Here is a 109,570-nt window from a genome sequence, read left to right on the forward strand (position 1 = left end):
GAACTACCGTCCGCAGTTCTACTTCCGTACCACTGACGTCACCGGTACCTGCATCCTGCCCGAGGGCACCGAGATGGTTATGCCCGGCGACAACCTGAAGCTGTCGGCAGAACTGATCGCGCCGATCGCAATGGAAGAAGGGCTCCGCTTCGCGATCCGCGAAGGCGGCCGCACCGTTGGTTCGGGCGTTGTCTCGAAAATCATCGAGTAAGCAGAAAATTCGACTTGTCAAACGGCGGCGCACCCCCTAAAGGGTGCGCCTCTGTATAGTCACTAGACCCAGACTATCGGGTTCGAAGAGGGCCGGCGGAATGAGCCTCCGAGTCCTCCTATCAACTCCAACGCCGCGAAAGGCTTCTACCTATGCAAGGCCAAAACATTCGCATTCGGCTCAAGGCGTTTGACTACCGCGTGCTGGACGCCAGCACTCAGGAAATCGTCAACACCGCGAAACGTACCGGCGCCCAAGTGCGTGGTCCGATTCCGCTGCCGAACAAGATCGAAAAATTCACCGTTCTGCGTGGCCCCCACGTGAACAAAAAATCCCGTGACCAGTTCGAGATCCGCACCCACAAGCGCATGCTCGACATCGTCGATCCGACTCCTCAGACCGTGGACGCGCTGATGAAGCTCGACCTGGCGGCGGGTGTTGACGTCGAGATCAAGGTATAAGGGGGCGATTATGCGTTCTGGTATCATCGCTAAAAAGGTCGGCATGACCCGTCTCTTCATGGAAGACGGCAAGCAGATCCCCGTAACCGTTCTGCAGCTGGAAAGCCTGCAGGTTGTCGCTCAGCGTACTAGCGAGCGTGACGGTTACACCGCAGTTCAGCTTGGTGCTGGCGCCGCGAAAGCAAAGCGCACCAGCCAAGCAATGCGTGGCCACTTCGCGGCTGCCAACGTTGCGCCCAAGCGCAAGGTTTGCGAATTCCGCGTGTCTGCGGAGAACCTGATCGAAGTCGGCGCCGAAATCTCGGCAGAGCACTTCCTCGAAGGCCAGAAGGTCGACGTATCGGGCACCTCGATCGGTAAAGGCTTCGCCGGTGCTATGAAGCGTCACAACTTCGGCGGTCTGCGTGCGTCGCACGGTGTCTCGATCAGCCACCGTTCGCATGGTTCGACCGGTCAGTGTCAGGGCCCGGGCAAGGTTTTCAAGGGTAAGAAGATGGCAGGGCACATGGGCGCCGTCCGCGTTACCACTCAGAACCTGGAAGTTGTCCGCACCGATGCAGACCGTGGTCTGATCATGGTGAAGGGCGCTGTTCCCGGCTCCAAAGGTGGCTGGGTCACCGTGAAAGATGCCGTGAAAAAGAAACTGCCCGAAGGCGTTCCTTTCCCGGCAGCTCTGAAATCCGCCGCAGCCGAAGCAGCTCCTGCTGTTGAAGCTTCGGAAGGGGGTGAAGCATGAAAATTGATGTGATCAACCTCGACGCCGGTGCAGCGGGCACTCTGGATCTGGACGAAGCAATCTTCGGCCTGGAGCCCCGCGCGGACATCCTGCACCGTGTGGTGCGTTGGCAGCGCAACAACGCGCAGGCCGGCACCCACAAGGTGAAGACCCGCACCGAAGTGTCGTACTCGACCAAGAAGATCTACCGTCAGAAGGGTACCGGTGGTGCTCGTCACGGTTCGCGCAAGGCGCCTATCTTCCGCAAGGGTGGCATCTACAAGGGTCCGACCCCGCGTAGCCACGGCCACGACCTGCCCAAGAAGGTCCGTAAGCTGGGTCTGATGCACGCGCTGAGCGCGAAAGCAAAAGCCGGTGAGCTGGTCATCATCGAGAACGCCGAAACCGAAGGTAAGACCGCAGCACTAGCCAAGCAGGTAAAGAACCTGGGCTGGAAGCGCGCTCTGATCATCGATGGCGCATCGGTGAACGAGGGCTTCAAGAAGGCAGCAGCAAACATCGAAGGTCTGGACATCCTGCCGTCGATGGGCGCGAACGTTTATGACATCCTGAAGCGTGACACTCTGGTTCTTACCAAAGCAGGTGTCGAAGCACTGGAGGCTCGCCTGAAATGAACGCGAAACCCGAATACTACGACGTGATCCGCAAGCCGGTTATCACCGAGAAAACCACCATGGCGTCGGAAAACAACGCTGTCGTTTTCGAAGTGGCAATCGACTCGAACAAGCCCCAGATCAAAGAAGCTGTTGAAGCTCTCTTTGGTGTGAAGGTCAAAGCGGTCAACACGACCATTGCGAAGGGTAAAACCAAGCGTTTCCGCGGTATCGCGGGCCGTCGCAAGGACGTGAAAAAGGCGTATGTCACTCTCGAAGAGGGCAACACCATCGACGTCTCGACCGGTCTCTAATCGGTTGAATTAGTTCACAGAAAGGCCTCCGCATTTGCGGGGGCCTTTTTGTATGGGGCTAGGGTAGGGCGCGCCAATCGGCCAAAGGGCATAAAACCCACGGCAGTCTATGGACGCCCCCAGTTTTATCTGGTACCTCGCTGCAATCTCACGGCCCCAGATTCGTTCTGGGGCCTGTGATTTATGTGAAAGGGTCCTCATGGTGAGGGCCACAAAGCAAACGGAAGACAGTAACCATGGCACTCAAGTCGTACAAACCGACAACGCCTGGCCAGCGCGGGCTGGTTCTGATCGACCGTTCGGAGCTTTGGAAAGGTCGCCCGGTTAAGGCTCTCACTGAGGGTCTGACCAAGAAAGGCGGCCGGAACAACACCGGACGGATCACCATGCGCCGCAAAGGCGGCGGGGCAAAGCGTCTCTACCGTATCGTGGACTTCAAGCGTCGCAAGTTCGACGTTGCCGCGACTGTAGAGCGTATCGAATACGACCCTAACCGCACCGCATTCATCGCGCTGATCCGCTATGAAGATGGCGAACAGGCATACATCCTGGCACCCCAGCGTCTGAGCGTTGGCGATACCGTGATTTCGTCCGCGAAAGCAGACATCAAGCCCGGTAACGCAATGCCCTTCTCGGGTCTGCCCATCGGTACCATCGTTCACAACATCGAACTTAAGCCCGGCAAAGGCGGTCAGATTGCCCGCGCTGCAGGTGCTTATGCACAGTTCGTTGGTCGTGACGGCGGCTACGCACAGATCCGCCTGTCGTCGGGCGAACTGCGTATGGTCCGTCAGGAATGCCTGGCAACCGTTGGCGCCGTGTCGAACCCCGACAACAGCAACCAGAACATCGGTAAAGCAGGTCGTAACCGCCACAAGGGCATCCGTCCTTCGGTTCGTGGTGTCGTTATGAACCCGATCGACCACCCTCACGGTGGTGGTGAAGGCCGTACCTCTGGTGGCCGTCACCCCGTTACTCCTTGGGGTAAGCCGACCAAAGGTGCGCGTACCCGCAACACCAATAAGGCATCGCAGAAGCTCATCCTGCGCTCGCGTCACGCCAAGAAGAAGGGTCGCTAATCGATGACACGCTCTGTATGGAAAGGGCCTTTTGTCGACGCTTACGTCCTCAAGAAGGCCGCGGCAGCTCGCGATTCGGGCCGCCTCAACGATGTTATCAAGATCTGGTCGCGTCGCTCGACGATTCTGCCCCAGTTCGTGGGTCTGACTTTCGGCGTTTACAACGGCCAGAAGCACATCCCAGTGATGATCACTGAAGACATGATCGGCCAGAAGTTCGGTGAATACTCGCCGACCCGTACCTACTACGGTCACGCGGCTGACAAAAAAGCGAAGCGGAAATAAGCCATGGGTAAGGAAAAGAATCCCCGTCGCGTGGCGGACAACGAAGCAATGGCAAAACTGCGCATGCTTCGCACCAGCCCGCAGAAGCTCAACCTTGTTGCTCAGCTGATCCGCGGCAAGAAGGTGGAAAAGGCTCTGACAGACCTGACCTTCTCGAACAAGCGTGTTGCGATCGACGTGAAGAAATGCCTTCAGTCGGCCATCGCAAACGCCGAGAACAACCACGGTCTGGACGTTGACGAGCTGATCGTTGCAGAAGCTTACGTTGGTAAGAACCTGGTCATGAAGCGCGGTCGTCCCCGTGCCCGTGGTCGCTTCGGCAAGATCATGAAGCCGTTCTCGGAAATCACCATCAAGGTCCGCCAGGTCGAGGAGCAAGCCTAATGGGTAACAAAACAAACCCCATCGGTATGCGCGTTCAGGTGAACCGCACTTGGGATAGCCGTTGGTTCGCAGAGTCCAAGGACTACGGTGATCTCCTGCTGGAAGACATCCGCATCCGCGAATTCATCAAAAAAGAGTGCAAGCAGGCGGGCATCGCTCGCGTGATCATCGAACGTCCGCACAAGAAGTGCCGTGTGACCATTCACACTGCACGCCCCGGTGTTATCATCGGTAAGAAAGGTGCTGACATCGAGGTTCTGCGCAAGAAACTGGCGGCTATGACCGACAGCGAACTGCACTTGAACATCGTCGAAGTTCGCAAGCCCGAGCTGGACGCCATGCTGGTTGCCGAGTCGATCGCTCAACAGCTGGAACGTCGTGTTTCGTTCCGTCGTGCGCTGAAGCGTGCGGTTCAGAACGCAATGCGTATGGGCGCCGGTGGTATCCGCGTGAACATCGCAGGTCGTCTGGGTGGCGCAGAAATCGCACGTACCGAATGGTACCGCGAAGGCCGCGTGCCCCTGCACACTCTGCGCGCTGACATCGATTATGCACACGCCGAAGCGTCGACACCCTACGGTATCATCGGCATCAAGGTGTTCATCTACAAAGGTGACATCATGGAGCACGATCCGTCGGCACGCGACCGTAAGGCCCAGGAACTCCAGGATGGCCCTGCACCTCGCGGTGCTGGCGGTCGTCGCTAAGGAGGGATGAGAAATGCTTCAACCAAAGCGTACTAAATTCCGCAAAATGCACAAAGGCCGTATTCACGGCCAAGCAAAAGGCGGTTCTGACCTGAACTTCGGCACCTATGGCCTGAAAGCCATCGAACCCGAGCGTATCACTGCGCGTCAGATCGAAGCTGCACGTCGTGCGATGACCCGTCACATGAAGCGCCAGGGTCGCGTCTGGATCCGTATCTTCCCGGATATGCCCGTCACCGCAAAGCCCATCGAAGTTCGTATGGGTAAAGGTAAGGGTTCGGTCGACCGTTGGGTCGCCAAGGTCAAGCCTGGCCGTATCATGTTCGAGATCGACGGTGTGGACGAAGAGATCGCACAAGAGGCACTGCGCCTCGCTGCGATGAAGCTGCCGATCAAGACCCGCGTTGTGGTCCGAGAGGACTGGTAATCGGGTCGCAGTTACCGCTGCGTTCCAAGAATTGAGAAGCCCCCGCCGTCGGCGGGGGTTTTTCTTTGGCCCCGTCCCCCGTGGACGGGGAACTGTTCAAAGAAAAGGCCAATGCGCGTGCATCGGCCTTTGGCTCTTAGTGGGGAAGGGCGGGGCTTATTCCCACTTGTAGTTGAAGCTCACTGAAATGCGGTCATCCTCTGCCATGTTCATGGGCACCTCATGCCGAAGCCAGCTTTCCCAGAGCAGCACGTCGCCCACTTCGGGCGCGCGGTAGACAAAGGTCTTCAGCTCGTCACGGCAGTCTTTCTTGCGGATCGGAGAGGCCATCATCATGATGTGGCGGGGGTCTTCGTACTTAATCGCTTTGGACCCTTCGGGCATGTAGACGTACGTCGTGCCAGAGATTACCGAGTGCGGGTGGATGTGCGAGGTATGGATGCCACCTTCAGGAAGGATGTTGATCCAGATATCTTCCAGAACCAGCTTCTTGTCGCCAAGGTCGAATTCCAGGTCCTGAGCAAACGCCGCGACGTGGGCGTCCAGTGCTTTCACAAGATCAGCAAAGATAGGGGACCGCCACGGCAGGTCGGTCAGGGAGGCGTAGCTGGTGTAACCGGGATAGCCATTCTGCTCGCACCACTCGAGGCCAGCATCGTCGTCTTCGGCGATCGCGACACAGGAATCCTCGAGCTCTTGAGGATCAATCACGGGCTCATGCTCGGACAATTTGGCGTGGTACAGGCGGGTGACGAAGAGCGAAGAGATCTCTGCCATGGTGTCCTCTTTGGGCTGGTGGGCGCCTTTTATCAGTGCAGGCGCCGTGGACGTGCGCGTTGCCCCACACTTCTGCTTTCTCGCCCTATTGCGCAAGAGGGAGCAGTATGCTTTCATCGACGCATCGCAACGATTGCCCGCCAGTCGCGGCAGTTCTTCGGAAACCCCAAGTTTTTCGAAGGAATCGGTTGCCTTTCACCTGAATGACATGTAGTGGAACCCATCTCTGCGCTTCGGCGTAGGATTTGTGTTCCCTAAACGAACCTCCACCGGATCACGGGTTACCCCCAAAGGGCCCGCCGGTGATGTTGAAAGGATAAGGCGAATGAACGCCCAAGATCTGCGTGGCAAGACGCCCGATCAGCTCCGCGAGGACCTGACGGCTCTTAAGAAAGAAGCCTTCAACCTGCGTTTCCAGCAGGCCACTGGCCAAATCGAAAACACCGCACGTATGCGTCAGGTAAAGCGCGACACCGCTCGTGTCCTGACCATCCTCAACGAAAAGGCCGCGCAAGCGGCTGCTGAATAAGCGGAGCTCTGAAGAATGCCCAAACGTATCCTGCAAGGCACCGTGACCAGCGACGCGAACGAGCAAACCATCACCGTTCGCGTAGAGCGTCGTTTTAAGCACCCCGTGCTTAAGAAGACCATCAAGAAGTCGAAGAAGTACCGCGCACACGACGCAGAGAATGCCTACAAAGTTGGTGATCTCGTCCGCATCATCGAATGCGCGCCTTACTCGAAAACCAAGCGTTGGGAAGTTCTGGCGAAAGCTTGAGCTCTCAGCTGAGAGAAACCCTGGGGGTTCAGGCCCCTAAGCCTCCCCAAAGGTCCGGAGAAACCAAATGATCCAGATGCAGACCAATCTGGATGTCGCTGATAACTCGGGCGCACGCCGAGTTCAGTGCATCAAGGTCCTCGGTGGTTCCAAGCGCAAATACGCTTCGGTCGGCGACATCATCGTCGTATCCGTTAAAGAAGCTATTCCGCGCGGCCGTGTTAAGAAAGGCGACGTCCGCAAGGCCGTAGTCGTTCGTACCGCCAAGGAAGTACGTCGCGAAGATGGCACCGCCATCCGCTTTGACCGCAATGCCGCGGTGATCCTCAACAACAACGGCGAGCCTGTTGGCACCCGTATTTTTGGCCCGGTCGTTCGCGAACTGCGCGCCAAAAACTTCATGAAGATCATCTCGCTCGCCCCGGAGGTGCTGTAATGGCTGCGAAACTCCGTAAAGGTGACAAGGTCATCGTTCTTGCCGGTAAGGACAAGGGCAAAGAAGGCACCATCACTTCGGTAGACCCCAAGTCGGGCAAAGCCGTTGTCGAAGGCGTTAACATGGCCATCCGTCACACTCGTCAGACCCAGAACGCTCAGGGTGGCCGTCTGCCCAAAGCGCTTCCGATCCAGCTGTCGAACCTCGCGCTCGTCGACCCCAAAGAGGGCGGTGCGACCCGCGTTGGCTTCCGCATGGAAGGTGACAAGAAGGTCCGTTTTGCCAAGAAATCGGGGGAAGTGATCGATGCTTGATACCGCAAACTACACCCCGCGTCTGAAGGCTCAGTACCGCGAAACCATCAAAGCCGCTCTCATGGAAGAGTTTGGCTACAAGAATGAGATGATGCTCCCTAAGCTGGACAAAATCGTTCTGAACATTGGTGCCGGTGCTGAATCGGTTCGCGACTCCAAGAAAGCGAAATCGGCTCAGGAAGACCTGTCCGCAATCGCTGGTCAGCAGGCCGTCATCACCAAAGCAAAGAAGTCGATCGCTGGCTTCCGCGTACGTGAAGGCATGCCTCTTGGCGCAAAAGTCACCCTGCGTGGCGACCGGATGTATGAATTCCTTGATCGTCTGATCACCATCGCGATGCCCCGCATCCGCGACTTCCGTGGTGTGAAGCCGTCGTTTGATGGTCGTGGCAACTTCGCCATGGGCCTGAAGGAACACATCGTCTTCCCCGAAATCAACTTCGACAAAGTAGACGAAGTTTGGGGTATGGACATCATCATCTGCACCACTGCGAAAACTGACGGTGAAGCGAAGGCGCTGCTCAAGCACTTCAACATGCCGTTCAACGCGTAATCGCGAAAGGGTAAGACATGGCTAAGAAAGCAATGATCGAACGCGAGAAGAAGCGTGAACGCCTGGTCGCGAAATACGCAGCCAAGCGCGCCGCTCTGAAAGAGATCGCGAATGACGAAAGCAAGTCGATGGAAGAGCGTTTCAAAGCGCGCCTCCAGCTTGCGAAACTGCCGCGCAATAGCTCGGCGACCCGCCTGCACAACCGCTGCCAGCTGACCGGCCGTCCCCACGCTTACTACCGTAAGCTGAAGGTAAGCCGTATCGCGCTGCGCGAACTGGGCTCCAACGGTCAGGCCCCCGGCCTGGTGAAATCGAGCTGGTAAGAGGAGATATAGAATGAACGATCCTCTCGGCGATATGCTCACCCGTATCCGTAACGCTCAGATGCGCGGCAAGTCCACTGTGACCACCCCCGCTTCGAAGCTCCGCGGCTGGGTTCTGGATGTGCTCCTCGATGAGGGCTACATCCGTGGCTACGAGAAAACCACTGACGAGAGCGGCCACCCGGCCATCGAAATCTCTCTGAAGTACTACGAAGGCGCTCCCGTGATCCGTGAGATCAAGCGTGTGTCGAAGCCCGGTCGTCGCGTCTACATGGGCGCGAAAGAAATCCCCGAAGTCCGTCAGGGCCTGGGTGTTTCGATCGTTTCGACTCCGAAGGGTGTAATGTCGGATGCAGCAGCACGTCACGCCAATGTTGGCGGCGAAGTGCTCTGCACCGTATTCTAAGGAGGTCTCGTAATGTCTCGTATTGGTAAGAAACCGGTCGAGCTGCCCTCCGGCGTTTCGGCGTCGCTTTCGGGCCAGACCATTGAAGTAAAGGGCCCCAAGGGTACCCTGACCTTCACTGCTACCGATGATGTCACCATCACCATCGACGGCAACACTGTCTCTGTTGATCCTCGCGGTTCGTCGAAGCGCGCGCGTCAGCAGTGGGGCATGAGCCGCACCATGATCGCGAACCTCGTCAACGGCGTTACTGAAGGCTTCAAAAAAGAGCTGGAAATCGTCGGTGTTGGTTACCGTGCTCAGGTGCAGGGCAACTCGATCCGTCTTAACCTCGGCTACTCGCACGATGTTGACTTCGCGATCCCTGCTGGTGTGACCGCAACCACGCCCAAGCCCACCGAGATCGTCCTGGAAGGGATCGATGCTCAATTGGTAGGTGAAACCGCTGCGAAGATTCGCGAATGGCGCCGCCCCGAGCCTTACAAAGGCAAGGGTATCCGGTACCGTGGCGAGTACATCTTCCAGAAGGAAGGCAAGAAGAAGTAAGGACGCGAAAGATGGCAAACAGCAAACGTACCCTGTTTCTGAAGCGTCGCCAGCGCGTTCGGAACAAACTGCGGAAAATGGCCGATGGTCGTGCCCGCCTCTCGGTGTATCGCTCGAACAAGAACATCAGCGTTCAGCTGATCGACGACCTTCAGGGACGCACCCTCGCCGCCGCTTCGAGCCAGGAAAAAGACCTGGGTCTCGCAGGCAAGAACAACCAGGAAGCCGCCGCCAAGGTTGGTGCCCTCATCGCCGAGCGTGCCAAGGCCGCTGGCGTGGAAGTATGCTACTTCGATCGTGGTGGCTATCTCTTCCATGGCACCATCAAGGCGCTGGCCGATGCCGCCCGTGAGGGCGGACTGAAGTTCTAAGGAGAAGACGATATGGCAGAACGTGAAAACCGCCGGGATCGCCGCAACGAGCGCGAAGAAACCCCGGAATTCGCCGATCGTCTGGTGGCGATCAACCGTGTGTCGAAAACCGTTAAGGGTGGTAAGCGCTTTGGCTTCGCTGCTCTGGTGGTTGTCGGCGACCAGAAAGGCCGCGTAGGCTTCGGCAAGGGTAAAGCGAAAGAAGTACCCGAGGCGATCCGCAAGGCCACTGAGCAAGCAAAGCGCAAGATGATCCGCGTGCCGCTGCGTGAAGGGCGTACCCTTCACCACGACATCGAAGGTCGTCACGGTGCAGGCCGCGTAGTGATGCGTACCGCCCCTCAGGGTACCGGTATCATCGCAGGTGGTCCGATGCGCGCTGTGTTCGAGATGCTGGGTGTTCAGGACGTTGTTGCGAAGTCGATCGGCTCGCAGAACCCCTACAACATGATCCGTGCAACTCTCGACGCTCTGAGCCTCGAAGCTTCGCCCCGTCAGGTGGCACAGCGCCGTGGCAAGAAGGTTGCAGACATCCTGCACAAGTATGACGAAGCTCCTGCGGAAGCAGAAGCATCGGCAGAAGCGTAAGGAGACGGACACATGGCAAAGACCATCGTTGTTAAGCAGATCGGCAGCCCGATCCGCCGCCCTGCAGTTCAGCGCCAGATCCTCATCGGTCTGGGCCTGAACAAGATGCACAAGACCCGTGAGCTCGAGGACACCCCCTCGATCCGCGGCATGGTTCGGAAAATCCCGCACCTGGTCGAGATCATCGAAGAGCGCGACTAATCGCAGTCTTCAAATGACAGCAAACGCCCCGCAGGAAACTGTGGGGCGTTTTGCGTTTCGCAGGTGCAGAATAGATTCGCGGAATCAGCCGCTCCCGGCTGACTTACATGTAAGAATGATTCGTATCGTATCGGACCGGCCCTGTGCCATCTGCATACCATCGCATCCCAAAACCCCATAAAACGCTGGTTTTGCGCAGGAATTGCATGGCCGCTTTGATCCATGTGCATCAGACTCAGCTTTCAAGACGCCAGTCATGCTGCAACTGCATAACGGGCAGACCAAACCGGAAATTGTTAGCGCCATCACGGTATCGTATCTATTGGATGTCCAAAGACGAAAGACACAACACAGACCTCCGGGGAATACGCCCCGCTCCGATACGAAGGAACATCGAACATGGCATTTGTACACGCACCCTCCCGCACCGGCTTCCACGTCGCTGAGCGTTTCAATGTCGCCCTCGAAGCGATCAAATCGTTCCGCGCTCGCCGCGCAGCATTCAACCGCTGCTTCAACGAACTGGCCCTGCTGTCGGATCGTGAACTGAGCGACATCGGCATCAGCCGCATGGACATCCCCACCATCGCTGCTCAGGAAGCTGCGAAGGTATAAAGAATTACCGGTTAGGCCCCGCGCAACTCCTCCTCCCTTCGTTACGCTTCTCCTCCTCCCTGAGCGTGACGGGCGTAGGGCCGAACATTTCCCTAGTGCTCGTGACTTGTTTAATGAGTGCAAAACCAAAAGCCTCCTGGATCCGCTCCAGGGGGCGTTTCTACGTCACGGCTTCGTGATTGGTCGCACGGTTCCCCGACCATACTTTCGGAGGGAACAGGAGGACTGTATTATGACCATCTCACGTCGCGCCTTTATGGCGACCACTGCAGCTGCAGGAATGATTGCCGTTATGCCCTTTACCGCCCACGCTGCCGCTCATGGCATGAACACCTTCGAGACAGGGCAGGGGCCCCTGACCATCCACCCGATCGAGCACGCGTCGATCGTGATGGAGACGCCGATGGGCGTGATCTACGTTGATCCGGTCGGCGATGCGGCGCTCTATGCTGATTTCCTCGAGCCCGATCTGATTCTGATCACCCACGAGCATGGTGACCACTACAACGCGGACACACTGGCCGCGCTGGCGGTTGAGAAGACCACCTTCATCACCAACCCCAACGTCTATGACATGCTGGACGCCGCCATGCAGGGCAAAGCAACTTCGCTGGCGAACGGCGATACGGCGGATTTCAATGGCATCGGCATCCAAGCGATTCCCGCCTACAACACCACTGCAGAGCGCGCGAACTTCCACCCCGAGGGGCGCGACAACGGCTATGTGCTGACCATGGGTGATTTCAAAACCTACATCTCGGGCGACACCGAAGTGACCCCCGCGATGGAAGCGCTCACCGACATCGATTTGGCTTTCGTCTGCATGAACCTGCCCTTTACCATGGGTGTCGAAGCCGCAGCTAAGGGCGTCGCGGCCTTCAAACCCGCCGTCGTTTACCCCTACCACTTCCGCAACAAGGACAAGACCTACTCGGATCTTGAAACCTTTGCGTCGCTCGTTGGGGGCAACGCCGAAGTCCGGATGGGTGACTGGTATGGCGGGGCAGATCACGCCTAAGCAGGCGCACTTGCCAAAACACAATGAGGCGTGTAAACGCCGCGGGTGGCTCTGATTCAGGGCCACCTTTATTTTTATCTACGCCGCGTTTGTCCCATCCGTCGCTGGGGGGCACATCCGGCAAAGGAGAAGCGACATGAAACTGCACGAACTTCGTGACAATCCGGGCGCAGCGCCCAAGAAAAAACGCGTAGCCCGTGGCCCCGGTTCGGGCAAAGGCAAGATGGCTGGCCGTGGTATCAAAGGTCAGAAATCGCGTTCGGGTGTGGCCATCAACGGCTACGAAGGCGGCCAGATGCCCCTGTACCAGCGCCTGCCCAAGCGTGGCTTCAACAAGCCCAACCGCAAGGCATTCGCTGTTGTAAACCTGGGCCTGATCCAGAAATTCGTCGAAGCCGGCAAGATCGACGCAGCTCAGCCCGTCACCGAAGACGCTCTGGTTGCTTCGGGTCTGGTACGCCGCAAGCTGGACGGCATCCGTGTTCTGGCGAAAGGTGAAGTCACCACCGCCCTGAACATCGAAGTCACCGGTGCTTCGAAGTCGGCTGTCGAAGCTGTCGAAAAAGCAGGCGGCTCGCTGAAGGTCGCTGCTGCGGCGGCTGAATAAGGTGTTGTGAGCGGCTCCCCAGCCGCTTACATCGTACCTAGTTTTCCAAAGCGCCGCCAAGCAGGGGAACTGCTTTGGCGGCGCTGTCATGAAAGAGACCGCAAATGGCATCTGCAGCAGAGCAAATGGCGGCGAACACCAGTTGGGCCGCATTGGGCAAGGCCGCTGATCTTCGTAGCCGCATCTTTTTTACTCTCGGGCTTCTGATCGTCTACCGCCTTGGCACCTATATTCCGGTGCCCGGTATCGACGGCAACGCACTGCGTAACTTCATGGACGGCGCGGCTGCCGGTCTCGGCGGCATCCTGAACATGTTTACGGGTGGCGCGATCAGCCGCATGGGTATCTTTGCCCTCGGCATTATGCCCTATATCTCGGCCTCGATTATCGTTCAGCTTCTGACCTCGCTGGTTCCCTCGATGGAGCAGCTGAAGAAAGAAGGCGAACAGGGTCGCAAGAAAATCAACCAGTACACCCGCTACGCCACCGTGCTTATCGGCACGTTCCAGGCCTTTGGTCTGGCCAAAAGCCTCGAGGCTGGCGATCTGGTGCACACCCCCGGCATGTTCTTTGTCGCGTCCTGCGTGATCACGCTGGTCGGCGGCACCATGTTCCTGATGTGGCTGGGTGAACAGATCACCGCACGCGGCATCGGCAACGGCATCTCGCTGATCATCTTTGTTGGTATCATCGCGGAAATCCCCGCAGCACTGGCCCAGTTCCTGAGCCAAGGCCGTTCGGGCGCGATCAGCCCCGCTGTGATCATCGGTGTGATCGTCATGATGATCGCCCTGATCGCCTTTGTGGTGTTCCTCGAGCGCAGCCTGCGCAAGATCCACATCCAGTATCCCCGCCGTCAGGTGGGCATGAAGGTGTACGACGGTGGTACCTCTCACCTGCCGATCAAGGTCAACCCCGCTGGCGTGATCCCCGCGATCTTTGCGTCGTCGCTGCTGCTGCTGCCGACCACCATCGCGACCTTCTCGGGCAACTCGACTGGTCCGGTTCTCTCGACCATTCTGGCGTACTTTGGCCCCGGCCAACCGCTGTATCTGCTGTTCTTTGCCGGCATGATCGTATTCTTCGCGTACTTCTACACCCACAACGTGGCGTTCAAGACCGATGACGTGGCCGACAACCTGAAGAACCAGAACGGCTTTGTGCCCGGCATTCGCCCCGGCGAAAAGACCGCGCAGTACTTCGAATACGTCGTGAACCGCGTGCTGGTTCTGGGCTCGGCTTATCTGGCGTTCGTCTGTCTGCTGCCCGAAATCATCCGCAGCCAGCTTGCCATTCCGTTCTACTTCGGTGGTACCTCGGTTCTGATCGTTGTGTCGGTGACCATGGACACCATCCAGCAAGTGCAGTCGCACCTTCTGGCCCACCAGTATGAAGGCTTGATCGAGAAGTCGCAGCTTCGCGGCCGCGGCTCCAAGCGCGCAAAACGCAAAGGACCCGCACGTCGATGACTACGAACATTATCCTTCTCGGGCCTCCGGGCGCTGGCAAAGGCACTCAGGCACGTAAACTGGTCGAAGAGCGCGGCATGGTCCAACTCTCCACCGGCGACATGCTGCGCGAAGCTCAGGCGTCGGGCAGCGAGATGGGCAAGAAGGTTGCTGCTGTCATGGCAGCGGGCCAGCTCGTCACCGACGAGATCGTCATCGGCCTGATCCGCGAAAAGCTGGAGCAGGGCAGCGAAGGTGGTTTCATCTTTGACGGCTTCCCCCGCACGCTGGCGCAAGCCGACGCTCTGGGTGATCTGCTGACCGCCATGGGCGCCAAGCTGGATGCTGTCATTGAAATGCGTGTGGACGACGAAGCACTGGTGCAGCGCATCACCGCCCGCTCGACCTGTGGCGATTGTGGCGAGGTCTACAACGACATCACCAAGCCGATCCCTGCTGACGGCAAGTGTTCCAACTGTGGCGGCACCGAGTTCAAGCGCCGCGCCGACGACAACGAGGACAGCCTCCGCCAGCGTCTGATGGAGTACTACAAAAAGACCTCGCCGCTGATCGGGTACTACTACGCCAAGGGCGACCTGAGCAGCGTCAACGGTCTAGGCGAGATCGACGCCGTGCAGGCAGAGATCGCCAAAATCCTAGGCTAATTCCAGCCAGACAAACTGATTGACGCGACCTCCGATGCTGCAAATGCTCGGAGGTCGCATTGCATTTGGGGGCAGGGCAGGGTATGGTCTTCCTCAATAGGCCCAACCTGTTTGATCATTTACTCCGTGTGCATGGCTGTTCACCAAAAACAGAGAAAATGCATGCCGGTAGTAGAATGGTCTGTGGCGCTATTGACCTTTCCTCAAAACTTTCCTACCTACGCGCACTCTATGGGGAATCGCGCCTTTTGGTTGATTCCCTCCCGCACATCGAATTCAGCGTGCGCCCGGCGGCATGTATGCCTCGGGCTTCCGTTGTGAAAAAAGGTTCTGGTGCTACGGAACCGCAACGAAAAGGAAGATTAACGTGGCTCGTATTGCCGGCGTAAACATCCCGACCAACAAGCGAGTGCCGATCGCACTCACCTACATCACTGGCATCGGTTCGACTTCGGCCGAAGCTATCTGTGAAGCTGTGAACATCGAACGTTCGCGCCGCGTCAATGAACTTTCGGATGCCGAAGTTCTGGCGATCCGCGAGCACATCGACGCAAACTACACCGTTGAAGGTGACCTGCGCCGTGAAGTTCAGATGAACATCAAGCGCCTGATGGACCTCGGCTGCTACCGTGGCCTCCGTCACCGCCGTAACCTGCCCGTTCGCGGTCAGCGTACCCACACCAACGCTCGCACCCGCAAAGGCCCCGCAAAGGCCATCGCTGGTAAGAAGAAGTAAGGGGAGCACTGACCAATGGCACGTGATAAGCGTCAAACTAAGCGCAAGGTTTCCAAGAACATCGCCACCGGCGTTGCGCATGTGAACAGCTCGTTCAACAACACCAAGATCCTGATCTCGGACGTCCAAGGCAATGCAATTGCATGGTCGTCGGCAGGCACCATGGGCTTCAAGGGTTCGCGTAAGTCGACTCCCTATGCTGCTCAGATGGCTGCTGAAGATGCAGGCCGCAAGGCTCAGGACCACGGCATGAAATCGCTCGAAGTTGAAGTTCAGGGCCCCGGCTCTGGTCGTGAAAGCGCACTGCGCGCTCTGGCGGCTATCGGCTTCAACATCACCTCGATCCGTGACGTGACCCCGATCGCCCACAACGGCTGCCGCCCGCCCAAGCGTCGTCGCGTCTGATCTATATTACTATTTCGAGGGCCGCGCAGACTGTGCGGCCTTCGTTTCGCCATCTGAAACCTCGGGAGTCTGGTCCTTTGGACATGGGGACTAGGCAAGAATGGAGGGCCGCATGATCCATAAGAATTGGGCCGAGCTGATCAAGCCGACACAGCTAGAGGTAAAGCCGGGCAACGATCCCGCGCGCAAGGCGACCGTGGTTGCCGAACCTCTGGAGCGTGGCTTTGGTCTGACGCTCGGTAACGCGCTGCGCCGCGTTCTGCTGTCGTCGCTGCAAGGCGCAGCGATCACCAGCGTTCAGATTGACAACGTTCTGCACGAGTTCTCGAGCGTCACCGGTGTACGCGAAGACGTCACCGACATCGTTCTGAACCTCAAGGGCGTGTCTCTGAAAATGGAAGTCGAAGGGCCCAAGCGCCTGTCGATCAATGCCAAAGGCCCGGGCGTCGTCACCGCAGGTGACATCGCAGAGACTGCAGGTATCGAAGTTCTGAACCGTGATCACGTGATCTGCCACCTCGACGATGGTGCCGATCTGTTCATGGAACTGACCGTCAACACCGGCAAAGGCTACGTTGCAGCAGACAAGAACCGTCCCGAAGATGCGCCCATCGGTCTGATCCCGATCGACGCGATCTACTCGCCGGTTAAGCGCGTCAGCTACGATGTTCAGCCCACTCGTGAAGGCCAGGTTCTGGACTACGACAAGCTGACCATGAAGATCGAAACCGATGGTTCGATCACGCCCGAAGATGCTGTTGCTTACGCAGCGCGCATCGTTCAGGACCAGCTGTCGATCTTCGTCAACTTCGACGAGCCCGAGTCGGCAAACCGTCAGGACGAGGACGAAGGTCTCGAGTTCAACCCGCTTCTTCTCAAGAAAGTGGACGAGCTGGAACTGTCGGTCCGTTCGGCAAACTGCCTCAAGAACGACAACATCGTTTACATCGGCGATCTCATCCAGAAGACCGAAGCAGAAATGCTGCGCACGCCGAACTTCGGCCGCAAGTCGCTGAACGAGATCAAAGAAGTGCTGTCGGGCATGGGGCTGCACCTTGGCATGGACGTCGAGGACTGGCCGCCGGACAACATCGAAGAACTGGCCAAGAAGTTCGAAGACCAGTTCTAATCAGTTTTATGGCGGGCGCTACGTATGTACGCCCGCCATACGCTTGCCATACGGGAAACATACCTGTAATTGGCGGCACACTCGGGCAGAATCGCCCCAAGGAGCGCGGTTGACACGCATCAATCGCCAGACAAAGCAAAACCAGATCTTAGGAGACTTCAAATGCGTCACGCACGTGGTTACCGCCGCCTGAACCGTACTCACGAACACCGTAAAGCGCTGTTCGCAAACATGGCCGGCTCGCTCATCGAGCACGAGCAGATCAAGACCACTCTGCCCAAAGCAAAAGAACTGCGCCCCATCATCGAAAAGATGATCACCCTTGCAAAGCGCGGTGACCTGCACGCACGCCGTCAGGCAGCTTCGCGCCTGAAGCAGGACATGCACGTCGAGAAACTGTTCGCAGTTCTGGGCCCCCGCTATGCAGAGCGTCAGGGTGGCTACGTTCGCATCCTGAAAGCCGGCTTCCGCTATGGTGACATGGCGCCCATGGCGATCATCGAATTCGTAGACCGTGACGTCGCAGCCAAAGGCGCTGCTGACAAAGCACGCATCGAAGAAGTTGCTTTAGAAGACTAAGTCTTCCGGCGCTTCGCCAAGAATTGCAGGACCCTCGCCATCGGCGGGGGTCTTTGCTTTTGCGGGCATGGGTTGCGCAATCGGGCGTGGCTACGCATATCAGGGGCCAGACAAGCTTAAGAGGTGCCCAAGTGCGCAAGACCCTTCTCGCCACTCTCGTTCTCGCTCTTCCGATGACCCAGCCCGCGCTGGCCCAGATGCAGGTGCCCGCGTCGCAAGCCGAGATTTCCATGGGCTTTACGCCTGTGGTCGAGCAATCCGCGCCTGCTGTCGTGAACATCTATGCGAAGCGGATTGTGTCGGAGCGCGTCAGCCCCTTCATGAACGACCCCTTCTTTGGCTCGATCTTTCGCGGTCAGGGGCAGGTGCGGCAGCGGGTTTCCAATAGCTTGGGGTCGGGAGTGATCCTGTCCGAGGATGGCATCGTGGTGTCGAATTACCACGTGGTCGGCGACGCGACCGAGATCCGCGTTGTTCTGCGCGACCGCCGGGAATTCAACGCTCAAGTGCTGCTGGCAGACGAAGAGTCCGACCTCGCGATCCTGCAACTCGATGACGCTGAGGGCCTGCCTCATCTGGACTTGCGCGACAGCGATGATGTTGCCGTGGGTGAGCTGGTGCTGGCCATCGGCAACCCCTTTGGCGTCGGGCAAACTGTGAGCAGCGGGATCGTCTCTGGCCTTGCGCGGTCAGGCGTCGGCGGCGAAGGGGGGCGGGGTTATTTCCTGCAAACCGACGCGCCCATCAACCCAGGTAACTCGGGCGGCGCGCTGGTGGATATCAATGGGCACTTGATCGGGGTGAACACATCAATCCTGACGCGTTCTGGCGGTTCCAATGGTATTGGCTTCGCGATCCCTGCGAACCTTGTCGCGCGGTTTGTCGAACAGGCACGGGCAGGGGAGACGTCGTTTCAACGCCCTTGGGCTGGCGTCACGGGCCAAGCTGTCGACTTCGACATGGCGGGCGGTCTTGGCCTGTCCATCCCCGAAGGCGTGATCCTGTCCTCGATCCACAGCGAAAGTCCCTTTGCCGCCGTCGGTTTTGAGCCTGGTGACATCGTGGTCGCCGTCGATGAGCAGCCCGTGAATACGCCTCAAGAGATGATTTTCCGCATGTCGGTCGCAGGCATTGGCCAAGAGGCCGCTGTCACCCGTTTGCGCGATGGCACGCGCGAAACGTTCGAGGTCGCCATGATCACTCCGCCCGACCGCCCTGCACGGGACGAGGCGACCCTATCGCGGCGCGTGGTGTTGGCGGGCATGACGGTCGCCAACGTCAACCCTGCGGTGATCTCTGAAATGGGTCTGCCGCTGGATGCCACGGGTGTGGTGATCATGGATGCAGGCCCGATTGCGCCGCGCCTTGGCTTGCAGACTGCGGATATTTTGCTGGGGATCAACGGCACCCAGATCACCCAGTCCACAGAGGTCGAAGAGGCATTGCGGGACGCTGGCCGTTCTGGGGTGATCGAGGTGCTCCGTGCTGGACGCCGTATGGCCTTCCGGTTCAGGGTCTGACCTATGGATTTATTCGACTCGTCTCCACTGGCCGAAGAAAAGGCCCACCGCCCGCTGGCCGACCGCCTGCGCCCTCAGAAACTGTCCGAGGTGATCGGGCAGGACCATTTGCTGGGGCCGGATGGGCCTTTGGGCGCGATGCTGGCGGCGGGGTCTTTGGGCTCGCTTATCCTGTGGGGGCCGCCGGGTGTTGGTAAGACCACGATCGCGCGACTTCTGGCGGATGAAACCGATCTGGAGTTCGTGCAGATCAGTGCGATTTTCAGCGGCGTGGCCGATCTGAAAAAGGTGTTCGAGGCCGCGAAAATGCGCCGCCGTGCAGGGCAGGGGACCTTGCTTTTCGTGGACGAAATCCACCGCTTTAACAAAGCGCAGCAGGACAGCTTTTTGCCGCATATGGAGGATGGGACGATCTTGCTGGTCGGCGCGACCACCGAAAACCCCAGCTTTGCGCTGAACGCCGCTGTGCTGAGCAGAGCACAGGTATTGGTGCTGGAGCGGCTGGAGGTCGACAGTATGAAGCTGCTCTCCACCCGCGCCGAAGAGGAAATGGGGCGGGACCTGCCGCTTGATCCCGATGCCCGCCAACAGTTGATGGACATGGCTGACGGGGACGGACGCGCCATGCTGAACCTGATCGAACAGGTCGCTGCGTGGAAGGTCGACACCCCCCTAACCGCCGAGCAGATGGGCAAGCGTCTGATGCGGCGGGCGACCCAATACGACAAGTCCGGCGACCAGCATTACAACCTGATTTCAGCGCTGCACAAATCGATCCGTGGCAGCGATCCAGATGCGGCAATGTACTGGTTTGCGCGGATGCTAGAGGGGGGCGAAGACCCCCGTTATCTGGCGCGTCGCCTGACCCGCATGGCGGTCGAGGATATTGCCTTGGCCGACCCTCAGGCCATGACCATCTGCCTTCATGCATGGGAAGCCTACGAGCGTCTTGGCAGCCCCGAGGGCGAGCTCGCCTTGGCCGAGGCGGTCGCGTATCTGGCGCTGGCCCCGAAATCGAACGCCAGCTACGTGGCCTACAAAGCCGCGCGTGCATTGGCCAAGGCGACAGGCAGTGCGCCGCCCCCCAAACACATCCTGAACGCGCCCACATCGCTGATGGAGGACATCGGATATGGGGCCGGCTACCAGTATGACCACGATGCCGAAGACGGGTTTTCAGGGCAAAATTACTTCCCTGACGGGGTCGAACGCCCCGATTTCTACCAGCCTGTCGAACGCGGCTTTGAGCGCGACCTGAAAAAGCGTAAAGATTACTTCGCAAAACTCAGAGCGAAACGTCAGGGCGGTTGACTCCGGCGGGGCAAAGCGAAAGACAGCGCCCATGATCCTAACTGTACTTCAAGTCGCCCTTGGTGGCGCGATCGGGGCGTCGCTCCGGTATTTGACGAATGTGGGCGTGATGCGTCTGGTGGGGCCTGGTTTCCCATGGGGCACGGTGGTGGCCAACGTGGTCGGTAGTTTTGCCATGGGCGTGCTTGTCGTGCTGCTGGCAAACACCGGCTACAACAAGTTTGCGCCGGTGTTGATGACCGGCTTGCTTGGCGGTTTTACCACCTTCTCGGCCTTTTCGCTGGATGCGGTGACGTTGTTTGAACGCGGCGCAATCTTGCCTGCGGCGTCCTATATCTTGGTGACAGTTGTGGTGTCGATCATTGCCCTGACGATGGGGCTGCTATTTGCACGGGGAATGGTGTCATGAGCGGTGTACAAACAGTTCAGGTCGAAAAGGGCGAGGGCGATCAGCGGCTGGACCGTTGGTTCAAGCGTCGGTTCCCCCATATTGCGCAGGGCCGCATCGAAAAGATGTGCCGCAAGGGAGAGATCCGCGTCGATGGTGGCCGCGTCAAGCCTGCGACCCGTCTGGAAGAGGGGCAACAAGTGCGTGTGCCGCCTCTGCCCAAACCGGGCGAAGTGAGCAGCGCGCCCAAGCCCAAGGTCTCGGACAAGGACACGGACCTGATCCAGTCCTGCGTGATCTACCGCGACGACCACATCATTGCCCTGAACAAGCCCGCCGGTCTGCCCGTCCAAGGCGGCAGCAAGCAAACCCGCCACGTGGATGGATTGGCCGAGGCGCTGAAGTTCGGATACGAGGAAAAGCCTCGTCTGGTGCACCGTCTGGACAAGGATACCTCGGGTGTTCTGATCATGGCGCGCACGCGTCAGATCGCAGCGGGCCTGACCAGTGCGTTCCGCGCACGTGAAACCCGCAAGATTTACTGGGCCATTGTCGCGGGCGTGCCGCACCCGCGGATGGGCTCGGTCCGCTATGGTCTGGTCAAAGCCCCCGGCCACGGCAAGGACGGTGAGGGTGAAAAAATGCTCTGCGTCCACCCCAAAGAGATCGATAACGTCGAAGGCGCTAAGCGCGCTCTGACCGACTACGCTGTGATGACCACGCTGGGTCAACGGGCGTCGTGGGTGGCTCTGGTGCCAGTGACGGGCCGAACCCACCAGTTGCGCGCGCACATGGCCGAAATGGGCCATCCGATCATCGGCGACGGCAAGTACGGCGGCTCGGGGCAAGAGAACCTTGGTGATGGCTGGGGGGCGCAGTTGGGCGGCGAGATCAGCCGCAAATTGCACCTGCATGCGCGGTCTTTGACCCTGACGCACCCTGCCACTGGCAAGCGACTGAGCCTGATGGCCGAACTGCCCGACCACATGTCTCGCACGTGGGATTACGTCGGTTGGGATATCCGCGATGTGCCTGAGGACCCGTTCGAGGATCTGGAATGACCCTTGGCCCCCTGCGTCTGATTATCTTTGACGTGGACGGCACGCTGGTCGACAGTCAGGCCGATATTCTGGCGTCGATGGCGGCTGGCTTTGCCGCAGGCGATGTGCCCGTTCCAGAGCGCGCTGCGATCCTGTCGATCGTGGGCATGTCGCTGGAAAAAGCGATCCCCGTGCTGGCCCCCGATGCCTCTGCGGCGACCCACGCGGTCATCGTGGACGGTTACAAGAGCGCCTATCAACGCCTGCGTGCTGAAAAGGGCGCGGCGTCCAGCCCCTTTTATCCCGGCGTGCGCGACACGTTGGAGCATCTGTTCAATGTCCCTGAATATCTGGTGGGTGTCGCCACGGGCAAATCGCGCCGCGGCCTGACGGCTTTGCTGGACAGCCACGGACTGACCGGACGCTTTGTGACCGAACAGGTCGCGGACTTTCACCCCTCCAAACCCCATCCGGCGATGATCCACGCGGCTCTGTCCGAAACAGGCGTTGAGCCCGAGAATGCGGTGATGGTGGGGGACACGACCTTTGACATGGATATGGCGCGGGCCGCAGGCATCGGGACAATCGGAGTCAGTTGGGGCTATCACAGCCCAGACAAGCTGAACGCCGATGTGACCCTGACGCAAATGACCGATTTGCCTGCCGCGCTGAAAACGATCTGGAGAGACTGATGAGCGAGTGGAAAGCCAAACGCTTCTGGAAAGAAACCACCCACGAGGCCACCGAAGGCGGCTGGACGATCCGCTTGGATGGTCGGCCGGTCAAGACGCCTGCCAAGATCGCTCTGGTCGTGCCGACCGAAGAACTGGCGCGCGAAATCGCCGCAGAATGGAATGCTCAGGAAGAGGTTATCCAGCCTTTGACCATGCCATTTACCCGCTGTGCGAACGCTGCGATTGATCGCGTGGGAACCCAGCGCGATGCCGTGGTCGAGATCATTGCGGCCTATGGTGAAACCGATCTGCTATGTTATCGGGCAGAACAACCTTACGAATTGATTGAGCGCCAAGCCGCGTCGTGGGATCCGCTGCTCGCATGGTCAAAAGACGAGCTTGCCGCAGAGCTGACCGTGCATTCGGGTGTGATGTTTGGCAGCCAGCCCGAGGCAGCGCTTAAGACGCTTTTCGCACATGTAGACGAAATGAGCCCATTCCAGCTGTCTGCGCTACATGATCTGGTGGCGATGTCTGGATCTTTGGTTCTGGGCTTGGCAGTGGCCAAGGGCCGGATTGATTCTGAAACGGCATGGGATGTGTCGCGCATAGACGAAGAATGGCAGATTCAGCAGTGGGGCCGCGACGAAGAAGCAGATGCCCTTGCGGCACAGAAGCGCGAAGAGTTCCTACGCGCTGAAAAACTATTTCGTATGGTGTAAGACAGACGAAATAAAAGTGCCCCTGTTGGGCAAATGATCAACGAATGTGCGAAAGCCCATGGGATTTCGTGATTGCGCCCTTGACGATTCCTGATGATCTCGGCCACTCTTTGTTCATCGGGTCAAAAATGGCCCGGTACTTACCGACGGGCTGGGATGGCCCACTAGAACCGCTGATCAACAGCGGGAAATCAGGAAGAGGTAAAAATGAAAAAATCCGTGTTTCTGGGTGCTCTGACCGTCGCTGGTCTGACCGCAGGCGCAGCAGCCGCAGCTACCCTTGATGATGTCAAGGCGCGTGGCACGCTGAACTGTGGCGTGACCACCGGTCTCGTAGGCTTTGCAGCACCCGATGCGAACGGCGAATGGCAGGGCTTTGACGTCTCTGTTTGCCGCGCAGTTGCAGCTGCAGTGCTGGGTGACCCCACCGCTGTTGAATTCGTACCCACCACAGGTAAGACCCGTTTCACCGCGCTTGCGTCGGGCGAAATCGACCTGCTGGCACGCAACACCACTTGGACCTTCTCGCGCGACACCGACCTGAAGTTCGATTTCGTCGGCGTGAACTACTACGACGGTCAGGGCTTCATGGTTCCCAAGGCGCTGGGTGTCACCTCGGCCAAGGAACTGGACGGCGCGACTGTCTGCATTCAGACTGGTACCACCACCGAGCTGAACCTGGCGGACTTCTTCCGCACCAACAACATCGAATACACCCCCGTTCCGATCGAGACCAACGCAGAAGCACAGCCTCTGTACCTCGAAGGCGCGTGTGACGTGTACACCACCGACGCTTCGGGCCTGGCCGCAACCCGCGCCGCGTTCGAAAACCCCGGTGAGCACGTGATCCTGCCCGAGATCATCTCCAAAGAGCCTCTGGGCCCGCTTGTCCGCCACGGCGACAACGACTGGGGTGATATCGCAAGCTGGACCCTGATGGCGCTGATCGCAGCCGAAGAGTACGGCATCACCTCGGCAAACATCGAAGAGATGTCGGCTGGCACCAACAACCCCGAAATCAACCGTATCCTGGGCACCGAAGGTGAACTGGGTGCGATGATCGGTCTGGACGCCGAGTGGGCCAAGCGCGCAATCGCAGCTGGCGGCAACTACGGTGAAATCTTTGCCAAGAACATCGGCGAAGAGACCCCCGTTGGCCTGGCACGTGGCCTGAACGCTCAGTGGACTGATGGCGGCCTGCTCTACGCACCGCCCTTCCGCTAATACCGACTAGACGGTTATGGGGCGCGGTTGATCCGCGCCCCTTCTTCTATACCCCCATAACGATAATCAAAACACGACAGGACATGTGAAGGCTACAGCCCTCGCATCCACCTTCTGTTACCTTCCGGGAAGCAAATATGACGGCATATACCGACCCTCCGAAAGAGTCGTTCCAGCTGTCCCAGCTGATCCATGATACGCGTTACCGGTCGTACACCTTTCAGTTCATAGCGCTTGTGCTGCTGCTGTTCGGTCTCGGCTATTTGACGATGAACCTGATCACCAACCTGCGTGTGGCTGGTCTGAGTATCTCTTACGGGTTTCTGGGTCAGCCTGCTGGATACGATATCAACCAGTCTCTGATCGAATATAATAACCAAGACTCGCATTTGCGGGCCTCGATCGTTGGTGTTCTGAACACCCTGCTCGTGGCTTTCTTGGGCTGTATTACAGCGACCATTCTCGGCGTATTCGCTGGCGTGGGCCGACTGTCCAAAAACTGGCTCGTTGCAAAACTGATGTCGGTTTACGTCGAAGCCTTCCGGAACGTCCCCGTTCTGATTTGGATTCTGATCATCTCGACCATCGTGACAGTGATGCCTGCGCCCCGCGCCTATCGCGGAGAGACGCCGGATGCCGAGATGTTCCTCGGGATCATCGCCTTTACCAACCGTGGCATTTACGTTCCCAAGCCGCTTTGGCTCGAAGGGTCGTGGGTTGTAGTGACAGTCTTTGTGCTGTCAGTCATCGGTGCCTTTGCCTACCGCGCCTACGCCAAAAAGCTGCTGTTCTCGACGGGTAAGCTGCTGCCCATGGGCTGGCCGACGCTGGCCATCCTGTTTGTTCCCGCGATCCTTGTGTATTTCATCATGGGCCGTCCCATTGGTGTCGAAATACCTGAGTTGGGTGGCTTCAACTTCTCTGGCGGTATTGCGATGCAGCGCCCGCTGATTGCGCTCTGGCTGGCTTTGTCGGTGTATACCGGCGCCTTTATCGCAGAGAACGTCCGCGCGGGCATTCAGGCGATCAACCGCGGCCAGACCGAGGCTGCTGCGTCGCTGGGTCTGCGCCCGGGCCGCATCATGAGCCTGGTTGTCCTGCCCCAAGCTCTGCGCGTTATCATCCCGCCGGTGATCTCGCAGTTCCTGAACCTGACCAAGAACAGCTCGCTCGCGATTGCTGTGGGCTACATGGATCTGACCGGTACTCTGGGGGGGATCACCCTGAACCAGACGGGTCGCGCGATCGAATGTGTTCTACTGCTGATGCTGTTCTACCTGATCATCAGTCTCGGGATTTCGGCCGTGATGAACACCTACAACAACCGCGTTAAGCTGAAGGAGCGTTGAGATGAGCGATATGCATTCCCACCTCGCCTTCGTGCGCACTGAGATGCTTGCGCAACAAGAACCGCCCATCAAAGAGAAGGGCATCGTTAAATGGGCACGCTCGAACCTGTTTTCAAACTGGGTGAACAGCGTGCTGACCATCGTGGCGCTCTACGTCATTGTGCGTCTGATTTTCTCGGCGGGTCCGTGGTTCCTAAACGGGATCTGGGACACCAGCTCGCTGGCGCAATGCCGTGAAATTCTGGACGGCGCACGCGGGGCCTGTTTCTCGGTCTTGACCGAGCGCTGGCAGCAGCTCTTGTTCGGCATTGCCTATCCGTCCGACCAATACTGGCGCCCGACCTTGGCGTTTGTGCTGATGCTGGTCGCCGCAGCACCAGTGCTGTTCGTGGCACTGCCGCGTGCGATGCTGATCATCACCGGTCTCTTCCCCTTTGTCGCCTACTGGCTGCTGTGGGGTGGGACCATCATGACCTCGGTCTTTGTGTTGATCGGTGTGGTTGTCGGCTACCTCGTCTTCACCAAGGCAGAGCGTTTCGGCTTCGTCCTTGGTCTGGCTGCGGGTCTGATCGCTGCGGTCGTGGTCTGGAAAATCGGTGGCGTGGTCAAGCCGTCTGTTGATGGCATCATGGTGCTCGAGCCTGTCGCCAGCCGCGACATGGGTGGCTTTATGCTGAACATGATGCTGGGTGTCGTCTGTATCTCGTTGTCGCTGCCCATCGGCATCATGCTGGCGCTGGGGCGTCAGTCGCACATGCCGATCATCAAGGGCATAAGCGTGGTCTTCATCGAGTTCATTCGCGGTGTGCCTCTGATTACCCTGCTGTTCGTGGCGAGTGTGGTTCTGGCCTACTTCTTCCCGCCGGAAACCAACATGGACCTGATCCTGCGTGTGATCATCATGATCACCATGTTCTCGTCGGCCTATATCGCCGAGGTGATCCGTGGTGGTCTGGCTGCGCTGCCCAAGGGCCAGTACGAAGCCGCAGACAGCCTTGGTCTGGACTACGCGCAGGCCATGCGCCTGATCATCCTGCCCCAAGCGCTGAAGATTTCGATCCCGGGTATCGTGAACGTCGCCGTTGGCCTGTTCAAGGACACCACGCTGGTGTCGGTGATCTCGATGTTCGATCTGGTAGGTATGATCCGTGGCCCGATCTTGGCCTCGACCGAATGGAACGGCGTGTATTGGGAGCTGTATGGCTTCGCCGCGCTTCTGTTCTTTGTCACCTGCTACAGCATTTCCCAATATTCCCAGTGGCTGGAGCGTCAGCTCCGCACGGATCATCGTTAAGAAAGGTGCCCTACTATGGTTGACACCACACAAATGAAAGTCTCCGACGAGATCGCGATCTCGATCGAGAAGATGAACAAATGGTACGGTCAGTTCCACGTTCTGCGGGACATTGATCTGAGCGTCTACCGCGGTGAGCGTATCGTTATCGCGGGCCCGTCGGGCTCTGGTAAATCGACGCTGATCCGCTGCATCAACGCTCTGGAAGAGCATCAGGCTGGCAAAATCGTGGTGGACGGCGTCCACCTGACCTCTGACCTGAAGAATATTGATGCGATCCGGTCCGAGGTTGGCATGTGCTTCCAGCATTTCAATCTCTTCCCGCACCTGACCATTTTGGAAAACTGCACGCTGGCGCCGATCTGGGTTCGCAAGATCCCAAAGAAGCAGGCCGAAGAAACCGCGATGCACTTCCTTGAGAAGGTGAAGATCCCCGATCAGGCCAATAAGTACCCCGGTCAGCTGTCGGGCGGCCAGCAGCAGCGTGTGGCGATTGCCCGTTCGCTCTGCATGAAGCCGCGCATCATGCTGTTCGACGAACCAACCTCCGCACTCGACCCCGAGATGATCAAAGAGGTTCTGGATACCATGGTCGAACTCGCGGAAGAGGGCATGACCATGCTCTGTGTGACCCACGAGATGGGCTTCGCCCGTCAGGTGGCGAACCGCGTGATCTTTATGGACCAAGGTCAGATCGTCGAACAGAATGAGCCTGAAGAGTTCTTCAACAACCCCAAGAGCGAGCGGACCAAGCTGTTCCTCAGCCAGATCTTGGGGCACTGATCGCTCAGTCGGTCAAGTCTCTTGGCACAATGAAATCTATGGCGCGGGCGGTGTGGAAACGCACCGCCCGCCATTCTTTTTCGGGGAATTCGGCGACAAGTGTGGCGCAAGTCGGATAGCGGGTGAACTGAGGGTGCGCAGGCGTGTTGGCCAGCAAGCGGGTTGCGAAATCCGCGATACCGGGATTGTGGCCAATCATCATCACAGTTCGACCGGTCGCGCGTTTCAGCACATCCATCATCGTGTCGCTGGACGCATGATAGAGACGCTGGACATACTCGGTCTCCGCCTGCGGCAGTCCCAAACGATCCAGAGTTTCGCGGGTCCGTGCCGCTGTCGAACACAGTACCTCGTCCGGCAAATAGCCCTGCTTCTGCAGCCATGCGCCAATTGCAGGCGCTGCGGTGCGGCCACGCTCGTTCAGAACTCGGTCGTGATCCTCTTGCAGAGGATCATCCCAACTGGATTTGGCATGCCGAGTCAAAATCAGGCGCAGGGTCATTTGTGAAAACTCTTCATATGAAAGGCGGATTGCTCGGGCAGCCTGCCATAGGCCGCGCCCACTGGACAAGCGCGGCGCACAGCACAGCCTTGGCTCATGCAGTCTGCCTCGGGCCGTTCCAGCCAGCTGTGGCAGGCAGCAGTGTCGTACCCGTCACTCAGCGCGCCCACAGGGCAGGCAGAGAGGCAGGGGCGCGGGACACAAGTCTCGCATGGGTTCTGTAGTGGGACAGGCAACGCCACAGAGTAGGGCAAGGCAATCGCGCCGCGGTAACTGATCCAGAGGCCCGCGTCATTATGCACGAGCATGCCAACAGCAGAGCTGTGAGCGCGGCCTGTCCGTATGGCCCACTGCAAAAACGGACGATACGGCGGTCCACCAAACGGGAAAAGCGCCTTGCCTCCGAGACGCTGTGCAAGGTCTGTTAGGAGCCGTTGCGACCAGCGGTCGATCGGATCGGGGGCACCATCGTTGTACTCGGGGCTGCGCGTGAACAGGGGCCAGAAATCAGCGCCATTGGGGCTGATCATCAAGAGGCTCTTCATCTGGGGTAAATCGTCGCCCGCTTCCGGAACCAGCCCACCGGAAACACAAAGGCCCTGCTGATCCAGCAGGGCCTCGATATCGTTCAAACGAGCGGTCAATTCAGCTGCCCTTAGGCTGCATACGAATCAAAGATCCAGCACCGTGATCTGTGAAGAGCTCTAGCAAACAGGCGTTCGGCAGGCGGCCATCCAGAATAACGACTGCCCGAACACCGGCCTCGACAGCCTCAAGCGCGGTTTGGGTTTTGGGGATCATGCCGCCCGCGATCACACCTGACTCGGTCATTTCGCGGACCTGAGCAGCCATCAGTTCGGTGACAACCTCGCCATCTGCATTCTTCACGCCCGAAACGTCGGTCAGCAGCAGCAGGCGATCGGCCTTGAGCGCAGCGGCGATGGCCCCAGCGGCAGTGTCGCCGTTGATGTTGAATGTCTCACCATTCTCTCCGGCACCCAAAGGCGCGATAACGGGTATGGTGTCGTCTTCAAATAGCGCGTTAAGAACATTCGGGTCCACTTTGGATGGTGTGCCCACCAAACCCAGTGCGGGGTCGGTCTGTTCGCAAATCATCAGGTTGGCGTCTTTGCCCGACAACCCAACAGCGCGGCCACCCTGACGGTTGATCGCCTGCACAATGCGCTTGTTCACCTGACCCGACAGCACCATTTCGACAACGTCGACAGTCGCTTGATCGGTCACGCGCTTGCCATTCACGAACTCGGACTTCACGCCAAGCTTGCCAAGCATTTCGTTGATCATGGGCCCGCCACCGTGGACAACGACAGGGTTCAGGCCGACCTGACGCATGAGGACCACATCGCGGGCAAAGCTGTCCATCGCGTCTTCGCTGCCCATCGCATGGCCGCCAAGTTTGATCACGACAATGGCGTCATCGTAGCGTTGCAGATAGGGGAGTGCCTCGGAGAGCGTCCGAGCGGTGGCGATCCAGTCCGTTGTTCTTGCCATTTGCTTCTTCATGTCCTGTCCCTCTGGGTGTTCGTCATGGGTAACCCAGCCCCTGACCGAGGGGAAGTGCGTCTGCCGATCCGACATGGGTATTTTTACCAAGATGAAAGCAAGGACGCGCCTGCACTTTCTGCTTTGTCAAAATACTCAAGGCACAGCCCGCGACGTGCCGGAACGAGAGAATGGAGCGAGTTATTCGAGGTTCGCGATCACAGCGCGCAGGGTGCCGATGCCCCAACCCTTTTCCGACGAAGTGCTGATGATCTCTGGGAAAGCGGCAGGGTGACGGGACAACGCTGCACGGACCTGCTTGAGCATAGGCCCGCGGTCCTTTTCCTTGATCTTGTCTTCTTTGGTTAGAACGCACTGGAAGGTAACCGCCGAGGTGTCGAGCAGCTTCATGATCTCTTCGTCGACTTTTTTCACGCCGTGGCGCGAATCGATCAGGACAAAGGCGCGGCGCAGGGTTTGACGGCCGGACAAGTACTGCTTCAGCAGGCGCTGCCATTTCTCGACGACAGCGACAGGTGCGTTCGCGTAGCCATAGCCGGGCAAGTCGACAAGGAAGTGATCCTCGCCCACGGTGAAGTAGTTAATTTCCTGCGTGCGCCCGGGCGTGTTCGACGCGCGCGCGAGCGCTTTGCGCCCTGTTAGTGCATTGATCAAACTGGATTTCCCGACATTCGAACGACCCGCAAAGCAGACCTCGATGCGTTCGGCTGGCGGGAGGCCATCCATTTTGACGACACCTTTGAGGAAGTCCGTCTCGCCCGCGAACATCTTGCGCGCGGCTTCGAGTGTTTCGGCATCCGGTTCCTCGACCAAGGGGAAGGGCAGTTGCATCACAGGACCTCTAGCGTATCGCCAAGGCGTACCTCGCCCGGCTTCGTGACCCGTGCGTTTACACCGAAGTAAACGTGATCCCAATGGCCTTTCAGAGTTTTTATGAGATTTGCGTCAAAGACGCCGGTCTCGGGGTTCGCTTCGATGGCGCGGCAGCGGATGATCGGCTCAATGATCGTCGCTTCGGCTGTGCCGATACGCAGTGTGCGGTTTGTCCAATTGTTCTCTGTCCACGGGGGCAAGCCCTCGATCCAAATGTTTCCGCGGAACCGGCGAGGATCAACGAGCTGCTCTGCGGCATCTTGCAAAGCGGCCAAAGAGGCGCGCGACATGATCGAGACAGAGGGATAATTGGCATCTGTCATGCCCGTGACGGGGGCGGGGATCAGACTTGTAGGGGGCTGCAGGGCGTCGCCCCAAATTGGCGTTAACCATTCTAGCAGGCGCTGATCATCCAACCCGGGCTCGAACCGTAGCGGGGGAAGATCGGGGTGCGTGACGGTGATTGCGCCGCCGTCAACCGCTGCGCGGGTCGGGGCGAGTTGCGGTCCTCTGGCCACGTGACCAAAGGTGCCGCGGCGCTGCCATGTGCCGGTGTCCCGCTGTCCTTCTTGCAAAATCGCCCACTGCCGGTCGTGCGGCAGCGGGCGATCTTTGTGCAGAGCAGTCTCGGTAATGGCTTCACCACCGAGACCTTTGATCGGGTGACGGAAGAGATCTGTCACCCGTGCCATATCAGGCTTCTTTCTTCTTCTTTTTGGCAAAGCTCTTCTTGATGTTGCCAAAGACGTCCGGTTTGTACCCATGGCTGCGCATGATCAGGTACTGCTGGATAAAGGTGATCGTGTTGTTCGTAATCCAGTACAGAACCAGACCGCTGGCAAAATTACCCAGCATGAACATGAAGACCCATGGCATCCAGGCAAAGATCATCGCTTGCGCAGGGTCGGTGGGCGCCGGATTCAGCTTCTGCTGCAGCCACATCGAGATACCCAGCAGGATCGGCAGGATGCCGAGCGAGATGATCGCAAGGAACGACTCGGGGTTGGGAGCCGCGAAAGGCAGCAGTCCAAAGAGGTTCAGGATCGAGCTAGGATCAGGTGCCGAAAGGTCTTGGATCCAGCCGAACCAAGGTGCGTGACGCAGTTCCATGGTCACGAAGATCACCTTGTAGAGCGAGAAGAAGATCGGGATCTGGATCAGCATCGGCAGACAGCCGGATGCAGGGTTCACCTTGTTCTTCTTGTACAGCTCCATCATGCCCTGCTGCATCTTCATGCGGTCGTCGCCTGCGGATTCCTTCAGCTTTTCCATCTCGGGCTGAAGTTCACGCATACGCGCCATCGAGGCATAGGACTTGTAGGCCAGCGGCAGCACCAGCGCCTTGATCACAACGGTAAGGGCGATGATCGACCAACCCATGTTGCCAATCAGGTTGTTCAGGTTGTGCAGCATCCAGAAGATCGGCTTGGTGAAATAGAAGAACCAGCCCCAGTCGATCGAGTCGACAAAGCCGGTAACGCCTTCGTCCTCTTCGTAGTGCTTCAGCGTTTCCCATTCCTTGGCGCCGGTGAACAGGCGGGTGCCTGCTTCGGCGGTTTCGCCAGCGGCAACGGTCACGGCGGGCAGCACGGCTTCGGCCTGATAAATCTCGCGCGACTCAAAGAATTTCGCAGTCGAGCGGAAAGGCGCGTCGCCATCGGGGATAAGGATGGTCTGCCAGTAGTGGTCAGTGAAACCGATCCAACCGTTTTCCTGAACCTCAAGACGCTCGGCATTGGTGCCTTCGCGGTCGTCGATATCCATCTTGCTAAGCGCTTTGTAGTCCAGTTCCTGCAGCTCGCCGTCCGACATGCGGATCAGGCCTTCGTGCAGGATAAAGAACTTGGTGGTGTCAGGCTCGCCGTGGCGACGCACGATACCGTAGGGGCGCACAGTGATCGGATCACCGCTGGTGTTCTCGACGGTCTGGTTCATGCGGAACATGAAGTTGTCGTCGATTTCCATCACGCGGGTAAAGATCTGGCCGGCGCCGTTGTCCCAAGTCAGCGTCACGGGAGTGTCTTGGGTCAGAACTGCATCTTCGGGCGCGGACCACAGGGTCTCGGGTCCTGGCACATTGGCAGCGTCGATGCCGTCAACAGGGGCCCAACCGAACAATGCGTAGTACGCGTTGGGCGAGCCGACGCGCGACAGGACCTGCACGTTTTCCGAGTCAGGGTCGGTGGTGACGTCGTAGTCCAAGAGTTGGATGTCATCCACACGGCCACCCAGTAGTGAGATCGAGCCTGCAATCCGGTCGGTCTGGACCTGAATGCGGGGCGCATCGCCTTCGGGGCTGAGTACGGGAGCAGCGGTTGTTGCACCGTCTGCGGTCGGCAAGTCACCGTCGGCGATCGCGGGCTGGTCGCCCACGGTCTGTTCGGTCACTGCGGGGGCGTTGGGGTCTTGTACCGGTTCCTCGGGCGGGAAAAGCACAAACCAAATCACAAGCACGACACCGCTCAGTACGGTTGCGAGCAAGAGGTTCTTATTCTGATCGTCCATCAGATCGGGCCACCTTGTCCTTTAAAGTCAGGCTGGTTCAACAATTCGAGGGGGCAAAGGTCAAGCGGTTTTCCCGTGATGACCGCCCCCGTCGCGCCGCAAATCAGCGCAGTTTCGGGATTCCGTCGGTGTCTTCGGGGCGTGCGCCACGCTCCAAACCGGCAAAATCAAAGAGCCCCGCATCCAGCAGATGGCTGGGGCGGGCATTCATTAGGGCGCGGAACATGACCTGGCGGCGGCCGGGGCTGTTCTTTTCCCATCCATCAAGGATCTGCTTCACCTGCTGGCGCTGAAGCCCGTCCTGCGAGCCGCAGAGGTCGCACGGAATGATCGGATAGTTCATCGCGCGGGCGAACTTGTCACAATCATCCTCTGCCACAAAGGCCAGAGGGCGATAGACAAACAGGTCACCTTCTTCGTTCACCAGTTTCGGCGGCATGGTCGCAAGGCGACCGCCGTGGAACAGGTTCATCATAAAGGTTTCCAGAATGTCGTCGCGATGGTGACCCAGCACGACTGCGCTGCACCCTTCTTCGCGGGCAATGCGATACAGGTTGCCGCGGCGCAGGCGCGAGCAGAGGGCACAGTAGGTACGGCCTTGGGGGACCTTGTCCATCACGACACTATAAGTGTCCTGATATTCGATCCGGTGCGGCACCTTCATCTTTTCCAGAAACTCGGGCAGGACCGTCGCCGGAAAGCCGGGCTGACCCTGATCCAGGTTACACGCCAGGATTTCGACAGGCAAAAGCCCGCGCCACTGGAGTTCGTGCAGAACGGCCAGCAGAGTATAGCTGTCTTTGCCGCCCGATAGACAAACGAGCCAACGGGCGCCACGTTCGATCATACCGAACTGTTCGATCGCCTCGCGCGTCTGGCGCACGATGCGTTTGCGGAGTTTCTTGAACTCTGTCCCCGAAGGGGCCCCGGCAAAGAGCGGGTGAATCTCGTCATGTTCATCAAGCATGGCGCGGGGTATGCCAAACCCGACTGGATAGGAAAAGCCTTTTGCTGTTGCCTCCTTTTGCATTTGAGAGGGAACATGGATTACATTTTTACGGTCCGCCGGATTCGTAACGGGACATTTCAGCCCGAGCCCGGCCAAAATAGCTTCTTGGTGGTGCCGCCAGAGGCCGAAGATATCAGCCCCGCGCACCGCATTGGTGGTGCTGTGAAAAAGATGCCTGACAGTTGGGCGCGCCGGGTTTTACACGAATCCAAGCTGGATCACGTGCCCGAAGGTCAGCCCAATCGCGGTGACATCGTAGTGCATATCCACGGCTTTAATGTCTCGACCAAGAAGATGTTGCGCAGGCACCGATTGCTGGCCAAAGGCTTGCGGGATCAAGGGTTTGAAGGCGTCGTTGTCAGTTACGATTGGCCCTCGGCGGACAAGGCCCTGAACTATCTAGAGGATCGGACCGACGCCAAGATCACCGCGATCCGACTGGTAGATTCTGGGATCACAGGCTTTGCGCAGCGGCAGACACCTGACTGCCCGATCAACCTTCATATCGCTGCGCATTCGATGGGCGCGTTTGTGTTGCGAGAGGCGTTCGACGATGCCGATGACCGCCGCTATGTGGCGGGTCATGCTTGGAATGTCAGTCAGGTGCTTTTGATGTCAGCGGATGTCTCTGCGGCAGGGATGTGCCAGGATGCGGGAAAAAGCAGTTCATTGTATCGGCATTGCACACGCCTGACCAACTACAACAACCCCCATGATTCGGTGCTGTCCCTGTCGAACATTAAACGGCTCGGGGTGGCGTCTCGGGCGGGGCGCGTGGGTCTGCCGGACACGGCGCCGGATCATGCGGTGAATGTGGATTGTGGTGCGTATTTCGACGCCAATCGCGCGAATTACGCAGATATCGAGTATGGCCAGCACACTTGGTATTATCATGACCCCGTTTTCATGCGGGATGCCTACGAGACCATTCTTGGAATAAGCGACCGATCGACCTTGGCGACGCGCGTAACGATTCCTGCGGCCCTGACGAACCGGTTGGCGCTGGTTGGCTAGTGGTGGTCGTGCTTGCAGGGCGGGACGGGATCGTAACCCGATCCGCCCCAAGGATTGCACCGTATGATGCGGTGAATGGTCAGATACGTGCCTTTGATCGCGCCATGCTTTTCCAGCGCCTCGAGCGAGTAGACAGAGCATGTGGGCTGGAACCGGCAACTTGTTCCGATCCAAGGTGACAATGTCAGCCGATACAAACGCACAGGCAGCGCAACAATATGGGCGAGGGGGCTCATTTCTGCGGGGGCTTCGGACTGTGGACCTTGCGCAGAGCATAGCGAAGGTCGCCGCGCAGGGCGTCAAAGTCTCGATCAATGGTCGCCTTGGGGCGGCCAATCAGCACGTAATCCCAACCCGCACGGCCGAGTTCAGGGACCAACTCGCGTGCAATTTCACGCATCCGGCGCTTGGCGCGGTTGCGGGCAACGGCATTGCCGATCTTCTTTGAACAGGTAAAACCGATGCGGATCAGGTCTTGATCGCATTCGTCGGGCGCACGTTTCCGGCCTTGCAGCATAAGCCCTGCAGTGCCTTGCTTGTTAGCGCGCGCAGCTCGCAGGAAATCCGACCGATTTTTCAGATTTTCCATGCGAAAGGGCACCGCCTCGTCCCGAGCCGGAGCCTGTGTAGGTGCCGGCGCGGGCGATGACGGTGCCCGATCAGTCATAACTCTGACCCGGATTAGGCGCTAAGGCTCTTGCGGCCACGCGCGCGGCGGGCGTTCAGGATCTTGCGGCCTGCTTTGGTCGCCATACGAGCGCGGAACCCGTGGCGGCGCTTGCGAACCAGGTTTGAGGGTTGGTAAGTGCGTTTCATCGCAACGTCTCCGTACTAATGGCGGCTAGGCTTGCGGATTCGCCCAAGCCGTTACATTCGAAGCCCGTCCTTAGGGGGGATGCTGAAATAAGTCAAACGGGTTCTCGGCCTTATTTCGCGAAAATGTTTCAATTCGCGCGCATCCTGCGGGAATCTCGACGTATCCCATCACCCCTGATCAAGCACCCGTGAGGCCCCTATCAGTCTCTGTTCAACTCCTGCATCTTGGGCGCACCTCAACGACTCTGCAAGGACGCCTCTGCAATGACATCGACCAAATCCAAGCCTGTGCTAGGGGCTGTCCAAAAGCAGGTGCCGTTGATTCTGCTCGTGGCGGGCGGCATAATCGGAGCAATCTTTCTTAAAGATATCCTTGATTTTCAGACATTAGCCGAGAATCGCGAGCGGCTCATTGCGCTGCGAGATGCCCATTACGGCTGGGTCGCGGCGGCCTTCGTGCTTGCTTATGCCGTGCTGGTTGCGTTTTCCTTGCCAGGCGCGACGGTTGCCACGTTGACCGGCGGCTTCTTGTTTTCCACCTTTCCGGGCGTGCTGTTCAATGTCAGCGGCGCCACCATCGGCGCAGTTCTGTTGTTCTTGGCAGCCCGCTGGGGGCTTGGGGATCGGCTGGCGGAAAAAATGCAGACCAGTGAAGGTCGAATCCGGAAAATCAAAGAAGGGATCGATGCGAACCAATGGGAAATGCTGTTCCTCATCCGCTTGATTCCCGTCGTGCCCTTCTTTGTCGCGAATCTGGTGCCTGCGCTCGTCGGCGTCGCCTTCCTGCCGTTTCTGGTCACGACCTTCCTGGGGATTATGCCAGGAGCGCTGGTCTACACATCTGTCGGCTCGGGACTCGGCGCGATCTTCGAACGCGGTGAAACGCCGGATCTTGGAATTATCTTTTCACCGTCTGTGCTGCTGCCTTTGCTTGGGCTCGCGGCACTGGCGGCTTTGCCCGCCGTGGTGCGGGCCTTTCGCAAAACACCTGGGGTCTAAACAATGAAGCATATTAAAACAGACCTGCTGGTCGTTGGCGCAGGCTCTGGCGGACTGTCTGTTGCAGCTGGTGCCGCGCAGATGGGGGCCAAGGTTGTCCTGTTGGAACGGGGCAAGATGGGCGGGGATTGCTTGAACTATGGCTGCGTGCCGTCCAAGGCGCTGATCGCCAGCGCGGCCCGTGCACATCAGATGGCGACAGCTGACGCGTTCGGGATCAAGGCGGTCAAACCCGAAGTGGACTACGCTGCGGTCAAGAAGCGCGTCGCTGAAGTCATTGCCACCATCGCTCCCCATGACAGTCAGGAGCGGTTTGAAGGCTTTGGCATAACGGTTGTCCGTGAGGAGGGCCGCTTCGTCGGCGCGAACCGTATGATCGCGGGCGAGACAGAGATTGAGGCGCGGCGGATTGTGTTGGCCACTGGATCTCGCCCCGCAGTCCCGCCAATCCCTGGGATTGAGGACGTGCCCTACCTGACCAATGAAACGCTTTTCGATCTGCAAGAGAAGCCGGAGCACTTAATTATCATCGGGGGCGGACCGATCGGCTTAGAGATGGCTCAGGCCCATGTGCGTCTTGGGTGTCAGGTCACTGTGCTCGAGGCAGGCGGTGTCCTCGCCAGAGAGGATCGCGATGCGGCCTCGTTGGTCGCGGAAACGTTGCGCGAAGAAGGTGTTGATATTCAGGAATACACCTCTGCCCTTCGGATCGGCGGCGCGGCTGGTGATCTGTGGGTCGAGACCAATACCGCGCACAAGATCGAAGGCACGCACCTGTTAATCGCTGCGGGGCGCCAGCCGAATATCGAGTCTCTTAACCTGAGTGAAGCTGGGATCGACTTTTCCAAGACAGGGATCACGGTGGACGAGGGGCTGCGGACATCGAATCGCAAAGTTTATGCCATTGGGGATGTCGCGGGCGGCATGCAATTTACCCACGTCGCAGGTTATCACGCAGGGATCATCATTCGCTCTTCGCTTTTGTCTTTGCCCGCCAAGGCGAAGACATCCCACATTCCACGGGCCACATACACCGCGCCCGAATTGGCCCAGATCGGGATGACCGAAGATGAGGCACGCCATGCTCATGGTGATGACATAGAGGTGGTGCGATTCGACTACGACGGGAATGATCGCGCTATTGCGACAGGCCGCACGGCCGGCTGGATCAAAGTCATGGTGCGCAAAGGTCGGCCGATTGGCGCGACAATTGTCGGGCCCGACGCAGGCGAGATTATAAACCTGTGGGCTATGGTGCTCGCGAATGGTTTAAAGATGTCGCATCTCACGAATATGGTCTCGCCATATCCCACGATGGGAGAAATAAGTAAGCGCGCGGCAGGGAACTATTTTTCGCCCCGTCTGTTTGATAACGAAATAGTGAAATACGTGGTTCGGGCTGTGCAGGCACTGCTGCCCTGACCAGACCGAGGGATATAGATGTTCAAGTCGCTCTCAGGGCGGTTCCTGATCCTCACGATCATTTTCGTGATGCTCGCCGAAATCCTGATCTTTGTGCCCTCGATTGCGCGTTATAGAGAGGACTTTCTTCTGGCGCGCATCGAACGGGCCCAGATTGCATCGCTGGCCTTGCTGGCGAACGGCGCAGTCGATCGCGATCTTGAAGAAGAACTGCTGCTGAATGCTGGCGTCTATAACGTCGTGCTGCGCCGGAACGAAGCACGCCAACTTGTTTTGTCCTCTCCGATCCCATCGCCAGTCGCGGCCACATACGATCTGCGCGACACCCCCGCGTGGGAGCTTATCCGTGACGCGATGGTTGCCCTCTGGAACCCGCAAGACTCCGTGCTGCGGGTAATCGGTTATCCGACACAGGATGCGGGTATGCTGATCGAGGTGACGCTGCCGTCTGCGCCCTTGCGTGCAGCCCTTCTGGATTACGGGCTGCGAATCCTATGGCTCTCATTAGCGATTTCGCTGATCGCGGCGGCTCTGCTTTTCTTCGCCGTACGCAAAGTGATCGTTTCGCCCATGCGCAGTGTGGTGCGCCAGATGGCACGCTATGCTGAGGCACCAGAGGACGCCCGCCGGATTATCACGCCCTCGAATGGAATCACTGAATTGCGAGAGGCCGAAGAAGCGCTGAAGTCCTTGGAGACTGAATTGACCGCTGCCCTACGCCAGAAAGAGCGTCTGGCGCAGCTAGGCGGGGCCGTCGCACGGGTGAGCCACGACCTTCGCAACATTCTGACCAGCGCACAGCTCTTTGCGGATCGTCTAGAGAGCAGCGCTGACCCGACGGTCGCCCGCATGGCGCCGAAGCTCGTGCGGTCTATTACGCGGGCTGTCACCCTAACCGAGAGCACCTTGGCCTTTGGCAAGGCGCAAGAACCGCCCCCCAGCTTGTCTCGCGTCCCGCTTGCAGATCTAGTTAACGATGTGCTGGAAAGCGAACGCCTCGCGATCGGGGACGAGGATATCAGTCTATCCGCCGACGTGATGGCAGGAACTGTGATCCGCGCGGACAGCGAACAACTGCATCGGGTGCTCTCTAATCTGGTCAGGAACGCACGGCAGGCCATCGCAAGCGCGGGCACGGGCGGGGAGATTTGCATTCACAGCGAAGAGGATGATGAATGCTGGCGCATCCACGTGCGTGACACTGGCCCCGGTCTGCCGGCCAAAGCGCGAGAGCATCTGTTCCAACCTTTCGCAAGCAGCAGCAAGAGGGGCGGTACCGGTCTGGGGTTGACGATTTCTCAAGAGCTTATCCGTGGACATGGCGGCCAATTGCGGCTGGAGCCTGATTATGATGGGGGCACGGCCTTTGAAATTTGGCTCCCCAAGGGCGATGCCGAAATTAATTTCTAATTTTTTATTTTTTGCTCTTGCGGCCCCCAGTCGATAACCGTAGAAGGCCCCCACGACGCACCGGTAGCTCAGCTGGATAGAGTATCTGACTACGAATCAGGGGGTCGGGGGTTCGAATCCTCCCCGGTGCGCCACTTACCTATCTACAAATTCCAGCACAGCAATCCGTCACAGTGGGCGAGCGATGCCTGCCTTATTGGTCTGTATTCTGCCTGTGGTGGCCTAAGATACCGGCCATTAGATCAGCGATGCGTCAATTCAGCCGATTTATGCTGCAATTGCGAAACGAAGCTTGAATGCAGGTGCAGAAAAACGCACTCTGAACATGGTCAAGAAGTGACTGTCTGTGTGTTCGGCCGCTTTTCCAGACTTCGCCGCATGTTTCGCGATCAACATGACCGGCAGGGCAGGCAGGTGGCATATTTTCGTGTCGCGCGACTCGCGTGGCAAAGCGGCGCTGCGGGTCCCAAAACTCTCTCCAGAACGCAGTGTTGGTATGGTTTTCAGTGATGGCAGTCACGGGAGAGTGCGCAACACTTTGATCGTAAAGGAATTTACTAATGCTGACGATCACAAACCCCGTAGAAATCACAGCCGCATCAATGGCCTATTGGGCCAAGGGCCTGCGGATGCAGCAGGAAATGATGAGCTGCTCTTATCGTCTGATGATGGTCTGGTCGCCGTTCTCCTCTCTGAACCTGAAGCTATCGAGCGAAGAAGCGGCATCCCCCGCGTTGAAGGCCGTGGCGACGCCAGCAGAAAAGCCCAAAGCAGCGCCGAAGCCTCGCTCGACCCGAGCCCCCGCGCGCAAAACGACTCGCAAGCCTGCAGCGAAGCCCGCCGCGGTTGAGGCCGCTGCGCCCAAAGTCGCCGAGGCTCCGAAAGAATCGCCCAAGGCCGAAGCGCCGAAGCCTGTTCCTAAAGCTGAAGCACCCAAACCTGCGACCAAACCCGCTGCAAAGGCTGAGGCGCCCAAACCGGCTCCGAAGGCAGAGGCTCCGAAGCCCGCCCCCAAGGCCGAAGCTGCTAAGCCTGCGCCCAAAGCTGAAGCGTCGAAACCTGCGCCGAAAGCAGAGGCTCCGAAGCCCGCGCCCAAACCTGCTGAGGCAAAGCCTGCACCGGCTAAGGCGGCAGAGCCTGCCAAGCCCGCGGAGGCCGCGAAGCCTGCTCCTCAGGCTGCAAAACCTGCAGCATCGCAATCCAAGCCAGCAACGACAGCCTCGGCGCCTGCAAAAACACGCGCTCCGTCTGCACCCCCGTCGATGCCCGCGGCAAGCAAGAAGTAAAACCTTGATAAATCCGCGCCTTGGACGCCACCCCATCGCGGGTGGCGTTTTTCGTTGTCACACCTTTGGCGTTAACGCTGCATTGCGGCATACGTGAAGCGGCTATGCAGAAATGGAAGTGTTGCTGACTAACTCGATGCCTTAGGTTGGAAGGCAGGGGGGAAACCCACACACCAAACACCAGAGGGTTTTCTTATGGCAATCTCGACCACAGAATTTCACGTTGAACGTCCCACCATCCGCGCACGCTTTGACCGCTTCTTCTCGGCACTGGCTGGTGCATACACCGCATATGCCAACAGCCGTTCGCGCATCGGTGAGATCCGCGCACTGGAAGCAAAATCGGACGCCGAGCTGAAGGCGATGGGCATCAAGCGCGACCAGATCGCTCAGTACGTATTCCGCGACGTTTTCTACGTCTAAGACGGAACGGCCTTCGGGTCGAAACGTGTGAAAATACAGGGCAGGCAACTGACCGCTGCGGCGACCAGTGCCTGCCCGTACTTTTATGTAGAACAGCCTTCGTGCGCCGGTGCAGGCGCGACTCTGCGGTAATCCTGTTAGTGACAGTCGGGAAATTGGCCTACATACGGGGCCAAGGAGCCTGATATGACCGATATTCTAACACTCGAAGGCGTGGAAAAGACCTATGACAGCGGCTTTACCGCGTTGCATGGGGTCGATCTGACGCTGAAAGAGGGCGAAATCCTCGCCTTGCTGGGTCCGAACGGGGCCGGAAAAACCACTCTCATTTCTTGTATTTGTGGAACTGTGATGCCCACCGGCGGCAAGATCACAGTTGGCGGATTCGATGCGTTAACCAATTTTCGCAAAGCGCGGAGCCTAGTAGGCCTCGTCCCGCAGGAAATTCATCTGGAACCGTTCTCGCGCGTTTGGGACACCGTGCGCTACACGCGCGGCCTTTTCGGCAAGAAGCATGATGATGCCCATCTAGAGCGCGTTCTGAAGGATCTGTCTCTGTGGGATAAGCGCGATTCGCGTGTTGTCGAATTGTCGGGCGGCATGAAGCGCCGTGTGCTGATCGCCAAAGCCCTGAGCCACGAGCCTCGAATCCTGTTTCTGGATGAACCGACGGCCGGTGTGGACGTCGATCTGCGCAAAGAGATGTGGGAGGTTGTGGCGAAACTGAAGGCCAGCGGTGTCAGCATCGTGCTCACGACACACTACATCGAAGAAGCAGAGGCGATGGCTGATCGGATTGGTGTGATCAACGGTGGGCGACTCGCCCTGATCGAAGAAAAAGATGCGCTGATGTCTCGGTTGGGCCGAAAATCCCTCAAGATCGATTTGGAAACTCCGGTAGATGCGATCCCCGACACGCTCTCTGGCTATAATTTGAAGCGGGCTGATGATGGCTTTGCGCTTGTTTACGAGTATGAGGCTGGTGCCTCGCGGACCGGCATCACGCGGTTGCTCGCAGACCTTCGGGACGCTGGACTTTGTATGAATGACCTGTCGACGCGCCAAAGCTCGCTTGAAGAGATTTTCGTGAGCCTTGTGCAAAGTGAACAGGAGGAGCGGGCATGAACCTGACAGCAATTCGCGCCATGTACGTCAGTGAGATGGCACGCTTTTTCCGCACTTATATGCAGAGCTTTCTCTCGCCAGTGATATCGACATCACTTTACTTTGTGGTGTTCGGGGCGGCGATCGGCAGCAGGATCGACGAAGTGGAGGGTGTCAGCTACGGTTCTTTCATCGTTCCCGGCCTGATCATGCTGAGCGTGATGACCCAAGGCATCAGCAACGCCAGCTTTGGGATCTATTTCCCGAAATTCACGGGCACGATCTACGAGCTGCTGAGCGCTCCGATCAACTTCCTTGAGGTGGTCATCGGCTTCGCGGGCGCGGCAGCGACCAAAGCTCTGTTCATCGGGACTGTGATCTTGGGAACGTCGGCGCTGTTTGTTGAGATGGAGGTCCAGCACCCGCTGGTCATGGTCCTCTTTCTAATCCTGACCTGTGTGAGCTTTGCGCTATTTGGCTTCATCATCGGCATTTGGGCCAAGAATTTTGAGCAGTTGCAGCTGATTCCCCTCTTGGTGATCACACCGCTCGTGTTCCTTGGGGGATCTTTCTATTCGATCAACATGTTGCCCCCGATTTGGCAGACCATCACCATGTTCAATCCAGTGGTCTATCTGATTTCAGGCTTCCGCTGGTCTTTCTTTGGGGTGGCCGACGTGCCGATCCTGACTAGCCTGCTTGCGATTGGGTTATTTCAGGGGCTTTGCCTCTTTGCAGTGTGGTGGATTTTTAAAACTGGCTGGCGCATTCGGAAATAAGTGGCAACCTGTGGGATTTCCCTGTGCCAGCGCTTGTTTGCAGGTACAGGGCAAATTACATCCCATGTCATGTTGCACCGTATTCCTTTCATTAAAACACCTCCGCGCGTGTCGGTGGTGCGCCTGTCTGGGATGATCGCAAACAGCGGTCGCGCCCTGAATGATGCAAATGTCGGCCCCTTGATCGAGGCCGCATTCACCAAAGGCAAACCGGCTGCTGTGGCGCTGGTGATCAATTCGCCCGGTGGCTCACCGGTGCAGTCTTCGTTGATTGGCGCGCGAATCCGCCGCCTGTCCGAAGAAAAAGGCGTTCCCGTACACGCCTTCGTTGAAGATGTCGCGGCCTCGGGCGGCTATTGGCTGGCAAGTAGCGCAGACGACATTTACGTGGACAACTGCTCTGTTGTGGGATCGATCGGGGTTATCTCGTCGGGTTTTGGGGCGCACGTATTCTTGTCCCGCCAAGGGATCGAGCGCCGCGTGCACACCGCTGGCAAATCCAAGAGCATGATGGATCCTTTCAAGCCCGAAACCCCCGAGGATGTTGAGCGTCTGGACAAGATCCTGAACCAAATTCACGGCTCGTTCATCGAGCAGGTCAAATCGCGCCGCGGTGACAAGCTGTCCGACGATGATGATCTGTTTACCGGCGAAGTCTGGATTGGATCGCGCGCGGTCGAGGTTGGGCTGGCTGATGGTATCGGGCATTTGAAGCCAAAGCTCAAAGAGCTGTATGGCGAGAAGGTTAAGTTGGTTCCATATAGCCGACGTCGCGGTTTGTTCGGACGCCTTGGTGCGTCGATGGCGATCGACGCGATGGCGGGTATCGAGGAGCGCGCCGCTTACGCGCGCTTTGGCCTCTGACGTGATCATCAAAGCGGTCACCCTCTTTCTCGTGGCGATCATCGTGCTCGCCATGTTCGGGCGTGGGATCGTCGGTCGGCGATTGCGTCAGGCCAAGTGCCCTCGGTGCGGGCGATACAAAATAGGCTCGGGGCCATGCCCTTGCAGTCGAAATAAAGGGTAAATTCCAATGGAATGGTTGATGGCCGGTGTCGGCCTTCTGATTTTGATCCTTGCCGGGGATTTTCTGGTCAAGGGCGCAGTGAACTTGAGCCTGCGGATCGGTATTCCGTCAATGATCGTGTCTTTGACGGTCGTGGCGTTCGGAACGTCAGCGCCAGAGCTGCTCATCTCAATCCGCGCCGTGCTTGATAATGTGCCTGGGATTGCGCTGGGGAACGTGGTCGGCTCGAACACGGCCAACATCCTGATGGTTCTAGGTATCCCTGCATTGTTGGCGACGATGCACACGTCCGAATGTGACTCCAGAAAGAGCTTTGTGATGATGATCGCGGGCTCTTTGTTGTTTATCGCGCTGGCATTCACCGGCGTTCTCACATGGTGGACCGGCCTGATCCTGCTTGCGGCGCTGGCCTACGTGCTTGGCGATGCGATCCGAGACTCCTATTTACACCGCAAGGCTGCCAAAGCCGCGATTCCAGTCGAAGAGGAGGTCGAGGGCGCAGACCCGAGCCTGCCATGGTGGCGAATCCTCTTTTATCTGGCCATTGGCCTGATCGGCCTACCTGTTGGCGCGCAAATTCTTGTCGAGAACGCGCAGGTCATTGCGCGTGAGTTCGGCGTGTCTGACACCGTTATCGGTCTGACGTTGGTGGCGCTCGGGACATCTCTACCCGAGCTGGCCACAACGACCATGGCCGCGATCCGTCGACAGGCTGATGTGGCCTTGGGGAACGTGATTGGATCGAACCTGTTCAATTTGCTCGCGATCATTGGTGTTGCGTCTTTGGTCGGCCCAATTCCGGTCGATCCGGAGTTCCTGCATGTGGACTTGTGGGTCATGCTTGGGGCGTCGCTCCTCCTGATCCCCTTCGTTTTCATGAAGATGAATATCACCAAGGTCTGGGGGATTCTGTTCTGCGCTCTATATGGGTTCTACGTCGTATCAATCGTGACGTAATTCCAAGGGATCAGAGCAGATGACAGCAGCATTGGTGACAGGCGCCGCACGGCGGCTGGGGCGGGAACTCGCGCTGGAGTTGGCAAAGCAAGGCCACGACGTTGCGGTTCACTATAGCTCATCTGAAGATGCTGCAGAGCAAACCGCAAACAACATCCGCGCGCTCGGGCGCAAGGCCATCACCGTGCAAGCAGACCTGCTGAGCGAGAGTGAAACGCAAACACTCGTGGATCGCGCGGCCAAAGGATTGGGCGCCCCGCTGACGTGTCTGGTGAACAACGCGTCAATCTTTGAGTACGACACGATCGACACGGCCACCCGAGAGACCTGGGATCGGCACCTAGAGAGCAATCTGCGGGCTCCTTTCGTGTTGATGCAGAACTTCGCGGCGCAATCGCCCGCACCAGAGCCGGATGAGAACGGAGAAATCTACGCTCGCGGTTTGGTTGTAAATATGATTGACCAACGGGTCCGCAAGCTGACGCCTGAGTTCACGACCTACACAATTGCAAAGGCCGCGTTGTGGACTCTCACACAGACTGCCGCGCAGGCGCTTGCGCCGAATATCAGAGTGAATGCGATTGGGCCTGGGCCAACCCTGCAGGGCGGACGGCAGGACGCCGACAAGTTCACCCGACAACGCGAGGCAACCCTCTTGAATCGTGGGGCGAATCCCGACGACATCCGCGGGGCGTTGGGATACTTTTTGCATTCACGTGCTGTAACAGGGCAGCTGCTTTGCATCGATGGAGGGCAGCATTTGGCATGGGAGACACCCGATGTCGTGGGTGTGGAATAACCTTTGGAACATGCGACTGTCGCAAAGTTTTACACTGGTCCTGTGTCTATTAGGAAACTGTCGTGATTTTGTTTGGCTTTTCAGGAAATTGCCGGGATGAAAGATTTTTTCGACGCAGAATCAGTGAGTTATGAAGCCGCCTAAAAATTAGGCTTGTTAATGAAGTGACGTAAAAACAAGGGAAATTTAGGGATCTCCAAAACTTTCCCACCAACTTATCCACAGTTTCCGTGGATACCTTTTCTCTTGAACTACCCCCTGTATCATTGCAGCGCAGGGCGGGAATCACAGATCTGTTATAAATGAGCGAAACTACTCCACCAGAAACTGGTCACAGCGTTATCCAAGGCTATTTGAAGACGCTGGATAGCTCTCCCGGCGTCTATCGGATGCTGGATGCTGAATCGCGTGTTTTGTACGTGGGGAAGGCGCGAAGTCTCAAAGCGAGAGTCTCGAATTATGCCCGTCCTTCGGGGCATAGCGGTCGCATTGCGCGGATGATTTCGGAAACCGCGTCGATGATGTTCCTGACCACGCGGACAGAGACCGAAGCGCTTCTGCTCGAACAGAACCTGATCAAGCAACTTAAGCCACGATACAACGTGCTGTTGCGCGACGATAAGTCCTTTCCAAATATTCTGGTGACCAAAGACCACGATTTTCCTCAGATCAAAAAGCACCGCGGGAAAAAGGTGCAGAAGGGCAGCTACTATGGTCCTTTTGCCAGCGCGGGTGCTGTGAACCGGACCCTGAATCAGCTTCAGAAGGTCTTCTTGCTGCGCAATTGCACGGACTCGGTGTTCAACACGCGCACGCGGCCTTGCTTGCTCTATCAGATCAAACGATGTGCTGCTCCCTGTGTTGGGAAGGTGACGGAAGAGGAGTATGGCGCGCTGGTGGCTGATGCCGAACGGTTCCTGTCTGGTCGCTCGACCAAGGTACAGGAAGAGTTGGCCACCCAGATGGCGGAAGCTGCCGAAGCGATGGAGTTCGAACGTGCCGCCGCGCTGCGGGACCGCATTCGCGCTTTGACGCAGGTACAGACGGCTCAGGGCATCAACCCCCGCGGCGTGGCCGAGGCCGACGTGATCGCGTTACACATGGAAAAGGGACAGGCCTGCGTGCAGGTCTTCTTTATTCGTGCCAATCAAAACTGGGGCAACCGCGATTTCTATCCCCGTGTGAGCGGGACGGACGCGTCCGAGGCAGAGGTACTTCAGGCGTTTATCGGTCAGTTCTACGATGACAAAGAACCGCCGCGCCTTCTGCTGCTCTCTCATCCAGTCGAAGATCCCGACCTCTTGTCCGAAGCGCTGGCTGAAAAAGTGGGGCGCAAGGTCGAGATTGCAGTGCCGCTGCGTGGGGAAAAGGCCGAACTGATCGAAGGCGCTGCCCGCAATGCCCGCGAAAGTCTGGCACGCAAGATGTCCGAGAGCGCGACTCAGGCTAAGCTGTTGGACGGCGTGGCCGAGGCGTTTGGCCTAGAGGGACCGCCCCAGCGGATTGAGGTCTACGATAACTCCCATATCCAAGGCACCAATGCTGTTGGCGCGATGATTGTGTCCGGCCCCGAAGGCTTCATGAAAAACCATTACCGCAAGTTCAACATTCGCGGCGAAGAGTTAACGCCGGGCGATGACTTTGGCATGATGAAAGAGGTGCTGACCCGCCGCTTTCAACGCTTGCTCAAGGAGGATCCTGACCGAGACAAAGGCCTGTGGCCGGACCTGCTGTTGATCGACGGTGGCGCGGGGCAGGTGAGTGCGGTGCGCGAGATCATGATCGAACAAGGGGTCGAAGATGTGCCCATGGTCGGTGTGGCCAAAGGCGTCGATCGCGACCACGGCAAGGAAGAATTCTACCGGACCGGCGAGCGGCCCTTTGCTCTGCGTCACAACGATCCGGTGCTCTACTTTATCCAGCGCCTGCGCGATGAGGCGCACCGATTTGCGATCGGGACTCACCGCGCGAAACGGGCCAAGTCCATGGCGGCAAACCCCTTGGATGATGTGCCCGGCGTGGGCGCCACACGGAAACGTGCTCTGCTTGCGCATTTTGGTAGCGCCAAGGCCGTGAGCCGTGCAAATCTGGCCGATCTCAAGGCTGTAGACGGTATTTCCGAAGCACTGGCCGAGTCGATTTACAACTTCTTTCACGACAAATGACGCGGGCGCTAGGTCGCGCTTTCACAAGTCGATTTTCGCAGGTAAACAAGCGCCATGATCTGGACTGTGCCCAATATTCTGACCGTTCTTCGCCTGCTGGCTGCGCCTGCGCTTGGGGTGATGTTTTTGTACTTTACGCGGCCCTATGCGGATTGGTTCGCACTGGCCCTGTTCGTTGGGGCGTCGGTGACCGACTGGTTTGATGGCTATCTGGCCCGCGCTTGGAAGCAGGTCAGCAAAATGGGCGCGATGCTAGACCCGATCGCAGACAAGGCCATGGTGAGCATCGCTCTGCTGGTGCTCGTGTGTGTCTCGCAGGTGAAGCTGTTCATTCTGCTGCCAGCCGTGCTGATCATGTTCCGCGAAGTGTTTGTGTCCGGCCTGCGCGAGTTCCTCGGGGATACGGCGGGTCTGCTCAAGGTCACCAAACTGGCAAAGTGGAAAACCACCGTTCAGATGGTCGCCATTTCGGTCCTATTTGCCCAAGGCATTTTCGAGCACTATTTCGTCATGGGCTCCATGGGGATGGACAACGTAATGGTTGCTGACATCCTTCAGGGGGCGGAGCCTGACCACGGCGGTCTTGCCAACCTTTACCAAGGCATGGTCTGGTCGGGCTACGCTGGCATCGCGCTGCTGTGGTTGGCAGCCGTGCTGACAGTGGTGACGGGCTTCGACTACTTCCGCAAAGCGATGCCCTATCTGAAGGAGGGGGCATGAAGCTGGATGTAATGTATTTCGCGTGGGTCCGTGAACGGATCGGCGTGCCGCGTGAAACCGTCGAGACCGAAGCGGCAACTGTGGCCGATCTGGTGCGCGAGCTGTCAGCTCGCGAGGATCGTTACGAGCTGGCCTTCAGCGATCTAGAGGCACTGCGCGTGGCGGTTGACCAAGACCTGACAGACTTCGACGCCTCGATCACTGGAGCCCGCGAAGTCGCATTTTTCCCCCCGATGACGGGCGGCTGATGCGCATCCTTGTCCAAGAGGCCCCGTTTGACGCAGGCGCGGAACTGAACGCGTTTCAAGCGGGTAAGACAGATATGGGCGCGGTTGTGACCTTCTCGGGATTGGTCCGTGATCTGCCCGAAGCGCCCCTGCGCCATATGCTTATTGAACACTACCCCGGCATGACGGAACGCGCTCTGACCAAGATCGCCGAAGAAGCCTGCGCGCGCTGGTCACTTGGCGATGTGCTGGTGATCCACCGCTACGGTCAGATGGCGCCTGGCGATCAGATCATGATGGTCGCGACCGCCAGTCCGCACCGCAAGGATGCCTTTGCTGCGGCCGACTTCCTGATGGATTACCTGAAATCCCGCGCCCCTTTCTGGAAGAAAGAGGTCACGGCGGACGGTTCCGACTGGGTCGCCGCCAAGGACGAAGACGAAGAAGCCCTGCGCCAGTGGCAGCAGGGCTCTTAAATCTTAGTTGAAGCGGCGGGGCAGTTTACTTGGCCTGCTGCTGAATTTTCCGCATATAGCTACGCAGCTCTTCAGCCTCGGCGCGGGCATCGCGCAGGCCGTCCATAGCCGCCGAGAGTTCTGCCTCTGATTGGGTCAACTGGTTGGTCAGTTCGGCTTCGCGCTGCTGCAAATAGGTGATCGCCTGATCGCGGGTTTCCTCGGCTTCGTGTAACTCTCGGGCGAGCCGCTCTAGTTCGTCGATGTCATTTTTTGAAACGCGAGAGAATGTGTGCAACAGCCAATGTGAAAACCATCCGATCATGTAGGACACAAACAGAATAATTGCGGTGGCAAAAATAAACTCAGTCCGGTTCATCCGTCGGGGCGTCCTCGGTCACTTCGGTTGTTGTCTCTTCTGCGCTGTTATCGGCCTCGGTTTCAAGACCTTCTTCAGCTTCAGCGGGTGTTTCGTTTGTCAACATGCGGAATTCGATGCGTCGGTTGGCTTCTCGGCCCTCTTCGGTGCCGTTGTCCGCAATGGGGTCTTCTTCGCCGTAACCTTTTGACAGGAAGCCCGAAACCAGCACGCGGCGATTCATCAGTTCTGTCAGAACCGACGAGGCGCGACTCTCGGACAGGGCTTGGTTCATTTCTTCGCGGCCTTGGCTGTCGGTATAACCTGCGATTTCCATTTGGAACTGCGGGCACTCCTGCAGAACCTCGGCAATCCGGTCCATGCTGCTCAGGGAGTCTGCAGAAATGGTGGCCGAGCCTGGCTCGAAGGTGATCTTGTTTTCTGCATTGATGGCTTGGATCGATGCAATGCACTCTTCCGGCGTAGGAATATTTGCGAGCGGATCCAGCATTTCGTCGTAGGTTACGTTGATCGAGAAATCCGCAGCGTCGCCAAGTTTCGAGGACAGGATACGCGCGATATCGGCGCTGGCAGTTTCAATGCCGGTATTGCCTGTCACAACGATGTCAGAGGCGGTAACGCGCGCGCTGCCGTCATGCAGTTGGTCCAGCGCCTCGAGCGCGGCGAGCACACGCAACCCCCAGCCCATCGGCAGATCCTCGTCGATGCGGGCGGTCATTTCGACCACGTCAGCACCGAAGCGTGCACGGGCATAACTCTCGGTGGTGCGGCGGCTGAGTTCGTCACCGATCCGGCCGGCGAGTAGTACCTCGCCATCTTCGCCAAGTGTCGCGGTGAAATCCACGGGACCTTCTTCGGCATCGGGCGTTTCGGGCAGCACAGCGTGCAGCGAGAAGACGTCGGGCAGGTCGTTCTCTAGCTTGCCGACAACACGGTCAAAGACAGCCTGATCGGTGCCCTCTGCGGCCAGCAAACTAATATCTGCGTCAGAAATGGTGACCGAGCCTTGGCCAAGCTGCGCCAGACCGTTGATCGCCAGAACCGCCGCGTCGCCCCATTGCGTCGAGGGCGAGCCAAGGCCCACCACGCAGTTTGAGGTGGCGGGGGCACCCACGGCAATCGCGGTGCGCATTATTTCGGTGCGGGCTTCTTCGGTGTCGGCGGTGCAAGCATCAAAGCGCGCGCCGCTTTCGTTGCGCACCATACGCAGGGTAAATGGCGTGATGACAGGGCGGGGTGCGGTGATGTCGAGGACGACCTTCAGGCCTGTCGGCGTGGAACGGCGCAAATCAGCTTCGGCGCGGCGTTTGGCTTGGATGCTGTCGGTGATGGCCTTGACCACCACTTCGTCCGCAGAGATCGAGATTTTCGAGCGTGGCAAACCGGCCAGAGCATTCTCGGCAAAGCGCAATGCGCGATCCCAGCCTTTGGGCACAGGATAGTTTGCGGTCTGAAGCAGGTCAGTGACTTCGCCATTCGTGACATTCGCCACAGTCTCGACAATTAATTCGCGGTCGGTTTTTGCTGGGATCAGCCCGATCAAAGAGGTGCCGCTATCGTTGCGCAAAAGTTCGATAGAGAACCGAGGTGCCAGAACCCGTGAGGTGCGTTTGACGCTCATTTTGTCTGCAACGCGTGCGCCGTCCACAACCTTGGATGCCACGTTGACCGCAGTAAAGCGCTGCGCTTCACTTGGGGCTTCGCCGAACAGATTGACTTGTAGGCCATCAGCTTCGACTTCGGCCCAGTCCAAGCCCGCGTCATCCAAGGCTTCTCGGATCGACAGTTCGGAGTTTTCTTCCATCACGGTCGCGGCCATGCCAGCCCCAAAGTAGGCCAGTCCCGCGGCCACGCTGAGGAAAACAATGATGATCGCAAACGACTTGAGGCGCATAGACACGTCCTTTGGTAGCCCAACCTCCGATAGGGTCTAGGCTGTTGCTGCTGAAGGATCAATCAAACGAACAACGCGACGGCGAAAAACAGCACAGGCAAGAGCCCCGCATTCCGATTTGCACGGAAGAGCCGCAAGCAGATATCCGGATCGTTGATGTCCAATTGGCGCAGTTGCCAAATCATGTGCCACGCCATGGCCCAAGCCGCACCAAGTGCAATCACGAACCGCAGCACATTGGCGGCGGGTAGAGCGGTGACGATAGCAGAGGTCATCAGGAGGATGGTCAGCACCATAAACAGACGAAGGATTCGGGGGCTGTTCTCTCCGAACAGGCGCGCGGTTGACTTGACCCCGATGAGCGCATCGTCCTCGGCGTCTTGGTGGGCATAGATCGTGTCGTAAAAGATCGTCCATGCCATGCCCGCAAGGTACAACAAGATCGGTGGCCATCCCAGCGTGCCGGTGACCGCCGCCCATCCCAAGAGTGCGCCCCAGTTGAATGCAATCCCGAGGAAGACCTGAGGCCACCACGTAAAGCGTTTGGCAAAGGGGTAAATGCAGACGGGCGCCAAGGACAGGATTCCCAGCAGAATAGCGGTGGGGTGCAATGTCAGCAACAGGCCAAAGGCGATCAGAGCTTGGGCCACCATCCAGACAGCCGCTTGTTTGACGGTAACCTGACCCGAGGGGATGGGCCGAGAGCGGGTGCGCGCCACTTCGCCATCAATCTTGCGGTCAGTGATGTCATTCCATGTGCAGCCTGCCGCACGCATCAGGAACGCGCCAATGGCGCAAACGATCATAACCCACAGCGCGGTCCAAGAGAACGCCCCCAGATGCAAGCTCGCGAGCAGCACGGACCACCAGCACGGTAACAGCAACAGCCACGTGCCCGCAGGTCGGTCAGCACGGCTCAGGCGCAGATAGGGGCGCGTGGCCGGTGGTGCTAGCCTGTCGACCCAGTTGCCGACCGAATCCGCAACGGTGCCTGCGCCCTCTGGCGCTTGGTTCTGAGCGGGCATATGGTGGCCTCCATGTCAACGAACGCAAAAATTCGCCTCTATGTAGAGCAGCCCTTGGGTCAGGGGCAATCCATTCCCTTGTCGCGGGATCAGGCCCACTACCTGTTCGGCGTAATGCGGCTGAGCGTTGGTGCCCATGTTCTGCTGTTTGACGGCGAGACCGGAGAATGGTTGGCCGAGGTGGTCGAGGCAGGCAAACGTGGCGGCACACTGACCTGTGTCGAACAGACCAAACCCCTGCAAATGCCCCCTGATCTCTGGCTGATGTTCGCCCCGATCAAAAAGGCGCGCACTGATTTTATCGTCGAAAAGGCGGCAGAGATGGGTGCAGCGCGGATCATGCCTGTTCAGACCGACTTCACAAACTCGGAACGCATCCGTCAGGACCGATTGCAAGCCCATGCGGTCGAGGCAGCCGAGCAATGCGGTGGTACTTTTGTCCCCGAAGTGACGGACCTGCAAAAGCTGGACCGCCTGCTCGCTGAGTGGCCCGAGGACCGTCAGCTTATGTTTTGCGATGAGGCGCGCGTTGGCGAAGCGTTGGGGCTCGGCGGTGTTTCTCGTGGCCCGTGGGCCATCCTAATTGGTCCCGAGGGCGGCTTTTCCGACGCGGAACGCAATCGTCTGTCCGCTTTGGCGCAGGCCCGCGTGGTCAGTCTAGGTCCCCGTATCCTGCGGGCAGACACGGCGGCTGTCGCGGCAATGACCCTGTGGCAACAGCAACTTGGGGATTGGTGAAGCGGTGGCAGCGTGGCTAGATCCGTCCAAAGAGACCGGATTGATCGCTGAACTCGGAGAGCTCCTGGAACGTGCGGGGTTGTCCCACCGCTCGGATGTGAAGGCGATCCTGAAGGACGGCAAAGATGCGCTTGTGGCGCTTGGTCAGTTTGACGGTCGGAGTGCGGTCTTCAAAGTCTATCGATCGGAAGACGCGGCAAAGCTCGTCGAAAATTCCGTTGCAGCGCTGATGCGATACGGGGCGCGACTCGACTGGTTAGGGAGTGCAGTGGTCCAAGTGTTGGCATCTTCTCCTGCGAGCGGCCTTTTAGTGATGGAAGAGGCACAAGGCACGCAAGCCAGCCGCCTGCCAGACCGTTTGGATGTGGACCAAGCCGCTCATATGCGACGCGCAGCACGCTGGCTCACCCAGTGCGCTGGCTCAGATACCGTTGAGCGCGGCTTTGCACCAAACAAGTCTTTGCGCCCGCTCGAGGATTACATTCAGGGCCGCGATCCACTTGCGGCCGAATGTACGGACCTCTTGAATTCGCTCAAAAGCCAGCGTCCTGCTTTGCGTGGCCATCCCTTGATTTGGGGCCCGACTCATGGCGATTTTGCTCCGGTGAACTTGGTGGATGACGGGCGTTGCTTAATCGCGTTTGACGTGCAGGGTGTACCAACTTTACCTCTGATCAAGGTCGCAGCCCACTTCCTCGTGGCTCGCGACTTCAAGCGCGCGATTACACAGCCTCTGCAATGGGGCCTTGATGCTCAGACCACTCGGGATTTCTTGCAAGAATTCGAGAACCAAATAGTTGTCGACACCTTGGCGATTCGGTTCTTTGTGGGTCATGCGATGCTTCGGCGCCTTCTCTTTGACAGTTTCAAAGGGAAAGGTCGCGAAAACGCCAAAGTCCGCGCGCAACATTATCTGCAAGATTTGCGGGAATAGAGGCGCGGGCTTGGAATTTCCTGCTGCTCCCATACATGCTTTACAGATGGAACCAATCAACCCCCGAGGCCCCATGATACGCAAAGAAGCCCTGATGCGCTGGCGCGGCGTGATCTTAGCGGCCCTGATCGGGGCGTTCGGCCTACGCCTTCTGCTGGCAACGTTCGGGATCATGCCTTGGATTGGCGGCCTCTTGGTGGCGCTGTCGGTTGTAATGCTCTTCGCCAGCCTCCAGCGGATGCGCTTTTTCTCTGGCCATGACGGTCCTGGTGTCGTTCAGGTCGTTGAGGGGCAACTGTCGTATTTCGGCCCGCTCGACGGGGGCATCGTCTCCCTGACCGAAATGAACCGGATCGAGCTGGACCGGACCTGCCAACCCGCGTGCTGGCGCTTCTTCCAAGGCGGGCAAACGCCGGTTCACATACCTGTGAATGCCGAGGGCGCAGAACAGCTGTTTGATATATTTGCAAGGCTTCCGGGCATCGACACAGGCCGTATGCTTGATGAGTTGCGCGGAAACGCACAGAAGCCTGTTGTGATTTGGCGCAAGGACGACTTGCGGCTGCATTGACTTGGGCTACAAAACGGGCACAGGTGTTGACCTCAATTTCTGACAAAAGCGGAGTGCGCCGATGTCCATCCCCCAGTCCGGTGGCGGCCTAATCGAAGATCAAAGCCAGCTGGCCGAATACCTCGCCTCGGGGTGTAAGCCGCGTGAAGATTGGCGGATCGGGACCGAGCACGAAAAGTTCGGATACTGCAAAGACAGTCTGCGCCCGCTGCCCTATGAGGGTCCGCGCTCGATTTTGGCTGTCCTCGAAGGCCTGCGCGATCGCCATGGCTGGGATCCCGTCCTGGAGGGGGACAAGCTGATCGGCCTGACCAAAGACGGCGCGAATGTCAGTCTCGAGCCTGGTGGCCAGCTGGAGCTGTCCGGCGCGCCTTTGGAAACGATCCACCAGACTTGCGACGAGGTGAACCAACACCTGCGCGACGTAAAAGACATCGCGGACGAGGTCGGCGTTGGGTTCATCGGTCTCGGCGCGGCACCGATCTGGTCGTTCGAAGACATGCCCCGCATGCCGAAGGGCCGCTATCGCCTGATGACCGACTACATGGATCGCGTCGGTACCATGGGCAAATCCATGATGTATCGGACGTGCACCGTGCAGGTGAACCTCGACTTCGAATCCGAGGCCGACATGGTGCAAAAGATGCGCGTGGCGCTGGCGCTCCAGCCCGTCGCAACCGCGCTCTTTGCGAATTCCCCGTTCTTTGACGGTCAACCCAATGGCCACAAAAGCTGGCGCAGCCGCGTGTGGCGCGATCTGGACAGCAGCCGGACCGGCATGCTGCCCTTCGTTTTCGAAGAGGATTTCGGGTTCGAGCGCTGGGTCGACTACGCGCTCGGTGTGCCGATGTACTTCGTCTATCGCGACGGGAAATACATCGACGCGCTCGGCCAGTCTTTCCGCGACTTCCTAAAGGGCGAGCTGCCCGCGCTGCCCGGCGAGAAGCCGACGCTGTCGGATTGGGCGGACCACCTGACCACCATCTTCCCCGAAGCGCGCGTGAAGAAATTTATCGAGATGCGCGGTGCTGACGGTGGACCATGGCGCCGCCTGTGCGCGCTGCCGGCGTTCTGGGTTGGTCTGATGTACGACCAGTCCGCGCTCGATGCGGCGTGGGACCTGTGCAAGGACTTTACCGCCCCGCAGCGCGAGGCTCTGCGCATCGCGGCGTCTGAGCAGGGTTTGCAAGCTCAGGTCGATGGTATCAACATGCTGGATCTGGCCCGCAACGTGGTCGATATCGCCGAGGGCGGCTTGAAAGCCCGCGGCAAAGAAGGTGCGGGTGGTCTGGTGCCAGACGAAACGCACTTCTTGAATGCTCTGAAAGAGAGCATCGAGTCCGGCAAAACACCCGCCGACGAACTGCTGGATCGCTACAATGGCGAATGGGGCGGGGACTTAACCCGCATTTACCAAGACTTCAGCTACTAAGATTTTGGCTGGCCGCGTGCCTTGAGTATTTAGACAAAGCAGAAAGGTAGACTTCTTCTTGCTTTAATACTCACAGCGCGCGGCCAGCCAGTTTCACTTCTGCCCGATCTTGGGTTCTGTGCCTGCCATCAGGCGCGAAATGTTCGGAGCGTGGCGGTAGTAGATCAGCACCGCCAGCGCGATCGCCAATCCGACCAGTTGTGGCGCCCCCAGCACATAAGCCCAAATGGGTCCCAGTGCTGCCGCGACAAGTGCCGACAATGACGAGATTTTCAGCGTCTTTGCGGTCACCAGCCACGTGAGGCAGCACGCGATTCCTGCGGGCCAGAACAGCGCGAGCATTGTGCCTAGATACGTCGCAACGCCCTTGCCGCCTTTGAACTTCAGCCAGATTGGGAAGCAGTGTCCGAAAAACGCGGCAAGGCCTGCAATCTGCGCGGCGTCTGGGCCAATGGCAAAGCGCGCGATCAGGACGGCGATTGCGCCTTTGCCGCTGTCCAGAACCAAAGTCGCAGCGGCGGCTGGCTTGTTGCCGGTGCGCAAGACGTTGGTGGCGCCGATGTTTCCTGATCCGATTTGGCGCAGGTCGCCAAGGCCGCAGACACGGGCAATGACCAGACCGAACGGGATAGAGCCAAAGAGATACCCAAGCACCGCCGCAGCGGCCAGAAGGGTCGGGGCAGAGGTGAAGTCGGGGAACATATCAGAGCGCTCCGTAGACGAAATTGCCGCCGACGATCGTGGCGCGGACACGGCCTTCCATGCGGGCGCCGTCGAAAGGGGTGTTCTTGGATTTGGAATTCAGGCGCCAACGGTCCAACACAAAGGGCGCGTCGGGATCAAAGACGACCAGATCGGCAGGCGCATCTGGCGACAAGCGGCCAGAAGGCAGACCAAGACGTTTAGAAGGGTTCAGTGACATGGCGCGGAACAGGGTCGGCAGGTCCAGTTGGCCCGCGTGATACAGACGCATCGCGGCGGGCAGCAGGGTTTCCAGACCGACGGCACCGCTTGCGGCCTCTTCGAAGGGCAGGCGTTTGCTCTCTTCGTCCTGAGGGGTGTGCATGGAGCAGACAATGTCGATCAATCCCGAAGCGACGGCTTCGATCGCGGCTTGGCGATCGTCTTCATCGCGTAGGGGCGGGGTGACTTTGAAAAATGTCCGGTAGTCGGCAACGTCCAGCACGTTCAAGGTCAGGTGGTGGATCGAGATGCCTGCGGTGATATCCAGACCGTTGCGCTTGGCGCGTTCCAGCGCGGGCAGCGCGCGGGCAGTCGTGATCTGGTCAGCGTGGTATTTCGCTCCGGTCATTTCAAGCAGGGCGATGTCGCGGTCCAGTCCCATGCGTTCGGCCATCGGGCTGACCGAAGGCAGGCCACGCAGGGTGGCGAATTTGCCGCCGGTGATGCAAGCGCCCGAGGACAGGCCCGGTTCTTGGGGATGACCGATGACCAGCGCATCAAGGCTGCGGGCGTAGGTCAGTGCGCGACTCAGGACTTTAGTGTTCTGGATCACGCGGGTGGTGTCGGTGAAAGCCACAGCGCCCGCATCCAGCAGGAACCCGATCTCGGTCATTTCCTCGCCGCGCAGGCCCTTGGTCAGGGCCGCCATCGAGTGCATGCGGACGGGCGTGACTTCGCGAGCGCGGCGGGTGACGAATTCCAGCGTTTCAGGGGTGTCGATGACGGGGTTGGTGTCGGGGCGGGTCGCGATGGTGGTCACGCCGCCCGCCGCGGCTGCCAGACCTGCGGTCTTGAAGCTTTCCTTGTGGCGCTCGCCGGGTTCGCAGACCTTGACGCCAATATCGACGATTCCGGGTGCGACGCACATGCCGTCGCAGTCATAGGTCTGATCCACGCGCGGGGCGGGGGCTGCGCCCTCTTTGCCGGTGGCAAGGATGTGACCGCCGTCATAGGCCAGCCAGCCGCGGTATTCAGTGCCTGCTTCGGGGTCGATCAGGCGGGCGTTGGTGAGCAGAGTGGTCATGCCGCTGGGTCCGTTCGTTTGGGGGCGTGCGATCAGGCGGCCAGCCAAAGGGCTAGCGCGATCAGCAGCGCAATCAGAAAGATGGCGAGAAGGGTCGGGAATTTCTTGCGCGGGGCGACTGGGTCAGAGTCCACGCCGGTCAGCACACCTTGGGACGATTCCTGCGGCAGGCTTTCGAAGACCACAGGTGGGACATCCTCGGGGTATTCGCCAATCAGGGTCAGGCGCGGATCAAGGGTTAGATCGTGCTCGCGGCCCGCAAAGGCAGCGGACATCAGGATCATCACATGCCCGTCCAGCGCATTCAGGCGGGCGCGGTCGGGGGCGAGCACATCCTCGGCGATGCCTTGGCCTTCGATCAGGTAGCCAACTAGGCCGAGCCCTTCGAGATCGCTGATGGGGAACACCTCGACGTACTGGGGGTCGATCAGATCGATCCCGAGCAGTTCAGAAACCTTGGTGTTCACTTCGAGGTAGGGCTGGACCTCGAACGCATCCATCGAGAGGGCAAAGACGCGGATTGCGCCTGCCTCGTTTTCTTTGATGTGCAGGGTCTGGGTCATGCCATCATACCCGCGTCTGTGCGGCGGGCACGCAGGTTGCGGGCCAAGAGGTCCATCGCGGCCATACGGACGGCGACACCCATTTCGACCTGTTCTTGAATGACGCTGCGGTTGATATCGTCGGCGATTTCGCCATCAATCTCGACGCCGCGGTTCATTGGGCCAGGGTGCATGACGATCGCGTCGGGCTTGGCGTAGGCCAGCTTTTCCGCGTCCAGACCATAGCGGTGGTAGTATTCGCGTTCGGACGGGATAAAGCCGCCGTCCATCCGTTCCTTCTGGAGGCGTAGCATCATGACCACGTCCACATCCTTCAGGCCTTCGCGCATGTCGTCGTAGACCTCGACGCCGAACTCCTTGAAGGGGGCGGGCAGCAGGGTCGGCGGGCCGATCAGACGGATACGGTTCTCCATCTTGCCCAAGAGCAGGATGTTAGAGCGTGCCACGCGGCTGTGGGCGATGTCCCCGCAGATGGCGATGTTCAGGCGCTGGAGGCGTCCGCCCTTGGCGCGGCGAATGGTCAGCGCGTCCAGCAGGGCCTGTGTAGGGTGCTCGTGCTTGCCGTCACCCGCATTCAGGACCGCGCAGTTCACCTTTTGCGCCAGCAGGTCTACGGCGCCGGAATGAGGGTGCCGCACCACAAGCAGGTCGGGGTGCATCGCGTTCAGGGTCATCGCGGTGTCGATCAGGGTCTCGCCCTTTTTGATCGAGCTGGCCTGCATCGCCATGTTCATCACGTCTGCGCCCAAACGCTTGCCCGCCAATTCGAAACTGGCCTGCGTGCGGGTCGAGTTCTCGAAGAACATGTTAATCTGGGTCAGGCCGGTCAGAGCATCCGAATGCTTGATGTCGCGCCGGTTCAGGTCAACGTAGACCTCGGCCAGATCAAGCAGTGTGGTGATGTCGAACGGGTTGAGTTGTTCGATCCCCAGCAGATGGGCGTGCGCGAAACTCATGGATCCTCCGTAGTCGTTGGGCACGGTATAGCAGGGCTTTGGCCTGCGGCAAGGCATAGGGTCCCTTTACGCCGCACGAAACCGCCCCTAGCTTGCGCGGTATGGAAGAACACTGGGATTCTCATGCCGCATTAGCGGCGCTGGCATGGCAGCTTGAGGCTGGCGTGACCGATGCTGTATGCGATGACCCTGTGGACCGATTTGCAGCCGCAGAAGAGGCTGCGAAAGCCGCCGAAGCCGCAGCGCCCACTGGTGTGCAGATGCCCCAAAAGAAGGCTGCGCCGCCCCCGAAGATCACTGAAAAAGATCCTGTGGTCGAGGCACAAGAAGCAGCGAACGCCTGCCATGATCTGGTGTCCTTGCGCAGCGCGATGGAGCGTTTCGATCTATGTCAATTGAAGCGGGGGGCCAAACAGTTGGTCTTTTGCGACGGGCATCCCTCTGCCCGCGTGATGATTCTAGGCGAAGCGCCAGGTCGGGACGAAGACCGCGAAGGGCGTCCCTTTGTCGGGCGCGCGGGGCAACTCTTGGACCGGATGCTGGCTGCGATTGGACTGGACCGTCAGGTGGAAGGCGCGGACGGGTGCTATATCACCAATGTTCTGCCGTGGCGCCCGCCCCAGAATCGTGACCCGAACACGCAGGAAATCGCGATGATGATGCCCTTTGTGCAGCGTCATGTGCAGTTGGCGGCGCCGGATGTGATTGTGCTGATGGGAAACATCTCGTGTCAGGCAGCGCTGGGAAAACGCGGGATCACCCGTTTGCGCGGTCAGTTCACGCAGGCTTTTGATCGGCCTGCACTTCCGATGTTTCACCCAGCTTTCCTGCTGCGCAACCCTGCCGCCAAGCGTGAGGCATGGGCGGATCTTTTGACTCTGCGCACGCACCTGAATGAAAGGGCCAAATCATGAGCCGAATCGACGAGACCAAGGAATTCATTCCTGTTCGTATCGCCGTCCTAACCGTCAGCGACAGCCGCTCGATGGACGAGGACCGCAGCGGTGACATGCTGGTCCAACGTATCCAAGAGGCGGGCCACGTGGTGGTCGATCGCATGATTGTACGCGACGAGCGCGATGAAATCGCCTCGCGGCTACGGATGTGGAGCGAGACGCCCGTGATCGACGTCGTCATCTCAACCGGTGGAACGGGTTTGACGGGGCGCGATGTCACTGTCGAGGCGCACCGCGATGTCTATGAGAAAGAGATCGACGCTTTTGGCACCGTGTTCACCATGATCTCGATGCAAAAAATCGGGACTTCGGCGGTACAAAGTCGTGCGACCGGCGGTGTGGCCAATGGCACCTACATGTTCGCCCTGCCGGGCAGTCCCGGCGCGTGCAAGGATGCATGGGACGAGATTCTGAAGTGGCAACTCGATTACCGTCATCGCCCCTGTAATTTCGTTGAAATCATGCCCCGTCTCGAAGAGCACAAGCGCCGCAAATGACCGGATTTGTCAAAGTTGGTAACGTCCCCGAGGTGATCGGATGGCGTGCTGCCGTTGTCGCGGCCTTTGACGTGCAGGGCCGCGTGCTGATGCAGTTGCGCGATGACATGCCCCATGTGGCGGGCGCAGGTCGGTGGAGCATGTTTGGCGGCGCGGTCGAAGAAGGCGAAGACCTGCTGACCGCCGCGCGTCGCGAATTCCAAGAAGAAACCGGCATTTCCCTAGCTGCGCATGAGTTGATGCCGTGGGCCGTGCTGCCCGCGAGCAAGCGCGCGGATGGCGCCCTGTTTATTCACCGCTGTACCCGCCTAATTGATCCGTCAGAGATTTCATTGGGCGAAGGCGCTGGCTTCGGTTTTCTGACCCGAGGCCAAGTGGCACGGTTCGACGTGATCCCTCAGATGCAACAGATGTTAGCCCAACTCTGCGTTTGACTTTTTTCTGCGACGGAAAGACGGTCTCGCTTCGTAACAGTGTTGTGGCTTGGCATATGTCCTGCCGCACCTATTCTTTTCGCGGACACCATTTTGTGAGCGGGGACGTGCCATGCGCTTTTTGCGTCAGGCTATGACAGGACTCTTTCTTGCGGCGTTGACGGCTGCCTTGCTGGTCTGGGCTGGCGCCTTGGTGCGCGACGCGGTTCAAGAGAAATTAGCGGACTCTCCGCGCGGGCGCCCCGCCCAAGAACGCGTTTTTGCCGTGAATATCGTCGAGGCGCAGCCCGATACGATTCAGCCTGTTTTGCAGGCTTTCGGTCAGGTTCAAAGCCGCCGAACGTTGGAAATCCGCGCGTCCGCCGCAGGCACAGTGGTCGAAGTTGCCGAGAATTTTGTCGAAGGCGGCTTGGTAAAGGCGGGCGAAGTTTTGGCCCGCATTGATCCGGCCCAAGCCGAAGCTGCCTTGCGCAGCGCCGAAGCGGATTTGTTGGATGCTGAGGCCGAGGTGCGCGACGCCGACCGGGCGCTGCTCTTGGCCAGAGATGATCTGACAGCGACCAGAGGTCAGGCGGAACTGCAGGAAAAGGCGCTGCAGCGCCAGCTCGACTTGCAAAATCGCGGGGTCGGTAGCGCGTCCGCGGTTGAGACGGCAGAACTGGCGGTTGCACAGGCCAGTGCGAATGTTCTGTCATCCCGTCAGGCATTGGCAAATGCCGAAGCACGGATCGATCTGGCTAAAACCGCTCTGTCCCGGGCTCAAATAGCGCGGGATGAGGCCGAGCGCGACTTGAATGACACTGTGATCCGCGCGGGATTTGATGGCGCATTGTCGGCGGTTAATGTGGTCGAGGGCGGTCTTGTTTCCCAGAACGAAGCTATGGCGACCGTGGTGGACCCGATGCTGTTGGAGGTCAGTTTTCGCGTTTCAACGGAACAGTTCGCGCGTTTGCTGGATGAAACAGGCGCATTGCGGCCCGCGCCAGCCAACGTCGTACTGGATGTGGCTGGCGGAAATATCGAGCGGCCCGCGACCCTGACCCGCGCCAGTGCCGCCGTGGCCGAAGGGCAGAGTGGTCGACAACTTTTTTCCCGTATCGACGATCCACGCGGTTTGAAACCGGGTGATTTTGTGCGGGTCGAGACGATGGAACCCGCGCTTGAGAATGTGGTGCGCTTGCCTGCGACCTCGGTGGATTCGTTGCCGACCGTGCTGGTGATGAACGAGGATGATCGTCTGACAGCGCTGCCCGTAACCTTGCTCCGCCGGCAGGGCGATACCGTGCTGGTCCGCGGCGATGGACTGGCGGGTCAGCGCGTGGTGGCGGAACGGACGCCTTTACTCGGGACAGGCATCAAGGTCCGCGCTCTGGGGCAGCCCGAAGCACCACCCGAAATGATTGAACTGTCCGAGGAACGTCGGGCCGCGCTTGTGGCCTATGTCGATGCGAACACGCGAATGCCTGCCGCAGCCAAGGAACGGATAAAGGCGGAATTGCAGGAAAAAACCGTATCTAAGGAAACTGTCGATCGGCTGGAAAGCCGGATGGGGAGCTAACAAATGCAGGGGGCAGGGCGCGGGATCCTTTCGTATTTTACTCGTCATGGGACGGCGGCGAACCTGCTCTTGGTGATCCTGCTGGCCTCTGGTCTGCTCGCCATCCCGCAAATGCGGGCGCAATTCTTTCCCGATGTGGTGGTCGATGATCTGGATGTCTCGATCACGTGGGATGGGGCCGGGGCCGAGGATGTGGATGGCGCGATCGTCCAGCTCCTGGAGCCTGTGTTGCTGGCGGTCGAAGGAGTGACTGACGCGTCATCGTCCAGCCGCGAGGGTGGGGCGACGATCACGCTCGAATTCGAACCGGATTACGACATCGACCGTGCAGTAGACGAAGTGCAGTCCGCACTCGACCAAGTGAACGACCTGCCCGAAGACGCCGAGGACCCGCAAGTGGTGCGCGGCGGCTGGCGAGATCGCGTGACCGATGTGGTAATCACCGGTCCGATTGGGGTGGATCAGTTGGCTCGCTTTGCCGATGAATTCGTGGTCCGTCTATTCGATTCAGGTGTCACCCGCACAACGATCCGAGGCGTCGCTGCCCCGCAAACCTTGATCGAGGTGCCGTCTTATCAGCTGATTGCCCATGACCTGAGCATGGCCGAAATCGCCTCTGCCATCGCAGCAGAAGTCAGCGCAAACCCCGCGGGCGACGTGGACTCGGTGAACGCGCGGGTTCGGACTGGGGTCGAAAAACGCGGTGCAGACCAGATCGCCGCGATCGTGCTGAAATCCAATCAGGACGGAACCTCGCTGACCGTCGGCGATGTGGCTGACATACGGGTCGAAGGCGTCGACCGAGCGCGCACCTATTTCGTAGGCTCTGATCCGGCGATCACAATCCGTGTGGACCGATCGCCTACAGGCGACGCCATCGGCATCCAGCGCAGCGTCGAAGAGGTGGCGGCGCAGATGCAGGCCACCTTGCCCGAGGGCACGACGATTGATCTGATCCGCACGCGGGCCGAAGCGATCACGGGACGTCTGAACATTCTCCAAGAGAACGGACTCATGGGGTTGGGCTTGGTTGTTCTGTTGCTGTTCCTGTTCCTGAACGCGCGCATTGCGTTATGGGTCGCGGCGGGCATTCCGGTGGCGATGCTGGCCGGGATCGCGCTGATGTATGCCTTTGGGATCACGATCAACATGATCTCTCTCTTTGCGCTGATCATCACATTGGGCATCGTGGTGGATGACGCCATCGTGGTTGGTGAACACGCGGATTTCCGTGCCCGAAGGCTGGGAGAGGACGCCGTCACAGCAGCAGAAAACGCGGCACGGCGGATGATTTTGCCGGTGTTTGCGGCGACAATTACGACCGTCACGGCGTTTTTTGGACTGGTCACGATTGGCGGTCGGTTTGGTGAGTTGATCGCAGACATCCCGTTTACGGTGATTGTGGTGCTGATCGCTTCGATCGTGGAATGCTTCCTGATTCTGCCCAACCACCTGTCCCATGCGCTGGCGCATACGGCCCAAAACCACTGGTACGACTGGCCCTCGCGTCAAGTGAACAAAGGTTTCCGCTGGGTGCGCGATGTGGTCTTTCGCAGGGTGATGCAGGCAGTGGTAACCTTGCGCTATCCGGTTCTGGCTTTGGCGATCCTGCTCCTGGCGTCGCAGGCGGCGCGGTTTATCTCTGGCCAGGTGACATGGCGGTTCTTTAACGCGCCAGAGCGGTCGAGCGTGTCGGGCAACTTTGTCATGATCAATGGTGCGGATCGCAGCGATAGCATCGAGATGATGCGCGAACTGCAGCGCGCCACCGAGGCTGTCGCGAGTCGGTTCGAGGGCGAGCATGGCGTGAACCCCGTGACTTATGCGATTGCCGAAATCGGGGGAAACACAGGTCGTCCGATCTCTGGCAGTGGTGACAAGGACAGCGATCTGCTCGGCTCTATCGCGATTGAACTCGTGGATGCCGACGCGCGCCCCTATTCGAGTTTTGAATTCGTGGCCGCCCTGCAGGAAGAGGTGAACCAGCATCCCCTGGCCGAAATTGTCAGCTTCCGTGGCTTCCGCTCAGGGCCAGGAGGGGATGCGCTGGACGTCCAGTTCTACGGTGCCACGGCCGAAACCCTAAAAGCCGCGTCCGAGGCGCTGAAGGATGCGCTGATCCAGTTTCCCGAAGTCTCAGCGGTCGAGGACAATCTGGCTTACGACAAGCAAGAATTGGTGCTGGAACTGACTGCCCAAGGGCAGGCGCTGGGGTTTGATATCGACAGCCTTGGCACCGTGATCCGCAACCGTCTGAACGGGATTGAGGCGGCGAGCTACCCCTTGGGGCCGCGTAGCGCGACCATTCGCGTAGAATTGCCCGAAGGTGAAACAGCTGCTGATTTTCTGGACCGGATGATGATGCGGACGGCGCAGGGCGAATATGTGCCCTTGTCGGACATTGTTTCTGTCACCCGCCGCGATGGATTTTCTACAGTCCGCCGCGAGAACGGGATCCGACTTATTTCGATCACAGGCGATGTTTCCGAGGATGACCCCGCCCGTGCTGCCGAAATCCAGAGCATCATGGAGCAAGACATCCTGCCGCAAATCGCGTCGGAGTATCAGGTGGAGTTCCGAATCGCTGGCCTGTCAGAGCAAGAAGACGAGTTTTTGTCCGATGCGCGGACGGGTCTGATTCTGGTTCTGCTGACGATTTACCTGATTCTCGCTTGGGTCTTTGCCAGCTGGTCGCGCCCCTTGGTGGTGATGAGCGTGATTCCCTTTGGTCTTGTCGGGGCGATCTGGGGGCACTTCATCTGGGATGTGCCGCTGTCGATGTTCACTGTTGTCGGCCTTCTTGGGATGACGGGGATCGTGATCAACGACTCGATCGTTCTAGTGACCACAATCGATGAATACGCCAAGGAGCGTGGGATCATTCCTTCGATCATCGACGGGGCTACCGACCGGTTTAGGCCCGTTCTGCTCACCACGCTCACCACGGTTCTCGGACTTGCGCCGTTGCTTTACGAGACCTCAGCCGATGCGCAGTTCCTGAAGCCTACGGTGATCACGTTGGCCTACGGTCTTGGCTTCGGGATGTTCCTCGTGCTGCTGGTCGTGCCGGCGCTGATAGCAATCCAGACTGATATCGGTCGTCTGATGGGGGCAGCGCGCACTGCGAGCAAAGCTTCTCGTGCGCCAGTCGTGCAGCGGGGCACACAGTTGACGGCTTTGGCGATTTTCCTGTGGGGGGCTTTGACGATCGGTTGGGTGGCTGTCACCGGCGCTGCGCTGCCGCAGGTAGCAGCTGTGCTGCCGATGGTTCAAAGCATGGGCGGCGCGTTTGTGGTTTTTGCAGTCGGAACGATGGTGCTGACCCTGATCGGGTTTGGGCTGACGGCGTCAATGATGGGCCGCCGCGCGGCTTAATCGCAGCCGTGCACTTCGACCGCGTAGTCGCTGCCAAGCACAGTAAAGGTGATCGCCGAACGGTCGATCATCATGCTGCTGCCGGAGATCGCGCTCAAATCCGCAGAAATGTGCAGGGTGTTCCCCGCGCGGCGCGTTTCAGCCGGATCGACCCAAATGCGTGGGTTGTTTACCTCGACCACAGAGCTTTCGCGCGTCCCCGAGGGCGGCATGGCCAATGTTGCGTTTAGGGTCAGTCCAGCGCTGGTGGGTTCCAGATCACAGTCGACGTCGCGAACGCCTGCTTCGGACCGGCTAAACGGGCGAGAGGCCATGGCCGCAGCGATTTTGGGGTCACGGTGACCTTGGAGCGGAAGGTCTGCTGAAAAAGGCAGCGTGACCGGCATGCAGATTTCCTCGCAGACGCCCATATCCACTTGGCCGCGTAAAATGATCGGTTTGCTCGGGTCTTGGGGGACGAGGCGCATGGGCAGCACGAGCCCGTCTTTGTAGCCAATCGTCTTGTAACCACTGCTCTCGAAGACCTCTGGCGCAGGCCAGATGAAGCCGACGGACTTCAGGTTCTCGGACCCACTCCAGTCGAAATAGGGGGGGATTCCGGCCTCGCCCGGCGCACGCCAGTAAGTTTTCCAGCCCGGCGCCAAAGCCACATCCAGCGCCGCAATGTGAGATCCATCAGATTCTTTCCACCCGGACAGGATCTGGTGGTGGATTGTGTCATCGTAACTACCGGCCACAGCGGGCGCGGCAGCACACAAAGCGAGGGTCAGAGAAAGGGCGCGGCTGTGTTTCATCTCTTACAAATGCGATGTGTCCTTGGTTTTTCCAAGTCACATTGCAGCGAGAGAGTGTGTTACAACGCCTTGCCAGTGACAGAAATGCAGCACATGCTGTTCGGTATGAGCAGCAACACCACAGACCTGACCGGCAAACTTCTGATCGCGATGCCAGAAATGGGCGACCCCCGCTTTGAGCGGAGCGTCGTTTATTTGTGTGCCCACTCTGACGAGGGTGCGATGGGCCTGATCGTCAACAAACCGACCGATGATGTGGTCCTCGGCGATCTGCTAGAGCAACTGGATATTCCGCTGGGGCCGTCCACGCGCAACATCATCGTGCACTATGGCGGTCCGGTCGAGCATGGGCGTGGTTTTGTCCTACATTCAAGCGATTACCAGTCGGACAGTGCCACGCTACAGGTCGACTCGCGCTTTGGCATGACGGCCACTGTGGACATCTTGCAAGAGCTGGCGCGGGGCGAAGGGCCGTCTAGCGCTCTCATGGCCCTGGGCTACGCGGGATGGGGGCCAAACCAGCTGGAAGAAGAGCTGCAAGAGAACGGCTGGCTCGTCTGTGATGCCGAGCTGGAGCTGGTCTTTGGCACCGCCGACACGGACAAATGGATGAGCGCGCTGCACTCGATGGGCATCGACGCGCTGAACTTGTCCGCGAGCCAAGGCCGCGCTTAATCGCGAGGGGCTGCGGCGCGGTTCAGGCGGTCATTGATGGCTAAACCCAACCCGTGATTCGGAATCGGCGCGACCGCGATGCCGTGGGGCGCGAGAGCATCCAGAGTGTGGAGCGCGGGGAACAGATTCGTCGCGGCCTCGGTTACGTCGCCGCTTTCCGATAGGTTCAGATCGCATTCCATGTCTCCGAAGCCCAGCAGCAATTCGTCACCTTCGCGGGTGGTCGCGTTCAGGCGGACTTTGGCACCGGGGGCGTAGTGAGAGACCAACTGGCCAGGAGCGGTGATGCCTTCGCCTGCGCCGGCCAAGGGCTGACCCAATGCTTTTTCAGCATCCTCGATCGATAAACCACCGGGGCGCAGCAAGCGCGGGGTGCCGTCATAGACTCCGATGATGGTCGACTCGACGCCGACAGGGCAAGGTCCGCCGTCCAGAACAGCGGCGATGCGGCCGTTCAGTCCGGCCATCACGTGCTCTGCCGTAGTGGGGCTGATCTTGCCCGACGGATTGGCCGAAGGCGCGGCCAAAGGGCAGTCGCTGATGGTCAGAACTTTGCGCGCCAAATCATGGGCGGGTAGGCGGATCGCGACGGTTTCCAGTCCGGCGGTCACAAGCGGCGATAGGCCGTGACCCTCTTTCAGTGGAAGCACAAGTGTCATCGGACCGGGCCAGAAGGCATGGGCCAGTGATTCTGCCATTTCGTTCCAGACCACATAGCGATGGGCGGCCTCGATACTAGGCAGATGAACGATCAGCGGATTGAAACTGGGGCGCCCTTTGGCCTCGTAGATCGCAGCGACAGCGGCGTCGTTTCGTGCATCCCCAGCGAGTCCATAGACCGTCTCGGTCGGTAGCGCGACAAGGCGCCCTTCGCGCAAAAGCTCGCTCGCGTGCTGAACGCCTGCGTCGGTGTCTGGCAAAATCTGGGTGTTTTCTACGACCATAGTTTCTGTGACGCCGCGTTTCAGTTGATGGAAAGAGGGCAACGGATAGGGTTCCCGTTAACCAGACCCATAACGGGGCCGAAGCCCAAGGCCAAGCCCGCTTGAGAGGAGCACGCCATGCCCTATCGCGCGCCGATAAACGAGTTCAGCTTTATTTTCGATAACATCGTCGGTCTCGGCGATGTCACCAGCACCCCTCTGTTCGAGGATGCGTCACACGACGTGGTGACTGCCATTCTGTCAGAAGCCGCCAAGCTGAGCGATGAAAAGCTGGCCCCAGTGAACCGTTCGGGCGACGAACATCACACGGTTTTGGAGAACGGCGTCATGCGTGCGGCCCCCGGATATGGCGAGGCGTACCAAGCCATTGCCGAAGGCGGCTGGGTTGGGATCGCGGCCCGTCCTGAATCGGGCGGCATGGGGCTGCCCATGACCGTGGCAAGCGCGGTGAACGACATGATGGGCGCAGCCTGTCTGTCGCTGCAACTGGTGCCGTTGCTGTCCATGGGACAGATTGAGGCGCTGGAGCATCATGCCTCGGACGCGATCAAGGAACTCTACCTGCCCAAGCTGACCAGCGGTGAATGGACCGGCACGATGAACCTGTCCGAACCGCAGGCTGGTTCGGACGTGGGTGCTTTGGCGACCAAGGCAGAGCCGAATGGTGACGGCACATTCTCGATCACCGGTCAGAAGATCTGGATCAGCTGGGGCGACGCGGATTTTGCGGAAAACATCTGCCATCTGGTACTGGCCCGCCTGCCCGACGCGCCCAAGGGGACCAAAGGCATCAGCCTGTTCATGGTGCCCAAGTTCGTGCCCGACGCAGACGGCAACCCGGGTGAGCGTAACGACCTGCGCGTCGTCAGCATCGAGGGCAAGATGGGCCTGCACGGTAGCCCGACCTGCGTGATGGAATATTCCGGTTCCAAAGGCTGGCTGGTCGGCCCCGAGGGCGGCGGCATGGCGGCCATGTTCACCATGATGAACAATGCGCGCCTCGGCGTCGGGGTTCAGGGTGTTTCGTCGGCCGAAGGTGCCTATCAGCACGCGCTGGCGTATGCGATGGAACGCAAACAGGGCCGCACTCCGGTCGAGGGACCGGGCACCATCATCGACCACGCCGATGTGCGCCGGATGCTGGCCGAATCGAAGTGCGATATCTTTGCGGCGCGCTGTATTGCGCTCGCCTGTGCGGCGGCGATCGATATGGGCAACGCGACCGGTGATGCGGCGTGGAAGGCCCGCGCAGCTTTCCTGACCCCTATTGCCAAGGCATTCGGCACCGAGACGGGCATGCGCGTGTCCGAAACCGGTGTGCAGATCTTTGGTGGCATGGGCTTTGTCGAGGAAACTGGCGCAGCGCAATACTACCGCGATGTTCGTGTGACCGCGATTTACGAGGGCACCAACGGTATTCAGGCCATGGACCTTGTGGCGCGGAAACTGATGGATGGCGGCGAGGCGGCGTATGCCTTGCTGGACGAGATTGAGGCTGATGCAGAAAAGGCCCGCGCGACCCTGCCCGAATTGGCTGAGCCCGTCTGGCAAGCGACGGAGACTCTGCGCGAGGCGACCGAATGGCTGGTTTCTCAGGGCGACTTGCAGGACCGTTTCGCTGGCGCGGTGCCGTTCCTGATGGGCTTTGCCCGTGTGTTGGGGGGCTACTACCACTTGAAGGCCGCGCTGGCCGAAGGGGGCGAGGGCACCCGCAGCCGTCTGGCAAAGTTCTACATTGACCGCCTGCTGCCAGAGCATATCGGTCTGCTGACACATGCACGTCAGGGGGCGGTTGACCTTTATGCGATCACCCACGATGACCTCGTGGCATGAGCGCAAAGACAGGCATCCGTTATCCATTCCCCGACCCGCCCGCCGAAGGCGAGGCCATTGAAATTGCGGAAGGCGTCCTCTGGCTCCGCCTTCCGCTGCCCATGGCGCTGGACCATGTAAACGTCTACGCCCTGCGCGACGCGGACGGCTGGACCATCATCGACACCGGCATGAATAGTCGCCGCACCCGTGCGATCTGGGAGCAATTGATGGCTGGCCCGCTGCAAGGCCTGCGCGTGCAGCGCGTGATCGGCACTCATCACCACCCCGACCACATCGGTCTGGCGGGGTGGTTTCAGGCCAACGGCGCCGAGCTTTTGATGGCTCGCACCGGCTGGCTGATGGCGCGGATGCTGCAACTGGACGAGCAAGAGCGGCCGACAGAAGAAGCCGTCACCCACTGGCAGCGCGCTGGCATGGACGATGCCATTCTGGAGCAGCGCCGGAATGAACGTCCCTTTAACTTTTGCGATATGGTCCACCCGATGCCGCTGGGGTACACCCGCCTTCGGCAGGACGACACGATCCGCATGGGCGGGCGCGACTGGACCGTGCACATCGGCGGCGGTCACGCGCCTGAGCATCTGACTTTTTGGTCCAACGACGACCATCTGGTGATTTCCGGCGATCAGATCATCAGCTCGATCAGCCCCAACGTTGGCGTCTACGCCACCGAGCCAGAGGCGGATCCGCTCGCCGACTGGATCGAGGCCTGTGAGCGGCTGGGTGTGCTTGCCCGAGAGGACCATTTGGTACTGGCAGGGCACAAGCTGCCCTTTACCGGTTTGCCGACCCGCATGCGTCAACTGAAAGAGAATCACCACAATGCGCTGCCTCGTCTGGTAGACTGGTTGGACGAACCCAAAAAGGCGACCGACTGCTTTCCCGTCTTGTTCCGTCGCAAGATCGGGGAGGGGGAATATGGGCTTGCACTGGTTGAAGCCGTTGCTCACTTGAACCATTTGCACCATCAAGGTCTCATTACACGTGATTTAGGGGCGGATGGTGCTTGGCTTTGGCGAAAGGCTGGCTAAAACTCTGCGGCAAAGCACCCCTTCGACGAAGTGGTGACAGGGCCGCTAAAATCGAATAAACGCGGCAGCGACGAACAGGAAAGGACGCCCAAGATGGCTGAACACAAGCAAGGCAGCATGGACATCACTGAACAGGAAAAGACCTTTGACGGGTTCATCAAGTTCTCCAAGAACGCGACGATCCTCATCATCCTGTTCCTGATCTTCTTGGCCCTGACCGGCGCCTAAAGTTTCCCACCGGGGGTTTTATGAAACGTCGTTTTTTCCTGCTGGGTGCACCAGCAGTGTTGGCAGGCTGTGCCGCAGAACCGATTTGGGCCCCCGATAACGAAGTGAACCGCTGGCGGTACCGACATGACGGTCCGCCCGCGATTACCCTTTATACGATGATCAGTAATGATACGGATGCCGGCGCGCACTCGGGGCTGATGATCAATGCCAGCGAGCGGATCCTGTTTGATCCCGCAGGCAGTTACCATTTTGCCGAAACGCCCGAACGCAACGATGTCTTCTTTGGCATCACCGAACGGATTCGCGATTTCTACGAGCGGTACCATTCGCGTGTGACCTTCCGCGTCGTTGCGCAAGAGGTCATCGTGACCCCCGAGGTCGCGCAGACCATCTACAACCGCGCACTGAACTTCGGCGCCGTGCAAAAGGCGAACTGCACCCGCGCGGTCAGCACCGTGTTGCAGGACTTGCCGCCGTTCCAGAACGTGGGTGTGACGTGGTTCCCCAAAACGCTCATGCGCGATTTTGAGGATATTCCTGGTGTCAAAGAGCGCCTGATCTTTGAAACCGATGAGGATAACAAGGATCTGGCGCTCAAGGCATTTAACGCCGAGGCAGAGTTCAACGCCCGTCAGGCGACCAAAGCCGCCAATTAACCCAAGATGTAGAGCAGTGAGTACAGCGTCACCGCCCCGCCTACGATGGCGAGGATGACATTGCGTGTGACGTAGCCCAAGGCTGCGGTTACGAATGCTGCCCCCAGACGTGCGGGGTCCGGCGCTCCGCCCGTTGCGGCGGGGAACAGGATCGCGGGCGCGACCAACCCGGGCAGAACGGCTACGGCGGTGTAGCGCAGATGGCGCAGCACCCATTCGGGGAGTTCGCGGTCTCCAATCAGGCCAAGAAACACAAAGCGCAGGAAATAACTGCCCGCGCCAAGGCCAAAGATCACGATCCAGAGTTTGAGTGTTGGGATGTCGGTCATGATCATGCTGCCTTTGCGGTCACGCGGCGTTCGATTTCTGCGCCGACGGCCATCGCTGTGATGGCGGCGATCAGAAGGCCAAGGTTATAGGGCAGGCCCATGAAGACGAGCGCCAGTACGATCGACGTAAACGCGGCCGCGATATGTGCCAGCGTGCGCAGAGCGGGCGCAATGATCGCGAGGAACGTAATCGGTACGGCAAAATCCAAGGCAAGCCCGTCGGGAATCGAATTGCCGAGCAGTGCACCTGCAATGGTCGAGGCGTACCAAAGGGGGACAACCGAACTGGCAGTGCCAACAAAGTAGGCAAACTTCTGTGATGGCGTCCGGTCGGGGTTCTTTTCGAACTCTAGCACAGAGGTCGCGTAGGTCTGGTCCACCAAGAGATAGGCGGCAAAAGCGCGCTTCCACAGGGGCATGTGGCCCAAATGGGGCGTGATCGACGCGGAATACATCGCCATCCGCAAGTTCACGGCCAGCGCAGAGATGAGCGCAATCGCGGCGGGCAGGTTGTCCGACAGCAATTGGAGCGCCGTGAACTGGGCCGCTCCTGCGATCACGACAACAGAGAAGGCCAGCGCCTCGAACACGTTTAGGCCCGCTTCGGTCGCAACAACACCGAACAGCAGGCCAAAGGGAACAATCACCAAAATGAACGGTGCGCCAGCTTTCATACCTTGGAAGAACTGGCTGCGGTCAGAGACGGCTTGCATGAGGGATCCTGCGGCTATTTTGCCTGAGAATCGCTAGTCCATCATTCGCGCTGATGCAATTAGGCGTGATGATAAAGTTTTGTTGGGTTGATCGTCACAATGCTTGCTTGTGATCTCGCGCCAATGCGCGGTACGGGCTTACAATTTAGTCGAATGTGCCCGCTGCGCGGCCTACTAGCATGAAAGCCCTGGCAGATCGGGTGTCGGCGAAAAGGTTGATTTCCTCGTCGCTTGCATTGTCTGCAAAGCTGGCGAACACCTTGTCGAACCGGCGCAGGAAGTGGTGGGCTGCATCGCGGAAGATCGGGTCTTGGCGCATGCGTCCTGCGGTCAGCGCCAGTGAGGACCGATCCCGAATGCCGCCAAGGGTCGAAACCGCTCCGCCACGTTCGCCTGCCGCAAATTTACGCCACAACTCGGGGCGGGCGCGGTCAGGGCGTAGGTCATCCATGTAGATGCCGTCTTGGCTGAGCAGGGTCAGAATATCTTGGGCCGCTTGGATGAGTTGCGAGGCCTGATGATCCGCGAGCCCGCGGCGCAGGGCGGCGAAGCCCTCTTTGTCATCAGGGGTCTCAGGGAAGTGGAGGGCACGGATGAAGTCTGTGTTCGACAGCGGCTGCGCATCGTCCTGGTCCGAAATCCCAAGCGCTAGGGTCGGCTGATCTTCGGACTCGGAGACACTCGGGGTGGCAGGCAAGGCACGGATCGCATCCATCCGGCGCGAGGACGAGAACATCGCCAACGCGCTCTCGGTTTGCTGTTGGGTGGCGACCAGATCTTCGAGCTTCTTGATCAGGGCGGGGTCTACGCCTGTGTTGCGCGGGGCATGCTGCTGGCTGGCCAGATAGGTCTGACGAATACCATCGATGGCAATCTGAAGGCGCGCCGCCTCTTGGCGCATGATGCGCGCGGAACGGGCCGCGGTTGCGCCGACCCACATCATGCCGATGGGCATGAACACGGCCAGCACTTCGATCACGATGCGCAGGCCGTCGCCGTCATTTTCCGTTTCGATCCCAAAGAAAAAAAGTGCGCACAGGGCGAGCCAGACAATCGTCAGCGCCACGGCGATCCACTCACCGGGGCTGACGTCGAATTTGGGCTCTACATCGCTGCGGTCGTAAAGACCCGGCGGTGTGCTGCCCTGCGTGCTGTTGGACATAGTCGTGTCCTTAGACGTAGGAAATCTTCAGGACTTCGTAGGACTTTTCGCCGCCGGGGGTGCGAACCTCGACGCTGTCACCCTCTTCTTTGCCGATCAGGGCGCGGGCGATGGGCGATTTGATGTTCAGTAGACCCTTTTCGATGTCGGCTTCGTATTCGCCAACGATCTGCCAGGTTTTCTCTGCATCGGTATCCTCGTCGACGACGGTCACGGTCGCGCCGAACTTGATCGAGCCCGATAGCTTGGCCGGATCGATGACATCTGCCAGCGAAATGATGCCTTCGAGTTCCTTGATGCGGCCCTCGATGAACGACTGCTTTTCGCGCGCCGAGTGGTATTCGGCGTTTTCCGACAGGTCGCCGTGTTCACGCGCTTCGGCGATCGCTTTGATGATCGCGGGGCGTTCCACCGACTTCAGGTGCTTCAATTCGCTCTCGAGCGCGGTTGCGCCCGCGCGGGTCATAGGTACTTTTTCCATGGCCTCAGAATCCGTTATCGGCCCTGCCCCTGTCAGGGAGGGCCGGTTTTTAGGGTTACGCTACCTGAACTGAGGCGGGCGGTAATTTCAAGAGCCATATGAATATGGGACGGGATTCCTGCGATTCCCGCGCAAAAGGGCCGGCGTTTCTGCGCGCAACATGAAAGCGGGCCTACATTTTGATAGGAATGCTATGTCTAGGGTGCCTATTTGCTGTGCCTATACTCCGGGGGCAAAAAATAGGCTGTGCTTTGAGTGTTTGTGCTTTAGCAGGGCTTGTGCCGCAATGCCGCATTCAGCCATTTTAACGTCGTGTCGCGATTGACCGGCAGGGCTGATCCTGCGTAACACTGCGCCAAGTTTGAAATATTATTGCGCGAACGAGACAGAGGAGCCAGCAGCATGACCGAGATTGTGCGCGAAGCCATGGAATATGACGTCGTCATCGTTGGGGCCGGACCTGCCGGTCTGTCGGCGGCGATCCGTCTCAAGCAGCTGGACGCCGATCTAGACGTCGTCGTTCTGGAAAAGGGCTCCGAAGTGGGTGCCCACATCCTGTCGGGCGCGGTGCTGGACCCCTGCGGTCTGGATGCCCTGATCCCCGATTGGAAAGAGAAGGGCGCACCGATCAATGTGCCCGTCAAAGAAGACAACTTCTATGTACTAGGTGAGGCTGGCAAAATCCGTGTGCCGAACTTCCCCATGCCGAAACTGATGAACAACCACGGCAACTACATCGTCTCGATGGCGAATGTTTGCCGCTGGATGGCCGAGCAAGCCGAAGAACTGGGTGTCGAGATTTTCCCCGGCATGGCCTGTTCCGAGCTGGTCTACGGCGAGAATGGCGAAGTCAAAGGCGTGGTCGCTGGCGAATTCGGCAAGAATGCCGACGGCACCCAAGGCCCCGGCTACGAGCCCGGCATGGAGCTGCATGGCAAATACGTCTTCCTGTCCGAGGGCGTGCGCGGGTCGCTGTCCAAAGAAGTCATGGCGAAGTACGATTTGTCCAAAGGCCACTGCCCGCAGAAGTTCGGCATCGGCATGAAGGAAATCTGGGAGATTGACCCCGAGAAGCACCGCGAAGGCACCGTGACCCACACTATGGGCTGGCCTCTGGGTTCGAACGCGGGTGGCGGGTCGTTCATCTACCACCTCGACAATAACCAAGTGTATGTCGGCTTCGTGGTGCACCTGAACTACGAAAACCCGCACCTGTTCCCCTACATGGAATTCCAGCGTTTCAAGCACCATCCGATGGTCGCCGAGCTGCTGAAAGGCGGCAAGCGTGTGGCCTATGGCGCCCGTGCGATCTCCGAAGGTGGCTACCAGTCGATCCCCAAAGTGACATTCCCCGGCGGTGCGCTGCTGGGTTGTTCGGCCGGTCTGGTGAACGTGCCCCGCATCAAGGGCAACCACAACGCGATGCTCTCTGGCAAAGCGGCTGCCGAAGCAGCATTTGACGCGATCAAGGCGGGCCGTCAGTCGGACGAGTTGACCAGCTACGAAACTGAACTGCGCGAAGGTGCGATTGGCCAGGATCTGAAGAAGGTTCGCAACGTGAAGCCGCTGTGGTCCAAGTTCGGCCTGACTGCGAGCCTCGCTCTGGGTGGCTTGGACATGCATATGAACGAAAAGTTCGGCAAGTCTTTCCTAGGCACTCTGCGTCACGGCAAAACCGACGCGGCAGCGACCGGCAAAGCGGCGGATCACAAGCCCATCGACTACCCGCGTCCCGATGGTGTTTTGTCGTTCGACCGTCTGACCAACGTTAGCTTCAGCTTCACCAACCACGAGGAAAGCCAGCCTGCGCACCTGCAGCTGAAAGACCCCAGCATCCCCGTGAACGTGAACCTGCCCGAATACGCGGGCCCCTCGGCACGGTATTGCCCTGCAGGCGTCTACGAATTCGTCGAGGAAGAGGGCAAAGACACCCGCTTTGTCGTCAACTTCCAGAACTGCGTGCACTGCAAAACCTGCGACATCAAGGACCCGAGCCAGAACATCAACTGGACCACGCCTCAGGGCGGTGACGGGCCGAACTACCCGAACATGTGATGCCGATTTCGGTGTTGTGATCAAAAAGGGGCGGCCAATCGGTCGCCCTTTATTGCAACAGCCTGCATGCACCCGTAGGCTTGGCGCCAATCAAGACAACAGGAGGCGCCCTTGTCACCACTCCGCCCGTTCGTATTGGCCGCAGCTTTTGCCTGCGCAGGATTGCCAGCACTGGCCCAAGGGGTATCTGGCGCCTATCTGGCCGGCCGCGTGGCGGAGACGGACCGGAACTTCTCTGAGGCGGCGAACCGCTTTGCCGAAGCGCTGGTGATGGACAAGGAAAACCCGCAGATCATGCAGGGCCTCGTCGGTGCGAATATCGCGCTGGGTGAGGTCGACCTGATCGCGCCCGTCGCGCAGGATATGGCCGATCTGGGGGTTGGCAGCCAGTTGGCGCACATGGCCCTGATCGCCCACGCCGCCAAGACCGAGGACTGGGGCACCGTCGTCACCATGATCGAGGACGAGCGCGGTGTTGGCCCGTTGGTCGATGGTCTGAGCCGTGCATGGGCGTTGGTTGGCCAAGGTGAAATGGGCGCCGCGCTAGAGGCGTTCGACGCCGTCTCCCAAGAGGAGGGGCTGAACAGCTTTGGCCTCTATCACAAGGCACTGGCCCTTGCGTTGGTCGGTGATTTCGAGGGCTCTCAGGAGATCTTTGCGGGGCGCCTGCAGATCACACGCCGCGGGGCTATGGCCAATATCGAAGTGCTGAGCCAGCTGGATCGCAACGACGAAGCGATCGAAATGATCGACGCGACCTTTGGCCCCGAACTCGATCCCGCCTTGCGCCGGATGAAAGAACAGATGGCAGCGGGCGAGCGTCTGCCCTTTACCCATGTAGGCAACGCAACGGATGGTTTGGCCGAGGTGTATTTCGCTGTGGCGAGCGCGCTAGAGGGCGAGGCGGGTCCTGATTACACGCTGCTGTATTCCCGTATCGCCAAATATCTGCGCCCCGACCATGTGGATGCGACCTTGTTGTCCGCCGATTTGCTGGATGTGATGGGCCGCTATGATCTGGCCGAAGCGACCTATCGTGAAGTTCCTGAAACCGATCCGTCCTATCATGCCGCCGAACTGGGCCGTGCCGATGCGCTGCGCAGCGCGGGCAAGGAAGATGCGGCGATCGAAGTGTTGCAATCCCTGTCCAAGACCCACAGTGAACTGCCGGTCGTGCATCTGACACTGGGTGATTTCTACCGCGCGGATGAACGCTATGCCGAGGCCGTCAAAGCCTATGACAAGGCAATCTCGCTCTATGAAAATCCGCAGGATGCCCGCTGGTTTGCCTACTACACACGAGGCATCGCCTATGAGCGACTGGGGGAATGGGACAACGCAGAGGCGGACTTCCGCAAGGCATTGGAGCTGAGCCCCGGTCAGCCGCAGGTGCTGAACTATTTGGGCTATTCGCTGGTCGAAATGGGCACCAAGCTGGACGAAGCCCTTGGGATGATCGAGCAGGCTGTTGCGACCTCGCCCAACAGCGGGCACATCGTCGATAGTCTGGGCTGGGTTCTGTTCCAGCTGGGCCGCTACGAGGAGGCTGCCGCGCAGCTAGAGCGCGCCGCGGAGTTGATGCCAGTGGATCCCATTGTGAACGACCACCTCGGGGACGGGTACTGGGCTGTGGGCCGCAAGATCGAGGCTCGTTTCCAATGGCACCGTGCCCTGTCCTTTGACCCCGAAGAAGAGGATGCGGAACGTATCCGCCGCAAGCTTGAGGTCGGACTGGATCAGGTTCTGGCCGACGAAGGTGCGGACCCGATCAAGGTGGCGAATGGCGATTGAGGCTTTTGCGCCCGCCAAGGTCAATCTGACACTGCATGTCACCGGCCAACGGGCGGACGGGTATCATCTGCTGGAATCACTGGTGGTTTTTGTGGGCGTAGGGGACCGGATCACGGTCTCTGAGGCCGATGACCTGCGGTTGGCTGTCACTGGCCCACGTTCGGAAGGTGTGCCCACAGGCCCCGAGAATTTGGTGCACAAGGCGGCTTCGCTCTTGGGCGGCGTGGGTGCCCAGATTGTGCTGGACAAGCATCTACCGGCCGCTGCGGGCATCGGCGGGGGATCGTCTGACGCGGCCGCTACACTGCGGGCGCTCTCGCAGCTTTGGAACGTGGATTTGCCCGCGGACAATGGGCTGAGCCTGGGCGCAGATGTGCCGGTCTGTTTGCGGTCGGCGCCGTGCCTCATGTCCGGCGTCGGAGAGGTGCTGACCGAGGTTCCGGTCTTGCCGCCTCTGTGGATGGTCCTTGTGAACCCCGGGGTCGAGGTGCCGACCCCCGCCGTGTTCAAGGGCCTAGCGCGCAAGGATAACCCACCGATGGCGCCGGTGCCCGCTGGATTGGACGCACCCGCGTTCGCCGCGTGGCTATCTACGCAGCGCAATGATCTGGAGCCTCCGGCGCGTGCGGTTGCCCCAGTGATCACCGAAGTGCTGGATGTCATCGCGGGCGAGGGCGCATTGATCGCGCGGATGTCGGGTTCAGGGGCAACGTGCTTTGGTCTGTATCCCGATGCAGACGGCGCGGCCTATGCCGCAGCGCAGATCAAAGAAAAAGCGCCCGCGTGGTGGGTGGACCACGGGGCGCTGGGGTCTTTCGTTTGATGCGGAATTAGCGGACGCGTTCGACTACGTAATCGGCCAGATCAATCAACATCTGACGGACCGGGCGGTCAGGGAGGACCGACAGAGCCTCTTTGGCTTTGTCCGCCCATGCCAGTGCGTCCTGACGGGTTGCTTCCATCGCGCCGTGCTTGGCTAGCAGGCGCAGAGCCTCGTCCAGATCGCCGTCTTGCTGGTCGCCGTCTTCGATGGTGCGCTTCCAGAAGGCACGCTCGGTTTCGTCGGCAGCAGCCACGGCCTTGATCACGGGCAGGGTCAGCTTCTGCTCGCGGAAATCGTCGCCGATGTTCTTGCCGGTGGCATCGCTGTTTCCGCCGTAATCCAGCAGGTCGTCCACGATCTGGAAGGCAATCCCCAGCGCGTCACCATAGTCGAACAGGGCCTGCTCGTGCGCCTCTGGGGCATCGGCGATCACGCCACCCACCTGGGTCGCGGCTGAGAACAGCGCCGCCGTCTTGCCGCGTACGATCTTGAGGTAGGTGTCTTCGCCGGTGCGCAGGTCTTTGGCTGCGGTCAGCTGCAGAACTTCGCCTTCGGAAATGGTGGCTGAGGCATTTGCCAGAATCGCGAGAACGCGCAGGCGGCCGGTGTCGACCATCAGCTGGAAGCTGCGGGCAAACAGGTAGTCGCCCACCAGAATGCTGGATTTGTTGTCCCAGAGCAGGTTCGCCGTGGGGCGACCGCGGCGCTGCTCGCTTTCGTCAACGACGTCATCGTGCAGCAGGGTCGCGGTGTGAATAAATTCGACGGTGGCTGCTAGGTGGACCGCGAACGGCCCTTCGTACCCGCAGAGATCTGCGGCAGCCAAGGTCATCAGGGGGCGCAGGCGTTTGCCGCCCGCCCCAATCAGGTGCGCGGTCAGATCGGCAATGCGCGGCGCGCTTTCGGACACCATGCGTTCGCGGATCAGTGCGTCCACGGCGGCCATACCATCTGACAGATGACGCGAGAGCGCCTCGTGCGGTTTTTCGGTCGTTTCGTCCAGGCTCATACCATCCCCATCGCGCAGTCTCGACAAAGCGTCATGCGACCTCTTAAGTGTCGTCCATGCAAGAGCTGCTCCGTACCAACGACCCAACCGTGATCGCATTCGCACAGGCTCTCCTGTCTGGCGAGGATATAGACTGCTACACCCTAGACGTAAATATGAGCGTGATCGAAGGCGGCATTGGAATTCTGCCGCGCAGGCTGCTTGTGCGCCGCGAAGACCTATTTATGGCCAGAGCGATTCTACGGGACAACGACATTGAGTGCTGACGAAGATGTGACCCGCGATGCTTTTCTGAGCGGGCAGGTGATGGCGCTTCAGCCGAAAAAAGGCTTTCGATCCGGCGTGGATGCGGTGCTTTTGGCCGCCGCGGTTCCGGCGCGGCCGGGTCAGCGGGTGCTGGAATTGGGCTGCGGAGTCGGTGTGGCAAGCCTGTGTCTGAATGCCCGCGTCGGCGGTTTGCACCTGACAGGCGTTGAACTGCAGGAAAATTACGCAAAGCTAGCGCGTCAGAATGCCACTGCTGCAGGCGCAGAAATGCGCGTTTACGCATCAGATTTAATGGCCCTGCCTGCCGATTTGCGTCAGCAGCAGTTTGATCACGTCTTGGCCAATCCTCCTTATTACGCGGCTGGGTCGCGCCAGCTTGCAAAAGATACGGGCCGTGAGACCGCGTTGGGCGAGGCGACACCGATGCGAAAATGGATCGAGGTCGCAGCGAAAAGGCTAGCGCCCAAAGGTTACGCAACCTTTATCCAGCGTACGGACCGGCTGGCCGACATGCTGGGGCCGATGGCCGAACATCTGGGATCCCTTGAAATACAGCCCCTCGCGCCGCGCGCGGGCAGGGAATCACACCTGGTGATTCTGAGGGGGCGCAAAGATGGTCGTGCACCCTTGTGTATGCATCCGCCGTTGATAATGCACGAGGGTGCGGTACACTTGAACGATGCCGAAGACTATCAGACATGGGCCTTGGACGTTCTGAGGAACGGGCATCCACTCCCTTTGCGTTAATGTCGCTTTGGTTTCTCCATTTAATGCGCAAAAAGATGCCATGGAGATATGTTTGTTGCGTTGCGGCGTGACAAACGAACGAATCTGTGCTGCTATAAATCTGTTACATCAGCAGAGAGGAGTTTTTCTCAATGAACTTGACTTCACACGTTCAGGAACTGCGTCGTAAACATCAAGCGCTGTCGCAGGAGGTGGAATACGAAGTCCGATCTCCGAGTGCGGACATGCTGCGTGTCTCTGAATTGAAGAAGAAGAAACTCGCTCTGAAAGAGCAAATCGAACGCCTGTCGACCCACTAAGGATTATCGACGTGGATCGGGAGTAAGGCACCGATTTACTTGAACAAAGTTTGAATGGGCGCGTGGTAAACGCCCATTCATGGCGGATCCTCCGGCCAGACCCGGAGACGTGCGCGACAGTGGTCAGTACATCTCTAGGGGACGATACATGCACCCCTCTCAATCTATGAACACTGCCGATATGGCGCGCACGACCGACCGCCGTCCTCATGGACATCCCTCTTCCAAATCGTGATGCCGGCCTCGCTTTTGCGGGGCCGGTTTACAGAGCGGCGTAAGCTGCGGCCGGTAGGCCCCATGTCTTCATCGCTCCCTGAAGGTGCGGCACGAAAAGCCGCGTCTGAACTTGCGCCGCTCTAACTCAGTTTGCAAAAATATAGGGGCCGATCGCGCGGACCGGCCCCTGTTTTATGCCAAAACCACGTCTGGTTTTGATATGGTTTGCGTATGGCAAACGTACTGACGTTTGCCACATCCCGCACAATTAGACGAAGAACTGTGCGCCGTTCGCCGAGATGGTCGAGCCGTTGATGAAAGACGCATCGTCCGACGCGAGGAAGACCACGCAGCGCGCGATTTCTTCGGGCTCGCCCAGACGGCCTGCGGGAATGCCCGAGATGATTTTCTCGCGGACTTTCTCGGGGACAGCCATAACCATTTCGGTTGCGATGTAGCCGGGGCAGATCGCGTTGGCGGTGATGCCCTTGGCCGCGCCTTCTTGGGCCAGCGACTTGATGATGCCCAGATCGCCCGCTTTGGTCGCAGCGTAGTTCACCTGACCGAACTGGCCCTTCTGGCCGTTGATCGAGCTGATGACCACAACGCGGCCAAAGCCACGGTCACGCATGCCATTCCACAGGGGGTGAACGGTGTTGAACACGCCGGTCAGGTTGGTGTCGATGACTTCCTGCCACTGTTCGGGGGTCATCTTGTGGAAAGGCGCGTCACGGGTGATGCCCGCGTTTGCGACGACAACGTCGATGGGGCCCAGGTCTTCTTCGACTTTGGCCAGACCCGCTTTGGAGTCCTCGTAGCTGCCGACGTTCCACTTATAGGTTTTGATCCCAGTCTCTTCGGTGAAAGCGGCTGCTTTCTCGTCGTTCCCGGCGTAGGTGGCGGCAACGGTGTAACCGGCCTCTTTGAGTGCTTTCGAAATCGCCGCGCCAATACCGCGCGAGCCTCCGGTGACCAATGCAACGCGTCCCATGTTCTCTCCGTGCGTTAGTAATTTTTTGTCCTAAAGGAATTAGGGCGCGCAATTTTCTTGCGCGCCCATTTGTCTTACGGCCGTTCGAAGCACATGGCAACACCCATGCCGCCACCGATACACAGTGTCGCGAGACCTTTCTTGGCGTCGCGGCGCTTCATTTCGAACAGCAAGGTGTTCAGGATGCGGGCACCGGACGCGCCGATGGGGTGACCGATGGCGATTGCACCGCCGTTCACGTTCACCACGTCGGGGTTCCAGCCCATGTCTTTGTTCACGGCGCAGGCCTGCGCGGCAAAGGCTTCGTTCGCTTCGACCAGATCTAGATCTTCGGCTTTCCAGCCTGCCTTCTCGAGCGCTTTGCGCGATGCGGGGATGGGGCCGGTGCCCATGATCGAGGGGTCGAGGCCAGCGGTCGCGTAGGATGCGATGCGTGCCAGAGGCTCCAGCCCGCGCTTTTCAGCTTCTTCTGCAGTCATCAGCATGACGCCCGCTGCGCCGTCGTTCAGGCCCGAGGCGTTTGCCGCGGTGACCGAGCCGTCCTTGGTGAAGGCGGGGCGCAGTTTCTGCATGGCTTCCATGGTGGCGCCGTGACGGATGTATTCGTCCGCATCAACCACGATCTCGCCCTTGCGGGTTTTGATGGTGAAGGGCACGATCTCGTCCGCGAACTTGCCAGCCTTTTGAGCGGCTTCGGCCTTGTTCTGCGAGGCGACAGCGAATTCGTCCTGCATTTCGCGGGTGATCTGCCACTGGTCCGCCACGTTTTCAGCGGTTTGGCCCATGTGGTAGCCGTTGAACGCGTCCCACAGACCGTCTTTGATCATGGTGTCGATGTACTTCAGGTCGCCCATTTTCTGGCCCTGACGCAGTGCCGCGCAGTGGGGCGACATCGACATGTTTTCCTGACCGCCCGCTGCCACGATGGCCGCATCGCCGAGCATGATGTGCTGGGCGCCCAGAGCAACGGCGCGAAGGCCCGAGCCACACACCTGGTTGATGCCCCACGCGGCGGATTCGATGGGCAGACCAGCGTTGATGTGTGCCTGACGGGCAGGGTTCTGGCCCTGACCGGCGGTCAGAACCTGACCGAGGATCGTCTCCGATACTTCGCTCTTATCGATGCCCGCGCGCTCTACCAGTGCTTGCAGCATGGTGGCGCCCAGTTCGTGGGCGGGGGTGTTTGCGAAAGACCCAAGAAAGCTGCCAACTGCTGTGCGCGCGGCGGATACGATAACTACGTTCGTCATATGCGGTGTCCTCTACCAAAATTCGGGGCAGAGGGCCGTCGAGGCCGCTATCGTCGGCCTCATCCTCCCTCCACCGACGGTGTATTGGTAGCAGGATTCTGCGGTGCCACAACAGTTCGTTCGTCGCTGTTAGCGCTAGGCAAGTCGTTTCCGAGTCCGACTTTGGTGCCACGCGGGTCTCAAACTGGGAGCGCCAAAGAAATAACCTTGGAGACAATCGACCCCGAGGGCGCGCAAACAGTCCGCTTGCTCTTTGGTTTCAACATGTTCTGCGATGGTGAACATCTCGAAGTGCTGACCGATGGACATGAGCGCACGGACGATTGCCTGATTATCAGGCGATGTGTCGATGCCGCGGATCAGGCTGCCGTCGATCTTGAGAATGTCGAAGGCGAAGTCCTTGAAATAGCGGATGGCGGTGCGGCCTGCGCCGAAATCGTCCAAGGCAAAAGCGACGCCCTTGAGCTGAATATCGTCCATTATATCAAGCACCTGCTCTGGGCGGGTCATCACGGATTCCTCGGTAATCTCGAGGATGAGCCGCTCGCCCACAGTGCCGTCGCGCGCCAGTCCGTGATGCAGAACTTTGTGCCATTTGGGGTCGTGCAGCGATTTGGCTGACAGGTTGATCGACAGACGCAATTGGGGGTTGCGGCACAGCTCTAGCAGGCCGAATTCCAAAGCGATACGATCTATGATGCGACCCATGTCCGTTGCCTCTGCCACGGGCATAAAGTCGCGTGCTGGAATGACCCGTCCGGTCTCATCCAGAACGCGGATCAGCCCCTCGTAAAAGGCGATCCGTCTGGGATCATCGGTGACAACCACGGGCTGATAGGCCAGCATCACCTCTTTGTGCCGCAGGGCACGCTCGACCATCGCAAGGATATCCGAATCGCGCGAGCGCACGGCTGTTTCTAGGGGGTTCAGCCCCTTTGACCGTTTCCGGCCCTTATGTTTTTCAAACATTCCAATACTCCCACCACGAAGGCAGGCTGGGCGATTCTGTTTTAACGACGTGTAAACGGGCAAATGCGCTGAAAATTGGAGATTGGTTTCGACGCGTGTTCATGGTTTGTTTGCATTCAGGCCGCTAGTCAGGAGTCGCGATAATGGTCACACGATGTGGATGGGTCACGGAGAATGCGCTGTACCAAGAGTATCACGACACCGAATGGGGCGTGCCCGAGCGGGACGGGCGAAAGCTGTTTGAATGCCTGTGTCTGGAGGGGTTTCAGGCGGGGCTGAACTGGCTGACGATCCTGAAAAAGCGCGAGGGGTTTCGCGCGGCCTTTGCGGGCTTTGATCCTTACGTGATCGCCAAGTGGGGCGAAGAGGATGTGCTGCGGCTGCTGGGCGATGCGGGGATTGTCCGGCACAGGGGCAAGATCGAGGCGACGATTGGCAACGCCCGCGCATGGATTGCCGTCGAACGGGAAGAGGGGTTTTCTGAGTTTGTCTGGTCGTTTGTCGGCGGCGTTCCGATGACGCCGCAGCCGGCGACTTTGGCCGATGTGCCGGCCCAGACCGAGGTTTCGGTCAAGCTGTCAAAAGCCCTAAAGAAAAAGGGCTTTCGCTTTGTCGGGCCGACCACGGTCTATGCATTCATGCAGGCTGTCGGCATGGTCGACGACCACGAGGCGGCCTGCGACTGGGCGCATTAACTAGCCGGTTCGTCGATCAGGGTTTGCAGGATGTCTTTGGCGCTGTCGCTGGACCAATCCGCGTCCCCCATGAGACGCGCGATCTCCTGACCGTCGCGGTTCAGAATGATCGTGACCGGCAGGCCAAGGACACCCATATCGCGGGCGATAGCTTGGCGGTGGTCCATGTAGTGGGGCAGGTTCTCGACCCCGATTTCGCCAAAGAATTTGGCGATGCCTTCGGGCGAATTGCGGCCAGTGGCCAGTGTGACAACCTGAAATTCGTCGCCGCCAAGCTGGGTTTGCAGGTCCGACAGCATGGGCATCTCTTTGCGGCAGGGCGCACACCATGTGGCCCAGAAGTTCACCAGAACGATCTGGTCGTCAAAGTCGGTCAGACGCATGGCGCCGTCGGGACCGCTGAATTCCAGATCGGAGACGCTTTTGGGCTCTGCGTGAAAAGACAGCTTTTTCATGTCGCCATGTCGCAGCGCCTCTAACGTGGCGGTGTCAGCGGCAAGTGCAGGGCCATTTGCAACCAGACACATGGCAGTATAGAGCAACAGGGACTTTACAAGGCGCATCAAGACCTCCGGGGGCACGACATGTCAGACTCTTCCTCGAACGCAATGTGGGGCGGCCGCTTTGCCGCTGGACCGGACGCGATCATGGAGGCAATTAATGCCTCGATCGGGTTCGACAAGCGGTTGGCCGCACAGGACATCGCGGGCTCTCGGGCCCATGCGGCCATGCTGGCTGCACAAGGCATCCTGAGGGATAGCGATGCAGAGGCCATTCGTGAAGGCCTGCTCACGGTGTTGTCAGAGATCGAAAGCGGATCTTTCGAGTTTTCGACTGCCCTTGAGGATATCCACATGAACGTGGAATCACGGCTCAAGGAGATCGTGGGCGAACCCGCAGGTCGTCTGCACACCGCGCGATCGCGCAACGATCAGGTGGCGACCGATTTCCGTCTGTGGGTGCGTGACCAGATTGACGCCGCGATTGGCGGGGTCGAGGCGCTGATCCGTGCGCTGCTGGTGCAGGCCGAGGCGGGCGCGGACTGGGTGATGCCCGGCTTCACGCACCTGCAGACCGCGCAGCCGGTGACGTGGGGCCACCATATGATGGCCTATGTTGAGATGTTCAGCCGCGACCTGAGCCGTTTCAAGGATGCGCGCGCGCGCATGAACGAAAGCCCCTTGGGTGCTGCGGCGCTGGCAGGCACCTCGTTCCCGATTGACCGTCATATGACCGCCGAGGCGCTGGGCTTTGATCGCCCGATGGCGAACTCGCTCGATGCAGTGTCGGCGCGTGACTTTGCGCTGGAGTTCCTGAGCAACGCGAGCATCTGCGCGATGCACCTGAGCCGCTTTGCCGAAGAGCTGGTGATCTGGTCCTCGGCCCAGTTCCGGTTTGTGACCCTGTCGGATCGTTTCTCGACCGGCTCGTCGATCATGCCGCAGAAAAAGAACCCTGACGCGGCCGAGCTGATCCGCGCCAAGATCGGCCGGATTTTCGGCGCCAACGTTGCGCTGATGATGGTGATGAAGGGTCTGCCGCTGGCCTACTCCAAGGACATGCAGGAAGACAAAGAGCAGGTCTTTGACGCTGCCGACAACCTGATGCTGGCGCTGGCCGCGATGGAAGGCATGGTCAAGGACATGAGCGCGAACCGTCCGCAATTGGCCGCGGCGGCGGGCAGCGGATTCTCGACCGCGACCGATCTGGCCGACTGGCTGGTGCGCGTGCTGGATATGCCGTTCCGCGATGCCCACCACGTGACCGGTTCGCTGGTGGCGCTGGCCGAGTCGAAGAATTGCGATCTGCCTGACCTGACGCTGGACGACATGAAATCGGTTCACGACGCGATCACGGACGAAGTTTTCGGTGTGCTCGGGGTGGACAACTCGGTTGCGTCGCGCATGTCCTATGGGGGCACCGCGCCGGAACAGGTCCGCGCGCAGGTGGCGCGTTGGAAAGAGGTTCTGGGATGACACGGATTTTTGCCCTTGGGCTGGTGGCTTTGCTGGCCGCGTGCGGCGCGGATGGCGAGCCTGAGCGTCCGGAAAAGGGTGAACCTGCGTTTGGCGTGACACTGTCCGGAACCGCAGAGATGGGGATTTCGGGATGACACCGCTGCGCGTGATCTATCTGGCTTTGGCGCTGTGGGGGGCTGTGCACCCCATGGCCTATTTCCTGACCTGGTTCTGGCAGAACGGGTTTGCGATGGGGCCGATGATTGACGCGTGGCATGCGAACGCGGCCTCGAGCGGGCTGGTTTGGGATCTGACGATTGCGGCGATTGCGCTGACCGTCTGGATTCTGGCCGAGGTTTGGGTCCGGCGGAATTGGATTTCGCTGATCGCGATTCCGGCGACGTTCTGCATCGGGGTCAGCTGCGGGTTGCCGCTGTACCTCTATTTCCGGAGCCGGCCGATCGACTGAGCCGTCCGATTTTTTGGGTATTTATGCCAAGATGAAGGAGCGGGCGCGCATCGGCGGCCCGCTTTTTCGCGTTTGGGGGTATCTGCTGGGATCGTCGGCCTGCCGGATGGGCAGGGGGTGGCCGTCGAATGGCGGAATGTTCGATTAGGCTTGGGCGTGGCACTCTTGGGCGCAAGAGGAACACCATCATGATGCAGAAAGACCGTCTGGTCCGGACCATGAAAGTTTTACAGGCCCAGAGCCATCCTGTCGGCATTGAGGCGCTGGCAGAGGCTGTTGGCGTGCCTGCGAACATCGTGTCCGAGGATTTGCGGGTGCTGATGCGCCGGAATTTTCCGGTCGAGGGTGATGCTGAACACGGGTTTCAATTGGTGCGAGAGCGTGCGGCGCATGGCTTGCATCTGACCGAAGACGAGTTAGAGGCCGCGCTGATGGGGGCGGCTTGGGCTGTGGACAACGGGGACGCTTCGGTCGCTGCCGCGGCACGGTCCCTGCTTGTGAAGCTGAGCCAGCAGATGCCAGCGGAGTTGCGTCCGGTGATCATGGACGGCGGGAAAGCTCCGGCAAAGCTGCCCGTCTTTGACAGCGCGGTGTTGCGGCAGGCCCTGCGGGGGCGCAACATTGTCCGCATGAAATACCGCGACAACAAGGGCAAGGTGACGTCGCGGATGATCTGGCCGTTGGTCATGGCCCATGCCGAAGAGGTGCGGGTTCTGGTCGCTTGGTGCGAGTTGCGCGACGGCTTTCGCCATTTTGCCATTTCGCAGATTGAGGCGATTGACGTGCTGGACGCCCGCTACCCGATCCGGCGGGAAAAGCTGATGGCTGATTGGCGCGCCTATCAGGAAAAGACCGGAAATAAAGCAAATATCTAGGCGCTTTTGCGCGGCTGTGATTGCTTCGTCCGGCGGCTGTGCCTAAAAGGCGGCGCAATGAAACGCCGCAAAGGAGGCTGGCCCATGGATCATTTCCTGTACCGCGATGGCGCACTTTTTGCCGAGGACGTGCCGGTTTCCGAAATCGTCGCGGCGGTTGGCTCGCCTGTTTATATTTACTCGACTGCGACACTGGAGCGTCACTTCAAGTTGTTCGATGAGGCTCTGGCCGGCATAGATCATCTGGTGTGCTACGCGATGAAAGCCGCCAGCAATCAGGCGATCCTGAAGACGTTGGCGGCGCTGGGCGCGGGCATGGATGTGGTCTCTGGCGGGGAATATGCGCGGGCCAAGGCGGCGGGCGTGCCCGGCGACCGGATCGTGTTTTCCGGCGTGGGCAAGACCGAAGAGGAAATCCGCGCGGCGCTGACCGGTGGCATTCGCCAGTTCAACGTGGAATCAGAGCCCGAGATGCGGGCGATTGACCGTGTGGCGCAGTCTTTGGGCGTTGTGGCGCCGATCACCGTGCGGGTGAATCCGGATGTAGATGCCAAGACCCACGAGAAGATTGCGACCGGCAAGTCAGAGAACAAGTTTGGCATCCCGATCGCCAAGGCGCGAGAGGTCTATGCCGAGGCTGCAGCGATGAAGGGCCTGAAGGTTATTGGCATCGACGTGCATATCGGCAGCCAGTTGACCGATTTGGAACCCTTCCGTCTGGCGTACCGCAAGGTGGCGGAACTGACCGAGACGCTGCGCGCGGATGGGCACGAGATTTCGCGTCTGGATCTGGGCGGCGGTCTGGGGATCCCCTACGAGCGCGGCAATTCCGCGCCGCCGCTGCCCGTGGAATACGGCAGCATGATCAAGGAAGAATTGGGCCATCTGGGCTGCGAGATCGAGATCGAGCCCGGTCGTCTGATCGCGGGAAATGCGGGCATTCTGGCCAGCCAGATCATCTATCTGAAAGAGGGCGAAGGCCGCGAGTTTATGATCATTGATGCGGCGATGAACGATCTGATCCGTCCGGCGATGTACAGCGCGCACCACGATATCGTGCCAGTGCAAGAGGCCGAGCCGGGCGCAGAGCAGCAGCCCTATGACATCGTGGGGCCGGTGTGCGAATCGGGCGACACCTTTGCCAAGGGGCGCATGATGCCGAAACTGGCCGAGGGGGATCTGGTCGCCTTCCGCAGTGCGGGGGCTTATGGCGCTGTGATGTCGAGTGAATACAACACGCGGCCCCTGATCCCCGAGGTTCTGGTGAAGGATGATCAATTCGCTGTCATCCGTCCGCGGCCAAGCTTTGACGAAATCATAAACCGCGATACCATCCCTGAGTGGCTCTGAGGCAATGTCGCCCGGAGCAAGCTATTCCGGGCGAGGTGCATGGCAGCGCAAGAACAGCTTCCGAAATCCATTCGTAAACCGCTGGCACTGACGTGGGCGGGCCTGTGGGCAGAGCGTGTGACGCATGCCTTTTGGCCTGTCTGGTCGGTGCTGTTTGTGTTTGCGGGACTGATGATGTTCGGCCTGTTCGGGCCGCTTCCGTTTTGGGGGCTGGCGCTTACGGTTGGTCTGTTCGGTCTGGCGGTGGCTGTCTATTTGGTGCGGGGGCTGCGGTCATTCCATGTGCCGTCGCGCGAGGATGCGCTGCGTCGGCTGGATGCGACTTTGCCGGGCCGCCCGATCGCAGCGCTGCGGGACCGTCCCGCTGTTGGCAACGGGGACCCCGCATCCGAGGCGCTGTGGCGGGCCCATTTGGCGCGCATGGCAGAGCGGGTTCAGGCGGCAAAAGCCGTGGGCCCTGCGCTGAGCCAGACCAAGCGTGATCCCTATGCTCTGCGCTATGTGGCGATTGTAGCTGTGGCGATGGGCCTTTTGTTCGGGTCGTTTGGCCAGATGGGCGCGTTGTCTGATGGCGCGGGCAGCGGGGCCGCCCAAGCGGCGGGGCCGTCATGGGAAGGATGGGTCGAGCCGCCTGCGCATACCCGTCAGCCTGCGCTGTATTTGAATGATTTGGCCGCTGGGCCTCTGGACCTGATGCAGGGGAGCCGGATCACCGTCCGCCTGTATGGGGGTGACGGGCTGTCGGTCGAAGAGACGATCAGCGGCGCACCGCCCGAGCAATTGATGACCGCCGCCGATGCGCTTGTGCGGACCAGAGAGGTCATGGTGCAGCAGAGCGGGACGCTTGAGATCACCGGCGATGGCGGTCGGCTCTGGACCATTGCGCTGCGGCCCGATGCGGCGCCCACGGTGTCGCAAAATGGCGAGGTCGAGGTGACGCCCGAGGGCGAGATGAGCCTGCCGTTCTATGCCGAAGATGACTACGGGATTGTCGGGGGCAGTGCAGAGGTACGGCTTGATCTGGCCTCTGTGGACCGGCGCTATGGGCTGGAGGTCGCGCCAGAGCCGCGCGAGGCGGTGCGGCTTGATCTGCCACTGAGCTATTCTGGTAGCCGTCAGGCGTTTTCCGAATTTCTGCGTGAGGATTTTTCCAAGCATCCGTGGGCGAATTTACCCGTGCACGTGGTGCTAGAGGTCGAGGATGCCGTGGGGCAGACCGGCCATTCCGATGTGCTGGCCTTTAGCTTGCCGGGGCGGCGGTTCTTTGATCCGATGGCGCGGGCCGTGATTGAGGCGCGGCGCGACCTCTTGTGGAACCGCGAGAATACGGGCCGGATTACGCAGTTGATGCGCGCTGTGACCTATCGCCCGCAGGACGTTTTCCGCAATATGGAGCGGTACGAGACATTGCAGGGCATTATGGTGCGGCTGGAGACGGCTGGGCCCGAGATGGACAGTGCGGCACGGGATGCCTTTGCCGAAGAGCTTTGGGCCTATGCGCTGGAGCTCGAGGATGGTGATCTGGAGGATGCGCGCGAGCGGATGCGCGAGGCGCAGGAACGTCTGACGGAGGCGATGCGCAACGGCGCGAGCCCCGAAGAGATCGAGCGTCTGATGCAGGAGCTGCGCGAAGCGACACGCGAGTTCATGCAGGAATTGGCCGAGCGCAACGGCGAGCAGATGGACAACGATGCGCAGAGCAACTCTGAGAACACCATGGAGCTGACGCAGAACGATCTGCAGGAAATGATGGACCGCATCCAAGAGCTGATGAACGAAGGCCGCATGGCCGAGGCGCAGCAATTGCTGGATCAGTTGATGCAGATGATGGAAAACATGACCGTCCAACAAGGGCAGGGCGGTCAGGGCCAGCAAGCCATGGACGATCTGGGCAACACCCTGCGCGAACAGCAAGAGCTGTCGGATGATGCCTTTGACCAGTTGAACCAAGGTCAGCAGGGTCAGCAAGGTCAAGAAGGCCAGCAGCAGGGACAGGGTCAACAAGGCCAGCAAGGCGAAGGCCAACAGGGAGATCAGGCCCAGAACGGTCAGGGGCAGGGCCCAGGGCTTGCCGATCAGTTGGCGCAGCGCCAGCGGTCCCTGCGCAATGAGCTAGAGCGCCAGCGGCGCAACCTGCCCGGCGCGGGCACCGAAGAGGGCGAAGCTGCGCGCCGGAGCCTTGAAGATGCGGGGCGGTCTATGGATCAGGCCGAAGATGCCCTGCGCGACAATGATTTGGGCGAGGCGATTGACCGTCAGGCCGATGCGATCGAGAGCATGCGCGAAGGGCTGCGAAGCCTGAACGACGCGCTCGAAGGTGAACAGCAGGGCCAGCAGCAGGCCGGTGGTCAGCAAGGTCAGGGCCGTCCGTCCGGCGAGGGCCGCGAGGATCCCTTGGGCCGCCGCGAAGGCAATGGCGCTCCGATGGGCACCGAAGATGAGCTGCTGCAAGGCGAGGATGTATACCGCCGCGCCGAAGAGCTGACCGACGAAATCCGTCGCCGCTCTGCCGAAACAGAGCGCCCCGAAGAAGAGCGGGATTACCTGAACAGATTGCTCGACCGGTTCTAAGGGTTTAGCCTTCGGACTGGTTTTCCGAGCTGAAGCTGTCGAGCCAGCCTGCGACGCCGCGGGCCTTGGTGTCGAGCCAGTTGCGAGCGCCGTCCACGGCCTCGACATAGGTGCGCAAGACGGGGGCGGTTGCAGGCATGGACGCCGAGAGTGCACCCGCTTTGACATAGAACATCGCCAGCAGCAGCGCGAAAATCAGCGTCAGGAAAAAGCCCGAGCGGAAGCCGCGTTGGCGGACTTCTTCGGGGTCTTCCATCAATTCACCGGGGGTGCGGACAGACCGGACCTTGGGCGCCTCGCGGGTGCGGAGGGTCGAGTTGATATCCTCGACATCTGGCAAAAGGTCACGGCGCGACCGGTGGGCGGTGTCCTGTTCAACGTCCGTCTCAGGCGTCTCTTCGCTGTCGGTTTCGGCCTCGGAGGCCTCTTGGGCCTCTTTCTCGCGCAGGGAGGGGATGTCGGCAGGGATGATGCGTTTGCGAACGGGCTGGTCGAGCCCAAGCTCGGGCTGGCTTTCCAGCGCCTCCCCGTCGTCTTTGGCGCGGCGGTCGGCTTCGTACTGGGCTTCTTGGCGCAGGACTTCGCGCACCATCGGGTCCAACTCGCGGCGCATGGGCATGGCGGTGGGTGCAGGCGCGCCCTCTTCGTCTTCGAATTCGTCGTCGGGCTCGGTCGGACGCTCGGATTCGGCCTCTTCTTCGGCGGCCAGACGATCCAGCATCTCTTCGGGCGAAATTTCGTCGTCCGCGGATGCCTCGGGTTCTGTCACCTGTTCTTGCGGCTCAAAGAACTCTTCTTGCGGCTCTTCTACGGGCGCGGGCGCCTCTTCGGCGGGGTCAGCTGGCGTTGCGGGCCCCTGAAACCACGTATGCGCGCAATTCGAGCATTGCACGTCCCGCCCGTCCTCCGGAATCACGTTATCCGGAACTTCGTAAATCGCGCCGCAATTCGGACAGGTTAGCCGCATCAAGCCCCCGTTTCGACGACAAAGGCGTCATAGGTGAGTTATCATTTCCAGTCCGTTGTAATCCTTGTTGAAACGAAGGCAAAGTCAATGTTTGCCGTGCATTGCAACACTGTGTGGCTTACGGCAAAAGCATATGAGGCAGATAAAGCGAGGGGCACACGGTGATCGAGCTGGACAACATGGCTTACAGCTATGGCGGTGGAGAGCTGCTGAGCGGGGTCTCGTTGCACTTGCAGCCTGGCGCATTCCACTTTTTGACGGGGCCTTCGGGGGCGGGGAAAACTACTTTCCTGCGCTTGTGTTACGGGGATCTGACAGCGACCGCAGGGGCCGTTCGGCTGTTCGGTCAGGATGTGCGCGACCTGAGCCGCGATGATCTGGCAGTCATGCGTCGGCGGATCGGGGTGGTGCATCAGGATTGCCAGTTTCTGGACCATCTGCCGCTGCACGAAAATATCGCACTTCCGCTGACGGTGTCGGGCCAAGCCAGCTTTGACGACTCGAATTTGCGTGAATTGATCCAATGGGTTGGCTTGTCCCATCGGGCGCGGGCCTTGCCCCCCGAGCTGTCTGGCGGCGAGCGGCAGAGGGCCGCTTTGGCGCGGGCGATCATCATGTCGCCGGATGTGATCCTTGCCGATGAGCCGACGGGCAACGTGGATTGGGAAATGTCGCAACGCCTGCTGACCCTGCTGATCGAATTGAATCGTCTGGGCAAAACTGTGCTCATCGCGACCCATGATCTGGCGCTGATCCGCGCGGCCAAGTCGCAAGTCCAAGCGCGTGTGTTGCGTATCGCGAACCGCAAGCTGCAATTCGCGGGGGCTGATCTATGAGCCCCTTCCGCTGGATTTTGTCGATTCTTCAGGCCGACACGCAGGCTGATCGCGTGGTGCCGCCCACAGGCCATACGGTTCGCCTGACCCTGTTCAGCGCGGCGGCCATGGCGTTTTTGGCAGTATTCGCGATGGCGCTGTCCATGGCGACAGGCCGTTTGGCTGTCCGCTGGGGCGACGAATTGGCGCGGTCCTCGACCATCCGGATTTCTGCGCCAGCGGCCCAAATGGACGCACAGACCGAAGCAGCCCTGCGTGTTTTGTCCACAACGCCGGGCATCAAAAGAGCCCGTGCCCTGACAGACGAAGAGCAACAAGAGCTGCTGGCCCCTTGGTTTGGGAATGGCGTGTCCTTGGCCGCCTTGCCCGTGCCGCAGTTGATCGAAGTGGTCGAAGAGGGCGATGGCTATGATCCCAATGGCTTACGTCTACGCCTGCAGGCAGAGGTGCCGGGCGCGACGCTGGATGACCACTCCCAGTGGCGCAAGCCCCTGATCCGCGCTGCGATCAGCTTGCGGCGACTTGGGACGCTGTCGCTGCTGCTCATTGGTGGAACAATGGCCGCGATGATCACGCTGGCGGCGACCGCCGCACTGGCGGCCAACGCGCAAGTCATTCGTGTGCTGCGTTTGGTGGGGGCGACTGACGTGTATATCGCCGGTGCCTTTGTCCGGCGCTTTACCCTGCGGGCGCTGGCTGGCGGGGTGATCGGAACCTTGGCGGGGATGGTGGCGATTTTGCTGCTGCCCGGTGCTCAGACCGAGGGGGGATTTCTAACCGGCCTTGGATTTCAGGGCTGGCAATGGGTCCTGCCGCTGGTTATCCCGCCTCTGGGGGCCGTCGTGGCCTATTTCGCGACCCGTGCGGCCGCGATGCGGACGTTGAGAGGACTGCGATAAATGGCAAAGGCGTTTCGCTGGGTCAGATCCCTTCTGTTCATTATCCAGATGTACCTGATGATGCCCGTCCTTGGGCTGCTCTATCTGCCATGGGCGCTGTTTGATCGGCGAGGGGCGTATGCGGCGATCCATGCCTATTGCAAATGGGTCCGCTGGACGGCGGGCTGGATGGTCGGTTTGAAAACCGAAATTCGCGGCCCAGTGCCGGTGGACGAGGTGATCATCGCGTCCAAGCACCAGAGCTTTCTCGACATTATCATGATCGCCAGCGTGATCCCGCGCCCAAAGTACATCATGAAGGCGAGCCTGCGGTTCACCCCTGTTCTGGGCTGGTATGCCAGCCGGATCGGGTGCGTTCCGGTCGAGCGGGGCAGGCGGGCCGAAGCGATGCGCAAGATGATCCAAGAGGTCAAGCATGGCGACGCCCCTGCAGGCCAGTTGGTCATTTACCCCCAAGGCACGCGGGTCGCTCCGGGTGTAGATGCGCCCTATAAGGTTGGGGCGGGGGTACTCTACCGCGAGACGGGGCAGCCTTGTGTGCCCGCAGCCACCAACGTGGGCGTGTTCTGGCCGCGTCATGGCATCTACCGCAAGCCGGGTTTGGCTGTGGTCGAATTTCTAGACCCGATCCCGCCGGGGGCGAGTGTGGATAGCATGATGAAAGTGCTTAAAGAGTCGGTCGAAACCCGTTCTGATGCCCTGATGGCCGAGGCTGGTTTCCGGAAAACCGACTCCTGAAAAATTCTCTAACTTTTTTGCAGGTGCAGCGACGGAAGGGTTTGGACCTTGCGTTTAACTCCATGTCTACCGCGTTTTGACCCTTCGCAGTAGTCGCACCGCTCACAAGCTTGCTTGTGGAACGACTAGCCGGATGAGCCTGATCCTCGCTCATCCGGCTTTTTTTGTGTGGCGGGGCGCGTCAGAGGGTCTTTTCGAAAAAGAAGTCGGGGTAGGGATCGTCGTTGAAGCGATCAATCTCGGTCCAGCCGGTGGTTTGGTAGAGCCGGATCGCTTCGGGCAGGGCGCTATTGGTGTCGAGCCGCAGGGTTTGGATCCCCAGCGCTTTGGCCCGCGTTTCCGCGGCGGTCATCAGGCGTTTGGCCATCCCAAGCCCACGTGCCGACGGCGCAATCCACAGGCGCTTGATTTCGGCGATGGGAGCCCCCGATCCTTTGACGCCGACACACCCGATCGGCATGCCGTCCGAAAGCGCAACCAAGAAGGCGCCGCGTGGCGGGATCATGTCGGTCGCCTGCGGATCACAGCTCAGGTTGACGTCAAAACCTGTGCGCAGGCGGCGTCCGAGTTCGGCGTAATATTCATTCAAGCAGAACAGCGATTGAGGGTCACGCGGGTCGCGTTCCTCGATCACGGTCCGGTCCTGGCCGAGGGCGCTGGCGATCAAATCCATCGCAGCGAGCAACGCTTCGGGGTGCGGGTGACGGTCCAGAAGGTTAGCGGCGCGGGTATTGCTGATCTCTTCGTAGGCGGTGAATTCGGCCTTTCCTGCTAGGGTGAGCGCGGCAATGCGCGCGCGGGCGTCAGTGGGGCTTGGGGATAGGGTGATCAGGTCTTCGCCCTCAAGCTGGCGCAAGAGGCGGCTGAGGAGCCCTGAGTCGAGGTTCAGGTAGGTGCGCAGGTCTGCCACGTCGGCATGCCCGTGGCCGATGGCATTCAGGACGCGGGCTGCACCAAGAGATCGACCGCGCCCGAGGAAGGATTCATCAAGCGCACCCACCTCTGTCGTGACGGAGCGGGCAAAGCGGCGGAAGCGGGAGATCGGATCGTGGGTCATTTGTCTGACTTAAGTCAGGTAAATTGGGAGCGCAAGGGGGGGTGGCGTCGCGGGTGGCAGGGCCCCTCTGATCCAAAGGAAAAACCCCCGCGCGGGGCGGGGGTTTTGCAGGTTTTGTCGATTTGGCGCCTTAGGCGTGGATCGCGCCATCGCCGCAAGCCAGAGCGGCTTCGCGCACGGCTTCGGAGTAGGTCGGGTGCGCGTGGCAGGTCAGGGCCAGATCTTCGGAAGAGGCGCCGAACTCCATCGCAACGCAGACCTCGTGGATCAGGTCACCGGCCATCGGGCCGATGATGTGTGCGCCGAGGATGCGGTCGGTTTCCTTGTCCGCGATGATCTTGACGAAGCCATCGGCGGCGAAGTTCGCCTTGGCGCGGCCATTGCCCATGAAGCTGAACTTGCCGACCTTGTAGGCGCGGCCTTCGGATTTCAGCTGCTCTTCGGTGGCGCCAACGCTGCCAACCTCGGGGTGGGTGTAGATCACGCCGGGGATGACGCCGTAGTTCACGTGGCCATGCTTGCCCGCGATCACTTCGGCGGCGGCCATGCCTTCGTCTTCGGCTTTGTGCGCCAGCATCGGGCCGGTGATGACGTCGCCGATGGCGTAGATGCCGGGGACGTTTGTCTGCCATTGGGCATTGGTCTTGATCTGGCCGCGCTCGGTCATCTCAACGCCAAGGTCAGCAAGGCCGAGGCCATCGGTGAAGGGTTTGCGCCCGGTGGCGACCAAAACGACATCCGCGTCGAGCGTGTGCTCGCTGTCGTCCTTCTTGAGCTTGTACGTGACTTTGGCTTTGGACTTCGAGGTTTCGACGCCCTGCACAGCGGCACCCAGAACAAATTCGAGGCCCTGCTTTTGAAGCAGCTTCTGGAAGGTGCGGGCCACTTCGGCGTCCTGACCGGGGGTGATCGCGTCCATGTATTCGACCACTGTCACTTCGGCGCCGAGGCGCTTGTAGACCGAGCCTAGTTCCAGACCGATGACGCCTGCGCCGATGACGACCATTTTCTTGGGGGTCTTGGGCAGGGACAGCGCGCCGGTCGAGGACACGACGATCTCTTCGTCGATCTCGACGCCTGGCAGGGTCGCAACTTCGGAGCCGGAAGCGATGATGATGTTCTTGGCCTCGTGGACTTCGTCACCGACTTTGACTTTGCCGGCCTCGGGGATGGTCGCCCAACCCTTGATCCAGTCGACTTTGTTCTTCTTGAACAGGAACTCGATGCCCTTGGTGTTCTGGCCGATCACGTCGTCTTTGTAGGCCTGCATCTGTTTCCAGTCGACGCTGGGAGATTTGCCCTTGAGGCCCATCTTGGCGAAGTTGTGCTCTGCTTCGTGCAGCTGGTGGGTGGCGTGCAGGAGAGCCTTGGACGGGATACAGCCCACGTTCAGGCATGTGCCGCCCAGGGTTTCACGACCCTCTACACAGGCGGTTTTCAGGCCGAGCTGTGCGGCACGAATGGCGGAGACATAGCCGCCGGGGCCAGAGCCGATCACGATCACGTCGTAGGATGCCATTTTCGAAGTTCCTTTCTGGTGGTCTAGGGCGGGGGCGCTGCCCCCGGACCCCCGGGGTATTGGTGCCAAGATGAAGGGCTTGGCGTTAAGTGCGAACGCTGGTCAGAGCAGGGCGGCGACCAGCATGATGGTTGTGGCGAGAAAGCCCACGGCCCAAATAAGCGAGCGCCACGGCACCCAGCCGAAGGCGTAGGCGGGCACGTAGATGACACGGGCAATCAGGTAGATCCATGCGCAAGTTCCGGTCAGAGCGGTGGACTGGCCGGAGACGGTGGTCACGAGGCAGGCGATCGAAAACAGGATCAGCCCCTCGAAATGGTTGTTTAATGCGCGGAAGAGGCGGCCAGTGCGGACAGAGACCTGTTCAATCAGCGGTTTGCCGAGGCGGTCAGGGTCGCGGGGGCCGAGGGTCTTGCCTTGTCCCAACTCTAAGTTCGCAGGGACGGACATCAGGACGAATTGAACGACCTGGAGCAAGGCGGCGAGGGTGAGGACTGTGAGTTCGGTCGTCATTTTCGGGCGCCTATGCGGCAAGGAGAAGGGGCGCCCCCACCAGCGCGTGGTGGGGGCGGTGTGGTTTTAGATGTCCATCAGCAGGCGACGGGGATCTTCGAGCGCTTCTTTGACGCGCACGAGGAAGGTCACAGCGCCTTTGCCGTCGACGATACGGTGGTCGTAGGACAGCGCGAGGTACATCATCGGACGGATTTCGACCTTGCCGTTGATGGCCATGGGACGATCCTGGATCTTGTGCATGCCCAGGATACCCGACTGCGGGGGGTTCAGGATCGGCGAGGACATCAGCGAGCCGTAGACGCCGCCGTTCGAGATGGTGAACGAACCGCCCTGCATCTCTGCCATGGACAGTTTGCCGTCGCGGGCGCGGCGACCTTTTTCACCGATCTCTTTTTCGATCTCAGCAAAGGACTTTTGGTCTACGTCACGCAGGACGGGAACGACCAGACCCTGAGGGGTGCCAGCCGCGATGCCCATGTGGACGTAGTTCTTGTAGACCACCTCGTTGCCGTCGATCTCGGCGTTCACCTCGGGCACTTCTTTCAGAGCGTGCACGCAAGCTTTGGTGAAGAACGACATGAAGCCCATGCGGACGCCGTGTTTTTTCTCGAACGCGTCTTTGTACTGGTTCCGGATCGCCATCACCTCGGTCATGTCCACCTCGTTGTAGGTGGTGAGCATGGCTGCGGTGTTTTGTGCGTCCTTCAGGCGGCGGGCGATAGTCTGGCGCAGGCGGGTCATCTTTACGCGCTCTTCACGCGATGCGTCGTCTGCGTTTGCGGTACCACGGGGCGCTGCAGAGGCAGCAGGCGCGGGGGCTGCCGAGGTTGCAGCGGCAGCTGCAGCAGCGGCTTTGGCCACGTCTTCTTTCATGATGCGACCGTCGCGGCCCGAGCCCTGAACTTGATCTGCGGACAGACCAGCCTCGGCCATGGCTTTCTTGGCGGCAGGGGCATGCTCGACGTCCTTGCCGGTCGACGAAGATGCTGCGGGCGCTGCGGCAGGGGCCGAGGCGGGGGCAGCAGCGGCTGCGCCGTCGCCCGATGCTATGATACCCAGCTTGCCGCCGGCTTCGACGGTCGAGCCTTCGTCAAACAGGATCTCGGTCAGAGTGCCAGCTGCGGGCGAGGGGACCTCGACCGACACCTTGTCGGTTTCCAGTTCGCACAGCATTTCGTCCTGAGCGACAGTATCGCCGACCTTTTTGAACCATGTCGATACGGTGGCTTCGGTGACGGACTCGCCCAAGGTTGGGACCATCACGTCAACCGAGGAACCGCCCGACGCCGCGGGGGCTTCGGCAGGTGCTTCGGATTTGGCGGCTGGTGCAGCAGGTGCTGCCGCTTCGCCGGACTCAGAGATGTTGGCGAGCAGGGCGTCGACGCCCACGGTGTCGCCCTCGTTTGCAACGATTTCGGCCAGAGTGCCTGCGGCGGGGCTGGGGACTTCGACGGTGACCTTGTCGGTTTCCAGCTCACACAGCATTTCATCTGCTTCAACACGGTCGCCGGGCTTTTTGAACCAGGTGGCGACGGTTGCTTCGGTCACGGATTCGCCCAGGGTGGGAACGCGGACTTCAGTCATTTGCTCAGTTTCCTTCGATGGTCAGCGCCTCGTCGACGAGCGCCTGTTGTTGTGCTTTGTGCTGCGATGCCAGACCGGTTGCGGGCGATGCGCTGGGAGCGCGGCCGACGTAACGGGGGCGGCTGTGTTTTGCTTTGATGCGGCCCAGAACCCACTCGATGTTGGGCTCGATAAAGGTCCATGCACCCTGGTTCTTGGGCTCTTCCTGACACCAGATCATCTCTGCATTCGGGAAGCGTTCCAGTTCCTTGACCAGCGAGATCGCGGGGAAGGGATAGAACTGTTCGACACGCATCAGGTAGACGTCGTCGATGCCACGGGCGTCACGCTCTTCGAGCAGGTCGTAGTAGACTTTGCCCGAGCACATGACGACGCGTTTGATCTTGTCGTCCGACACCAGAGTGGTTTCCGAGTTGCCGCCGCGTTCCGCATCATCCCACAGGACACGGTGGAAGCTGGAACCGGTGGTGAAGTCCTCGGCCTTGCTGACGGCCAGCTTGTGGCGCAGCAGGGATTTCGGAGTCATCAGAACCAGCGGCTTGCGGTAGCTGCGGTGCATCTGGCGGCGCAGGATGTGGAAGTAGTTCGCCGGGGTCGAGCAGTTCGCCACGATCCAGTTGTCCTGACCACACATCTGCAGGAAGCGTTCCAGACGCGCCGAGCTGTGCTCGGGGCCCTGACCTTCGAAGCCGTGGGGCAGCAACATGACCAGACCGGACATACGCAGCCACTTGCTTTCGCCCGAACTGATGAACTGGTCGAACATGATCTGCGCGCCGTTGGCGAAGTCGCCGAACTGGGCTTCCCACAGAACCAGAGCGTTGGGCTCTGCCAGCGAGTAGCCGTATTCAAAACCGAGAACCGCGTATTCCGACAGCATCGAGTCGATGACTTCGTAGCGGGCCTGACCTTCGCGGATGTTGTTCAGCGGGTAGTACCGCTCTTCGGTCGATTGGTCGATGAACGCCGAGTGACGCTGCGAGAAGGTGCCGCGTGTCGAGTCCTGACCTGCCAGACGCACGGGGTAGCCTTCGGTCAAGAGCGAGCCGAATGCCAGCGCTTCGCCGGTGGCCCAGTCAAAACCTTCGCCGGTTTCGAACATCTTGGCTTTGGCTTCGAGCTGACGCTTGACGGTCTTGTGGATGTCGACCGAGTCCGGGGCGTGGGTCAGCGATTTACCGACTTCTTCCATAGTTTCGGGCGCGATCGCAGTTTTGCCGCGCTGGTACTTTTCGCCCTGCTTGTTCAGGTGCGACCAGCGACCGTCCAACCAGTCAGCTTTGTTCGGCTTAAAGGTTTTACCGGTTTCGAACTCGTCGTTCAGATGCGCTTGGAACTGCGCCTTCATATCCTCGATTTCGCCTTCGGGGATCAGGCCATCCTTGACCAGACGCTCGGTGTACAGGGACAGAGTGGTCTTGTGCGACTTGATCTGCTTGTACATCTGCGGGTTGGTGAACATCGGCTCGTCGCCTTCGTTGTGACCGAAGCGGCGGTAGCAGAAGATGTCCAGAACAACATCTTTGTGGAACTTCTGACGGAACTCGGTCGCAACCTTGGCCGCGTGCACAACAGCTTCGGGGTCGTCGCCGTTCACGTGGAAGATCGGCGCCTCAACCATCAGAGCGATGTCTGTGGGGTAGGGAGATGACCGCGAGAAGTGCGGCGCGGTGGTAAAGCCGATCTGGTTGTTCACCACGATGTGCATGGTGCCGCCGGTGCGGTGACCGGTCAGACCCGACAGACCAAAGCACTCTGCCACAACACCCTGACCGGCAAATGCCGCGTCACCGTGCAGCAGAACGGGCAGAACCTGTGTGCGGTCCGAGTCGTCTAGCTGGTACTGTTTGGCGCGCGCCTTGCCCAAAACAACGGGGTTCACCGCTTCGAGGTGCGAGGGGTTCGCGGTCAGCGACAGGTGAACGCTGTTGCCGTCGAACTCGCGGTCGCTCGATGCGCCGAGGTGGTATTTCACGTCGCCCGAACCATCAACGTCCTCGGGCTTGAAGCTGCCGCCCTGGAATTCGTTGAAGATCGCGCGGTAGGGCTTGTTCATCACGTTGGCCAGAACCGACAGGCGACCGCGGTGAGGCATGCCGATGACGATCTCTTTGACACCCAGCGCGCCACCGCGCTTGATGATCTGCTCCATCGCGGGGATCAGCGCTTCGCCACCGTCGAGGCCGAAACGCTTGGTGCCCATGTATTTCACGTGCAGGAACTTTTCGAAGCCTTCGGCCTCGACCAGTTTGTTAAGGATCGCGCGGCGGCCTTCACGGGTAAAGGTGATTTCCTTGCCGAAGCCTTCGATGCGCTCTTTGAGCCATGCGGACTGCTCGGGATCCGAGATGTGCATGTACTGAAGGGCAAAGGTGCCGCAGTAGGTGCGTTTGACGATGTCTACGATCTGGCGCATGGACGCGACCTGCAGGCCCAGAACGTTGTCGATAAAGATCGGACGGTCCATGTCGGCTTCGGTGAAGCCATACGCCTTGGGGTCCAATTCGGGGTGGGGCTCACGGCCGTGCAGACCCAGCGGGTCCAGATCGGCGGCCAGGTGGCCACGAATACGGTAGGCGCGGATCAGCATCAGCGCGCGGACGGAGTCGAGGACAGCACGCTTAATCTGCTCCTCGGAGACTTCGACGCCCTTTTCGGCGGCTTTGGCTTTGATCTTGTCGCCAGCGCCTTTGACTTCTTTGGCCGCTTCGGGCCATTCGCCTGTCAGAGCCCAGACGTCGTCGCCTGCGGGCATCATCGGCCAGTCGCTGCGGCCCCAAGACGGACCTGCGGCTTCTTGTTTGACTTCAACTTCCCCATCACCGAGGGCGGCAAAAAACGCTTGCCACGCTTCGTCTACCGAGTTCGGGTCTGTGGCGTAACGCGCATATAGTTGTTCGATGTATTCGGCGTTGTGTCCCTGCAAAAAGCTTGAGGCATGGAACTGGTCGTTCGGGGATTGATCGGTCATCGCTGCACCTGATTTAGGTTGGACCCGCCCGAGGCGTCCCTCGGGCGGGCTGATGTGTTCGGTCCGACCCTAGCCCCATCGGGGCAGGGTCAGCAAATGGGTTAGCCGATTGCCTTGAGCACAGCTTCGCCGAGGGTTGCGGGGCTGTCCGCAACGACGATGCCTGCCGACTTCATGGCTTCGATCTTGTCTTCTGCGCCACCTTTGCCGCCCGCGACGATCGCGCCGGCGTGACCCATGCGGCGGCCCGGAGGAGCAGTGCGGCCTGCGATGAAGCCAGCAACGGGCTTCCAACGGCCTTTCTTCTTCTGCTCGGCCAGGAATTCAGCAGCTTCTTCTTCTGCCGAACCACCGATCTCACCGATCATGATGATCGACTGGGTTTCGGGATCGTCCAAGAACATGTCCAGCACGTCGATGTGCTCGGTGCCCTTGATCGGGTCGCCGCCGATACCGACTGCGGTCGACTGGCCCAGACCGATGTCTGCAGTCTGTTTCACTGCTTCGTAGGTCAGGGTGCCCGAACGCGATACAACGCCGACCGAGCCACGCTTGTGGATGTGGCCGGGCATAATGCCGATCTTACATGCGTCGGGAGTGATGACGCCGGGGCAGTTGGGGCCGATCAGACGCGACTTGCTGTCGATCAGCGCGCGCTTCACCTTCATCATGTCGAGGACAGGGATGCCCTCGGTGATGCAGACGATCAGTTCCATTTCCGCGTCGATGGCCTCGAGGATCGAGTCCGCTGCGAACGGCGGGGGCACGTAGATCACGGTCGCGTTCGCTTCGGTGACGTGCTTGGCTTCGTGAACCGAGTTGAAAACGGGCAGGTCCAGATGGGTCTGGCCGCCTTTGCCGGGGGTCACACCGCCGACCATCTTGGTGCCGTAGGCGATGGCCTGTTCAGTGTGGAAGGTACCCTGCGACCCGGTGAGGCCCTGACAGATTACCTTGGTGTTTTCGTCGATGAGGACTGCCATGTTCTTGGCTCCTAAATTTTTCTACGAACCGGTTCGGATGAGATCCCGAACCTTGTTTGTTTTCGCGTCGGGTAGAGCGGTACCGCGTCCTGACCATATGGTGCCGGCCAACTGGCCGGATCAGGACTGATACACACTCGTTACCCTACAAACCGCGAAAGGTTATCTAGGTGCGCAGGCTCGGCCGTTCGGCGTGTAAACCAGCAGAAGGTCTGTGGGGCACGACATCGGGCCACTTGCGCGCGATGCGATTGGTCCAGGGGCTGCGTCAGCGGGGATACCTGCCAGAGGCGCTGGGCGATCGCCCAAGTCATACCCGATGAAATCTTTCCGTTGAGTTTCATTTGCCGGATGCTCCGGGGCATTGAAATTCACACAGGCCGAAACAAAAACACAGCCAACCAGAACCAAAAAACGCATACTTAACCTTTCACTGCTTTAACGATCTTCTCCGCGCCATCGCTAAGGTTGTCAGCGGCAATCACGTCGAGACCAGAGGTATTAATAATCTCTTTACCCTTTTCGACGTTAGTACCTTCGAGGCGAACGACCAGCGGAACTTGCAGGCCAACCTCTTTTACAGCTGCAATTACGCCTTCTGCGATGACGTCGCAGCGCATAATTCCGCCAAAGATGTTCACCAAGATACCTTTTACGTTCGGATCCGAGGTGATGATCTTGAAGGCTTCGGTCACTTTCTCTTTGGTGGCGCCGCCACCAACGTCGAGGAAGTTCGCAGGCTCTGCGCCGTAGAGTTTGATGATGTCCATGGTGGCCATCGCCAGACCCGCACCGTTCACCATGCAGCCGATTTCGCCGTCCAGAGCGATGTAGTTCAGGTCGTATTTCGACGCTGCCAGCTCTTTGGGGTCTTCTTCTGTTTCGTCGCGCAGGGCTGCAACGTCCGCGTGGCGGTAGACAGCGTTGCCGTCAAAGCCCAGCTTGGCGTCCAGCACCTTGAGGTTGCCATCTTCCATGACGATCAGCGGGTTGATTTCCAGCATCTCCATGTCCTTCTCGACGAAGGCGGTGTAGAGTTGGCTCATCAATTTAACGCACTGCTTGACCTGTGCGCCTTCCAGACCCAGCGCAAATGCGATGCGGCGGCCGTGGTAGGGCTGGTAGCCGGTTGCGGGATCAACAGAGAAGGACAGGATCTTTTCGGGGGTCGACGCGGCGACTTCCTCGATGTCCATGCCGCCTTCGGTCGAGCAAACGAACGAGATGCGGCTGGTGACGCGGTCAACCAGCAGCGCGAGGTACAGTTCGCGGCTGATGTCCGAGCCATCTTCGATGTAGATGCGGTTCACCTGCTTGCCGGCGGGGCCAGTCTGGTGGGTGACCAGCGTGCGGCCGAGCATCTTTTTGGCTTCTTCGGCTGCTTCTTCAACCGACTTGGCCAGGCGAACACCGCCCTTTTCACCAGCGTCAGCTTCTTTGAAAGTGCCTTTGCCGCGACCACCAGCGTGGATCTGTGCTTTTACAACCCAAAGGGGGCCGTCAAGCTCACCAGCAGCGGTTTTAGCGTCTTCGGCCTTGAGCACGACGCGGCCGTCGCTGACCGGTGCGCCGTATTCGCGCAGCAGTGCTTTGGCCTGATATTCGTGAATGTTCATGGACCTGTCCCATCTTGCTGAAATTCGGTGTACATATACGCCTATGCGATGAGCGTATTAAGGAGTTTTTGCGTGACAGGCTTGAAAATCGGCATATTTCTGCCTTTTGTGATCACAGGTTTTGAGGGTGTGATCACAAGTCTTTGCGGTGTTGCACAAAGATTCGCATGAGGTCCGGCGCTAACATAAGTTGGTCGGTTGTGATGACGGTCAAGGAGCCTGCACCCTTGGTTATGGCCAATGTGGGGTGGCATCTGTCCCTTGGGGCGACAGAGGTGCATGTCTACCTTGACGACCCAGAGGATTCAGTGGCCGATCAACTGGAGGTAGTTGACCGGGTCAACGTGATCCGATGTGACGACGCCTATTGGGACCGAATGACTGTCAGCCCGACGGGCACACGTCAGACCCGTCGCCAAGGTGTGAACGCGACTGATACCTATCGCCGGACGAAAACCGATTGGATGATCCATCTGGATGCCGACGAATTCCTGATGCCAGAGCGCCCGATCGGTCAATTGGTCGCCGAATACGCAAGGAAGGGCCGGTTTCTGCGGATTCCTCCGTGGGAACGCACATATTTGACGTCTAGCGCCCCGCAAAGTTTGTTCGAGGGCGGGTTTCGGCTCCCGTATGTCGGTAAATTGAAGGATGACCAGAACACGTTCTGGCGCGCCACCCCCTTTCTGACCAAAGGGTTGACAGGCCACTCGGTTGGCAAGGCTTTGGTCCCCACGGGCAAGGATTGGCGGATTGGCATCCATTCCCCGCGCGAGGGCGAGCGGCGGCTGCTTGGGGACTATGTCCCCGAGATTGCTTTGCTGCACTTCGACGGCATGACGCCCCTGCATTGGATGCTAAAGGTGCTGCGCTATGCGCACCTGCCGCGAGAGGTGGTCGAGGGCATGCTTGGGGGGCATCGGCGTGAACAGGTCTTGATGGCGCTTCGGCGCTCCCAATCACACGCGCGCCTTTTGCAATTCCATAACCGGCTCAAAGTTACAGATGGCGGCCTACGCGCTCGGCTTGAAGCGCGGGATATGTTTGTGGATGCGCCTTTTGAACCGGCCGAGCAAATCGCGGCGCAACTGGGTTACACTCCAGATTTGTCGGTCGATGGATTCGACGCGCTGCTCCGAGAACGCGCGGGTGATCTGCTGGACAGGCTGAAATGAAAAACGCGCGCCGGTGAGGGCGCGCGTTCCAAAAACTCAGACATTCGTGGCGATTATGCCAGCGAGGGGTCGATTTCTTTACATGCAGCAACGAGGCCTTTGACCGCGTCGACCGACTTGTCGAACATGGCCTGCTCGTCTTTGGACAGCTTGATGTCGACGACTTTCTCGATGCCGTTTTCACCGATGATGGTGGGAACGCCAACGTAG

The 109,570-nt window shown here is 59.5% G+C and carries 123 protein-coding genes, 1 tRNA gene and 1 pseudogene (1 of these 125 cut by a window edge); 87 read left to right on the plus strand and 38 right to left on the minus strand.

Going from position 1 to position 109,570, the window contains the following annotated elements; all coding sequences use genetic code 11:
• From tuf to rplP, 10 genes and pseudogenes are all read left to right on the plus strand, one after another.
• A pseudogene (tuf, locus tag N4A58_RS18325) lies at positions 1 to 211 on the plus strand (elongation factor Tu); the annotation flags it as partial.
• A 152-nt stretch (positions 212 to 363) separates the two neighbouring features.
• Complete coding sequence (gene rpsJ / locus N4A58_RS18330; RefSeq protein WP_072708088.1) at positions 364 to 672, plus strand: 30S ribosomal protein S10; 309 nt, start codon at positions 364 to 366, stop codon at positions 670 to 672.
• Positions 673 to 682: 10 nt separating this feature from the next.
• Positions 683 to 1,408 carry a 50S ribosomal protein L3 gene (gene rplC, locus N4A58_RS18335; protein ID WP_072708086.1) on the plus strand — a complete coding sequence of 242 codons (726 nt, stop codon included), beginning with the start codon at positions 683 to 685 and terminating at the stop codon, positions 1,406 to 1,408.
• Positions 1,405 to 2,022, plus strand: a complete 618-nt coding sequence (rplD, locus tag N4A58_RS18340) for a 50S ribosomal protein L4 (RefSeq protein ID WP_072708084.1) — start codon at positions 1,405 to 1,407, stop codon at positions 2,020 to 2,022. The genes rplC and rplD overlap by 4 nt, the downstream gene beginning before the upstream one ends.
• Entirely contained in the window at positions 2,019 to 2,315 is a 297-nt protein-coding gene (locus tag N4A58_RS18345; protein WP_072708082.1) for a 50S ribosomal protein L23, read from the plus strand. Before rplD ends, N4A58_RS18345 begins: the two co-directional genes overlap by 4 nt.
• 236 nt (positions 2,316 to 2,551) lie before the next feature.
• Positions 2,552 to 3,394, plus strand: a complete 843-nt coding sequence (gene rplB, locus N4A58_RS18350) for a 50S ribosomal protein L2 (RefSeq protein ID WP_072708080.1) — start codon at positions 2,552 to 2,554, stop codon at positions 3,392 to 3,394.
• Positions 3,395 to 3,397: 3 nt separating this feature from the next.
• Positions 3,398 to 3,679 carry a 30S ribosomal protein S19 gene (gene rpsS, locus N4A58_RS18355; protein ID WP_072708078.1) on the plus strand — a complete coding sequence of 94 codons (282 nt, stop codon included), beginning with the start codon at positions 3,398 to 3,400 and terminating at the stop codon, positions 3,677 to 3,679.
• 3 nt (positions 3,680 to 3,682) lie between these two features.
• A complete protein-coding gene (gene rplV, locus N4A58_RS18360) occupies positions 3,683 to 4,063 on the plus strand; it encodes a 50S ribosomal protein L22 (RefSeq protein ID WP_072708076.1) in 381 nt (126 codons plus the stop codon).
• Complete coding sequence (gene rpsC, locus N4A58_RS18365; RefSeq protein ID WP_072708074.1) at positions 4,063 to 4,770, plus strand: 30S ribosomal protein S3; 708 nt, start codon at positions 4,063 to 4,065, stop codon at positions 4,768 to 4,770. The genes rplV and rpsC overlap by 1 nt, the downstream gene beginning before the upstream one ends.
• A 13-nt stretch (positions 4,771 to 4,783) precedes the next feature.
• Positions 4,784 to 5,197 carry a 50S ribosomal protein L16 gene (rplP, locus tag N4A58_RS18370; protein WP_072708072.1) on the plus strand — a complete coding sequence of 138 codons (414 nt, stop codon included), beginning with the start codon at positions 4,784 to 4,786 and terminating at the stop codon, positions 5,195 to 5,197.
• Positions 5,198 to 5,353: 156 nt separating this feature from the next.
• Here the strand turns inward: rplP and N4A58_RS18375 are convergent, their stop codons facing one another.
• On the minus strand, positions 5,354 to 5,974 hold the full coding sequence (locus N4A58_RS18375) for a TIGR02466 family protein (RefSeq protein ID WP_293712421.1): 621 nt from the start codon (positions 5,972 to 5,974) through the stop codon (positions 5,354 to 5,356).
• 325 nt (positions 5,975 to 6,299) lie between these two features.
• Here N4A58_RS18375 and rpmC point away from each other — a divergent pair, with 325 nt between their 5' ends.
• The 30 genes from rpmC to N4A58_RS18525 all read left to right on the plus strand — a co-directional run bounded on the left by rpmC (position 6,300) and on the right by N4A58_RS18525 (position 27,997).
• On the plus strand, positions 6,300 to 6,503 hold the full coding sequence (gene rpmC / locus N4A58_RS18380; RefSeq protein WP_293712424.1) for a 50S ribosomal protein L29: 204 nt from the start codon (positions 6,300 to 6,302) through the stop codon (positions 6,501 to 6,503).
• A 15-nt stretch (positions 6,504 to 6,518) separates the two neighbouring features.
• Complete coding sequence (gene rpsQ / locus N4A58_RS18385; RefSeq protein WP_072708065.1) at positions 6,519 to 6,752, plus strand: 30S ribosomal protein S17; 234 nt, start codon at positions 6,519 to 6,521, stop codon at positions 6,750 to 6,752.
• Between the two features lie 67 nt (positions 6,753 to 6,819).
• Entirely contained in the window at positions 6,820 to 7,188 is a 369-nt protein-coding gene (rplN, locus tag N4A58_RS18390; protein ID WP_072708063.1) for a 50S ribosomal protein L14, read from the plus strand.
• Positions 7,188 to 7,502 (plus strand): 50S ribosomal protein L24, encoded by a 315-nt coding sequence (gene rplX / locus N4A58_RS18395; protein WP_072708061.1) that lies wholly within the window; start codon positions 7,188 to 7,190, stop codon positions 7,500 to 7,502. The genes rplN and rplX overlap by 1 nt, the downstream gene beginning before the upstream one ends.
• Positions 7,495 to 8,055, plus strand: a complete 561-nt coding sequence (gene rplE / locus N4A58_RS18400; RefSeq protein WP_072708059.1) for a 50S ribosomal protein L5 — start codon at positions 7,495 to 7,497, stop codon at positions 8,053 to 8,055. Before rplX ends, rplE begins: the two co-directional genes overlap by 8 nt.
• 17 nt (positions 8,056 to 8,072) lie before the next feature.
• Positions 8,073 to 8,378: a 30S ribosomal protein S14 gene (rpsN, locus tag N4A58_RS18405; protein ID WP_072708057.1), complete on the plus strand. Its 306-nt coding sequence runs from the start codon at positions 8,073 to 8,075 to the stop codon at positions 8,376 to 8,378.
• A gap of 13 nt (positions 8,379 to 8,391) precedes the next feature.
• Entirely contained in the window at positions 8,392 to 8,784 is a 393-nt protein-coding gene (rpsH, locus tag N4A58_RS18410) for a 30S ribosomal protein S8 (RefSeq protein WP_072708044.1), read from the plus strand.
• Positions 8,785 to 8,796: 12 nt separating this feature from the next.
• Positions 8,797 to 9,330, plus strand: coding sequence for a 50S ribosomal protein L6 (rplF, locus tag N4A58_RS18415; RefSeq protein ID WP_072708043.1), 534 nt, complete (start codon positions 8,797 to 8,799; stop codon positions 9,328 to 9,330).
• Positions 9,331 to 9,341: 11 nt separating this feature from the next.
• Positions 9,342 to 9,701 (plus strand): 50S ribosomal protein L18, encoded by a 360-nt coding sequence (gene rplR / locus N4A58_RS18420; protein WP_072708041.1) that lies wholly within the window; start codon positions 9,342 to 9,344, stop codon positions 9,699 to 9,701.
• Positions 9,702 to 9,713: 12 nt separating this feature from the next.
• Complete coding sequence (gene rpsE, locus N4A58_RS18425) at positions 9,714 to 10,289, plus strand: 30S ribosomal protein S5 (protein WP_072708039.1); 576 nt, start codon at positions 9,714 to 9,716, stop codon at positions 10,287 to 10,289.
• 12 nt (positions 10,290 to 10,301) lie between these two features.
• On the plus strand, positions 10,302 to 10,490 hold the full coding sequence (rpmD, locus tag N4A58_RS18430; RefSeq protein ID WP_293712440.1) for a 50S ribosomal protein L30: 189 nt from the start codon (positions 10,302 to 10,304) through the stop codon (positions 10,488 to 10,490).
• 399 nt (positions 10,491 to 10,889) lie between these two features.
• Positions 10,890 to 11,105 carry a DUF1127 domain-containing protein gene (locus tag N4A58_RS18435; protein WP_293712443.1) on the plus strand — a complete coding sequence of 72 codons (216 nt, stop codon included), beginning with the start codon at positions 10,890 to 10,892 and terminating at the stop codon, positions 11,103 to 11,105.
• Positions 11,106 to 11,337: 232 nt separating this feature from the next.
• Positions 11,338 to 12,123: an MBL fold metallo-hydrolase gene (locus N4A58_RS18440; protein WP_293712446.1), complete on the plus strand. Its 786-nt coding sequence runs from the start codon at positions 11,338 to 11,340 to the stop codon at positions 12,121 to 12,123.
• 136 nt (positions 12,124 to 12,259) lie between these two features.
• Entirely contained in the window at positions 12,260 to 12,730 is a 471-nt protein-coding gene (gene rplO, locus N4A58_RS18445; RefSeq protein WP_293712449.1) for a 50S ribosomal protein L15, read from the plus strand.
• Positions 12,731 to 12,834: 104 nt separating this feature from the next.
• Positions 12,835 to 14,199: a preprotein translocase subunit SecY gene (secY, locus tag N4A58_RS18450; protein ID WP_293712452.1), complete on the plus strand. Its 1,365-nt coding sequence runs from the start codon at positions 12,835 to 12,837 to the stop codon at positions 14,197 to 14,199.
• Positions 14,196 to 14,843 (plus strand): adenylate kinase, encoded by a 648-nt coding sequence (locus tag N4A58_RS18455; RefSeq protein ID WP_072708031.1) that lies wholly within the window; start codon positions 14,196 to 14,198, stop codon positions 14,841 to 14,843. Before secY ends, N4A58_RS18455 begins: the two co-directional genes overlap by 4 nt.
• A gap of 367 nt (positions 14,844 to 15,210) precedes the next feature.
• On the plus strand, positions 15,211 to 15,579 hold the full coding sequence (rpsM, locus tag N4A58_RS18460) for a 30S ribosomal protein S13 (RefSeq protein ID WP_293712457.1): 369 nt from the start codon (positions 15,211 to 15,213) through the stop codon (positions 15,577 to 15,579).
• 15 nt (positions 15,580 to 15,594) lie between these two features.
• Positions 15,595 to 15,984: a 30S ribosomal protein S11 gene (gene rpsK, locus N4A58_RS18465; RefSeq protein WP_072708028.1), complete on the plus strand. Its 390-nt coding sequence runs from the start codon at positions 15,595 to 15,597 to the stop codon at positions 15,982 to 15,984.
• A 112-nt stretch (positions 15,985 to 16,096) separates the two neighbouring features.
• A complete protein-coding gene (locus tag N4A58_RS18470) occupies positions 16,097 to 17,113 on the plus strand; it encodes a DNA-directed RNA polymerase subunit alpha (protein ID WP_092464100.1) in 1,017 nt (338 codons plus the stop codon).
• A gap of 162 nt (positions 17,114 to 17,275) precedes the next feature.
• Positions 17,276 to 17,692, plus strand: a complete 417-nt coding sequence (gene rplQ, locus N4A58_RS18475; RefSeq protein WP_293712462.1) for a 50S ribosomal protein L17 — start codon at positions 17,276 to 17,278, stop codon at positions 17,690 to 17,692.
• Positions 17,693 to 17,823: 131 nt separating this feature from the next.
• Positions 17,824 to 19,212 (plus strand): trypsin-like peptidase domain-containing protein, encoded by a 1,389-nt coding sequence (locus tag N4A58_RS18480; protein WP_293712464.1) that lies wholly within the window; start codon positions 17,824 to 17,826, stop codon positions 19,210 to 19,212.
• A 3-nt stretch (positions 19,213 to 19,215) separates the two neighbouring features.
• Positions 19,216 to 20,523, plus strand: coding sequence for a replication-associated recombination protein A (locus N4A58_RS18485; RefSeq protein WP_293712467.1), 1,308 nt, complete (start codon positions 19,216 to 19,218; stop codon positions 20,521 to 20,523).
• 31 nt (positions 20,524 to 20,554) lie between these two features.
• Positions 20,555 to 20,932, plus strand: a complete 378-nt coding sequence (gene crcB, locus N4A58_RS18490; RefSeq protein ID WP_072708020.1) for a fluoride efflux transporter CrcB — start codon at positions 20,555 to 20,557, stop codon at positions 20,930 to 20,932.
• Positions 20,929 to 21,972: an RluA family pseudouridine synthase gene (locus N4A58_RS18495; protein WP_293712470.1), complete on the plus strand. Its 1,044-nt coding sequence runs from the start codon at positions 20,929 to 20,931 to the stop codon at positions 21,970 to 21,972. The genes crcB and N4A58_RS18495 overlap by 4 nt, the downstream gene beginning before the upstream one ends.
• Positions 21,969 to 22,643: an HAD-IA family hydrolase gene (locus tag N4A58_RS18500; protein ID WP_293712473.1), complete on the plus strand. Its 675-nt coding sequence runs from the start codon at positions 21,969 to 21,971 to the stop codon at positions 22,641 to 22,643. The genes N4A58_RS18495 and N4A58_RS18500 overlap by 4 nt, the downstream gene beginning before the upstream one ends.
• On the plus strand, positions 22,643 to 23,347 hold the full coding sequence (locus N4A58_RS18505; protein WP_293712476.1) for an ATP12 family chaperone protein: 705 nt from the start codon (positions 22,643 to 22,645) through the stop codon (positions 23,345 to 23,347). Before N4A58_RS18500 ends, N4A58_RS18505 begins: the two co-directional genes overlap by 1 nt.
• A 207-nt stretch (positions 23,348 to 23,554) precedes the next feature.
• Positions 23,555 to 24,571 (plus strand): amino acid ABC transporter substrate-binding protein, encoded by a 1,017-nt coding sequence (locus N4A58_RS18510; RefSeq protein WP_293712479.1) that lies wholly within the window; start codon positions 23,555 to 23,557, stop codon positions 24,569 to 24,571.
• Positions 24,572 to 24,708: 137 nt separating this feature from the next.
• On the plus strand, positions 24,709 to 25,920 hold the full coding sequence (locus N4A58_RS18515) for an ABC transporter permease subunit (RefSeq protein WP_293712482.1): 1,212 nt from the start codon (positions 24,709 to 24,711) through the stop codon (positions 25,918 to 25,920).
• Position 25,921: 1 nt separating this feature from the next.
• A complete protein-coding gene (locus tag N4A58_RS18520; protein WP_293712485.1) occupies positions 25,922 to 27,214 on the plus strand; it encodes an amino acid ABC transporter permease in 1,293 nt (430 codons plus the stop codon).
• 15 nt (positions 27,215 to 27,229) lie between these two features.
• A complete protein-coding gene (locus N4A58_RS18525) occupies positions 27,230 to 27,997 on the plus strand; it encodes an amino acid ABC transporter ATP-binding protein (protein ID WP_072708007.1) in 768 nt (255 codons plus the stop codon).
• A 4-nt stretch (positions 27,998 to 28,001) separates the two neighbouring features.
• Here N4A58_RS18525 and N4A58_RS18530 read toward each other — a convergent pair whose 3' ends face one another.
• From N4A58_RS18530 to ttcA, 7 genes are all read right to left on the minus strand, one after another.
• Positions 28,002 to 28,499: a histidine phosphatase family protein gene (locus N4A58_RS18530; RefSeq protein WP_293712489.1), complete on the minus strand. Its 498-nt coding sequence runs from the start codon at positions 28,497 to 28,499 to the stop codon at positions 28,002 to 28,004.
• Positions 28,496 to 29,143: a ferredoxin gene (locus tag N4A58_RS18535; protein WP_293712492.1), complete on the minus strand. Its 648-nt coding sequence runs from the start codon at positions 29,141 to 29,143 to the stop codon at positions 28,496 to 28,498. The genes N4A58_RS18530 and N4A58_RS18535 overlap by 4 nt, the downstream gene beginning before the upstream one ends.
• Before the next feature lies 1 nt (position 29,144).
• Positions 29,145 to 30,011, minus strand: a complete 867-nt coding sequence (gene argB / locus N4A58_RS18540) for an acetylglutamate kinase (RefSeq protein ID WP_293712495.1) — start codon at positions 30,009 to 30,011, stop codon at positions 29,145 to 29,147.
• A gap of 192 nt (positions 30,012 to 30,203) precedes the next feature.
• Positions 30,204 to 30,854, minus strand: coding sequence for a ribosome biogenesis GTP-binding protein YihA/YsxC (gene yihA, locus N4A58_RS18545; RefSeq protein ID WP_293712498.1), 651 nt, complete (start codon positions 30,852 to 30,854; stop codon positions 30,204 to 30,206).
• Complete coding sequence (locus N4A58_RS18550; protein ID WP_293712500.1) at positions 30,854 to 31,588, minus strand: MOSC domain-containing protein; 735 nt, start codon at positions 31,586 to 31,588, stop codon at positions 30,854 to 30,856. The genes yihA and N4A58_RS18550 overlap by 1 nt, the downstream gene beginning before the upstream one ends.
• Position 31,589: 1 nt before the next feature.
• The gene (gene yidC, locus N4A58_RS18555) at positions 31,590 to 33,401 is read right to left on the minus strand and encodes a membrane protein insertase YidC (RefSeq protein ID WP_293712502.1); all 1,812 of its coding nucleotides are present in this window, start codon (positions 33,399 to 33,401) and stop codon (positions 31,590 to 31,592) included.
• 103 nt (positions 33,402 to 33,504) lie between these two features.
• A complete protein-coding gene (gene ttcA, locus N4A58_RS18560) occupies positions 33,505 to 34,368 on the minus strand; it encodes a tRNA 2-thiocytidine(32) synthetase TtcA (RefSeq protein ID WP_293712505.1) in 864 nt (287 codons plus the stop codon).
• 75 nt (positions 34,369 to 34,443) lie between these two features.
• Here ttcA and N4A58_RS18565 point away from each other — a divergent pair, with 75 nt between their 5' ends.
• Positions 34,444 to 35,424: an alpha/beta hydrolase gene (locus tag N4A58_RS18565; RefSeq protein ID WP_293712508.1), complete on the plus strand. Its 981-nt coding sequence runs from the start codon at positions 34,444 to 34,446 to the stop codon at positions 35,422 to 35,424.
• On the opposite strand, the gene yidD is transcribed toward N4A58_RS18565, so the two are convergent.
• From yidD to rpmH, 3 genes are all read right to left on the minus strand, one after another.
• Positions 35,421 to 35,660 carry a membrane protein insertion efficiency factor YidD gene (gene yidD, locus N4A58_RS18570; RefSeq protein WP_072707995.1) on the minus strand — a complete coding sequence of 80 codons (240 nt, stop codon included), beginning with the start codon at positions 35,658 to 35,660 and terminating at the stop codon, positions 35,421 to 35,423. The two genes, N4A58_RS18565 and yidD, sit on opposite strands and share 4 nt — an antisense overlap.
• Entirely contained in the window at positions 35,657 to 36,013 is a 357-nt protein-coding gene (gene rnpA / locus N4A58_RS18575) for a ribonuclease P protein component (RefSeq protein ID WP_245780432.1), read from the minus strand. Before rnpA ends, yidD begins: the two co-directional genes overlap by 4 nt.
• A 92-nt stretch (positions 36,014 to 36,105) precedes the next feature.
• Positions 36,106 to 36,240 (minus strand): 50S ribosomal protein L34, encoded by a 135-nt coding sequence (gene rpmH / locus N4A58_RS18580; RefSeq protein WP_005980833.1) that lies wholly within the window; start codon positions 36,238 to 36,240, stop codon positions 36,106 to 36,108.
• A 264-nt stretch (positions 36,241 to 36,504) separates the two neighbouring features.
• Here rpmH and N4A58_RS18585 point away from each other — a divergent pair, with 264 nt between their 5' ends.
• The 15 genes from N4A58_RS18585 (at position 36,505) to N4A58_RS18655 (ending at position 50,034) form a co-directional block, all read left to right on the plus strand.
• A complete protein-coding gene (locus tag N4A58_RS18585) occupies positions 36,505 to 37,239 on the plus strand; it encodes a TVP38/TMEM64 family protein (protein ID WP_293712567.1) in 735 nt (244 codons plus the stop codon).
• Positions 37,240 to 37,242: 3 nt separating this feature from the next.
• Positions 37,243 to 38,661, plus strand: a complete 1,419-nt coding sequence (locus N4A58_RS18590; protein ID WP_293712569.1) for an FAD-dependent oxidoreductase — start codon at positions 37,243 to 37,245, stop codon at positions 38,659 to 38,661.
• 18 nt (positions 38,662 to 38,679) lie between these two features.
• A complete protein-coding gene (locus N4A58_RS18595; protein WP_293712571.1) occupies positions 38,680 to 40,071 on the plus strand; it encodes a HAMP domain-containing sensor histidine kinase in 1,392 nt (463 codons plus the stop codon).
• A gap of 57 nt (positions 40,072 to 40,128) precedes the next feature.
• Positions 40,129 to 40,205, plus strand: a tRNA-Arg gene (locus N4A58_RS18600).
• A 426-nt stretch (positions 40,206 to 40,631) separates the two neighbouring features.
• Positions 40,632 to 41,357: a hypothetical protein gene (locus N4A58_RS18605; RefSeq protein WP_293712572.1), complete on the plus strand. Its 726-nt coding sequence runs from the start codon at positions 40,632 to 40,634 to the stop codon at positions 41,355 to 41,357.
• 195 nt (positions 41,358 to 41,552) lie between these two features.
• Positions 41,553 to 41,780 carry a hypothetical protein gene (locus N4A58_RS18610; RefSeq protein WP_072707983.1) on the plus strand — a complete coding sequence of 76 codons (228 nt, stop codon included), beginning with the start codon at positions 41,553 to 41,555 and terminating at the stop codon, positions 41,778 to 41,780.
• A 186-nt stretch (positions 41,781 to 41,966) separates the two neighbouring features.
• A complete protein-coding gene (locus N4A58_RS18615) occupies positions 41,967 to 42,905 on the plus strand; it encodes an ABC transporter ATP-binding protein (RefSeq protein ID WP_293712574.1) in 939 nt (312 codons plus the stop codon).
• The gene (locus tag N4A58_RS18620) at positions 42,902 to 43,663 is read left to right on the plus strand and encodes an ABC transporter permease (protein ID WP_293712576.1); all 762 of its coding nucleotides are present in this window, start codon (positions 42,902 to 42,904) and stop codon (positions 43,661 to 43,663) included. Before N4A58_RS18615 ends, N4A58_RS18620 begins: the two co-directional genes overlap by 4 nt.
• A 69-nt stretch (positions 43,664 to 43,732) precedes the next feature.
• On the plus strand, positions 43,733 to 44,527 hold the full coding sequence (locus N4A58_RS18625; RefSeq protein ID WP_293712578.1) for a S49 family peptidase: 795 nt from the start codon (positions 43,733 to 43,735) through the stop codon (positions 44,525 to 44,527).
• Between the two features lie 169 nt (positions 44,528 to 44,696).
• Positions 44,697 to 45,647, plus strand: a complete 951-nt coding sequence (locus N4A58_RS18630; protein WP_293712580.1) for a calcium/sodium antiporter — start codon at positions 44,697 to 44,699, stop codon at positions 45,645 to 45,647.
• A gap of 19 nt (positions 45,648 to 45,666) precedes the next feature.
• The gene (locus N4A58_RS18635; protein WP_293712582.1) at positions 45,667 to 46,446 is read left to right on the plus strand and encodes an SDR family oxidoreductase; all 780 of its coding nucleotides are present in this window, start codon (positions 45,667 to 45,669) and stop codon (positions 46,444 to 46,446) included.
• Positions 46,447 to 46,748: 302 nt separating this feature from the next.
• Positions 46,749 to 48,611, plus strand: a complete 1,863-nt coding sequence (gene uvrC / locus N4A58_RS18640) for an excinuclease ABC subunit UvrC (protein ID WP_293712584.1) — start codon at positions 46,749 to 46,751, stop codon at positions 48,609 to 48,611.
• A gap of 54 nt (positions 48,612 to 48,665) precedes the next feature.
• The gene (gene pgsA / locus N4A58_RS18645) at positions 48,666 to 49,331 is read left to right on the plus strand and encodes a CDP-diacylglycerol--glycerol-3-phosphate 3-phosphatidyltransferase (protein WP_293712586.1); all 666 of its coding nucleotides are present in this window, start codon (positions 48,666 to 48,668) and stop codon (positions 49,329 to 49,331) included.
• 2 nt (positions 49,332 to 49,333) lie between these two features.
• Positions 49,334 to 49,579 carry a molybdopterin converting factor subunit 1 gene (gene moaD, locus N4A58_RS18650; protein ID WP_293712875.1) on the plus strand — a complete coding sequence of 82 codons (246 nt, stop codon included), beginning with the start codon at positions 49,334 to 49,336 and terminating at the stop codon, positions 49,577 to 49,579.
• A complete protein-coding gene (locus N4A58_RS18655; RefSeq protein ID WP_293712588.1) occupies positions 49,579 to 50,034 on the plus strand; it encodes a molybdenum cofactor biosynthesis protein MoaE in 456 nt (151 codons plus the stop codon). The genes moaD and N4A58_RS18655 overlap by 1 nt, the downstream gene beginning before the upstream one ends.
• Positions 50,035 to 50,059: 25 nt before the next feature.
• On the opposite strand, the gene N4A58_RS18660 is transcribed toward N4A58_RS18655, so the two are convergent.
• The 3 genes from N4A58_RS18660 to ubiA form a co-directional block, all read right to left on the minus strand.
• The gene (locus N4A58_RS18660) at positions 50,060 to 50,392 is read right to left on the minus strand and encodes a hypothetical protein (protein ID WP_072707966.1); all 333 of its coding nucleotides are present in this window, start codon (positions 50,390 to 50,392) and stop codon (positions 50,060 to 50,062) included.
• On the minus strand, positions 50,379 to 52,286 hold the full coding sequence (locus tag N4A58_RS18665; protein WP_293712591.1) for an OmpA family protein: 1,908 nt from the start codon (positions 52,284 to 52,286) through the stop codon (positions 50,379 to 50,381). Before N4A58_RS18665 ends, N4A58_RS18660 begins: the two co-directional genes overlap by 14 nt.
• 62 nt (positions 52,287 to 52,348) lie before the next feature.
• Entirely contained in the window at positions 52,349 to 53,311 is a 963-nt protein-coding gene (gene ubiA / locus N4A58_RS18670) for a 4-hydroxybenzoate octaprenyltransferase (RefSeq protein ID WP_293712592.1), read from the minus strand.
• 12 nt (positions 53,312 to 53,323) lie between these two features.
• Between ubiA and N4A58_RS18675 the strand changes: the two genes are divergently transcribed.
• From N4A58_RS18675 to N4A58_RS18690, 4 genes are all read left to right on the plus strand, one after another.
• Positions 53,324 to 54,049, plus strand: a complete 726-nt coding sequence (locus tag N4A58_RS18675) for a 16S rRNA (uracil(1498)-N(3))-methyltransferase (protein WP_293712593.1) — start codon at positions 53,324 to 53,326, stop codon at positions 54,047 to 54,049.
• Between the two features lie 4 nt (positions 54,050 to 54,053).
• A complete protein-coding gene (locus tag N4A58_RS18680; RefSeq protein WP_293712595.1) occupies positions 54,054 to 54,983 on the plus strand; it encodes a hypothetical protein in 930 nt (309 codons plus the stop codon).
• 73 nt (positions 54,984 to 55,056) lie between these two features.
• The gene (locus N4A58_RS18685) at positions 55,057 to 55,554 is read left to right on the plus strand and encodes a hypothetical protein (RefSeq protein WP_293712597.1); all 498 of its coding nucleotides are present in this window, start codon (positions 55,057 to 55,059) and stop codon (positions 55,552 to 55,554) included.
• 61 nt (positions 55,555 to 55,615) lie between these two features.
• Complete coding sequence (locus N4A58_RS18690; protein WP_293712599.1) at positions 55,616 to 56,986, plus strand: glutamate--cysteine ligase; 1,371 nt, start codon at positions 55,616 to 55,618, stop codon at positions 56,984 to 56,986.
• Positions 56,987 to 57,079: 93 nt separating this feature from the next.
• Here N4A58_RS18690 and plsY read toward each other — a convergent pair whose 3' ends face one another.
• The 4 genes from plsY to N4A58_RS18710 are packed head-to-tail and all read right to left on the minus strand — an operon-like array spanning position 57,080 to position 60,492.
• Complete coding sequence (plsY, locus tag N4A58_RS18695) at positions 57,080 to 57,688, minus strand: glycerol-3-phosphate 1-O-acyltransferase PlsY (RefSeq protein ID WP_293712601.1); 609 nt, start codon at positions 57,686 to 57,688, stop codon at positions 57,080 to 57,082.
• Between the two features lies 1 nt (position 57,689).
• Positions 57,690 to 58,973: a dihydroorotase gene (gene pyrC, locus N4A58_RS18700; RefSeq protein WP_293712603.1), complete on the minus strand. Its 1,284-nt coding sequence runs from the start codon at positions 58,971 to 58,973 to the stop codon at positions 57,690 to 57,692.
• Between the two features lie 32 nt (positions 58,974 to 59,005).
• Positions 59,006 to 59,536 carry a hypothetical protein gene (locus tag N4A58_RS18705; protein ID WP_293712605.1) on the minus strand — a complete coding sequence of 177 codons (531 nt, stop codon included), beginning with the start codon at positions 59,534 to 59,536 and terminating at the stop codon, positions 59,006 to 59,008.
• A complete protein-coding gene (locus tag N4A58_RS18710; RefSeq protein WP_293712607.1) occupies positions 59,533 to 60,492 on the minus strand; it encodes an aspartate carbamoyltransferase catalytic subunit in 960 nt (319 codons plus the stop codon). The genes N4A58_RS18705 and N4A58_RS18710 overlap by 4 nt, the downstream gene beginning before the upstream one ends.
• 101 nt (positions 60,493 to 60,593) lie before the next feature.
• Between N4A58_RS18710 and N4A58_RS18715 the strand changes: the two genes are divergently transcribed.
• The 5 genes from N4A58_RS18715 to N4A58_RS18735 all read left to right on the plus strand — a co-directional run bounded on the left by N4A58_RS18715 (position 60,594) and on the right by N4A58_RS18735 (position 67,312).
• Entirely contained in the window at positions 60,594 to 61,406 is an 813-nt protein-coding gene (locus N4A58_RS18715; protein ID WP_293712609.1) for a uracil-DNA glycosylase, read from the plus strand.
• Positions 61,403 to 61,945 carry a molybdenum cofactor biosynthesis protein B gene (moaB, locus tag N4A58_RS18720; RefSeq protein WP_293712611.1) on the plus strand — a complete coding sequence of 181 codons (543 nt, stop codon included), beginning with the start codon at positions 61,403 to 61,405 and terminating at the stop codon, positions 61,943 to 61,945. Before N4A58_RS18715 ends, moaB begins: the two co-directional genes overlap by 4 nt.
• Positions 61,942 to 62,379 (plus strand): NUDIX hydrolase, encoded by a 438-nt coding sequence (locus N4A58_RS18725; RefSeq protein ID WP_293712613.1) that lies wholly within the window; start codon positions 61,942 to 61,944, stop codon positions 62,377 to 62,379. Before moaB ends, N4A58_RS18725 begins: the two co-directional genes overlap by 4 nt.
• A 112-nt stretch (positions 62,380 to 62,491) precedes the next feature.
• Positions 62,492 to 63,937, plus strand: a complete 1,446-nt coding sequence (locus N4A58_RS18730) for an HlyD family efflux transporter periplasmic adaptor subunit (protein WP_293712615.1) — start codon at positions 62,492 to 62,494, stop codon at positions 63,935 to 63,937.
• A gap of 3 nt (positions 63,938 to 63,940) precedes the next feature.
• Positions 63,941 to 67,312, plus strand: a complete 3,372-nt coding sequence (locus tag N4A58_RS18735) for an efflux RND transporter permease subunit (RefSeq protein ID WP_293712617.1) — start codon at positions 63,941 to 63,943, stop codon at positions 67,310 to 67,312.
• On the opposite strand, the gene N4A58_RS18740 is transcribed toward N4A58_RS18735, so the two are convergent.
• Complete coding sequence (locus N4A58_RS18740) at positions 67,309 to 68,106, minus strand: protein-disulfide reductase DsbD domain-containing protein (RefSeq protein WP_293712619.1); 798 nt, start codon at positions 68,104 to 68,106, stop codon at positions 67,309 to 67,311. The genes N4A58_RS18735 and N4A58_RS18740 overlap by 4 nt on opposite strands.
• A 105-nt stretch (positions 68,107 to 68,211) precedes the next feature.
• Here N4A58_RS18740 and N4A58_RS18745 point away from each other — a divergent pair, with 105 nt between their 5' ends.
• Complete coding sequence (locus N4A58_RS18745; protein WP_293712877.1) at positions 68,212 to 68,781, plus strand: YqgE/AlgH family protein; 570 nt, start codon at positions 68,212 to 68,214, stop codon at positions 68,779 to 68,781.
• Here the strand turns inward: N4A58_RS18745 and N4A58_RS18750 are convergent.
• A complete protein-coding gene (locus N4A58_RS18750) occupies positions 68,778 to 69,725 on the minus strand; it encodes an L-threonylcarbamoyladenylate synthase (RefSeq protein ID WP_293712620.1) in 948 nt (315 codons plus the stop codon). The two genes, N4A58_RS18745 and N4A58_RS18750, sit on opposite strands and share 4 nt — an antisense overlap.
• A gap of 117 nt (positions 69,726 to 69,842) precedes the next feature.
• Here N4A58_RS18750 and N4A58_RS18755 point away from each other — a divergent pair, with 117 nt between their 5' ends.
• The 4 genes from N4A58_RS18755 to N4A58_RS18770 all read left to right on the plus strand — a co-directional run bounded on the left by N4A58_RS18755 (position 69,843) and on the right by N4A58_RS18770 (position 73,479).
• Positions 69,843 to 71,558 (plus strand): acyl-CoA dehydrogenase, encoded by a 1,716-nt coding sequence (locus N4A58_RS18755; RefSeq protein WP_293712622.1) that lies wholly within the window; start codon positions 69,843 to 69,845, stop codon positions 71,556 to 71,558.
• Positions 71,555 to 72,592, plus strand: coding sequence for an MBL fold metallo-hydrolase (locus tag N4A58_RS18760; RefSeq protein WP_293712623.1), 1,038 nt, complete (start codon positions 71,555 to 71,557; stop codon positions 72,590 to 72,592). The genes N4A58_RS18755 and N4A58_RS18760 overlap by 4 nt, the downstream gene beginning before the upstream one ends.
• A 93-nt stretch (positions 72,593 to 72,685) precedes the next feature.
• Positions 72,686 to 72,820 carry an aa3-type cytochrome c oxidase subunit IV gene (locus N4A58_RS18765; protein ID WP_293712625.1) on the plus strand — a complete coding sequence of 45 codons (135 nt, stop codon included), beginning with the start codon at positions 72,686 to 72,688 and terminating at the stop codon, positions 72,818 to 72,820.
• 20 nt (positions 72,821 to 72,840) lie between these two features.
• Positions 72,841 to 73,479 (plus strand): hypothetical protein, encoded by a 639-nt coding sequence (locus tag N4A58_RS18770; protein ID WP_293712626.1) that lies wholly within the window; start codon positions 72,841 to 72,843, stop codon positions 73,477 to 73,479.
• Here the strand turns inward: N4A58_RS18770 and N4A58_RS18775 are convergent.
• The 4 genes from N4A58_RS18775 to greA form a co-directional block, all read right to left on the minus strand.
• The gene (locus tag N4A58_RS18775; RefSeq protein ID WP_293712628.1) at positions 73,476 to 73,808 is read right to left on the minus strand and encodes an AzlD domain-containing protein; all 333 of its coding nucleotides are present in this window, start codon (positions 73,806 to 73,808) and stop codon (positions 73,476 to 73,478) included. The genes N4A58_RS18770 and N4A58_RS18775 overlap by 4 nt on opposite strands.
• 2 nt (positions 73,809 to 73,810) lie before the next feature.
• Complete coding sequence (locus N4A58_RS18780; protein WP_293712630.1) at positions 73,811 to 74,521, minus strand: AzlC family ABC transporter permease; 711 nt, start codon at positions 74,519 to 74,521, stop codon at positions 73,811 to 73,813.
• Positions 74,522 to 74,666: 145 nt separating this feature from the next.
• Entirely contained in the window at positions 74,667 to 75,683 is a 1,017-nt protein-coding gene (locus N4A58_RS18785; protein WP_293712632.1) for a hypothetical protein, read from the minus strand.
• 10 nt (positions 75,684 to 75,693) lie between these two features.
• A complete protein-coding gene (gene greA, locus N4A58_RS18790; protein ID WP_072707922.1) occupies positions 75,694 to 76,164 on the minus strand; it encodes a transcription elongation factor GreA in 471 nt (156 codons plus the stop codon).
• A 402-nt stretch (positions 76,165 to 76,566) separates the two neighbouring features.
• Between greA and N4A58_RS18795 the strand changes: the two genes are divergently transcribed.
• The 3 genes from N4A58_RS18795 to N4A58_RS18805 all read left to right on the plus strand — a co-directional run bounded on the left by N4A58_RS18795 (position 76,567) and on the right by N4A58_RS18805 (position 80,833).
• Complete coding sequence (locus tag N4A58_RS18795) at positions 76,567 to 78,219, plus strand: electron transfer flavoprotein-ubiquinone oxidoreductase (protein WP_293712634.1); 1,653 nt, start codon at positions 76,567 to 76,569, stop codon at positions 78,217 to 78,219.
• A 111-nt stretch (positions 78,220 to 78,330) separates the two neighbouring features.
• The gene (locus tag N4A58_RS18800; RefSeq protein ID WP_293712636.1) at positions 78,331 to 80,010 is read left to right on the plus strand and encodes a tetratricopeptide repeat protein; all 1,680 of its coding nucleotides are present in this window, start codon (positions 78,331 to 78,333) and stop codon (positions 80,008 to 80,010) included.
• Entirely contained in the window at positions 80,000 to 80,833 is an 834-nt protein-coding gene (locus N4A58_RS18805; protein ID WP_293712638.1) for a 4-(cytidine 5'-diphospho)-2-C-methyl-D-erythritol kinase, read from the plus strand. The genes N4A58_RS18800 and N4A58_RS18805 overlap by 11 nt, the downstream gene beginning before the upstream one ends.
• Positions 80,834 to 80,840: 7 nt before the next feature.
• Here the strand turns inward: N4A58_RS18805 and N4A58_RS18810 are convergent, their stop codons facing one another.
• Complete coding sequence (locus tag N4A58_RS18810) at positions 80,841 to 81,842, minus strand: polyprenyl synthetase family protein (protein WP_293712640.1); 1,002 nt, start codon at positions 81,840 to 81,842, stop codon at positions 80,841 to 80,843.
• A 56-nt stretch (positions 81,843 to 81,898) separates the two neighbouring features.
• Between N4A58_RS18810 and N4A58_RS18815 the strand changes: the two genes are divergently transcribed.
• From N4A58_RS18815 to N4A58_RS18825, 3 genes are all read left to right on the plus strand, one after another.
• Positions 81,899 to 82,108: a DUF2007 domain-containing protein gene (locus N4A58_RS18815; protein ID WP_072707912.1), complete on the plus strand. Its 210-nt coding sequence runs from the start codon at positions 81,899 to 81,901 to the stop codon at positions 82,106 to 82,108.
• The gene (locus N4A58_RS18820; protein ID WP_293712642.1) at positions 82,098 to 82,856 is read left to right on the plus strand and encodes a methyltransferase; all 759 of its coding nucleotides are present in this window, start codon (positions 82,098 to 82,100) and stop codon (positions 82,854 to 82,856) included. Before N4A58_RS18815 ends, N4A58_RS18820 begins: the two co-directional genes overlap by 11 nt.
• 131 nt (positions 82,857 to 82,987) lie before the next feature.
• On the plus strand, positions 82,988 to 83,155 hold the full coding sequence (locus N4A58_RS18825; protein ID WP_293712644.1) for a DUF465 domain-containing protein: 168 nt from the start codon (positions 82,988 to 82,990) through the stop codon (positions 83,153 to 83,155).
• Between the two features lie 484 nt (positions 83,156 to 83,639).
• Here the strand turns inward: N4A58_RS18825 and phbB are convergent, their stop codons facing one another.
• The 3 genes from phbB to N4A58_RS18840 form a co-directional block, all read right to left on the minus strand.
• Positions 83,640 to 84,362, minus strand: coding sequence for an acetoacetyl-CoA reductase (gene phbB, locus N4A58_RS18830; protein ID WP_072707908.1), 723 nt, complete (start codon positions 84,360 to 84,362; stop codon positions 83,640 to 83,642).
• A 74-nt stretch (positions 84,363 to 84,436) separates the two neighbouring features.
• Positions 84,437 to 85,612, minus strand: coding sequence for an acetyl-CoA C-acetyltransferase (locus N4A58_RS18835; RefSeq protein ID WP_293712646.1), 1,176 nt, complete (start codon positions 85,610 to 85,612; stop codon positions 84,437 to 84,439).
• Positions 85,613 to 85,747: 135 nt separating this feature from the next.
• A complete protein-coding gene (locus tag N4A58_RS18840) occupies positions 85,748 to 86,581 on the minus strand; it encodes an EAL domain-containing protein (protein ID WP_293712648.1) in 834 nt (277 codons plus the stop codon).
• Between the two features lie 143 nt (positions 86,582 to 86,724).
• Between N4A58_RS18840 and N4A58_RS18845 the strand changes: the two genes are divergently transcribed.
• Positions 86,725 to 87,276, plus strand: coding sequence for a DNA-3-methyladenine glycosylase I (locus N4A58_RS18845; protein WP_293712650.1), 552 nt, complete (start codon positions 86,725 to 86,727; stop codon positions 87,274 to 87,276).
• On the opposite strand, the gene N4A58_RS18850 is transcribed toward N4A58_RS18845, so the two are convergent.
• Positions 87,273 to 87,839 (minus strand): TlpA disulfide reductase family protein, encoded by a 567-nt coding sequence (locus N4A58_RS18850; RefSeq protein WP_293712651.1) that lies wholly within the window; start codon positions 87,837 to 87,839, stop codon positions 87,273 to 87,275. The genes N4A58_RS18845 and N4A58_RS18850 overlap by 4 nt on opposite strands.
• 21 nt (positions 87,840 to 87,860) lie before the next feature.
• Between N4A58_RS18850 and argH the strand changes: the two genes are divergently transcribed.
• From argH to N4A58_RS18880, 6 genes are all read left to right on the plus strand, one after another.
• Positions 87,861 to 89,252 (plus strand): argininosuccinate lyase, encoded by a 1,392-nt coding sequence (gene argH / locus N4A58_RS18855; protein ID WP_293712653.1) that lies wholly within the window; start codon positions 87,861 to 87,863, stop codon positions 89,250 to 89,252.
• Positions 89,249 to 89,389: an argininosuccinate lyase gene (locus N4A58_RS18860; RefSeq protein WP_072707896.1), complete on the plus strand. Its 141-nt coding sequence runs from the start codon at positions 89,249 to 89,251 to the stop codon at positions 89,387 to 89,389. Before argH ends, N4A58_RS18860 begins: the two co-directional genes overlap by 4 nt.
• Positions 89,386 to 89,703, plus strand: a complete 318-nt coding sequence (locus N4A58_RS18865; protein WP_072707894.1) for a DUF2834 domain-containing protein — start codon at positions 89,386 to 89,388, stop codon at positions 89,701 to 89,703. Before N4A58_RS18860 ends, N4A58_RS18865 begins: the two co-directional genes overlap by 4 nt.
• 188 nt (positions 89,704 to 89,891) lie before the next feature.
• The gene (locus tag N4A58_RS18870) at positions 89,892 to 90,578 is read left to right on the plus strand and encodes a YafY family protein (protein ID WP_293712655.1); all 687 of its coding nucleotides are present in this window, start codon (positions 89,892 to 89,894) and stop codon (positions 90,576 to 90,578) included.
• A gap of 84 nt (positions 90,579 to 90,662) precedes the next feature.
• Positions 90,663 to 91,928 carry a diaminopimelate decarboxylase gene (lysA, locus tag N4A58_RS18875; RefSeq protein ID WP_293712657.1) on the plus strand — a complete coding sequence of 422 codons (1,266 nt, stop codon included), beginning with the start codon at positions 90,663 to 90,665 and terminating at the stop codon, positions 91,926 to 91,928.
• 39 nt (positions 91,929 to 91,967) lie between these two features.
• Positions 91,968 to 94,499, plus strand: a complete 2,532-nt coding sequence (locus N4A58_RS18880; protein WP_293712659.1) for a TIGR02302 family protein — start codon at positions 91,968 to 91,970, stop codon at positions 94,497 to 94,499.
• A 4-nt stretch (positions 94,500 to 94,503) separates the two neighbouring features.
• Here the strand turns inward: N4A58_RS18880 and N4A58_RS18885 are convergent, their stop codons facing one another.
• Positions 94,504 to 95,466 carry a zinc-ribbon domain-containing protein gene (locus tag N4A58_RS18885; protein WP_293712661.1) on the minus strand — a complete coding sequence of 321 codons (963 nt, stop codon included), beginning with the start codon at positions 95,464 to 95,466 and terminating at the stop codon, positions 94,504 to 94,506.
• A gap of 161 nt (positions 95,467 to 95,627) precedes the next feature.
• Between N4A58_RS18885 and N4A58_RS18890 the strand changes: the two genes are divergently transcribed.
• The 3 genes from N4A58_RS18890 to N4A58_RS18900 are packed head-to-tail and all read left to right on the plus strand — an operon-like array spanning position 95,628 to position 97,939.
• Entirely contained in the window at positions 95,628 to 96,302 is a 675-nt protein-coding gene (locus tag N4A58_RS18890; protein WP_072707884.1) for a cell division ATP-binding protein FtsE, read from the plus strand.
• Positions 96,299 to 97,201, plus strand: coding sequence for a cell division protein FtsX (locus tag N4A58_RS18895; protein WP_293712664.1), 903 nt, complete (start codon positions 96,299 to 96,301; stop codon positions 97,199 to 97,201). The genes N4A58_RS18890 and N4A58_RS18895 overlap by 4 nt, the downstream gene beginning before the upstream one ends.
• Complete coding sequence (locus N4A58_RS18900; RefSeq protein ID WP_293712666.1) at positions 97,202 to 97,939, plus strand: 1-acyl-sn-glycerol-3-phosphate acyltransferase; 738 nt, start codon at positions 97,202 to 97,204, stop codon at positions 97,937 to 97,939.
• A 181-nt stretch (positions 97,940 to 98,120) separates the two neighbouring features.
• Here the strand turns inward: N4A58_RS18900 and N4A58_RS18905 are convergent, their stop codons facing one another.
• The 7 genes from N4A58_RS18905 to sucC all read right to left on the minus strand — a co-directional run bounded on the left by N4A58_RS18905 (position 98,121) and on the right by sucC (position 108,185).
• Positions 98,121 to 98,996, minus strand: coding sequence for a helix-turn-helix domain-containing GNAT family N-acetyltransferase (locus N4A58_RS18905; RefSeq protein WP_072707877.1), 876 nt, complete (start codon positions 98,994 to 98,996; stop codon positions 98,121 to 98,123).
• A 130-nt stretch (positions 98,997 to 99,126) separates the two neighbouring features.
• The gene (lpdA, locus tag N4A58_RS18910; RefSeq protein WP_072707875.1) at positions 99,127 to 100,515 is read right to left on the minus strand and encodes a dihydrolipoyl dehydrogenase; all 1,389 of its coding nucleotides are present in this window, start codon (positions 100,513 to 100,515) and stop codon (positions 99,127 to 99,129) included.
• A 102-nt stretch (positions 100,516 to 100,617) separates the two neighbouring features.
• Positions 100,618 to 101,028 (minus strand): MAPEG family protein, encoded by a 411-nt coding sequence (locus N4A58_RS18915; protein ID WP_293712668.1) that lies wholly within the window; start codon positions 101,026 to 101,028, stop codon positions 100,618 to 100,620.
• Positions 101,029 to 101,094: 66 nt separating this feature from the next.
• Complete coding sequence (gene odhB, locus N4A58_RS18920; RefSeq protein WP_293712670.1) at positions 101,095 to 102,615, minus strand: 2-oxoglutarate dehydrogenase complex dihydrolipoyllysine-residue succinyltransferase; 1,521 nt, start codon at positions 102,613 to 102,615, stop codon at positions 101,095 to 101,097.
• A gap of 4 nt (positions 102,616 to 102,619) precedes the next feature.
• Entirely contained in the window at positions 102,620 to 105,586 is a 2,967-nt protein-coding gene (locus N4A58_RS18925; RefSeq protein WP_293712672.1) for a 2-oxoglutarate dehydrogenase E1 component, read from the minus strand.
• 101 nt (positions 105,587 to 105,687) lie between these two features.
• Positions 105,688 to 106,569, minus strand: a complete 882-nt coding sequence (sucD, locus tag N4A58_RS18930; protein ID WP_072707867.1) for a succinate--CoA ligase subunit alpha — start codon at positions 106,567 to 106,569, stop codon at positions 105,688 to 105,690.
• A 422-nt stretch (positions 106,570 to 106,991) separates the two neighbouring features.
• Positions 106,992 to 108,185, minus strand: a complete 1,194-nt coding sequence (gene sucC, locus N4A58_RS18935; protein WP_293712674.1) for an ADP-forming succinate--CoA ligase subunit beta — start codon at positions 108,183 to 108,185, stop codon at positions 106,992 to 106,994.
• A 203-nt stretch (positions 108,186 to 108,388) separates the two neighbouring features.
• Here sucC and N4A58_RS18940 point away from each other — a divergent pair, with 203 nt between their 5' ends.
• The gene (locus tag N4A58_RS18940; RefSeq protein ID WP_293712676.1) at positions 108,389 to 109,360 is read left to right on the plus strand and encodes a glycosyltransferase family 2 protein; all 972 of its coding nucleotides are present in this window, start codon (positions 108,389 to 108,391) and stop codon (positions 109,358 to 109,360) included.
• 53 nt (positions 109,361 to 109,413) lie between these two features.
• On the opposite strand, the gene mdh is transcribed toward N4A58_RS18940, so the two are convergent.
• Positions 109,414 to 109,570: the 3' end of a malate dehydrogenase gene (mdh, locus tag N4A58_RS18945; RefSeq protein ID WP_072708096.1), read on the minus strand. The gene runs 806 nt beyond the window's last position; the window shows 157 of its 963 coding nt (coding positions 807–963); its start codon lies off the right edge, out of view — the gene reads right to left on this strand; its stop codon occupies positions 109,414 to 109,416.

Source organism: Donghicola sp. (assembly GCF_025210255.1).
In the GTDB taxonomy this organism is placed as follows: Bacteria; Pseudomonadota; Alphaproteobacteria; order Rhodobacterales; family Rhodobacteraceae; genus Donghicola; species Donghicola eburneus.

Coding starts and splice junctions, on each gene's coding strand:
- rplV (WP_072708076.1), top strand. CDS start 3,683: ATGGGTAAGGAAAAGAATCCCCGTCGCGTGGCGGACAACGAAGCAATG.
- N4A58_RS18870 (WP_293712655.1), top strand. CDS start 89,892: ATGATGCAGAAAGACCGTCTGGTCCGGACCATGAAAGTTTTACAGGCC.
- rpsE (WP_072708039.1), top strand. CDS start 9,714: ATGGCAGAACGTGAAAACCGCCGGGATCGCCGCAACGAGCGCGAAGAA.
- N4A58_RS18595 (WP_293712571.1), top strand. CDS start 38,680: ATGTTCAAGTCGCTCTCAGGGCGGTTCCTGATCCTCACGATCATTTTC.
- rpsQ (WP_072708065.1), top strand. CDS start 6,519: ATGCCCAAACGTATCCTGCAAGGCACCGTGACCAGCGACGCGAACGAG.
- N4A58_RS18705 (WP_293712605.1), bottom strand. CDS start 59,536: ATGACCCAGACCCTGCACATCAAAGAAAACGAGGCAGGCGCAATCCGC.
- rpsC (WP_072708074.1), top strand. CDS start 4,063: ATGGGTAACAAAACAAACCCCATCGGTATGCGCGTTCAGGTGAACCGC.
- N4A58_RS18710 (WP_293712607.1), bottom strand. CDS start 60,492: ATGAGTTTCGCGCACGCCCATCTGCTGGGGATCGAACAACTCAACCCG.
- rpmC (WP_293712424.1), top strand. CDS start 6,300: ATGAACGCCCAAGATCTGCGTGGCAAGACGCCCGATCAGCTCCGCGAG.
- N4A58_RS18825 (WP_293712644.1), top strand. CDS start 82,988: ATGAACTTGACTTCACACGTTCAGGAACTGCGTCGTAAACATCAAGCG.
- N4A58_RS18815 (WP_072707912.1), top strand. CDS start 81,899: ATGCAAGAGCTGCTCCGTACCAACGACCCAACCGTGATCGCATTCGCA.
- rpmD (WP_293712440.1), top strand. CDS start 10,302: ATGGCAAAGACCATCGTTGTTAAGCAGATCGGCAGCCCGATCCGCCGC.
- pgsA (WP_293712586.1), top strand. CDS start 48,666: ATGATCTGGACTGTGCCCAATATTCTGACCGTTCTTCGCCTGCTGGCT.
- N4A58_RS18880 (WP_293712659.1), top strand. CDS start 91,968: ATGGCAGCGCAAGAACAGCTTCCGAAATCCATTCGTAAACCGCTGGCA.
- N4A58_RS18760 (WP_293712623.1), top strand. CDS start 71,555: ATGAGCGCAAAGACAGGCATCCGTTATCCATTCCCCGACCCGCCCGCC.
- sucD (WP_072707867.1), bottom strand. CDS start 106,569: ATGGCAGTCCTCATCGACGAAAACACCAAGGTAATCTGTCAGGGCCTC.
- rplR (WP_072708041.1), top strand. CDS start 9,342: ATGGCAAACAGCAAACGTACCCTGTTTCTGAAGCGTCGCCAGCGCGTT.
- N4A58_RS18850 (WP_293712651.1), bottom strand. CDS start 87,839: ATGCGCCTTGTAAAGTCCCTGTTGCTCTATACTGCCATGTGTCTGGTT.
- N4A58_RS18435 (WP_293712443.1), top strand. CDS start 10,890: ATGGCATTTGTACACGCACCCTCCCGCACCGGCTTCCACGTCGCTGAG.
- N4A58_RS18810 (WP_293712640.1), bottom strand. CDS start 81,842: ATGAGCCTGGACGAAACGACCGAAAAACCGCACGAGGCGCTCTCGCGT.
- N4A58_RS18515 (WP_293712482.1), top strand. CDS start 24,709: ATGACGGCATATACCGACCCTCCGAAAGAGTCGTTCCAGCTGTCCCAG.
- N4A58_RS18900 (WP_293712666.1), top strand. CDS start 97,202: ATGGCAAAGGCGTTTCGCTGGGTCAGATCCCTTCTGTTCATTATCCAG.
- argB (WP_293712495.1), bottom strand. CDS start 30,011: ATGGCAAGAACAACGGACTGGATCGCCACCGCTCGGACGCTCTCCGAG.
- N4A58_RS18725 (WP_293712613.1), top strand. CDS start 61,942: ATGACCGGATTTGTCAAAGTTGGTAACGTCCCCGAGGTGATCGGATGG.
- rplP (WP_072708072.1), top strand. CDS start 4,784: ATGCTTCAACCAAAGCGTACTAAATTCCGCAAAATGCACAAAGGCCGT.
- N4A58_RS18675 (WP_293712593.1), top strand. CDS start 53,324: ATGTCAACGAACGCAAAAATTCGCCTCTATGTAGAGCAGCCCTTGGGT.
- rplO (WP_293712449.1), top strand. CDS start 12,260: ATGAAACTGCACGAACTTCGTGACAATCCGGGCGCAGCGCCCAAGAAA.
- N4A58_RS18530 (WP_293712489.1), bottom strand. CDS start 28,499: ATGACCCTGCGCCTGATTTTGACTCGGCATGCCAAATCCAGTTGGGAT.
- ttcA (WP_293712505.1), bottom strand. CDS start 34,368: ATGCTTGATGAACATGACGAGATTCACCCGCTCTTTGCCGGGGCCCCT.
- N4A58_RS18735 (WP_293712617.1), top strand. CDS start 63,941: ATGCAGGGGGCAGGGCGCGGGATCCTTTCGTATTTTACTCGTCATGGG.
- N4A58_RS18745 (WP_293712877.1), top strand. CDS start 68,212: ATGAGCAGCAACACCACAGACCTGACCGGCAAACTTCTGATCGCGATG.
- N4A58_RS18925 (WP_293712672.1), bottom strand. CDS start 105,586: ATGACCGATCAATCCCCGAACGACCAGTTCCATGCCTCAAGCTTTTTG.
- ubiA (WP_293712592.1), bottom strand. CDS start 53,311: ATGCCCGCTCAGAACCAAGCGCCAGAGGGCGCAGGCACCGTTGCGGAT.
- yihA (WP_293712498.1), bottom strand. CDS start 30,854: ATGCAACTGCCCTTCCCCTTGGTCGAGGAACCGGATGCCGAAACACTC.
- N4A58_RS18895 (WP_293712664.1), top strand. CDS start 96,299: ATGAGCCCCTTCCGCTGGATTTTGTCGATTCTTCAGGCCGACACGCAG.
- N4A58_RS18860 (WP_072707896.1), top strand. CDS start 89,249: ATGACACGGATTTTTGCCCTTGGGCTGGTGGCTTTGCTGGCCGCGTGC.
- N4A58_RS18755 (WP_293712622.1), top strand. CDS start 69,843: ATGCCCTATCGCGCGCCGATAAACGAGTTCAGCTTTATTTTCGATAAC.
- N4A58_RS18610 (WP_072707983.1), top strand. CDS start 41,553: ATGGCAATCTCGACCACAGAATTTCACGTTGAACGTCCCACCATCCGC.
- N4A58_RS18915 (WP_293712668.1), bottom strand. CDS start 101,028: ATGACGACCGAACTCACAGTCCTCACCCTCGCCGCCTTGCTCCAGGTC.
- N4A58_RS18510 (WP_293712479.1), top strand. CDS start 23,555: ATGAAAAAATCCGTGTTTCTGGGTGCTCTGACCGTCGCTGGTCTGACC.
- N4A58_RS18660 (WP_072707966.1), bottom strand. CDS start 50,392: ATGAACCGGACTGAGTTTATTTTTGCCACCGCAATTATTCTGTTTGTG.
- uvrC (WP_293712584.1), top strand. CDS start 46,749: ATGAGCGAAACTACTCCACCAGAAACTGGTCACAGCGTTATCCAAGGC.
- rpmH (WP_005980833.1), bottom strand. CDS start 36,240: ATGAAACGCACTTACCAACCCTCAAACCTGGTTCGCAAGCGCCGCCAC.
- rplC (WP_072708086.1), top strand. CDS start 683: ATGCGTTCTGGTATCATCGCTAAAAAGGTCGGCATGACCCGTCTCTTC.
- crcB (WP_072708020.1), top strand. CDS start 20,555: ATGATCCTAACTGTACTTCAAGTCGCCCTTGGTGGCGCGATCGGGGCG.
- pyrC (WP_293712603.1), bottom strand. CDS start 58,973: ATGACCACTCTGCTCACCAACGCCCGCCTGATCGACCCCGAAGCAGGC.
- N4A58_RS18485 (WP_293712467.1), top strand. CDS start 19,216: ATGGATTTATTCGACTCGTCTCCACTGGCCGAAGAAAAGGCCCACCGC.
- N4A58_RS18565 (WP_293712508.1), top strand. CDS start 34,444: ATGGATTACATTTTTACGGTCCGCCGGATTCGTAACGGGACATTTCAG.
- N4A58_RS18495 (WP_293712470.1), top strand. CDS start 20,929: ATGAGCGGTGTACAAACAGTTCAGGTCGAAAAGGGCGAGGGCGATCAG.
- N4A58_RS18730 (WP_293712615.1), top strand. CDS start 62,492: ATGCGCTTTTTGCGTCAGGCTATGACAGGACTCTTTCTTGCGGCGTTG.
- rnpA (WP_245780432.1), bottom strand. CDS start 36,013: ATGGAAAATCTGAAAAATCGGTCGGATTTCCTGCGAGCTGCGCGCGCT.
- N4A58_RS18470 (WP_092464100.1), top strand. CDS start 16,097: ATGATCCATAAGAATTGGGCCGAGCTGATCAAGCCGACACAGCTAGAG.
- N4A58_RS18865 (WP_072707894.1), top strand. CDS start 89,386: ATGACACCGCTGCGCGTGATCTATCTGGCTTTGGCGCTGTGGGGGGCT.
- N4A58_RS18715 (WP_293712609.1), top strand. CDS start 60,594: ATGGAAGAACACTGGGATTCTCATGCCGCATTAGCGGCGCTGGCATGG.
- N4A58_RS18635 (WP_293712582.1), top strand. CDS start 45,667: ATGACAGCAGCATTGGTGACAGGCGCCGCACGGCGGCTGGGGCGGGAA.
- N4A58_RS18590 (WP_293712569.1), top strand. CDS start 37,243: ATGAAGCATATTAAAACAGACCTGCTGGTCGTTGGCGCAGGCTCTGGC.
- N4A58_RS18505 (WP_293712476.1), top strand. CDS start 22,643: ATGAGCGAGTGGAAAGCCAAACGCTTCTGGAAAGAAACCACCCACGAG.
- rpsH (WP_072708044.1), top strand. CDS start 8,392: ATGAACGATCCTCTCGGCGATATGCTCACCCGTATCCGTAACGCTCAG.
- argH (WP_293712653.1), top strand. CDS start 87,861: ATGTCAGACTCTTCCTCGAACGCAATGTGGGGCGGCCGCTTTGCCGCT.
- lpdA (WP_072707875.1), bottom strand. CDS start 100,515: ATGGCATCCTACGACGTGATCGTGATCGGCTCTGGCCCCGGCGGCTAT.
- N4A58_RS18765 (WP_293712625.1), top strand. CDS start 72,686: ATGGCTGAACACAAGCAAGGCAGCATGGACATCACTGAACAGGAAAAG.
- N4A58_RS18940 (WP_293712676.1), top strand. CDS start 108,389: ATGACGGTCAAGGAGCCTGCACCCTTGGTTATGGCCAATGTGGGGTGG.
- N4A58_RS18835 (WP_293712646.1), bottom strand. CDS start 85,612: ATGACGAACGTAGTTATCGTATCCGCCGCGCGCACAGCAGTTGGCAGC.
- N4A58_RS18690 (WP_293712599.1), top strand. CDS start 55,616: ATGTCCATCCCCCAGTCCGGTGGCGGCCTAATCGAAGATCAAAGCCAG.
- N4A58_RS18615 (WP_293712574.1), top strand. CDS start 41,967: ATGACCGATATTCTAACACTCGAAGGCGTGGAAAAGACCTATGACAGC.
- N4A58_RS18780 (WP_293712630.1), bottom strand. CDS start 74,521: ATGCAAGCCGTCTCTGACCGCAGCCAGTTCTTCCAAGGTATGAAAGCT.
- N4A58_RS18345 (WP_072708082.1), top strand. CDS start 2,019: ATGAACGCGAAACCCGAATACTACGACGTGATCCGCAAGCCGGTTATC.
- N4A58_RS18905 (WP_072707877.1), bottom strand. CDS start 98,996: ATGACCCACGATCCGATCTCCCGCTTCCGCCGCTTTGCCCGCTCCGTC.
- sucC (WP_293712674.1), bottom strand. CDS start 108,185: ATGAACATTCACGAATATCAGGCCAAAGCACTGCTGCGCGAATACGGC.
- rpsS (WP_072708078.1), top strand. CDS start 3,398: ATGACACGCTCTGTATGGAAAGGGCCTTTTGTCGACGCTTACGTCCTC.
- N4A58_RS18625 (WP_293712578.1), top strand. CDS start 43,733: ATGTTGCACCGTATTCCTTTCATTAAAACACCTCCGCGCGTGTCGGTG.
- yidD (WP_072707995.1), bottom strand. CDS start 35,660: ATGAGCCCCCTCGCCCATATTGTTGCGCTGCCTGTGCGTTTGTATCGG.
- rpsN (WP_072708057.1), top strand. CDS start 8,073: ATGGCTAAGAAAGCAATGATCGAACGCGAGAAGAAGCGTGAACGCCTG.
- rplF (WP_072708043.1), top strand. CDS start 8,797: ATGTCTCGTATTGGTAAGAAACCGGTCGAGCTGCCCTCCGGCGTTTCG.
- N4A58_RS18685 (WP_293712597.1), top strand. CDS start 55,057: ATGATACGCAAAGAAGCCCTGATGCGCTGGCGCGGCGTGATCTTAGCG.
- N4A58_RS18585 (WP_293712567.1), top strand. CDS start 36,505: ATGACATCGACCAAATCCAAGCCTGTGCTAGGGGCTGTCCAAAAGCAG.
- N4A58_RS18630 (WP_293712580.1), top strand. CDS start 44,697: ATGGAATGGTTGATGGCCGGTGTCGGCCTTCTGATTTTGATCCTTGCC.
- N4A58_RS18805 (WP_293712638.1), top strand. CDS start 80,000: ATGGCGATTGAGGCTTTTGCGCCCGCCAAGGTCAATCTGACACTGCAT.
- odhB (WP_293712670.1), bottom strand. CDS start 102,615: ATGACTGAAGTCCGCGTTCCCACCCTGGGCGAATCCGTGACCGAAGCA.
- rplX (WP_072708061.1), top strand. CDS start 7,188: ATGGCTGCGAAACTCCGTAAAGGTGACAAGGTCATCGTTCTTGCCGGT.
- phbB (WP_072707908.1), bottom strand. CDS start 84,362: ATGGGACGCGTTGCATTGGTCACCGGAGGCTCGCGCGGTATTGGCGCG.
- plsY (WP_293712601.1), bottom strand. CDS start 57,688: ATGTTCCCCGACTTCACCTCTGCCCCGACCCTTCTGGCCGCTGCGGCG.
- N4A58_RS18455 (WP_072708031.1), top strand. CDS start 14,196: ATGACTACGAACATTATCCTTCTCGGGCCTCCGGGCGCTGGCAAAGGC.
- N4A58_RS18740 (WP_293712619.1), bottom strand. CDS start 68,106: ATGAAACACAGCCGCGCCCTTTCTCTGACCCTCGCTTTGTGTGCTGCC.
- lysA (WP_293712657.1), top strand. CDS start 90,663: ATGGATCATTTCCTGTACCGCGATGGCGCACTTTTTGCCGAGGACGTG.
- rplD (WP_072708084.1), top strand. CDS start 1,405: ATGAAAATTGATGTGATCAACCTCGACGCCGGTGCAGCGGGCACTCTG.
- N4A58_RS18840 (WP_293712648.1), bottom strand. CDS start 86,581: ATGTTTGAAAAACATAAGGGCCGGAAACGGTCAAAGGGGCTGAACCCC.
- N4A58_RS18845 (WP_293712650.1), top strand. CDS start 86,725: ATGGTCACACGATGTGGATGGGTCACGGAGAATGCGCTGTACCAAGAG.
- yidC (WP_293712502.1), bottom strand. CDS start 33,401: ATGGACGATCAGAATAAGAACCTCTTGCTCGCAACCGTACTGAGCGGT.
- moaB (WP_293712611.1), top strand. CDS start 61,403: ATGAGCCGAATCGACGAGACCAAGGAATTCATTCCTGTTCGTATCGCC.
- N4A58_RS18500 (WP_293712473.1), top strand. CDS start 21,969: ATGACCCTTGGCCCCCTGCGTCTGATTATCTTTGACGTGGACGGCACG.
- rpsJ (WP_072708088.1), top strand. CDS start 364: ATGCAAGGCCAAAACATTCGCATTCGGCTCAAGGCGTTTGACTACCGC.
- rplQ (WP_293712462.1), top strand. CDS start 17,276: ATGCGTCACGCACGTGGTTACCGCCGCCTGAACCGTACTCACGAACAC.
- N4A58_RS18375 (WP_293712421.1), bottom strand. CDS start 5,974: ATGGCAGAGATCTCTTCGCTCTTCGTCACCCGCCTGTACCACGCCAAA.
- N4A58_RS18750 (WP_293712620.1), bottom strand. CDS start 69,725: ATGGTCGTAGAAAACACCCAGATTTTGCCAGACACCGACGCAGGCGTT.
- N4A58_RS18520 (WP_293712485.1), top strand. CDS start 25,922: ATGAGCGATATGCATTCCCACCTCGCCTTCGTGCGCACTGAGATGCTT.
- N4A58_RS18775 (WP_293712628.1), bottom strand. CDS start 73,808: ATGACCGACATCCCAACACTCAAACTCTGGATCGTGATCTTTGGCCTT.
- greA (WP_072707922.1), bottom strand. CDS start 76,164: ATGGAAAAAGTACCTATGACCCGCGCGGGCGCAACCGCGCTCGAGAGC.
- N4A58_RS18655 (WP_293712588.1), top strand. CDS start 49,579: ATGCGCATCCTTGTCCAAGAGGCCCCGTTTGACGCAGGCGCGGAACTG.
- N4A58_RS18665 (WP_293712591.1), bottom strand. CDS start 52,286: ATGCGCCTCAAGTCGTTTGCGATCATCATTGTTTTCCTCAGCGTGGCC.
- N4A58_RS18620 (WP_293712576.1), top strand. CDS start 42,902: ATGAACCTGACAGCAATTCGCGCCATGTACGTCAGTGAGATGGCACGC.
- secY (WP_293712452.1), top strand. CDS start 12,835: ATGGCATCTGCAGCAGAGCAAATGGCGGCGAACACCAGTTGGGCCGCA.
- rplN (WP_072708063.1), top strand. CDS start 6,820: ATGATCCAGATGCAGACCAATCTGGATGTCGCTGATAACTCGGGCGCA.
- N4A58_RS18885 (WP_293712661.1), bottom strand. CDS start 95,466: ATGCGGCTAACCTGTCCGAATTGCGGCGCGATTTACGAAGTTCCGGAT.
- N4A58_RS18795 (WP_293712634.1), top strand. CDS start 76,567: ATGACCGAGATTGTGCGCGAAGCCATGGAATATGACGTCGTCATCGTT.
- rplE (WP_072708059.1), top strand. CDS start 7,495: ATGCTTGATACCGCAAACTACACCCCGCGTCTGAAGGCTCAGTACCGC.
- rplB (WP_072708080.1), top strand. CDS start 2,552: ATGGCACTCAAGTCGTACAAACCGACAACGCCTGGCCAGCGCGGGCTG.
- N4A58_RS18785 (WP_293712632.1), bottom strand. CDS start 75,683: ATGTCCAACAGCACGCAGGGCAGCACACCGCCGGGTCTTTACGACCGC.
- N4A58_RS18525 (WP_072708007.1), top strand. CDS start 27,230: ATGGTTGACACCACACAAATGAAAGTCTCCGACGAGATCGCGATCTCG.
- N4A58_RS18770 (WP_293712626.1), top strand. CDS start 72,841: ATGAAACGTCGTTTTTTCCTGCTGGGTGCACCAGCAGTGTTGGCAGGC.
- rpsK (WP_072708028.1), top strand. CDS start 15,595: ATGGCACGTGATAAGCGTCAAACTAAGCGCAAGGTTTCCAAGAACATC.
- N4A58_RS18550 (WP_293712500.1), bottom strand. CDS start 31,588: ATGGCACGGGTGACAGATCTCTTCCGTCACCCGATCAAAGGTCTCGGT.
- N4A58_RS18605 (WP_293712572.1), top strand. CDS start 40,632: ATGCTGACGATCACAAACCCCGTAGAAATCACAGCCGCATCAATGGCC.
- N4A58_RS18440 (WP_293712446.1), top strand. CDS start 11,338: ATGACCATCTCACGTCGCGCCTTTATGGCGACCACTGCAGCTGCAGGA.